Source organism: Actinoplanes aureus, assembly GCF_015704865.1.
Classification (GTDB): Bacteria; Actinomycetota; Actinomycetes; order Mycobacteriales; family Micromonosporaceae; genus Actinoplanes; species Actinoplanes aureus.
On sequence record NZ_JADQTO010000032.1, the window covers coordinates 1 to 107406 of the forward strand.

Below are 107406 nucleotides of genomic sequence, written 5' to 3' on the forward strand. Positions count from 1 at the left end.
CAACGACTACAGCCGCGAGGTGAGGCAACACCGCAGCAAGATCAGAAGAACGCACGGCGGCCGACCATACACAGTGGATCAGAAGACGCCAGGGTCAGTCTCGGGTCACGAAAAGTGGGTCAGATCCAGATTTCAGAAAGCGCTGACAGGTGTCCCGCCAAGCGGTGCATCGCTGGGTCGGCTGGTATCGCGATGAGGGTCTGGACGGGCTGGCGGATCGGTCTCACCGGCCGCGTGCGCATCCGGCGCAGACCAGCCCGGAGGTGGAGGCGGCGATCTGCGAGTTGCGCCGGACGCATCCCCGGTGGGGTCAGCGGCGCATCGAGTTCGAGTTGGGCCGCCATGGCTGCCCTGGCCCGATTCCGTCGGTGAGCACGATCTACCGGGTCCTGGTCCGGCACGGCCTGGTCGACGCCGTCCCTCGTTAACGCCGTCGGGAGGACTACCGGCGCTGGGAACGGGCGGTGCCGATGGAGTTGTGGCAGCTCGACATCGTGGACGGCATCCGGCTGGCCGACGGCTCGGACACCAAGATCGTCACCGGGGTGGACGATCTTGCCCGGTTCTGCGTGATCGCCACGGTGGTGCGCCGGGCCACCGGCCGGGCCGTCTGTCAGGCGTTCGCGGACGCGTTGCAGGCGTACGGATTCCCGGATGAGGTCCTGACCGATAACGGTAAGCAGTTCACCGGACGGTTCACCCGGCCCCGTCCGGCGGAGGTGATGTTCGAGCGGATCTGCCGGGAGAGCGGCATCGTCGCCCGTAACACCAAACCGCGGTCGCCGACGACCACGGGGAAGGTGGAGCGGTTCCATCAGACCCTGCAGGTAGAGCGGCGGATCAGCAGCCGCGGCGCCCTAGCCATCGCCGGGCAACGTATTCACGTCGGCATGGTCCATGCCGGGCGCACCGTCACCGTCGAGGCCGCCGACACCACCTGGCGGATCTACCACGGCGACGAACTGCTCGCCGAAGTAGCCCGAACTACCAGCAAGAACATCGCCCGGTTCAAGGTCCGCAAACCGGAACCGCCGCGTCGGCCCGCCAGCGTTGACGGTGTTGTCAACCTGACGATCATGTTCATCGAGGCACGGATACCGCTGGTCTGCTCCTACGACAGCGATGCCGACGCTGCATACATCTACCTCGACCATCCCATCCCTGCTGGAGCGGCCGAGCAACTGGTGCCATTCGAGCCCGAGGATGGCATGTTCAACCTGGATCTCAACGCCGACGGCCATGTCCTCGGTGTTGAGATCATCGGTGCACGCAAGTACCTACCGCCCGCCCTACTGCAAGCGATACTTGCCCAGTCCCAGGACACGAACGAATGATCGTCCTCTAGCCGGAGCTGTCACGCATCATCTGACCGTGATCCGTAACGGATCAAGTGGAGCCCGACAGGGCCGCGCGGCAGGGCCGCGCGGCAGGGCCGCGCGGCAGGTTGTCCTCCGTCAACTGATGTGCGACACGCGTTCGCCAGGTGATCTGCGACAGCGGTCTGTTTCGGCATCCTGTGCTCGACGTCTCCGCGCCCGAGTGCTGCGCCCCGAGCCGGCCGTGTCTAGCGGATGACCAGTGCTACAACAACCATGGCGAACGCCAACAACACAAGAGCCGTCATGGCTCCGGCCGCGGCTAGGGCGCGAAGTACCTCCCTCAGGGGTGAAAGGGCGTGCCGCAACATGTTGAGGGCCGCAAGAAGCAGCAGGGCGGCCAAGGCGAGCAGGACGGTTCCTGCGACTGGCGTGTCCCAAGGCTGTTGGGCCTGTTGCGCTAAGAGGTCTAGGCTGTTCATGGCCGTTCCCTTCGGTGATAAGGCGTCGTTGGGGGGATGCGGATCTGGAGGGCGTCCATGGGTGCAACCACGGGCGCCCTTCGTCTGTGGAGAGGTGAGCCCATACCCGGAGAGCTGCCCGGTCTGGGCCTTGTCGTCCGGGGACGTTCCGCGAGCAAGTACCGAATAGCTCGCTTCCGCCGAGCGGGCACTGTTTTCGTGCTACGCCCGACTGCGTTTGGTTGATCACGTATGGTCAACCTGTGCGCACCGCATAGTCGCTTGACAAGCCATCGATTTGGCATCGTTTTCGGCTGTGCCATGTCGGTCCATGTCACTGCGCGTCCGGCGAGTCTTTGGCGGCGGTCGGCGGCGGACAGCATCGTTACAGCACAAGTTAAACAACTGTTGCCCTAGCCGCATCGCCTCCTTTCGTTGAGGCTCCGGGCTGGGCCGAATAACGAAAGGTTAGGTGATCTATCGACACGCCCGGCAACTACATGATGACGGAGCGAGAGGCAGTTGCCAAGTGGCAAGTGCCAGAAGTAGGGTTGCCCTGCGGCAGTTGCCAGGTGGCACGTGGCCAGGTAGCAATATCACGCTGGAGGTGACGGATCGTGTCCACTAACCCTGGACCGATAGTTAGCCGTCGCCAACTTGGTGCAGCCCTGCGCCAACTGCGGTTGGATGCGCGGAAGACCATCAAGGATGCTGCCGAAGATTTACAGGTCCACCCTGCGAAGATCAGCAGACTTGAGACCGCGCAGCGAAACATCTCCGTGCCGGACGTTCTCGCCTTGCTGAACCTTTACGGCGTTACGGACAAATCAACCCGAGAAAGGCTCATGAAGCTTGCTCGGGAGAATAAGCAGCCAGCGTGGTGGGACAAGTTTACCCTTGGCCCCGCTCTGGAAAAATTCATCGGGTTGGAGGGCTCCGCTAACAAGATTAGCGACTTTCAGCTCCTGATTCCCGGACTCCTCCAGATAAGAAGGTACACCACCGCAGTTCTCGATGCCTTTCCTTCGCGGCCTGATCTTCCTCTCGCCAGGGAGGACGCGATCGAGCTGCGAGCAATGCGCCGCGAAAAGCTCAGCCCAGAGACCGTGCTGGATGTCATCATAGACGAGACCGCCGTGCGCCGCATCGTTGGCGGGCGCGAAGTAATGAGGGATCAGCTGGAACACCTGATCCGGGTCTCGTCCTCGCCTGATGGTGTCAGCCTGCGACTGATCCCGTTCGCCAGCGGGGCACACGCGGGTGCCATGTCAGGTTTCACTGTTCTGCAATTCGACTCCGATAGCGATGGGTCGTCGTCTGGGCTAACCGACGTCGTCTACATCGAGGCGATTTCAGGCGGCATCTACCTTGAGCGGCCAGAGGATGTTTCCGAGTACTTGTCGGCTTTCTCCTCGCTTCGAGAGCGGGCCCTGACTGCGGCGAAAACGATTAAATTCTTGCAAGCTATTGCCGAGGATCTTCGTCCTTGAGCCTCATTGGAGAGTAGGGCAAAACCTAGTGACCGAGATGGAATCGTCAACGCGTCTAGCTTGGCAGAAGTCGTCTTATTGTGGAAATAGCACGTGTGTGGAAGTGGCCTTCACGGCCTCTTTTGTCGCTCTCCGAGATGCGAAGGATGTTAGCAAGCCGGCCCTACTCTACTCCCACGAGGAGTGGGTTGCATTCCTTGCTGGGGTAAAGACCGGGGAGTTCGATCTGCCCGACTAGTCACGTGAGGGAATTCGAGGCCGAGGGTCAAGGGTGATGCTGGCCCTCGTCCGTAGCTCTAAGGTTGCAGGTCTTGCTCGGCGCGGAGTTCTGGTCTGTTGGTCCTTATCCAGGCCTCGACATCCTCACGTCGCCATACCCGGCCTTGGATCAGCTTGTCGTATGAAGTTCGGCTCCAGCGCCTGTCCTTTAGGTAAGTCGGCTGCGGGTGGAACGACAAGTCAGCAGCCGGCGGTCTAGCTCACATGAGCGTTCGAAGCGCCATGGCGTCGGCCCGAAGCTCGTCAGGCCTGATGCGATCCTCGGAGCCGTCCTGCGGGAGCAGTGGAAACGGCCTGCCGGGGGCCGGGTCCTGCGCGAATCTCGGCAGCAAGTGCGTGTGCAGATGCGGCACGGTGTTGCCGAGCGTCTCGTAGTTCATTTCAGTGGTCGGTAGTACTGTGCGAGAGCCTCGGCCACCTTGTGAACTGCCTGCCAGTACCTACTGGCCTCGTCATCCGATAGCTCGTAAGGCTCGACGACATGTCGTCTACGCCAGATGACCAGCATGTAGCCGCGTTGAATCCGGGCTCGCTGGAGAACGGCATCGACTTCTGGTGTGGAGTAGATGAAGGTGCCGTACTCACGGCTGCGGAAGAAGCCCAAAAGCGCGACTTTAGAGAGTCCTCCCGATGAATGACCAGTTCGGTTATAGGTCCTGTGATCAAGATGGTCCCCCGTGTGTATGGCAGGGGCGCTCCAACCAAGCCTGTTGACGGCAGCCTGGCGCGAACGATGAGACCGGCTTCGGCCTATTGGTTGCCTTGGGGGGTCAAGCAGTCGTTTCGCAATGGATACGATGGCCTTCCGTCTTCTTTTTAGGCGAGGAAATGCTATCGCGAGCTGCCTTGTACTCCAGGATTTCAATCTCTAGATATACGGGACCCATTTCTAGCTCCGCGATGGGCTCAGGAAAACCCGCGGATTTCTTGAGTTGGCTGATGCGCGCCTTGGATCGGCCAAAAATTTCGGCCATTTCTCCAGTGCCTGCCAGCCGAAGTCTCGGTCGCATTTGAGCCGGATGCGTATCGACGGCATAGGGTGTTAAGGTCGAAAGCGCTGTCGCCTTTAGTAAATCTTCGAAGCTTGTAAGTGCCACGAGTGTGGCTCGCGAAGCATTTTCTGCGGAATTCTTGTAGTAAATCACGATTTCGCCTGTATCGCTGAAAGATATGTGCTCGTATCTGTCGTCCGCGCCGAGCAGTCTCTCGCGTACAACATCGGCCGTAAGCCCTTTACTGAGCCTGGGGCTGGGCCGCTCTAGTTTTATAACTGTCAACCACATGGCCTCTCCTTGACTTGTGCGGCGAGGTTCGGATGGACATCGAACCTCGCCGCGCTACCCTATTCTGCTTGTGGTTTGCTAACTCTCACCTCAATGATGGCTGCCGTCATAATCGCGACAATCAATGACAGAATCAGATCTCCGCCGGTGCGATGCCAGGTGAACATCCCCATCCCCGCCATGGTTACGCAGAGAACTAAGACGTGAAGTGGGATCTTGGATGGCGGCTGGCGGTACAGAGGAGGGTCTGCGAACTTCTCGTCGGGGGTAGGATGCATACGTACTCCTTTGGTTGAGGGGCAGTGATCTACTTGGTGGTTGGCCACTGCCCCCTTACCGGACCATCCGGCAACACTCAGTCAACACTGTCTCGTGGATGCAATGACGGACACGGAGTGCGACTTAGCCTCAATGATTGCCTTTCCCCCAGGGAATCCTTGGTGAAATGATTTAAGTCTTCTCGACGAGCCGGGCAGACCAGCGGAGGGCGAGGGTCGAGCTGACAGCAATGGGCACAGGTGATCTCAGTCAATGCGATCTTGAACCGGACAACCTTCCGAGGTCACAACCATCTAGGACGAGTACCGTCCTGGCAGTGTGGAAATCGGCCTAGATGAGTCGCGAGGATCAACCGGTCGTGGCGGCCGTCATTGTCCAGGGCGGCCGAGTTCTGTTGATCCGCCGCGCCGTAGGAGAAGGCCGGCTCTCATGGCAGTTCCCTGCAGGGAAAGTCGAGCCTGGCGAGCGCACCCATGCGGCGGCGGTGCGGGAGACGCTTGAAGAGACAGGGCTTGCGGTGCGGGTGGTTGGTGACCTCGGAACGCGTGTGCACCCAGAAACCGACCGAACGATGTTCTACCTTGCGTGTGAAGTCGAGAACGGGACCGCTTATCCGGCAAGCCAGGCAGAGGTGGCGGAGGTGGCATGGTGCGACCTGGAGGCCGTCGCCGCGCTTGTCCCGTACCCGCTTTATGGCCCGGTCCAGCGGTACTTAGATGATCGTCTCGCGCGGGGGACGGGCCAGCGAGACGAGTGCCGGTCTGACAGCAACGCTGACAGCAACCGACGCAGATGATCTCGGTCAGCGCCATCTCGCGGCGGACGATGTTCCGAGCTCACAGCCTTGTGCAGACGATGCCAGATGAATCGCCCCGGAACTTACAAGCGAGGGGTCGACGTTATACGGCCCTCTGAAAGAGAGCGCCGGAGCCGCGGTGCGGCAGGTCCACCACTCGTACCTGCTCGAACCCCTGGCTTCGGTAGTACTCGTGCAGCGTTGGGTTCGTGCGCCATGCGTCAAGCCTGAGCCATCGACGACCGGCTTTCTTAGCTCGGTCATTTGCCCAGTGAAGAAGCTGTCCGCCGATGCCGCGTCCCGCATGGCTTCTCTTGACGATCATGCGATGGACGTAGAGCGCGCTTCCGGGGTCATCCTCATCGGTCCAGAACTCGGGATCCGCAAACGAATCGAGGGTGATCGTGCCGATAGGTTCCTGATCGTCGAGAACGATGAAGCACTCGCCCTTCGCGATCGATCGAGCGATGCCGGAGCGGACGTGATCGATGGAGAGGCGGCCAGTTTGCATGGGCTGCCACTGATCGGACCCTTTCTGTGCAAGCCATGCACTGGCCTCGCGGTGCATGGCCGTCACCGTGTCCAGATCAGAGGGGAGCGCCGTACGGATGGTCAGGCTCACGGAGCCTCAGCAGGGTCGGAAGGTAGACGGAGTCGTTCGAAAGCGATTACATGGCGATCGCCGGGCAGGACGTTAAGGACCACCCGAATCGGGCGACCGTCCTCGGTGAACCCTGTGACGACGTGGTAGGCGACGGGGGTTCCCGGGCCGAGCTGAAGCCGTTGGGTCTCAATTGGCGTGGGCATGCGGACGTAGATCTCGTCAAGTGCGCGAACCTGAAGGAAGCCTTTTTCGGCGAGCACCTGGTTCGCGCCACGCGCGATGTCATCGGGGCGCATGATCTCGCTGTCTTGAGCCAGCGATAGCGGGAAGTAGCTGTCGTTGGTGTTGTACGGCTCGCCGTCGAGATACCGCACGCGGCGTCGCACCACGGTGAACTCTCCGTCCGCGAGGCGAAGCCGGCGCTTAACGTCTGTCGGCGGCTCGACGATGGCGACCTCGATCGTCTGCATCGGCTCGCGACCTGTAGCCGAGTGCTCAGCGAGGAAGACGTCCATTTCGGGCGAGAGCGGCCGAGGTCGAAACTCCTGCTGCGGTCGATACTCCAACGGCCTACGGTCTCGCACGAAGTAGCCACGTGGCCGCGCTGCGATGACCAAGCCTTCGTTGACCAACGCCGAAATTGCCTGGCGAGCAGTGTTTCTGGCTACCTGGTAGCGCTCGGTGAGGTCGGCCTCGGTGGGAAGGCGAGTGCCCGGCGGTAGCGAGCCATCAGTAATCCCTGCTCGGAGTTCCTCGGCGATCTGCTGCCAGACGGGCATCTGCCCGCGTCGCGTTATAGGCAACCTGCCACCCCCTTCATCGTATAGACAGTCTAGTTCTTGGCCTTGACAAGAGCCATGCGGGCCCGCATCTTGGATATTGTCTAGTCGGTACAGACCGTCTGTACGAGAGGAGGTGACGTAGATGGCGAATGGACTGTTCAACCGAGCTCCGGTTGGTGCTGTGGCGATCGTCGAACCGCCGGTGTCGCAGTGGTACGCGCGGCGTGCCCGGGTTGCGTTCATCGGCGTGAGTTTGGGCTGCTGGGCCGTCGCGACGATGGTGCTCAGCGCGTCGACGCCGTTGTGGATCGCGGTGTTGCTGGGCTTGGCTGCCGGGCTGGTGGTTGGTCTGGTGGCCGCGCTGCTGGTGCGGGTCTGGCCGGTGTTGCGGGCGTTGTGGTGGTGGTCGCTGGAGATCGCGACTGCGGCGGTCGTGGTAGCAGGTCTGTCGCTGCTGGCGCGGGTCTGGTCGTGGCGGCTGGCGCTCGCGGCGCTGCTGTTGGTGGTGATCGCCGGGTTGTTGGCTGATCCGGTGCGCCGGTTCGTGTGGGCGTGGTCGTGGTGTGCGGTGGATCGTCACCGGCTGCGGCTGTACTTCGCTGGGCTGGCGCGTGCTTCGGGTGGTAGCCGGGCTGGGTTGTTGCCGCTGATGTTGTGGGCGCGGCCGACGCCGGCCGGTGAACGGGTGTGGCTGTGGCTGCGTCCCGGTCTGGAGCTGGCGGATCTGGACGGTAAGGCCGGGCGGATCGCGGTCACCTGCTGGGCCAAGCAGGTCCGGGTGGTCGCCGCGTCGGAGCGGCACGCCGCGCTGGTCCGCGTTGACATCGGTCGTCGCGACTCGCTGGCCGGCCGTATCGATTCACCGCTGGCGCTGCTGATCCCGAGCCTGCGCTTGAAGTTGACGGACGCGCCGGTGTCGCCGGCTATGCCGCCGGTCGGCCTGAACCTGGCCGACATTCCTGATCCTCCGGCACCGGAACCGCGCAATGGCCGCCGATGACCTTCCCCGGTTCGCGTGCCGGAAGTCCTGTCCGACGCCATCACCAATAAGGGAGTGAGCTAGATGGCGAACGAAACCACTATCACGATCGTCGGGAACCTCACCGACGATCCGGAACTGCGGTTCCTGCCCAACGGCACCGCGATGGCGAAGTTCATCGTCGCGTCGACCCCGCGCATCTTCGACCGCGAGTCCGGGCAGTGGAAGGACGGCGACCCGCTGTTCCTGCCGTGCACGGCGTGGCGGGAGATGGCGGAGCACCTCGCCGAGTCGCTCAACAAGGGCACCCGCGTAGTGGTCCAGGGTCGGCTGAGGTTGTCGCGGTGGGAGACCGAGCAGGGTGAGAAGCGCTCGGCCCACCAGTTGGACGTTGAGGAGATCGGCCCGTCGCTGCGGTTCGCCACGGCGAAGGTCGCCAAGACGACCCGCAGCAAGAGTGACGGGTTCACCCCGGCGCAGGCTCCGGACAACGCGTGGGACAGCGCCCCGGCTGACGCGAAGGTCGGCTTCTGATGCCGCCTGTCCTGACCGCCGACGCGGGCAACGGTCCAGTAGACCTGGGTCCGGTGCTGTCCATCTTCGACCCGGTGCACATCGGGATCGACGAGTTCGGCCAGCCGAAGCTGGTACCGCTGATCGAACGCAACATGCTGATCGGCGGCGAACCCGGGTCCGGGAAGTCGGGTCTGCTCAACGCGGTGGTCGGGCATGCGGCGATGTCGCTGGACTGCCGGCTGGTCCTGTTCGACGGCAAACGCGTCGAGCTCGGGCAGTGGCGTAAGTGCGCTGACGCGTTCGTCGGCCCGAACCTGGAGCAGGCACTGCTGGTGCTGCGCAAGCTCCAGATGATGATGGACCGCCGGTATGACTACCTGGAGGACTGCGAACGCCGGAAGATCATCCCGGCGGACGTGTTCCAGGCCTACCTGGTCGCCTTCGATGAGCTGGCGTACTACTCGGCCACGATCGGCAGAAAGGTCGACCGCGACGAGTTCTCGATGCTGCTGCGTGACCTGGTCGCGCGGGGCCGGGCGGTCGGCATCATCGTCGTCGCTGCCACCCAGCGACCGTCGTCGGACATCATCCCGACGTCGCTGCGGGACCTGTTCGCGTGGCGGTTCGCCGGCCGCTGCACCAACGACAGCTCGTCGGACATCGTCCTCGGGCACGGCTGGGCGCAGAAAGGCTGGTCAGCCAACATGATCAGCCCGAACAACCCCGGCGCGGGTCTGCTGATCTCCGAAAGCGGCAGCCCGCAACTGATCAAAGTCGCCTACCTGGATGACCGCACCTGCGCGGGCATCGCCGCCTACGCGGCCACCCTGCGCGACGCCGTCCGCGACAACCCACCGACCGGCATACCGGTCCTGCGGGCGGCCTGACGCGCCTCGATACGACCCGGAACAAACCGGGCGGACAACATCCACTCTGGAAAGGGGGCCCTATCTGATGGCCCGTCCACTACCCGTCCCGCGACCCGACACCCGGGTCATCCACTACGTCGACACGTCGATGCAAGCCGACCTGGAGCGGCTGACTACCGCTGAGCTGGCGACCCGCCGCGCCCAGCAACACGCTCTCTACCTGCGGTGGAAGGACCGGCAGGCGGCGATCGCCGAACGCGACCGCAAGGCCCGCCGCTTCTGGACCGGCTTCGGCGCGGTCATCGCCGTCATCGTCCTGGCCGCGCTCACGTTCGGCGGCTGGTGGCTGTGGAACGCCCTGACCACTGCCGGTCTCGGCGCTCTGGCGATCCCGCTGCTCATCGCGGCGCTGTCGGTGACCGCGATCGGCGGGCACCGCTGCATCACGATCGTCGAACACCGGCACTGACCAGCACCAACACAACCGCATTCCGAGCGGACGACACCAGGAAGTACCGACCAAAGCGCTTCTGGTGCCGCCGCCCCTAACACCAACCCACATCCGATGGAAGGAGTCGGCACGATGAACCCTACCCAGCAACTGATCGCACTCGCCGCTGACCGTGGCTATGTCCTCACTGAGGCCGGCCGCGTGGCGGTGCAGTACCCGGACCTCGACTCGATGGCTGAGGCTGTTGAGGCTGTGCGGCAGGGCGTCAGCCCTGACCAGATCATGACTGAGGACTGGGACGGGCTGTCCTGGTTCGAGCCTGCCGTCTCGCTGGGTGCGGCGCCGCATGACAGCGCCTACTGCCGCGAGGGTGGCAGGCCGCATCTCGGCCCCTGCGTCGAGCCGGACGCGAGCGATGCCCTCACCGAGGTCGGCCGGCGGGCGCTTAACGAGGCGTGCCGTTGTGGTGACAGCGACTGTGCTGACACCTTCGGCCGGGCTACAGCCTGTCAGGATCGTTCCGGGTGCTGCCAGTTCTGCGGCTATTCCAGCTGCGATGTCTGCGGCTGGACCGATCCTGCCGACAGCGCCGACCCGCCGGAAACGGTGGCGCAGGTGCTGCGGTCGGCGGCTCTGTACCTGGAGCGGCACGGCTGGATCCAGGGCTGCTACTACGACGGCACGACCGGTGTCTTCACGCCGCCGGCCTGCCTGGTCGGTGCGATCGGCATGGTTTGCTACGGCGGACCGGTCGACGCCCCGGCGGAACACCGCACCGACCCGGGCTACCCGGACTTCGAACAGGCCGTGCTGCACCTGGACCGGTATCTGCTGGTCGAGGACGGCTCGGAATCGTACGAGTTCAACGACGCCCGAGGCCGCACCCTCGAACAGGTCACGCACGTCCTGCGGGACGCGGCAACCCGCCCGGCCGAGGAACTCCTCGATGCACTGCGGGCGATCAACGAGATGAACGACCGCCTCGCCGAGTCCGGCGTAACGGTCGAGCAGATCGTCTCACTGCTGAACGGCGGTGACTTCCGATGAGCGAGGTCACGGTCCGTGAGATGCAGGCTTCGGCCTGGGCGAACAAGCTGGCGAAGGGCTTCAACACCAGCGACGTCGCTGTGGAGTTCGGCCTGCTGTACGGCGAGATCGCTGAGGCCTTCGAGGCCTGGCGTCACCGCCGGACGGAGAGCCTGACAACCGAGCTGGCTGACGCCGCGATCTACCTGCTGAGCCTGGCTCAGATGACCGGTGTCGACCTGCAAGGAGCGATCACGTCCAAGCTCGCGGTCAATGCCGGCCGAGAGTACCGGCGCGATCCGGCGTCCGGCTCGCTCGTCAAGGTCAAGCAACTCCGCTGCCCGCTGTGCGACAGCACAGACCACTCGTGGCGCAGCGTCATCGACGAGGGCGAAGGTCCCTTCTACTGCGACCACGATTGGCACGACGCCGAGGGCAGCACCGACGGCGGTGATGTCCGATGAGCAAGAACACCGTCAAGGCAGCCTTGACGCGCAAGCGTCGGGCTCGCGCACGGCGTAACCGCTTCTGGGCTGTCGCCGCCGTGTTGGTGCGGTTCGTGCTGGGTCGTCCGCTGGACGGCCGGGTGCACTCGAACTGCACGTTCTGGTCTGCGGGGAACCGTCGTGTCGGGCGTCCTGCCTACCTCGTCACCTGGCGGTGGTGGGCGCTGGCTCCCGGCTGGCAGCGCTGCGGTGTGCGGCTGACCGCTGTCGCGGTCGTCCTGCTCGCCGCGGTGGGGGTGGTCGCGCGATGACCTCCAAGCCGCGCATCCCGCGCAAGCGTGCCAAGCGGCACGTGGAAACCGACCAGTTCGACGCGTTCACGCGTCGCATCCTGCGCGCCTACGCCCGTCGCGTCGCCGCCGGTGACGTGGAGGCCCTGGCCCCGCTCGCCGCGCTGTCCGCCGAGGTGGACGCCGTGGTGCGCCTGGCCGTGGCCGGGCTGCGACGTAACCCTTACTCCTACTCGTGGGACGAGATCGCCCGCCGGCTTGGCGTGTCCAAGCAGGCCGCGCAGCAGCGCTACGGCGACAAGTCCGACCGGCACGCCCTGGACTCCCGGCTGCTGGAGTCCGGGCTGAGCGTGTCCGTGGCGACCCTCGCGCAGGTGTTCGCCGATCACCACCCCGGTAGCCCGGCCGCATCACGCTGCCCGGACTGCGGCTACCCGTACCCCGACAAGGTTCTCGACTGCCCCACGAACGCCACCGTGCGTCCGCTGCTGTTGCGGCGGCGTGGAGAGGACCGGGACGCGGTCGCCCGACTCACCCCTGACCAGCTCGCCGACCTGCACAAACCGACAACCGCCCGGCTCACCCGGGCTGCGGTTCGGCAGGCGGCCTCACCCACGCCGGACCCGAACCGCCAATCAGCTCTACCCCTGTTCAACCTGAGCGGAAAGGACCCGGCCCAATGACCAACAACCAATCCACCAACACCAACCCGACCAACGGTGCGACCGCCACGACCGTGCCGGCGTACCCCTACCACTACTTCGTCTCCTTCGCGCACGCCACGCGCGGCGGCTCCGGCTTCGCCAACACCGAAGTCGAGCTGTCCGTGCCGATCACCTCGATCGAACAGGTCCGCGACCTGGAGACGTACTTCGCCGAGCAGGGCTACCACGAGGCCCGCGTCATGGGCTTCACCCTGCTGCGCAACGACCTGGCCACCGCCAGCCCGACCACCGGTCGCCCTGGCGGTGACCGATGAACCCGCAACTGTGGTCCTGGCTGCTCACCGCGGTCGGCGTGTTCGGCCTGTACCTGGCCGGCCGTCGTTCCCCGTGGGGCTGGGCCGTCGGCATCGCCGCGCAGGTGCTCTGGTTCGCCTACGCGGTCAGCACACGACAGTGGGGCTTCCTGGTGTCGTGTTTCGCCTACGGCTGGGTGTACCTGCGCAACTTCCGCCAATGGCGCGCTGAACTTCGCGCAACGGACGCGGAAACCAACAACGAAGCTGGGGCGGAGGTGTCGTCGTGACACCTGCGACCTCCCGCACAGAATTGTTTGACGGTGCCCGTCGGGCACGGACGCTGCGGCGGCTGCTCAAGCTCCGCACCGCCCATAAGTTGCCGATGCCCAAGCGGATCGACTTCGGCGAGTTCAGTTCCCCGGTTGACGGCAGCGTGCTGCGCTATCTGACGCTGGAGCTGGACGATGACGTCGATGTCACCGGCTGGGCTAAGGCTGTGGACGCCGAATCCTTCGACGAGCTCTCGGTTACTGGTGACACCCACACGTGGACCCTTGCGACCGCTCAGACCGAGTGGCGTTACGACGAGCCGCGTGTCGACTGGCACCACATCCGGGTCACCAGTCGTCACAACTCCCGACCCCGAACCGACCGCACGGCGGTGACGGCATGACCGTCACCAGCCTGCTGCCGGATCCGTTGACCCCGCTGGCCGAGCGCCGCGAGGTCCTGATCGCCGGCCTGCTGCTGACAGTGCTCGCGCTGCTATGGCTGGCCCGCAAGGTCCGGAAGATCGCCACGAGCGATCGGCCGGACGATTCCCTGTCCAACCTGGTCATGCTGATCGGTCTGGGCTGGTCCTCCGAGGTGGTCTGGGAAATCACCCGGTACCGGCTGCATTTCCCGCTCGGCCTGACCCTGCTGTTGTTCTTCATCTTCGAGTCGCTGCTGACGCTGACGATGATCCGCGCGAAGCGGCACCTGCGCGAGTTCGGCTGGCCTGGCCGGTTCGGAACGACCGCATGGACGATCGCCGCCTGCATGGCGCTGGTGGCGATGGTCGCCTCGCACTCGTTGGCCGAGGCAGTACTGCGCATGGCCATCCCGCTGCTGGTCGTCAAACAGTGGTGGGACGGCCTGATCGGCGGCGCCGCGAAACGGCCCGCTGACGCCACCGCCTGGCGGTGGACACCCCGCCGGCTCCTGCTCGCCCTCGGGGCGATCGAACCCGGCGAACGCGACGTGCACGCCGTGCACCGCGAGCGGCTGACACAGCAGATGACCACGCTGTATCACCGCCTCAACCACGGCTCAGACCGGCTCAAGTCTCGCCGCACGGCGCGGCTTGCCCGGCTCAGCCTGACCGCGGATGACGCCATCATCGCCGAAGTCAAACGGCGTGGTGACCGTGCTACCTGGTTCCAGGCAGCCGATCCGCACCCTGTGCCCACCCGGGCCACCGGGGACGCCTCGCGCGTCCCGGACGCTCCTAGCGTCTCGGCCCCTGACCAGCCGGCCGCGCCCGTCCCCGTGGACGTGCCGCGCCCGGCTGCCGCAACCGAACCGGCCACCCTCGTTCCGGTAGCTCCGGAGACGGTGGCTCCCGACCGACCGGTCGACATCCCTACCCCGGATGTCGTGGCTGCCCGGCTCACCACACCCAGCCCGAAGCGTCCTGCCCGACCGGTAGCCCCTGCCCGGGGTACCGGCGAAAAGCCTGACCTGCGTCACAGCGTTGCCGAGCCGTCGGCAGATCAGCTGGCCCGTCCCGCCACCGACTCTTCTGTCACCGAGCCGGACGTGGCACAGCTGAGCCTGCCGATCGTGCCCCCGGACATGCTGCGGCGCGCCGGCCAGGTGGCCCGCCAGTACCACACCGAGCACGGCGAACCGATCACCGCAGGACAACTCGCGGCCCGACTCAAGGTGAACTCGGAGCAGGCCGCCGAAGCCCTAGCAGTTTTAGGCGCTGCACAACTCGGCCCGGACCGGCCGGAACCCGCCGTCAACGGCAGCCGCCCGAGCAAGGCGACCCGGTGACCGTCTCGACGACCAGCGTCGCACCCGCAGCAACCGCTGCGGGTGCGGCCCCGACCGCCGAGCCGACCCTGTTTTACCTCGGCACTCACCAACCGCACTGGCTGCGCCTGGGCGTGCCGTTGTTCGTCTCGGATCGGCGGCTGCGCCGCTACCGGCAGCTGCCCGAGGCCACCGCCTCGTGGGCACTGGATTCCGGCGGTTTCACCGAACTCAGCCAGTACGGCACCTGGGATACCGGCCCCACCCCGGCGGCATATGCCGCCCGCGTCCGCCGCTACCGCGACGAGATCGGCCAGCTCGACTGGGCGGCACCGCAGGACTGGATGTGCGAACCCGTGGTGCTCGCCAAGACCGGTCTGACTATCACCGAGCACCAGGCCCGCACCGTCGGGAACTACCTACGGCTGCGTGACCTCGCCCCGGACCTACCGTGGGTGCCGGTAGTCCAGGGCTGGACACCCGGCGACTACCTGCGTTGCGCCGACCGCTACGCCCGCGCCGGAGTCGACCTCGCCCGGGCGCGGCTAGTCGGGGTCGGATCGGTGTGCCGCCGCCAATCCACCGCCCTGGTAGGCGAGATCCTCACCGTCCTGCACCAGGCCGGAATCACCCGGCTGCACGGGTTCGGCTTCAAAACCCTCGGGCTGGCCCGGCACGGTCACCTACTCACCTCAGCCGACTCGATGGCCTGGAGCGCCCAAGCCCGCCGCGCACCTGCCCTGCCCGGCTGCATCACTCACCGCAACTGCGCCAACTGCGTCCGCTATGCCATGGCGTGGCGCATCCGCGTCCTCGCTGCCATCACGACCGGGACAGCACAGCCTGCGCTGTTCGGAATCGACCCGGGCGGGTGGCCGGCATGACCGCAGCACTTGCCGCACCCGCCTGGTTCCGGCACTCTACCGACCTGCGCCTGCAAGCGATTGCCCGCGCCGCGCGGCCGGACTTTGACGCCTGGCTGTCACATGTCAGGTCCGCCGCCGCGTGTACCCGGCCGGTCCGGCTGGCCGGGACCATCGCCACCGTCGAAGCGGCCACCGGCCGCTTGCTGGCCGAACGGGCGACTGCGGACATGCCGGACGGGGTGATCTACAAGCCGTGCGGCAACCGGCGCGAGTCGGTGTGCCCGTCCTGCTCGAAGCTGTACCAGCGCGACGCCTACCAGGTGGTACGCGCCGGGCTCGTCGGCGGCAAGGGCGTCCCCAAGCAGGTGGCCCACCACCCGGCGGTGTTCCCGACCTTCACCGCACCCTCGTTCGGCGAGGTCCACACCCGGATCGTCAAGCGGCACACCTGCGCCCGGCGTAAGGACTGCGACTGCCGACCGGAACCGTGCCACGCACGCCGTGACCTGACCGTCTGCCAGCACGGCGTGCGGCTGGTCTGCTTCGCCCGCCACGAACTCGACGATGCCCGGCTCGGCACGCCACTGTGCCTGGACTGCTACGACCACGACGCGCACGTCGTCTGGAACCTGATGGTCGGCGAGCTGTGGCGGCGCACCACCATCGCGATCAACCGGTACCTGACGGGCCTCTGCCGTCGACGCGGCTTCCCGTTCCACGCGGTGCCATACGTGACCGTCGACGGCGACGTCCGGTACCGCAAGGTGCCACCGTTCCGGCTCTCGTTCGGCAAGGCGGCCGAGATGCAACGCCGCGCCGTCGTGCACCTGCACGCCATCGCTCGCCTCGACGGCCGCGACCCCGACGACGACACCGCGATCCCGCCCCCACCGTCCGGCCTGGACGCCGCCGACATCAAGGCCGCGATCGACCACGCCGCCGCGACCATCGCGTTCACCACCGACACCGGCAACCCGGTCGGCTGGCGGATCGCCTGGGGCGACCAGGTCCACACCAAGCTGATTACCGTCGCCGCCGACGGCGAGGTCACAGACGCCCAGGTCGCCGCCTACCTCGCCAAGTACGCCACCAAATCGACCGAGATCACCGGGCACTCCTCGGCCCGGCTATGCGACGAGACCATCACCTTGTACGCCGACGCGCACGGTAGCCACACCGAACGGCTCATTGAAGCCTGCTGGCGACTCGGCGACACCGGCCACAACCCGACAACGGACCCGGCCGACCTGCTGCGACTGCGCACACCGTCCACCGGCGGAGTACTCGGCCCGACGCGAACCTGTCCGGCGTGCGGCACTCGCACCCGCTGCCGCACCTGCCCGGCCTGCTCCGCCCGGACCGCTGAGGAAGCTAGGACAGCCGCCGCACAGCAGATGGCCGAGACGACCGCCAAGCCGCGGCCGGCCGACCCTCGGCCCCGGCTGCGGCGCTGGGCTCACATGCTCGGCTTCGGCGGCCACTTCCTCACCAAGTCCCGCCACTACTCGATCACCTTCGCCCTGCTCCGCGACCAGCGGATCGTGTTCCGCCGCCTCCAGAACAGTGGCCCGGAACAGACCGAACCCGGCGGAGAACCGACCACCCTGATCGTCAACTTCCTCCAATTCGTCGGCGCCGGCTGGCACACCACCGCCGACGCCATGCTCGCCAACACCTCCGCCGCGATGGCCCGAGAGCACGCCGAAACCGCCAGGCACCACCTAACCACCCTGGCCGCGTGAACGGCCGTCAATCGTCAAGCCCACCTTGACGCCGAAAGAGACGGAGAGGACCGATGGCAACACCTGTACAGGAACCGTGCTGGACGGTCGCCGACGTGGCTGCCTTCCTGCGCGTGCCGGTGGAGACGCTCTACACCTGGCGCAAACGCCGCTACGGCCCACCGGCCGCCCGTATCGGTCGGCACCTGCGCTACGACCCGGACGAGGTCAGGGCCTGGCTTCGGCGACAGGAAGCGGCGTAGCCATGGGCCATGTCGAAGACCGCTGGTTCAAGGAGGTTCCCGGGCCGGACGGCAAGCCGCAGCGGGTCAGGACCGTCCGGTACGGGCAGGGGCTCCGCTACCGCGTCCGGTACATCGCCCCCGATGGAAGGGAACGCAGCAAGTCCTTCCCGGATCGCGCGAAGCGTGATGCGGAAGGGTTCCTCGCAGCGATCGAGACCGACAAGCGGAGGGGTAGCTATGTCGATCCGAACGCCGGCCGGATGCCCTTTGACGAGTTCGCCGAGACGTGGCTGCGAACCCGCCGATTCGACGAATCTGCGCGCGGGCCAATCAAGGCTCGGGTGCGGAAGCACGTCATCTCGTACTTCGGTAAGCGTCCGATCGGTACCGTCCAGCCGAGCACGGTCCGGGACTGGGATGTGGTGCTCATCGGCAAAGGGCTTGCCGACAGCACGAGAGCGGTGCTGTTCGCCCACCTGAGCGGCATTATGACTGCTGCGGTGGACGACGGCCTGATCGTCAAGAATCCGTGTTCCGCTAAATCAGTAACCGCTCCCGTTCCGGCGCTGAAGCGGATCGTCCCGTGGACGATTGACGCGGTGGCCGCTGTCCGGGAAGGGCTGCCCCCTCGCTATCGAACAGCGGTCGACATCGGGGCAGGATGCGGTGCCCGGCGCGGAGAGATCTTTGGCGTGTCACCCGAGGACTTCGACTTCGACGACGGGTGGCTGACCATTTGCCGTCAGGTGAAGCGCGTCGGCGCGCGATCGGTGTTCGGCCTGCCGAAGAACGACCAGGAGCGACGTGTTCCGTTGCCCGACTCGGTCTCGCGGGCCGTACGCGTGCACATCGACGAGTTTCCGCCGGTGCCGGTGACGCTGCCGTGGGAAGACCCGCGCCGAGACGAGCGGGTGACGGTGCCGCTGTTGCTGACCACGACGTTCCGGACTGCCTGCAAGCAGCAGGTGTTCGCCGCGGTTGCCTGGCATCGCGCCCTTGACGGCGCGGGTCTGGAGCGGACACGCGTCAACGGGATGCACGCGCTGCGGCACTTCTATGCCTCGGCGCTGCTGGATGCGGGCGAGACCATCAAGGCGATCGCGGAGTGGCTGGGTCACGCCGATCCGGCATTCACGCTGCGGGTGTACGCCCACCTGATGCCGGACAGCCCGGGTCGGGCGCGGAAGGCGCTGGATGCGTTGTTCGACGGTCCGAGCGGCTTCCACGGCCCAGCCACGGCCCAGAGCGGGGCGTGATCTCCCTATGACCTGGTCATCAGCGGTCGGTGGTGCTGAAGTGCATGTAGTCCAGGAGGGTGGTCCACCGGCCGCCCCAGGCGAAGCCGTTCGCCGTGAACGCGCGGGCCGCCCCTTCCGCGTGCACCATGCCCGGCCAGTAGCGTTCGCGGGCCAGCCAGGTGGCGCTGTTCGGCGGGTCCAGGTAGGTGTGGTTCGGATAGCTGCCGCGGATCATCGGGTTCTGGCGCGGGTTCACGTCGACGGCCAGGCCGTAGGAGTGCTGTGACCAGGTGGTCGTGCCGGCCACGTAGCGGCATTCGTAGCCGCTGGTCAGCACGCTCTTGTCGGTCAGGGTGGGCATGTTGACCGCGATCGGCTGCATCACCATGATCGGGAATCGCCAGTGGTACAGCTTGGCGAACGCGCGCTGCGTCGGCACTGCCATGCTGCGATGCATGATCAGGCTGCCGTTTCGGGCGACGCCCTGATAGTCGATGTAGCGCACCCAGATCCGGCGCAGGTCGGACGGCTGGACCGGGCACGCCTTCGCCGGGTCGCCGTTGGCCTCGGTCGCGGTCACCGTCTCCGTCCGGGTCCGCCAAGCGGGCAGTGGCGTGGCCGGGGCGGTCAGCCGCAACATCCCATCGACCTGTAGCTGGTAGCCCTTGCCCAGCCTGTTCCATTCACGCAGGTCAGCGATCCGCACGCCGTGCCGTTTCGCGACCTTGGCAAGCGTGTCACCCGGCCGGACAACATGCGCCCGTTGACCCCGCCCAACCCCTCCCAGCGCCGTCGACCCCGCCCGTCCCGCCCATGCCGGACCCGTTTGATCCGCCTCGGCCCGCGTGGCGCGGGCTTCCTTCGGGCGGCCTTCGACGGGCCCGCCCCGACCAGGCCGAGCCGGCGCATCCTCCGCCGGGTTCGCCGCCTGTGCGGATGCGATCGGCGTCATCATCAGTAGGGCGGCGAGCATCATGGCCGGGCGTTTCCACATAGCTTCAGGTTCATGCCGGAGGCCCTTTTTGTCCTCTGAACGGAAGATTGCCCGCTGATCGATCCACCGTTCGGGGCGGGCACCCCGGTTCCACCACCACAAGGATCAACTCAGGGCCTGAGTGGCATTGCAGCCCGGCCGGGGCTGGTCGCCACGCACCGAATCGGAGCGCCCGATTCGGTGCGTCAGCGGCGGCTGGGCAGAGCGAGCCGTCGGGCACGCACGTTGGGGCGTCTCGCGTTACCTGCCTGAGTGGCGGCTCGTCCGCGCCAGCCGCCGTCCAGGCATGCATCCGAGCCCGCGTTACCTGCCTGAGCGGCGGCTCCTCCGTGTTGCAACCACCGGTTGAATCCGCGCGTCGGGTTGCGTGTGTCAGTGGCGGCTGGGCGGGGTGAGCCGTCGGCTGCGCACGTTTGGGCGGCCGATTGTGTATCTCAGCAACGGCTGGGCGGGTGCCAATGCAACTTGGCTTGAGTCGATCATGGTTGTGACCTGCCGGTCGGCGAGGGCGGGGGCCGGCGATCTCCCGGGCGGCAGCGACCCCGTCGCGGTGTTCTGGCTGGTCAGGGAACTGCAACCTCTCGGCTTCGGAAACAAGCGGAGTGGCGGCCGGGGAGGCACGGGCAGGGCGGCTCGGCTGGAGAGGGCGACCACGTGCCTGGGCCCGGCGGGCGCGCTGGGGCCGGGACCAGGCAACGTGGTCGCGCGGTAGCGGGGGACGGCCCCGGTTCGGCGGGAGGTGCGGACGCGTACCGGAAAAGGAGCGTGAGCGAAACGCTCAGACCGACACCGGGAAGTTGCTCCGAAACAGCGACGAAGGATCATGCTGCTTCTTGATGGCGCGAAGCCGGTCCACCACCTCAGGACCGAAGGCGTCGGCGACCGTCTCCCGCGGGTTGAGGAAGGTGAAGGCCTTGCGGCCGCTCACCGGCAGCGATGCGGCGAGGGCGGCCTGCTTGGCGAGGACCGCCGCGGGGTCGGCGGCGAGGCCGAACAGGTAGAGCGCGAACGGTTCGGTCAGCGGGCCGTGCGGGCTGTCGGAGGGGCGGGTGAAAGCGCCGCCGAGGTGGCGGATCTGGACGCTCAGCAGAGGGGCGATCGGTGAGGCCAGGAGTGCGGCGACGGTGGTGTCGGACAGGTCGGTCAGCAGTTCGCTGTGGGACAGGCCGGCGCTCGGGTCGGTGGGTTCGGCGGTGATCGAGCCCAGCTCGTCGACGGCCATGACGCGCCGGCTGTCCGACAGCGGCGTGGGCAGGGCGTCGAGTGGGGCCAGCAGTTCGCGCGCGGTGGCGGCGGACCCGAGGTAGGTGGTGTCGACGGCGACCATCGGGTCGGCGCCGGGGAAGTGCAGCAGGTCGAGCCAGACGGTCAGCTCGTCGGGCGCGGTGGCGGCGATCCGGCGGAAGGTTTCGATTACGGCGGGGGTGTGCTCGCCGGACCACAGGACGCGGCCTCCGTAGAGGTGCGGTGCCGGGTGCAGGGCCAGTTCCAGGGCGGTGACCACGGCGAAGTCGCCGCCACCGCCGCGCAGGGCCCAGAACAGGTCGGGGTCCGATGCGGCGGTGACGTGGCGGGGTGTGCCGGTGGCGTCGACGATGTCGAAGGCGAGGACGCTGTCGGCGACCCACCCGTGGGCGCGGCCGAACCAGCTGAGCCCGCCGCCGAGGGCGACGCCGGTGACGCTGACGATCGGGGAGCTGCCGGGGAGGCCGGTCAGGCCGTGCGGTGCGGCGGCGGCTTGCAGGCGGCCGGAGGGTACGCCGGCGCCGATCCGGGCGCGGTGGGCGGCCGGGTCGATCTCGATGGTGTCGAGGCGGCGGGTGCGGAGCAGGATCGTGCCTTCGGTACGCCCGCTGGCGCCGTGCCCGTTCGGCTGGGTGGTGACGGTCAGCCCGGTGGCCCGGGCGTGCCGGATCAGGGCGGCGACGTCGTCCGCGTCGGCCGCCTCGACGACGGCGTCGACCGGCTGCTCGACGGCGCGGTTCCAGGGGCTGCGTGCGGTGTCGAAGCCGGGCGTGTGTGGCAGCCAGACCTGGCCGCGGACGGTGGCGTCGAGGGTCATGTCGCTCTCCGATTCTGGGTGGGTGCGCATCAGGCGCGCAGCGCGGAAGAGGTGTTGCCCGGTGCCGCGGGGTACTGCTGCTCGACGTCGGCCTTCAGCCCGGCGAGCGTCTGTGCGGCGAGCTCACGTCGCCAGGCCATGTCGGCCCGGTGCATGGCCTGCGAGATCAGGCACGCCTGCCGGTAGTCGACGGCGGGGTCGGCACCCGGCCCCTGCTTGAGTAGCTGCACACAGCGGAACGCCTCGTCCGGTCCCTCGATCGCGACCACGATGTCGAGCACGGTGATCTGCTCGGGACTGCGGGCGAGCCGGAAACCGCCACGCGGGCCCGGCGTCGAGGAGACGATGCCGGCGCGGGCCAGGGCCTGCATCTGCTTATTGAGGTACGCCGCGGGCAGCGCGTAGAAGGCGGCCAGCTTCGCGGTCGGGACCGCCTGGTCGCCGGGCAGCCAAGTCAGGTTGAGGCAGGTGTGCAGTGCCCACTCGACGCCCTCGCTCATCCGCATATCTGGACACTACATATCCAGAATTGCGATCCACTAGTGATCTAGATCACAACGCCCTACGGTCATCGATGAACACCTAGCGAAGGAGTCACCGATGACAAATAGGAGGGACTTCCTACGTACCACGGGGGCGCTGGCCGTCGGCGCCATGCTGGCCGGCTGCGCGAGCGAGGAGGACGCCGGCCCGGGTGGGCCCACCGGGGCACCGGGCGGCGCACCGGCCGAAACCTTCGAGGAGCCGTCGAAGAAGCTCTCCGGCGGCCTGAGCATTCTGCTGTGGAGCCACTTCGTACCCAGCCACGACGCCTGGTTCGACAAGTTCGCCAGGGACTGGGGCAGCAAGACCGGGGTGGACGTCAAGGTCGACCACATCGACCAGGCACAGATCACCACCCGGATCGCCGCCGAGATCTCGGCCGGTCAGGGCCATGACATGATCCAGTTCATCGCGCCGCTGTCGCAGTTCGAGCCGAGCGTGCTGGACCTGAAGGACCTCACCGACGAGGCGAGCAAACGCTGGGGTACGCAGCTCGAGCTCTGCCAGAAGTCGAGCTTCAACCCGAGCACCGGCAAGTTCTACGCGTACTCGCCGGGCTGGGTGCCGGACCCGGGCAACTACCGCAAGTCGCTGTGGGAGCCGGCCGGCTTCCCGAACGGGCCGGCCAGCTGGGACGACCTGCTCAAGGGCGGCGGTGAGATCAAGAAGTCGAAGAACGTACAGATGGGCCTGGGCATGTCCCAGGAGATCGACTCCAACATGGTGCTGCGCGGTCTGATGTGGACACACGGCGCCTCGATCCAGGATGCCAACGAGCGGGTGATCCTGAACTCGCCGGAGACCGTGCAGGCGGTCGAGTTCATGGCCAAGCTCTTCAAGGAGAGCATGACCAACGAGGTGTTCTCCTGGAACGCGGCCAGCAACAACCAGGGCCTGGTCGCCGGGAAGATGTCGTACATCGTCAACTCGATCTCGGCCTGGCGTACCTCGCAGGGCACCAATCCGCAGGTCGCCGACGACGTGCACTTCGTGCCCGCGTTGCGTGGCCCGGCCGGGCAGTTCGCGGCGCAGCACGTCCTCTACAACTGGATCGTCCCGAAGCACGCCGCGAACCCGGACGCGGCCAAGGAGTTCCTGCTCCACTACACGAGCAATTTCAAGGCCGCGACGTACGCCAGCAAGCTCTACGACTTCTGCTCGTTCGCCGAGCGCACCCCGGAGCTGAACGGCTGGCTTGCCAGCGACCCGTTCGGCTCGAACCCGCCGGACAAGCTGAAGCTGCTGAGCGACGCGACGAAGTGGAGCGTCAACATCGGCTATCCCGGCCCGGCCAACACCGCCGAGGGCGAGATCTTCAATACCTTCGTCATCCCCAACATGTTCGCCCGGGTGGCCCGCGGCGAGCAGAGCGCCGCCGAGTCGGTCGCCGCCGCCACCAGCCAGGCCACCGCCGTCTTCGACAAGTGGCGGGCGCAGGGCCTAGTAGGCAAGGGATGACAGGTGGCCATCGTCGAGGTACGCAACCTGGTCAAGGAGTTCCCCGGCGGGGTACGCGCGGTCGACGGCATCGACCTCGCGACCGAGGAGGACGAGTATCTCGTCCTCCTCGGGCCGTCCGGCTGCGGTAAGACCACCCTGCTCCGCATGATCGCCGGGCTGGAGCAGCAGTCCGCCGGCGACGTGCTGATCGACGGGGAGGTGGTCAGCGGCCTGCCACCGCGCGCCCGGCAGGTGGCCATGGTGTTCCAGAGCTACGCGCTCTACCCCCACAAGACCGTGCTCGCCAACATCGTCTTCCCGCTGCGCGCCGCTCGCGTCGAGAAGTCGGAACGCGATCGCAAGGCCAGGTGGGCGGCCGACCTGCTCGGCATCTCGCACCTGCTCGCCCGCAAGCCGCGACAGCTCTCCGGCGGGGAGCGGCAGCGGGTCGCGCTGGCCCGTGCGCTGGTGCGCCAGCCGAAGGTGTTCCTGCTCGACGAGCCACTCTCCAACTTGGACGCCAAGCTGCGCGCCAGCGCGCGCGACGAGCTCAAGCGATTCCAGGACGAGGTGCGCACCACCACCGTCTACGTCACCCACGACCAGACCGAGGCCATGGGCCTCGGCGACCGCATCGCGGTGCTCTCGCAGGGCCGGGTCCGGCAGGTGGGTCCACCGATGCAGGTGTACGACGACCCGGCCGACACCTTCGTGGCGACGTTCATCGGCTCGCCCCCGATGAACCTGGTGCCCCGAGGTGACGTCCTGGTCGGCTTCCGCCCCGAGCATCTGCTCCCCTCGGAGGTGGCGCCCGGTGGACTCCCGGTGACGCTCAAGGTGGACCGGCTGGAGTACCTCTCCGGGGACCGGCACGTCTACGGCACCGCCATCGGCGTCGGCGAGCCCACCCGTGTCGTGGCCCGGCTTCCGGCGACCGTGGAGGCCGATGTCGCCGTGGGGGAGGAGCAGCCGTTCGCGGTGCCGGCCCGGAGGATCCGGTACTTCGACGCGGAGTCGGGTGTGCGTACCCAAGCGGGGTCGTCGTGAGCAGGCGCCGGATGGCCGACCGGGAGGGCACGCTGGCCTGGCTGTTCCTGATGCCCAGCGTGGTCTACATCCTGGCGCTGGTGGCGCTGCCGTTCCTGCTCGCCATCGGTTACTCGCTGTCCGACGTGACCGCCGGTGACCCGTCCTTCGACTGGGTCGGGACCCGCAACTTCCAGCGGGTCTTCGAGGACCCGGTGTTCTGGCGCTCGCTCGGCAACACGTTCGTCTTCACGCTGATCTCGATGGCGCTGATCGTCGTACTCGGCAAGGTCCTGGCCAACATCCTGGTCGCCGACTTCCGCGGCAAGTGGGTGGTCCGGTTCCTGGTGCTGCTGCCCTGGACCACGCCGGTGGCGCTGTCGTCGATCGCCTGGCTCTGGATGCTCGACTCGATCTTCTCGCCGATCGACTGGGTGCTGCGGCAGCTGGGCCTGATCGAGGGCAACATGTACTGGCTGGGTGAGCCCGGGCTGGCCATGGCCAGCGTGATCGCGGTGCACGTCTGGCGGCTCACCCCGCTGGCCGCGGTGATCATGGTGGCCGGGCTGGTCGCCATCCCGCGCGACCTGGACGAGGCGGCCCGGGTCGACGGCGCCGGCTACTGGCGGCGGATGTTCGAGGTGACGATTCCGCTGGTGTTGCCGGTGGCCGCGGTCGCCGCGCTGTTCGGGGCGATCTTCACGTTCACCGACATGGCCGTGGTCGACGTGCTCACCAACGGCGGACCCAACAACGCCACCCAGGTGCTGACCAGCTGGGCCTTCTTCCGCGGCATCGACGGCGGCGACGTCGGCCAGGGCGCGGCGATCGCGCTGTTCCTGTTCCCGCTGCTGCTGGCCGCCGCCATCGCGATCCTGCGGGCGGTACGCCGCCTGGAGGTCCGATGAATCAGCAGGCGAAGTACGCCCGCCGGCACATCGCCGCCCGGGCCGGCCTCTACTTCGGGGCGATCCTCGCCGCTCTGATCTGCGCGGCCCCGTTCCTGTGGAGCATGGTCACCGCGTTCAAGCAGAACCGGGATCTCTACAACCCGGAGAACAACCCGTTCCGCTACAACCGGCCGGCCACCTCCGACCACGTCCTCTACCTGTTCGACAACACGTCGTTCACCACGTTCGCCTGGAACACCCTCTGGGTCGGCGTGCTGGTCGTGGTGATCACGCTGTCGCTCGGGCTGCCGGCCGCGTACGCCCTGGCCCGTCTCGACCGCCCGTGGGCCGGTTGGTTCGGCGTCGCCATCTTCCTGGTCTACCTGGTGCCGCCGAGCCTGCTCTTCCTGTCGCTGTCCCGGCTGGTCGTCGGGGTGGGCCTGCAGGACTCCACCTGGTCGCTGGTGCTGATCTACCCGACCATCACGATCCCGGTCTCGATCTGGCTGCTCATCGGCTTCCTCAAGGCGGTGCCGAAGGACATCGAGGAGCAGGCCATGGTGGACGGGTTCAGCCGGCTCGCCGCGTTCTGGCGGGCCGTGGTGCCGCTGACCTTCCCGGGGATCGTGGCGGTGGTGGTCTTCGCATTCACGCTGACCGCCAGCGAGTTCATCTACGCGCTGGCGTTCGTGTCGCCGACCACCGAGAAGGTGCTCTCCACCGGGGTGCCCACCGAGCTGGTCCGCGGCGACGTGTTCTTCTGGCAGTCGCTACAGGCCGCCACGGTGCTGGCGGCGATCCCGATCGCGATCGTCTTCAACGTGTTCCTGGACCGGTTCATCGCCGGCTTCACCCAGGGCGCGGTCAAGGGGTGATCACGGGTAGGGGGCGAGGGACGGCGCGGCCGCGAGCCAGGCCCGGGCCAGAGCGGTGTCGCCGCCGAGCTCGGCCGGGAACGCGTCCGGATCGCGGCGGGCGCCGACCAGCCGGCAGAACTCGACGACATCGGCGGTGATCTCGGCGTCCGGCTCCCCGGCGGTGTGACCGGAGACGACCGGCACCGTCCAGGTGCCACCGCCCGCGCCGGTCAGGTGCAGCCGGACGTGCCGGCCGGCCGCGTCCGGCATCCGCCGGGCGGTCACCTTCGGCAGCAGGCGGGCGGCCAGGTCGGCCATCGGGTGCAGGTGCTCGGGCAGCGGCGTGGTCGCCGCGCTGCCGGTCGCCCCGGCGATGTCCTCGGTGTGTATCCACGTCTCGAAGGCGCGCGCCAGCAGTGCGTCCGGTACCACCATGGGAAAGCCCAGCGTCACCGTGGCACCGTTCGGCCGGCGTGGCAGGGCCAGGCACAGTTCCTCGGCCTGGTCCCGCCACGATCGCCGGGTCTCGTCGACCGGGCGCTCCTTCTCCCGGGCGACGATGGCGACGGTCCGCGTCTCGGCGTCGGTGCCGGGTTCCACCGGTGGTCGCACGGCCACGCCGAGGGCGGCGGCGACCAGCCCGTCGGTGGCGATCAGGTGGGCCAGCAGGTCGTGGACGCTCATCTGTTCATACGCCGCGATCCGCTGCCAGTCGCCGGTGGGCAGCCCGGAGAGCATCAGGTCCAGCGCGGCCACCTGGGCGGCGTACGGTTTCGCGTACCCCGGTGCTCTGGGTGCGGGACGGCGCCGCAGGTGCGCCGCGGAGCGCAACCGGATGCCCAGCCCGGCCGGCGGGCGCAGGTGACCGCCGCCCAGCTCGGCGGCCGTCTCCCGCAGCGTGCGTGCCTCCTCGGAGCAGACGGCACAGCTGCTCAGGTGTGCCTGGACGAGCTCCGCCTCCTCCGGGGTGCACGCGTCAAGAGCCCAGGCCCCGATGAGTGGGTGGATCGCCTCATGGCTGTGCGTGCTGGTCATGGCTGGGCCTTCCTGGACGTACCCTTCCGGCCCTCGCCTGCTAGGCCGCTGCTCGGTGCGGCTGGATGCCGCTCGGTGCGGTCGGTCACGTCGCCAGAACCGTGCGTGTGACTGCTCAACGCCACGGTCAGTCTGCGTAACGCCTCGCGGAGCCGCGACTTGGCGGTGCCCTCCGGGAGACCCAATTCCTTCGCCACCTCACGGTAGGTGCGTCCGTGCAGGTACGCCAGCGTGATCGCACTGTGCAGCGGTTCGGGAAGCGTGCGCAGGGCGATCCGCAGGCGATGCGTCGTGTCGGCGTCGGAGACCTGGTCACCGACCGGGTCGCCGCCGCCCAGCGCGGCCATGCTCAGCTGTGGGTCCTGGGTGCCACGGCGGTGTGCCTCCTCACGCCGCACCAGGTCCACCGCGCGTCGATGGGCGATCATGGCGAGCCAGCCGCGCAGGCTGCCTTTCGCCGGGTCGAAAGCGAACGGCCGCTGCCAGAAGGCCAGGAAGACCTCCTGCGCGACGTCCTCTGCGGCTCGGTCGTCCCGGGTGACGCGGACAGCGATGGTGTAGACGAGGGCGCTGTACCGCTCATACACCTCGTCGAACGCGTCCTCGTCGCCGAAGACGAGCCGATCGCGGAGCCGGCTGTCCTCATCGGATGCCTCCGCCCGCTCCGCCGCGGTCTTGTCGGTGGATCTCTGCTGCACCAAGGCGCTCACCCCACCCCGGCAACACTCTAAGCGCATGGGACGGCCGAGTCACCGTGCGGAGGATGCCAGGCATGTCTTCTCCAGCCTGGCCCGGGCTGCTTCGGCCTGTTCCAGGTACTGCGGCTCGGCAGACCGGGTGTCCAGCCGGACCCGCAGGTAACCGAGGTTGAGGACGACGTCCGTCATCGAGTCGAGGACCGCACCGGTGGCCTCGGTGCGCAGCTCCCAGATGCGGGTCTGCAACGTGCGGAGCTCGGCCCGGTCGGCGTCGGAGACGGCGGCGACGTCGGTCTGCCGGGTCACCCGGGCCAGGGCGAGGATGGTGTCGGCGGCGTCACGGCAGACGCCCGGGGCGAACTCGTCCGCCGCCGGCAGTGCGGGACCCGCGGCCGGTGCGGACGACGACCGCCGGGTCACGAGGACGGCGGCTCCGATCAGGACGACCACCAGAACCACGGCGGCCACGACGATGAGACGCTTCACGACGCGCTCCTTATGTCTCCAGGCCCGCCGGGCGGCGGGCCTGGAGTTCGTAGGGTTACTGCTGGTTCACGCCGATGGCGTTGGGAAGGGCGACGTACGGGAACGCGCCCCGGAACTTCACGTTGTTGGCGTCCACCGCGTCACCGAGTCCGTCGACGGCGGCCGGGTGGTTGGGCAGCAGGACGCCCTCGGCGACCCGCAGCGTCACGTCCAGAACGTCGTCGGCGAGCCGGCGGCCGTTCGGGAAGCCCGCGTTGTCGCCGCCGATGACCCCGAAGCGGTTCGGCGAGGCGGCCGGCGGAATCGACATGTTCAGTCGCAGCTGTTCGCTGGGCTGGAACTTGCTGACGTCGACGTCCTTGTTGAGCCGCTGCGAGTTCAGGTCCACCGCGACCGGCCCGCAGTCCTTGCAGAATCCGGTCAGGAAGGTCTCGACCAGGTCCTGCCGGGGTGTCGCCGGAGCCGGGATCTTGTAGATCTGCTCGACCAGGCGGGGCACCTCGGGGTTGGTCACGAACTGCAGGAAGCGGGCGTCGTTCTTCGGCTGGGTGGCGTTGAACTCGTCCTTGCGGCCGACCGGGATGACGACCTCGTTGACCAGTGGCATGCCCAGGCGCGACACCTGACGGAACTCGCCGGAGCGGTCCCGCTGGTTCTTGGTGCCGACCACCTCGACGCGCTTGCGCGAGGTGGTGCTCCAGATGCCCACCACCGGGTTACGGGTGTCGTCGCCCTTCAGCGCCAGCGCCTTCTTCGGCACCTGGATGGCGAGCGTGTTGACGTTGTAGCCCTTGACGGTGTCCGTGCCGATCTGCGAGAAATCACCGTTGTAGAGCAGGTTGAAGATTCCCAGGTCGAGGAAGAACGGGTCGTCGGCCTGGCCGGCGAAGGTCTGCCCGCCGTTCGGCAGCTTGGTGACCGCCGCGTCGGCGAGCGCGCCGTAGTTCGGCATCGAGGCCTGCCCGACCCGCGACGGCGCCACCTTGCCGCTGCGGATCAGCGTGCTGGTGCCGTTCTCGGTGATCGCCTGGAGCCGGTACGTCTGGAAGTAGTTCAGGTCCGGGTCGTCGAGCGAGGTCACCGGCCCGGTGTTGTAAAGGAACGTATTGCGATTGCGGTAGTTGTCGTCGAACGTCCACCGGTACGTGATGTCCGGCAGAGCGTCCCCGTCGTTGTCGATGTTGATGTCGTACGCCGTCTCCGTGGCGAACGCGTAGAAGTTGGGACCGCCGTTCGGCTCCTCGAACGGGAGCCAGTTGGCGATCATCGTGACGCTGTCCGGCGCGTCCGGGCTGACGAACGCGTAGACGTCGGTGTTGTCGAGCCGGGGTTCCCCGGCGACCAGTGGTGCCTCACGGTGGCTGGACGCCGTACCGATGGTGGGCGCCAGCGAGGCGACGCACGCTGCCGCCGCGAGTGCGGCCGCGACGCCGAGCGCTGGTCTCCGAAATGAGCGTTGGTGCATCTGCTCCTCCTACGGGCTGCTTGGCCTGTCGGAGGAGGTTCGGGGGCACTGAGCCCCGCGGATGGATCGCTGTCGGTTAGTTCACTTCCGGCCGTCCGGCGGTCTCCGGGCTACGAATAGCTTCTTCGGCGGCTTCGTCGGCCGGATCGTCCGGTGGTGGAGCCGGGGAGTCGCTGAGCTGCTCCCGCAGATAGTTCCAGAGGACCGCGATGATCGCCGCGACCGGGACGGCGAGCAGGGCGCCGACGATGCCGTACAGGCTGCTGCCCAGGGTGACCGCGAGCAGCACGACGCCGGCGTGCAGGCCCAGGCCCCGGCTCTGCACCATCGGCTGGAAGACGTTGCCCTCCAGCTGCTGCACCGCGACGATGATGCCGAGCACGATCAGGGCGTCGGTCCAGCCGTTGGAGACCAGCGCGATGAGCACCGCGACGAAGCCGGCGAAGAGCGCGCCGACGATCGGGACGAAGGCGGCCACGAAGGTGAGCACGGCCAGCGGCAGCACCAGCGGCACCCCGACGATCCACAGTCCGATGCCGATCGCCACCGCGTCCAGCAGGCCGACGAACGCCTGGGAGCGGACGAAGGAACCGAGCGTGTCCCAGCTGCGGGCCACCACGACCGGGACGTCGACGGCGAGCCGGCCGGGCAGCTGGCGGGTCAGCCACGGCAGGAACCGGGGCCCGTCCTTGAGGAAGAAGAACATCAGGAACAGTGCCAGGATCGTGGTGACCAGCCCGTCAACCACAGTGCTCACCCCGGTGAGGGTGGCCGTGGCGATGCTGCCGACGCTGGCCTGGAGACGGTCGATGGCGCTGTTCGCGGCGCTGTTCACCTCGTCGTCGCCGATGTTCAGCGGCGGACCGGAGGCCCAGTCGCGGACCTGCTGGATGCCGCTGGCCACGCCCTCGGCCAGCTCGGGCGACTCGGACGCCACCGGGGCGATGATGCCGACCAGGGTGCCGGCGGCGACCAGCAGGAACAGGACGGTCACCACCGAGGCGGCCAGCGCCGCCGGCCACCGGTGCCGGCGCAGGAACCGCACCGGTGGCCAGGTGAGCGTGGTGAGCAGGAGCGCCACGACGAGCGGCCAGATCACCGACCACATCTTCCCGAGCAGCCACAGGGCCACCCAGGTCATGAGCAGGACCAGCAGCGTCTGCAGCGAGACGATCGCCGAGGTACGCAGCGCGGACCTGGTCTTCTTGGCACTCAGAGCGGAACCCATGTGATCACCCTATGTACCAGTACCCCATCGGCGCACTTTTAGAGGTCGAGGGCGAACCGGAGGAAGTCGCCGGTGCGGAACTGGCCGGTGGTCGGCGCGATCGGTGCGGCCGGACGGAAGCCCGGGTTGACCTTCAGGTAGCCGCTCTTGTCGGCTTCCAGGATGCCGAGGATGACCTCGGTGATGATCCGGCCGCCGACCGGGCCCAGCCGCTCACCGGCGTGCGCCAGTTCGGCCTCCTTGAGCACGTAGAACCAGAGCGGCGCCTTGCCCTGCCAGCCCGGGTTCTGCGGGTCGGGGAGCCCGAGCTGCGCGTTGGTCAGCGGGGTGAGGCCCATCCGGCGCGCGACGTCCTGCCCGGCCGGCAGGCCGAGGCGCTTGCCGCGGATCAGGTTCCGCTCGGCCAGCGAGGGGCTGGTGCCGTCGCCGACCACGGTGGCCGGCAGGTTGAACAGCGGCAGCGACAGCTTGCCGTCGATGCGCCGGGCGGCGTTGCGCGGGGCGGCGGGCTTGCCGGGTACGTCGAAGAAGTGCCACCAGTCGATCTCGAGGCGGGCCGGGAGCGGGCGGTTGCCGCGTAGATCGCTGCCCTCGGCGCCGAAGATGGCGGCGAACGACGGCTGGGTATTGCGGCTGTTGAGCAGGTAGCCCGCGCGGATCATGCTGTGCCCGAACCGGTACGCGGCGACCGAGTACTCGACCGGCATCATCGGCCGGTGCGGGTTCTTCGGCTTGTAGAACTCCCGCTTCACCTTGCCCTTGCCGTCCAGGAACCGGCCCACCACCTCGGGCCCGGCGACCTTGTCGAGGAAGTCGTGGACGATGAGCCACTGGAAGTGCCAGCGGGTCAGCCGTTGCGCCTCGGCCAGGTTGCCGGCCAGCCCGGTCGCGAGGCACCGGTTGTGGAACTTGGCGAAGGCCAGGTGCAGCTGGGCGATGATCAGGTTCTCGTCGTTGCGGGCGTCGCCGAGGATGGCGCTGCCGTCCGGCCGCCGCGGCAGGTCGTCGACCCCGTTGGCGTTGCGGACCACCCGCATCCGGGTGCGGTCGGCCTCGTACAGGTCCGGGTCGGTGGCCGGGCCTTGGCCGTAGAGCGAGCCCAGGTCGAACAGCGGCGTGTCGAAGTTGGTGAGCGCCTGCGGATCGGCCTGCTGCTCGGGCAGCGGAGTCCGGTCCAGCGTCATGTCGTGGTCGATGAACTGGCCGAGGAAGGTGAAGCCGGCCGGGATGCGCCGATTGTCGAAGTCCGGAACGTTCGGCCCGGACGGCTCACCCATCTGGGCGGCCAGCGACTTGATCAGCTCGTCCGGCGGCGCGTACGCGGCCTCGTGCTTGAACATGATCCCGAAGCGGCCCTCCTTGTCCCGGCCCGCCTTCACCGCGATGTCACTGCCGCGCGTCCAGGCGGTCGCGTGCTTCCAGTCGGCGGGTCTGCCGGGTGCGGCGGCCGCGGCGCCCGGGCAGGTGCCCGCCGATACGGCGACCGCGCCCGCGGTGCCGGCGAGCAGGGTCCGCCGGCCCAGCCTGATGGAATCGTCGACCATTTTGTTCTCCTCTGGCGCGTGATGCCGGTATTGCAGTGCCAGGGAAGTTAACGGTCGGCGGGTACCCGCCGGGGCTGCTGCGGTGCCGCGTCTTGAATCCGGCCGGAACGGCCTAACCCGACTCGGCGGACTGTTCCCCAAACGGGGTCCGGGCCGCAACCGGCGACCGGTTACGGCGTTGCACTCACGATGTCAGGGCGGCGCCGGTCAGCTTTCCGGCGCCACTGCGCATGGTCGCGAGGGCCGTCGCCGCGAGGGCGAGCGCGGCCGTGCCCGCCGCGCACCACATGATCGCCGCGAACGTGTGCGGTACCAGCCAGGCCACCACGACGAGCACCGCGGTGGAGACCCACAGTGGTGCCGACGGCCACTTCGCGCCGGCCGCTACCTGCGCGTTGACCAGCACGAACACCAGTGCGTAGAGGGCGCCGGTGAGGGCGAAGACCGGCGCGTACCGGCCCAGATCGACGTAGCCGGGACCGCCGGCGAACCGGAACGCCAGCCCGCCGGCCAGCGCGGACATCGCGATCAGCAGCGTTCCGGAGCCGGTGACCAGCCCGACCGCGATGATCAGCGCGCGCCGGCTGCCCTGTGCGAGCCGGGGCAGGGCCAGCACGGTGACCACCTGCGGTGCCCACAGTGCACCCTTGGTGAGAACGGTCCCGACCGCGTACGCGCCGGAGGCGGCGGCCGGCAGGAGAGCCCGGGCGAGCAGCAGGTCGGCGTACGAGACGACCAGCATCGCGAGCGTCGCCGAACAGGCGGTGACCACGTGTCGCGCCGAGACGCCGCGGTCGCCGGGCGGGGAACCGGGCACCCGCGCCACGGCGGTCAGCGCGACCGGGATGAGCAGCGACACCACCGTGGCGATCAGCACCGACCCGGTCAGCCCGGCGCCGAGCAGCAGGCCGGCGACCAGCCCGCCGTACCGGCCGGCGGCCAGCACGGCCATGCCCAGGGCCAGACGCAGGAACCGTTCGTCGCCCTGCAACTGACCCAGCCAGCGGCCGGCCACCACGATCGCACCGGTATATACGGCGAGCATCAGGGTCAGCTCGGCCGGCAGGTCGAGCACCGAGCCGGCGAGCGGCGCCAGCAGGGCGACCACCCCCGCGCAGACGGCGGCGGTGATCCACCCGACGTGCCGCGCGGTCGAGCCCGGATGCCGGGCCCGCTGCACGGCCACCGCGATCTGCAGGCCGGTGCCGGGCACGCTCGCGATCGCGACGATCGCCAGCACGGTCGCGAGGGCGCCGAGATCGGCGGCGTCCAGGCGGCGGGCGCCGAGCACCGGTACGACATAGCCGAGTCCACTGGTGACCGCGGTGGCGACGGCCACCGCGGCACCGGAGAGACCGATCCGCCGACCGTACTGGCTGCGGACCGACTTCGGGCCGGTTACAGCCGGCCCTCCTCGACCGCCTGCCTGATCCACGGGATCACCTCGTCGAGCATCGTGTCGAGTGACGTCTCGGCGGTGAAGCCGAGCACCTCGCGAGCCTTCGTCACGTCCGGCACCCGCATCGCCACGTCGTGCGCGAACGGCTCGTCGCTGACGTGGCGGAACGGCACATCGGGGCCCTTGATCTTGCGCCAGATGAGTTCGGCCAGCTCCAGAACGGTGGTCGACTCGGCCGTCGACAGGTTGAAGTCGTCATTGGTGGCCGCCTCGTGCTCCACCGCCGTGGCGATGCCGCGGGCCAGGTCACCGCCGTACGTGTAGTGCCGCACCTGGTCGCCGCTGCCCAGCACGTGCAGCGGGTCCTGGCCCTTGAGCACCTTCTGCACCAGGTCGGGGACCACGTGCGACATGGCCAGCTTGACGTTGCCGGAGAGCACCTCGGCCGAGCCGAGCGCCCGGCCCTCGCCGACGCCGACGCAGTTGAACGGCCGGACGATCGTGTACGGCAGCTTGTACTGGTCCCACGCGGCCCGCGCGTAGTACTCCACGGCGAGCTTCTGGAAGCCGTACGACGAGACGGGCGGCGGGACCTGGAACTGGTCGCCCTCCTTGCTCGGCCACCGGTCGGTCGACTCGAACACCATCGACGACGACACGTAGGTGACCTTCTTGAGCCGTCCGCCGCGGTGCGCGGCGATCGCGGCGTCGCAGGAGGCCGCCATGATCCGCTCGTTCGTGGCGAGCAGGTCGTACGCGTACGCGTGGAAGTAGGAGATGCCACCGATCATCGCGGCACCGGCGACGAAGTGGTCGCAGCCGTCGAGCAGCCCGGTCAGCAGCTCCACGTCACGGGCGTCGCCCTCGACGAAGTGGTACCGCGGGTGGCTGTCGTAGCTATGCGTCACCGGGCCGTACTTGGAGAAGTTGTCCAGCCCGACCACCTCGTGACCGCGGCCGAGCAACTCCTCGACCAGATAGCCTCCGATGAACCCGGCCGAGCCGGTGACCAGCACCTTTGTCATGCCCGGGTGCCCTCCTTGTCGCGATCGGCCGGCGCGGCGTCCGGCCTCCGGGCCGCCCAGCGGGCGGCGAGCTGCTCGGCCGGCAACCGCCGGCCGAACGCGAAAAAGTACCAGCGCAGGTAACTCGGCATGAACCGGCCCAGGTCGAAGTGCGACTCACCGAGCTGGCGGTCCAGCCAGATGGTCGGGATCTCCGCGACCGGGCGGCGCAGCCGGTTCGCCTTCGCGGTCAGCTCGATGCCGATCTCGAAGCCGGTGTTCGACTCGATGCCGACCTCGCGGACGAAATCCGTGTCGTACGCCTTGAAGCTGTTGGTGGCGTCCCGGGTGCCGACCCGGGCGAACCAGTGCAGCGTGCGCCCGGCCCACCGCGACGCCATCCGCTTGAACCGGGGGCCGCCGACCTGCTGCCCGCCGGGCATGTAGCGCGACGCCGCCGCGACCACCACGCCCCGGTCGACGAGCCGGGCCAGGTCGTCGATCTGCCGTGGGTCGTCGCAGCCGTCGGCCATGGTCACCACCGCCACCGGAGCCTTGGCCGCGTCGATCCCGAACCGGATCGCGTTGGCCGGCCCCCGCCCGTACGTGTTGAGCACGGTCCGCACCCGCGGATCCTTGCGCGCGATCTCCCGCGCGTACGGGATCGTGGTGTCCTCCGGCATGTCGTGCACGACGAGGATCTCCGCCGGCAGCAGCACCTCACGCAGGATGCGCTCGAGGTGTCGGACCACGCCCTCACCCTCGTTGTAGACCGGGATGACCACCGAGACCCGCGGCGTCACACCAGCACCCCCTGTCCGGTCAGGCCCCACATGTCGATCACCGGTTTGTCGGTGTCCAGCGTGGCGTAGTCGGGGTGCGGCGCCGCGATCACCAGGAGGTCCGCCCGTTTCAGCACATCGGGAAGAGACAGGAAGCGGTCGTCGACCACGTACGGATCAGTGCAGAGCGTCTCGCGCGCCTTCAACGTCAGGATCTTGCGCAGCTTGTAGGCCAGGCTGTCGCGGGAGTCGTCGCTGCCGCCCTTGAACGCCATGCCGAGGATGCCGACGCTCAGCTCGGCGAGGTTGAACCGGTCCTCCAGCCGGGAGACCAGGTAGAGCGGGAGCCCTTCGTTGATCAGCATCGCGGAGTGGCCGAGCACGAAGTTGTTCCGGTTGAACGCCGCCAGCTGCATGGTGTCCTTGAGCAGGCACGGGCCGGCCGCGAACCCCGGCATCGGCAGGTCGTCGGCGCGTGGGTAGTCGTGGGTGACCGCGTGCCGGATCCGCTCGAAGTCCAGGCCGAAATCGTTCGCCATCATCCAGAACTGGTTGGCCGCCGCGAACTTCAGATAGCGCCAGGTATTGGTGAACAGCTTCGCGAGCTCGGCCTCCTCCGGCTCCAGCCGGACGATCGAGTCGGTCAGGTGCCGGAACAGTTTCTCGGCCCGGTCCAGCGCCTGCGGGGTACGCGCGGCGACGATCTGCGGAAGCGTGAAGAGCTCGGTCATCGCCTTGCCCTCAGCGATCCGCTCCGGGCAGAACGCCACGTCGACGCTGAGGCCCCGGCTGGTCAGCAGCTTCTCGGTGAGCGCGGTGACGCCCGGGTAGACGGTGCTGCGCAGCACCACGAGCTGGCCGTCGCGCAGGTGCTCGACGCAGCGCTCGATGGCCCGCGGAACCGCGCCCAGATCGGGGTTGAGGTGCTCGTCCACCGGCGTCCCGACGACCACGACCAGCGAGTCGGCCAGGCCGACACTGCTCGGATCGGTGGAGGCCCGCAGCCGGCCGGCGGCCAGTGCCTCGGCGAGTGGCTCCGCCGCGCCGGCCTCGGCGAACGGCAGTGTCCCCGCGTTGACCCGGTCGACGGCGGTGGCGTCGATGTCGTAGAGCACCACCGACAGGCCGCGCGCGGCCAGCGCGATGCCCAGTGGCAGGCCGACTCGTCCGCACCCGCCGACCACGCAAACGTCCACGCCGGGGGCGTGCACTGTCTCGGTCATTTCGCCTCACAATCCCCGCCAGGCTCCAGCGTGTGTGCAGGTTACTCGTGAGTCAACCTCGGGTCTAGCCATCCGTGTCTGAGCGGCTATGGTTCGTCACCATGGCAGGAACGCCGTCCACCCAGCTGAGCTCGCGTATCGCCGCGGCGCTCCCTCCGCGCGCTCTGGCCGCTGCCGTGCGCGTGGTCTACCCGCGAGTCGAGCCGGAACTGGCCCGACTCGCCTCGTACGTCCCGCGCTGCGGGACCGCCGTCGACGTCGGAGCCTGGTACGGACCGTGGACGCGTGGCCTGCGCCGGATCGCCGATCGGGTCGTCGCCGTGGAGCCCACGGCCGAACTTGCCGGCTGCGTGTCCGCCGCCTACCCGGACGTCCGGGTGATTCAGGCGGTCGCGTCGGACCATTCCGGCACGGCCGAGCTTTTTCTGCCATCCGGCGGTCCGGGCACCGGCACGTCCTCGATCGAGCACGGCGTCGGCGAGACGGTCACCGTCGCCCGGGTGACCCTCGACGAGCTGGAACTGACCGATGTCGGCTTCATCAAGATGGACGTCGAGGGTCATGAGATGCCGGCGCTGCTCGGCGGCGAGCGGACCATCCGGCGGGACCGGCCGTTGCTGCTGGTCGAGCTGGAGGAGCGGATCCAGCCGATCCAGCCGGTTCTCGACCTGCTCGCCGGCTGGGGCTACCAGCCGTTCGTGATGCCGGACGACCGATGGCTGCCGCTGGCCGGTTTTGACCTCATCGAGCACCAGCGCGGCGCGCTCGAGCGGGTGGACCAGAGCTTCGTCCGCCGGGTGGTGCGGCCCGAGCCACGCTACGTCAACATGCTGCTCTTCCGGCCGGAGCCGGCCCGGTGAGGGCGGGGCGGCTCGCCAGAGTCGATCCGATCAGCGCGGTCGCCGGTCTGCTGATCGCGGCGAGCGTCGTGTGGCGGGGATCGATCACGGTTCGCGGCTATCTCACGGTCGACGACTTCCCGATCCTGGCTCAGGCCGACGCGTCCGCGCTGACGCCGGGGCACCTGGTCGCGCTCTACAACAATCACTTCATGCCGGCCGGCCGGTTGATCGTCTGGATCACCGAGCGGCTGACCGGGTACGAGTACTGGCCGTACGCGACCCTGATGCTGCTCACGCAGATCGCCGTCGGTGTGGCGTTCTACCTGCTGCTGCGGCTGATGCTCCCGTCCAGCTGGGCGCTGCTCGTCCCGCTGAGCCTGTTCCTCTTCAACCCGATGACCCTCGAGGTGACCGCCTGGTGGGCGGTCGGGATCAACCTGCTGCCGATGCAGCTGACCATGATCCTCGCGCTCTACGCCCACGTCCGCTATCTGCGCTCCGGCGATCACCGCCACCTCGCGACGATGGCTCTGGTGATGGTCGCCGGCCTGCTCTTCTTCGAGAAGGCGCTGTTCATCGCGCCGTTGCTCTTCCTGGTCACGCTCTGCCTCTACGCGCCGGGCGGTCCGGTGCGCGCGCTGGTCACCACGGTTCGGCGATGGTGGCCGTCCTGGGCGGTGCTGGCCGGGATCTCGCTGGTCTACCTCGCCGCCTACCTGGGCATGTCGAACGGCTCGGCGCTGCGCACGCCGTCCTCGGCCGGTGAGGTCGGCACGTTCTTCCGGCAGTTCTACGGCGAGTCCCTCGCGCCCGGCCTGCTCGGCGGCCCGTGGGTCTGGCTCGACGCCGGCGACGGCACGGCCATCTCCGCGCCGCAGCAGACGGCCCGGTGGCTCTCCTGGGCGCTCGTCGCGCTGCTGATCGGCGTGACGATCTGGCTGCGCCGGTGGGTCGCGGTGCGGGCCTGGACCTTGCTCCTGCTCTTCTCGGCCCTGGCGTCCGGCCTGATCGCGGCGACCCGGCTGGGTTCGGCGCTCAGCGGCGTCTCCGGGCTGGTGCCGCGCTATCTCGGTGACGTCATACTGGTCGCGGCGCTCTGCGTCGGTGTCGCGGTGTGCGGGCTACGGCCGCTGGAAGCGGACGCCGAGACGGAGGACGACCTCGTGCCCGCGCCGCTGCGGGCCCGCACTCAGCCCGTCGTCGTCGCCCTCACCACCGCTGTGGTTCTGCTCATCGCGAGCAGCGTCTACAGCGGCACCGGCTTCGCCGCCGACTGGAGAATCAAGGCCGGGCGCGACTACCTGCGCACCGCGCAGGCCGACCTGGCCGTCGCCGAGGCAGGCACGGTTTTCATGGATCAGCCTGTTCCGGAGGCGGTGGTGCCCTCACTGTCGTATCCGTGGAACATGCAGTCGAAGTTCTTCGGCCCCGTGGAGAACGGGCCGATGTTCGTGACCGAGGCCCGCAAGTTGTCGATCTTCGACGAGGCCGGTCACGTCCGTCCCGCCTGGGTGAACGGGGTGAAGGCGCGGCCCGGGCCGATAAAGGGCTGCGGTTACCGGGTCACCGGCGGCCGCACCGTCCGGATCCCGCTGGCCGCGGAGGCGACCGACTACTGGCAGGTGGTGCGGATCAGCTACCTCAGCGACCGCGACACCACCGCGACGCTCCAGGTCGGGCGGCACGACCCCCGCTCGTTCGACGTGCATCGCGGCCTCAACGCGATGTTCCTGCTGATGCTGGTCGAGGGTGACGAGGTGGTGCTCGACGTGCTCGACCGTCGCGCCAACCTCTGCACGGACGAGATCGAGATCGGCGCTCTGGTGCCGCAGCCGGCGGGGTGACCGCGCGCCGCGGGCTCGTCCTGCACACGGTCGCCGCGGTGGTCACCGCGGTGGTGCTCGCGCCGCTCGCGCTGCCGGGCTACGTGCTGCGCTACGACATGGTGTTCGTGCCCCGGCAGCCGCTGAACTGGGAGATGATCGCGCCGGCCGACGCGCTGCCCCGCGCGGTGCCGCTGGACGCCGTCGTGTCGGTCGCGAACCTGGCCGTGCCGGGGTGGTTGCTCCAGCGGATCGCGCTCGTCGCGGTGGTCTACCTGGCCGCGCTGGGTGCCGCCCGGCTGCTGCCGACCGCACGGGTGATGCCCCGGGTCGTGGCGGCGCTCGCCTACGCGTGGACGCCGTACCTCGCCGAACGGCTGCTCCTGGGGCAGTGGGCGCTGCTGCTCGCGTACGCCGCCCTGCCCTTTCTGGTCGCTGCGGCGCGGGACCTGCGTGCCGGCCGGCCCGGCGCGTTGCCCCGGCTGATCCTCGCCGCCGCGCCCGCCGCGGTGACCCCGACCGGCGGCCTCATCGCGCTGGTGACGGTCGCCGTCCTGCTGCCGTTGCGGTCGCGCGCCACCGCCGCCGCCCTCGCGGCCGTCGCGGCGCTCAACGCGCCCTGGCTGCTCGCCTCGCTGAGCAGCGCGGCCGGCGGCAGTTCCGACCCGGAGGGCGTGGCCATGTTCGCAGCGCGGGCGGAGAACTGGGCCGGCTCGTGGGTGGCGCTGCTCGGCACCGGCGGCATCTGGAACGCGCAGACCGTGCCGGCCAGCCGTTCCTCGGTGCTGGTTCCGGTGGTCACCGTGCTGCTGCTCGCGGTGGCCGTCCTCGGCCTGCGCGAGCTGCGGCGGCGCTGGCCGGGCGGCGCGGACCGGCTGTTCATCCTGGCGGCGGGCGGATTCGTGCTGGCCGCGGCCGGGGCGGCCGGGCCCGGGGTGGCCCTCCTGGAGTGGTTGGTCGTGCACGTCCCGGGAGCCGGGCTGCTGCGTGACGGGCAGAAGTTCCTGATCCCGTACGCGCTGGTGACCGCGCTGGGCTTCGCGCTCGGCGCCGAGCTGCTGGCCGACCGGCTGGCCCGGCGGTTCGAGCCGGCGGCCGGCCGGGTGCTGCTGGCCGGCGCGATCCTGCTGCCGGTGGTGGTGATGCCGGACCTGGCGTTCGGCGCCTCGGGGGCGCTGCGGCCGGTGCGCTACCCGGCCGACTGGGACGTGGTGGCCGCGCGGGTGGCGGTGGCGCCCGGCGAGGTGCTGTCGCTGCCGTTCGAGGGCTACCAGCGCTACGACTGGACCCGCGGCGTCGTGGTCCGCGATCCGGCGCCCCGCTACCTGGACGCGCCGGTGCTGATGAACGACGCCCTGCGGGTCGGCGCGGTCACGGTGGACGGTGAGAACCCGCGTGCCACGGCCGCGCAGGCGCTGCTCGACGCCGGGCGGCCGGTGGCCGAGCTGGGGGCGCGCTGGGTGCTGGTCCGCCGGGGCCCGGTGGCCGAACCCCCGGCCCCGGTCCTCGCCGGCCTGCGGCTCGTCTACGACGGCCCGCAGCTGCGGCTCTGGGAGAATCCGGCCGCCGCGGACACCGGTCGCCTCGCGGGCGCCGGCCGCCGGATGCCCGCTCTGGCCGCACACCTGCTCGCCGCCACAGTGGTGATCTTCGCAGCCCTGGGACTACTGCGTATACGCCGTAGATCGTGGTACGGTCCGCGAACCCACGAGTCCGGGGAGGAAGAAACATGGCCAAGTTGGCCACCTTCGTAGTCGCGGCCGTCGCCGGGGGTGTTCTCGGTATCGTCGGCATTCTCGCGACCGTCGGTGCAGTGAGCCCGTCCGCCGATCACGTCGCAAGCATCGAGACCAGCGACACTGAGCCTGCGGCTTACGGCACTCGCTGACCTACCGGCGCGATCCGCGCTGCGGGATAACGAACATGCCCGGTGACTCACCTGGAAACAGGTGGATCACCGGGCATGTTTCGTCGGTGGCCGGCCGGCGGCCTACGGCACTCGCTGGCCGGCCGGCGACGTCGGCACCGCGGGCAGCTGCCCGGCGACCACCTCGGCGAAGGCCTCTCCGGCCTTCTCCCAGGTGAACCGCCGGGCGTACGCCGCCGCGGCCGCGCCCATCTCGGTGCGCCGCCGGACGTCCAGCAGCAGCGACCGCACCTCCAGGTAGAACTCGTACTCGTTGTCGACGAGCACGCCGGTCTCACCGTCGGCCATGGCGTCGGCGACGCCGCCGGCGGAGCGGAACGCGACCGAGGGCGTGCCCCGGGCGCCGGCCTCGACGATGGTCAGCCCCCAGCCCTCCTTGAGGGAGGGCATCAGCATCAGCCAGGAGCCGCAGAGCAGCTCGTGCTTGCGTTCCTCGGACACGAAACCGGCGAAGCTCACCCGGTCCTCGATGCACAGATCGCCGGCCAGCCTGATCAGCGGCTCGTCCCACCAGCCCTGCCCGGCCACCACCAGCTCCACGTCGGGCAGCTCGGTGGCCAGCAGCGCGGTCGCGCGCAGCGCGAATTCCACCCGCTTGTGCGGCACCAGCCGGCCGAGCACCATGAGGCTCGGATGCGGGGTACGCGCAATCGGCGGCCCGGTGACCTCAGGAGTGCCGTTGTGAACGACCGAGATCCGGTGCCGGTCGACTCCCAGCCCGACCAGCTCCTCGCGGGTGGATTCGGACACTGTTATATAGGCGCAGCGACGGTAGACGCGTACGGCCAGCCGCGACTCGATCCACCAGCCGACCTTCGCCACCCGCGGGCCGAACACGACCGGCCACTGTTCACGGTGCACGTGGTGGACCAGGGCGATCACCGGCCGGCGGGCGTACAGGCGGCTGAGGAACGGCATGCCGTTGCCCACGTCGATGATCAGATCCGGACGTCCGATGCGGCGTCGGGACAGCGGGCCGAGGCCGAGCACGCCGGCCAGATAGGTGAGCGCGGCCATCAGGTAGACGGTGTGCCGGCCACCGCGCCGGACGATTCGCAGACCTTCCGGCGTGATCTCCTCGGCCGGCGCGGTACCGTGCGCCTGGCAGAGCAGGGTCACCCGATGACCCTGGCGGATCAGTTCAGCGGCGATTCGGTCGAGAAAGAGCTCCGAGCCGCCGCCTTCGGGATGCTTGGTGTCCCGCCAGTTCAGGAACAGGATGTGACCGCCGCGGGCGTCCGTCATGGTCTACTCTGCCACCCCTACTAGCGAGTACGATTCGCGGTCGGGTCACACTAGGGCAGCCCCGTGAACATCCGCAACGGTGGCGAAACAACGGGAGGCATTGGGTGGCCGACGGGAGCCTCCGCGCGCGACCGGAGTTCTGGCCGGTCACGCTGCTGAGCGTGGCGCTGATCGCGGTCCTCGCCGGCTGGGCCGGATTTACTTATGTCGATCGCACCAGAAGTGAACCCGGGTGCGACGAACGGACCACGCTGCGGGTCGTGACGGCGCCGAGCATCGCCGAACCGGTCCGCGAACTCGCCGACCGGTTCACCGAGCGTCAGCGTTGCCTCGACGTCCTGGTCGAGGGGCGGGAGTCGGCCGACGTGCTGCGGACCATCGCGGGAACCGTGCCGGTCGCCGCTACGGCTCCGGCCACCGCCTCCCCGTCGCCGTCCGTCCGGGGCAGCGCGAGCGCCTCCGCCAGTGCCGGCCCCGGCCGGACGGCCACCCCGGCACCCGACGTCTGGTTGCCGGAGTCGACGCTGTGGCTGCGCCGGGCCCGTGCGGTCGGCGCGTTCCAGGTCCCCGACGACGGTGTCTCGGTGGCGACCACGCCGGTGGTGCTCGCCCTGGACGGCGCCTCGGTGACCCGGCTGACCCGCGAGCGGCGGACGCTGGACTGGCCCGGCCTGGTCGGTGCCGCCAAACTGCCCGTCGCGGTGTCGCTGCCCGACCCGGCGACCAGCCCGCTCGGCTTCGGCGCACTGGTCGGCATCCGGGCGCTCGCCAAGTCCGATCCGGCCGGCACGGTGGCGATCATGCGACGGCTCACCCGGGACACCGTCTCGACGGCGGGGGAGGCGGTGCCCGATCCGACCGGGCCCGGCATGAACGAGTTCTCCGTGATCAGCACCGAGCAGCAGGTGCTGCGCAACGCGGCGGCCGGTAAGCGGCAGGTCGCGGTCTACCCGCCGGCGGCCGTTCCCGGCCCCGACTACCCGTACGCGGTGCTGACCTCGACCGGCGGCGGACGGGAGGTGGCCACCGCCTTCCTGCACTCGATGCTCGCCGACGACGGCGCGACCGTGTTCACCGAGAACGGGCTGCGCACCCCGGCCGGCCAGCCGCCGAAGTCGATTCCGGCCGCCACCAAGGTGCGCACCACCGACTACCCGCCGGCTCCGCTTCCCGATGTGGCGGCCACCGAGGACCTGCTCCACACCTGGGGCGGTGTGCACATCAGCGCTCGGATGCTGGCCGTCTTCGACATCTCCGGCTCGATGGCCGAATCGGTGCCCGGATCGCAGGAGACCCGGATGAGCGCCACCATCAAGGCCGCGCAGGACGGGTCCAACCTGCTGCTCGGCACGACCGAGCTCGGTGTCTGGGAGTTCTCCACCGACCTCGACGGCGCACGCGACTACCGCGAGGTGATCCCGGTGGGCCCGATCGGCCCGCGCCGCCAGCAGATGCTCGACCGGGTCGGCCGGATCAAGGTCGAGCCGAACGGCGCGACCGGGCTCTACGACACCACTCTGGCCGCGTACCGGGACGGCACCCGCAACTGGCAGCCCGGAAAGATCAACATGGTGCTGATCCTGACCGACGGGCGCGACGACAACCCGGACGGGATCAGCCGGGCCCGGCTGCTGCGCGAGCTCAAGGGACTGGTCGATCCGAAACGGCCGCTGCCGATCCTGTTCATCGGCGTGGGACCGGGCGTCGACAAGAACGAGCTGGACCAGATCGCCAAGGTCACCGGCGGGCAGGTCGCGCTCACCGCGAAGCCTTCCGGAATCCGAGATATCTTCTACACTTCGCTGGCCCAATTCAGCTGCCTGCCCCCGGAGTGCCGCCGATGACCGCCGCCCTCCGGGAGCGGACGCCCACCGTGGCTGCCACACCGCACGCCCCGCGCCGCTCGTACCTGGCGATCGCCGGAGCGCTGGTGCTCGTGGTGATCGCCTTCGTCCAGCGTCCCGGCCGTACCACCTTCGACACCAAGATCGACCTGGCCGAGAACCCGATCGGTTTCATGGAACGGGCCCTGCACCTGTGGAACCCGTGGGCCACCTCGGGCGAGCTCCAGCAGCAGGCGTACGGCTACCTGTTCCCGATGGGCCCGTTCTTCGCCGCCGGTGACCTGCTCGGCGTCCCGCCGTGGATCACCCAGCGGGTCTGGTGCGCGCTGCTGCTCTGCGCGGCGTACTTCGGAGTGCTGCTGGTGGCCCGGGTGCTGCGGATCGGCACCGAGCCGGGGCGGGTGGTCGGCGCCCTGGCGTACGCGCTCGCTCCGCGGATGCTCACCGAGATCGGTCCGCTCTCCTCGGAGATGCTGCCGGTGGTCTTCCTGCCGTGGGCCCTGCTGCCGCTGATCTGCGTACGCCGGATCGGCTCGCCCCGCCGTGCCGCCGCGCTCTCCGGCCTGGCCGTGCTGTTCATGGGCGGGATCAACGCGGCCGCCGTGGTGATGGCGCTGGTGCTGCCCGGCCTGTGGCTGCTCACCCGCCGCTGGGACCGGCATCTGCTGGTGCTGATGGCCTGGTGGTGTGTCTGCATCGTCGGGGCCACCCTGTGGTGGATCGTCCCGCTGCTGCTCTTCGGCGAGTACAGCCTGCCGTTCCTGGACTACATCGAGTCCTCCGCGACCACCACCGCGATCACCTCGCTCTTCCAGGCCGTTCGCGGCACCAACCAGTGGAGCGGCTACATCGTTCAGGGTGAGCCGTGGTGGCCGGCCGGCTGGGCGCTCGTCGACAACCCGGCGCTGATGGCGGGCACCGCCCTGGTCGCCGCGGTCGGACTGCTCGGCCTGGCGCTGCGCGGGCTGCCCGAGCGGCGCTTCCTGGTGATCGGCGCGCTGACCGGCCTGACCCTGTTGACCATGGGTTACGTCGGCACCCTGGACAGCCCGTTCGCGCCGCAGATGCGCGAACTGCTCGACGGCCCGCTCGCACCGCTGCGCAATGTGCACAAGTTCGAGCCGGTGCTGCGCCTGCCGATCGCGCTGGGCATCGCGTACGCCGCGAGCAAGGCGATCGCCTGGCGGCGGGTCCGGATCCCGGCCGCACCGGTCGTCGCGGCGCTGCTCGTCGTCGCCGCGGCACCGGCCTGGATGCTCATGCTGCGTCCCGGCCCCGGCTGGTCCTCGGTGCCCTCCTACTGGAGCCAGGCCACCGGCTGGCTCACCGACCAGGACGCGCGGGCCCGCACCCTGGTGGTGCCCGGTTCCGGCTTCGCACAGCACACCTGGGGACGGACGGTCGACGAGCCGATCCAGCCGCTCGCCGGCGCGCCCTGGTCCACCCGCCACCAGGTCCCGCTCGGCTCGGAGGGCAACATCCGGGTGATGGACGCCGTCGAGGCCGTCCTGGCGCAGGGCCGCGGCTCCGCCGCCCTGGCCGGGTTCCTCGCCCGCTCCGGCTACCGCTACCTGCTCGTCCGGCACGACCTGAACCGGACCGCGTCCGGTGCACCGCCGATCGCCGTGGTCCGCCGGACGATCACCAGCTCGCCGGGCCTGAAACCGGCCGCCACGTTCGGCCCGCGGGTCGGCGCGGGCGGCTCGGCCACCAGCCCGGTCGACGCGGAGATCTCGGTGCCGGCCATCGAGATCTTCGAGGTGGAGCGCGAGGTGCCGGTGGTCTCGGCGACCGCGCTGGCCGGCACGCCGGTGATCAGCGGCGGCCCGGAGTCGCTGCCGGGCGTCCTCGAGCAGGGACTCCTCGACCCCGGGCAGCCCGCGGTGCTCGCCGGCGACCAGGACGGCAAGCTGGCCGTGCCGGAGGCGCAGGGGCCGCGGATCGTCACCGACGGTCTGCGCCGCCGGGAGCTCAACATCGGGCGCTCGCGCGACAACGTCAGCCACACCCTCACCGAGGACGAGGAGACCCGCCAGGGCCGGGTACGCAGCGACCTGCTCCCGTTCCCGGCCAAGGGTCACCAGACGGTCGCCGCCTACCAGGGCATCCGTAGTGTCGAGGCGTCCAGCGGTGCCAGCTTCGCCGACTCGCTCGGTGCGACCGACCCGTCGGCCCTGCCCTTCGCGGCGCTCGACGGCGACTCGTCGACGGCCTGGCGGTCCGACCCGTACCAGCCGGCCGCCGGGCAGTGGATCGAGGTGGAGACGGAGACGGCGAAGCGAGTCACCTCGGTGACCGTCGACTTCGCCGAAGACCTGCGGATCGCCGCCCCGGTGGCGCTGGTACGGCTCACCACCGACCAGGGCATCGTGGACCGCGCGGTGCCGGCCACGCCCGGTCCGCACGAACTGTCCACCCTGCCCGGTCTCACCACCTCGGTGCGGGTCACGGTGCTGGCCCTGCGCCAGGGTTTCCAGGGTGCTGTCGCCCTGCGCGAGCTGGGCATCCCCGGGCTCATCGCGGAGCGGGCCATGCGGGTTCCGGCCGACGCCGGGAAGTCGGCCGCCCCGGTCTACTCGTTCCAGCGCGCACCGCAACAGCGGGGCGCCTGCTTCCCGATCGACGGGCGGGTCCGCTGCGACCAGTTCCTCGCCCGGGCCGGCGAGGAACCGCTGGGCATCGACCGCTTCTTCACCACACCGGTGAGCGGTGCCTACGACGTGAAGCTGACGGCTCTGCCCCGGCCCGGAGGTCCGGTGCCGCTGGCCCGCCCGGTGACCGCGTCCGCCTCGTCGACGCTGACCGGTGATGTCACGGTCGCCGCGTACGCCGCGTCCGACGGCGATCCGGCCACCGCCTGGCTCGCCGACCCGACCGACGCCAGCCCCACCCTGCGGCTGGCCTGGACCGGCGACCGCCGGCTCGACCGGTTCCGCCTGGTGGTGCCCCGGCAACCGGCGGCCGCCCGGCCGACTCAAGTCCTGGTACGCACCACCGCCGGTGACGCCGTCGCCGACATCGGCCCGGACGGCTGGGTGCGTTTCCCGGCCGCCACCACGAACCGGCTCGAGGTGACCGTCACCGCCGCCGAGCGGGTCATCGCCGACACCCGGGGCAACGGCTGGCCGGCCCCGGCCGGCGTCGCCGAGATCGAGGTGCCCGGGCTGGCCGGGCTGCTGACACCGCCGAGCGACAGCACACCGATCGCCGCCCCGTGCGGTGCCGGCCCGGCCGTCGAGATCGACGGCGACTCCTACCCGACGTCGGTTTCCGGCACCCTCGCGGACATCCGGGCGGGCCGTCCTCTGCCAGTTACCGTGTGTGACGATTTCGCGAGCGACTTCGTCCAGCTCGCGGCGGGCGACCACCACCTGCGTACCGTCCCGTCCGCGTCGTTCGTGGCGGATTCGGCGGCGCTCGTCCGCGACCGCGCTCCGGCGACGCCACCGGCTGTCGCCCGGCGTGACGTGCGCATCGAGCAGTGGGACAGCACCGAGCGGACGTTCACCGTCGCCGCCGGCGAGGCATCACTGCTGGTCGTGTCGGAGAACCACAACGCGGGCTGGGTGGCCACGCTCGGTGATCAAGAGCTGCGCCCGGTGCGGGTGGACGGCTGGCAACAGGCGTTCGTGCTCCCGGCCGGTGAGGGCGGCCTGGTCACCCTGCGGTTCACCCCGGACCAGCCGTACCGGATGGGGCTCCTGGCCGGGGCGGTGTGCGTCTTCCTGGTGGTGTTGCTGGCCCTGGCGCCGGTCCGGCGGCGCTGGGCGCCGGTCACCCGGCCGCCGGCGCGGGCGTTCCGCGCCATCCCCGGCGGGCCGGGCTGGATCGTGGTGCCGCTGATGGCGCTGGCGGTCGCCCTGGGCGGAGCGGCGGCCGCCGCGCTGCTGCTGATCGCCCTCATCGTCCGGCAGCTCCGGCCCGGCGCGCTGCCCGGCCTGGCGTTCCTGAGCGCCCTGGTGGGGCTCGGGGTCGCGGTGAGCGGGCGGCTTCTCGGCCACGGGCAGGAGTGGGCGTACGACGCCGCGGTGCAACTGGCCATGCTGGCGGCGGTCTGCTGGGTAGCCGCCACCGTCGCACCCTCGGCCGGCCGGCCGGACGAGAAGGCGTTACCCGAGGAGGAACCGATTCCGGACACCGCTACCGAGCCGTACCGGGCGTCACTGCGCCGGTCGGTGGGTCTGTACAAGGCGTTCCTGGTCGAGCAGACCGACCCGGACCGGTTCTACTCGCTGCTCGCCAAGGACTCGGTGCGACAGCTGGGCTCGTACGTCGATCTGGCGGGCGCGCGGGTGCTGGACGTCGGCGGCGGGCCGGGCTACTTCTCGTCGGAGTTCCGCGAGGCCGGCGCGACGTACCTCGGCATCGATCCGGCGGTCGGCGACTTCGCCGCGGCGGGCGCCCAGGTCAACGGCATGGTCCGGGGAAGTGGCACCGCGCTGCCGATTCGCTCCGGTGCGCTCGACGTCTGCTACTCGTCGAACGTGCTGGAGCACGTCGACGCGCCGGAGGCGATGCTCGCCGAGATGGTGCGGGTGACCCGCCCGGGCGGAACGATCTACATGTCGTTCACGCCCTGGTGGTCACCGCACGGCGGGCACGAGACGGCGCCCTGGCACTTCCTCGGCGGTGACCGGGCCCGGCGGCGCTACCAGCGCAAGAACGGCCGGGAGCCGAAGAACCGCTTCATGGAGACGCTCTTTCCGGTCAGTGCGGCCCGCGCCATGCGCTGGGTCCGGTCCGCCCGTCGCGCCGGTGACGTCGCCGTGGTCGACGTGCTGCCCCGTTATCACCCGCGGTGGGCCAAATGGGTCGCCCGGGTGCCGGTGCTCCGGGAGACCCTGACATGGAATTTCACCGTCGTGCTGCGGCGCGAGGGCGAGTCCGTTTCAGCGATCGTTCAGGAAGATGTGGCCAGGGTCTCGCTTCCGGATGTGACTCAGTAGTAACCTCTCGCAAGCTTGGCATACATCACTCGTGCCACTTTCCCGTTTCCACCTCGTGGAGGACATATGAAGTCCCGCGTCATCGGCACCGTGCTGTTCGGTCTCGGCGTCTTGGCGTTGGTGTTCGCCGGCGGCCTGGCGTTCTTCGTGGCGCCCGCGGTCAAGCAGCTGCCGTACGACATGGAGATGACGCAGTCGGTGGCCGAGGCGCCGAACGCACGCTTCCTCCAGATCACCAACGGCGAGGCCAAGGTCAACTCCGGCACACTGCGTTCGACGGTCACCGTCCAGCCGGACACGGAAGAGACCACCAAGCTTTCCGACGACCTCGACGGCACCGCCCTGGTGTGGGTGGCCGGCCAGCAGGTCACGCGTACCGACACCAACGAGCTGATCAGCGCGTACAGCACCTCGCTCGCGGTCGACCGCAAGACCGGCGCGGCGGTGGACTGGGACGGCGCCTGGCTGGACACCGGCAACAACCGGCAGCCGGTCGACTACACCGGCCACATGTACAAGTTCCCCTTCGGCACCGAGAAGGAGAGCTACGACATCTTCGACCGGGACCTGCTGCGCGCGGAGCCGGCGAAGTTCGTCAAGACCGAAGAGGTCGCCGGGCTGGAGACCTACCAGTTCGTCCAGGAGATCCAGAACGCGACGCAGGAGCTCCCGGCGGACCGCCTCGCGGTGATCCTGGGCCAGCTGCTGCCCACCGCCACCTCCGGCGAGGTGACCTACAGCAACACCCGTACGGTGTGGGTGGAGCCGACCACCGGCCAGTTCATCCGGGTCCAGGAGCAGCAGAAGAAGTCCCTGGTCGGTAACGACGGCACCTCGGTGGACATCCTCGACGCCACCTTCCTCTACACCGAGGACACCACCACCCGGGCGGCCGAGACCGCCGCCGACAACCGCCAGAAGCTGAACCTGGTCGGCCTGTGGGGCCCGCTCCTGCTGGGCGTGCTCGGCCTGATCCTCGCTGTCGTGGGTGGCGTCATGCTGACCCGCGGCCCGAGGACCGCCGAGGCCGGCGTGCCGGCGCAGCGCAACGGCAGCCCGCGCCACGCCGCTCAGAACGACGCGGACGAGGAGACCGACCGGACCGAGGCAACCGCCGCGGCCGGGTCGGACAAGTCCTCGGACAGCTGACTCCCGAGCAACATCTCGCACCGCCCCATCGGACCGACGGTCCGATGGGGCGGGTCCGTCTCCGGCCAACCTCGATCACAACGCGCGCGAGCCCGAGGTGACGCGCGGGTAATCGGGGACGCACTTCCGCTTGACCGTCCGGAAACGGCGAGTTCCTAGCGTGAGTGCCGGACCCAGGCTGGAAGAGGTGCGTGTGACTGCCGATGTCACCCAGGTGCGAACGGTGTGCGGGTATTGCGGCGTCGGCTGTGGGATGGTCCTCGACCTGTCCACCGGCGTCGACGGCCGGCGCCGGGTGGTCAAGGCGAGCGGCGACAAGCAACATCCGGCGAACGCCGGCCGGCTCTGCACCAAGGGTGCGACGAGCGCCGACCTGCTCGCCGCGTCCGGCCGGCTGGACAGTGGGCTGATCCGGCACCAGCGCGGGAGCGAACCGCGGCGCATCGACGCCGGCTCGGCGATCAGCGAAACCGCCCGCCGGCTGCGCGCGATCATCGACGAGCACGGCCCGGACGCCTTCGCCATGTACGTCTCCGGCCAGATGACGCTGGAGGCCCAGTACCTGGCGAACAAGCTGGTCAAGGGGTACATCGGGACCAACAACATCGAGTCCAACTCGCGGTTGTGCATGGCCAGCGCGGGCACCGGCTACAAACTCTCGCTCGGGGCGGACGGGCCGCCCGGCTCGTACGACGACCTCGACCACGCCGACGTGTTCCTGGTGATCGGCTCGAACATGGCCGACTGCCACCCGATCCTCTTCCTGCGGATGATGGAGCGGGTCAAGGCCGGGGCCAAGCTGATCGTGGTGGACCCGCGGCGTACCGCCACCGCGGAGAAGGCCGACCTCTTCCTGCGGATCCGGCCCGGCGCCGACCTGGCGTTGCTCAACGGCCTGCTGCACCTTCTGGAGCCGGACCAGGAGTTCATCTCGGCCTGGACCGAGGGCTGGGAGCAGATGCCGGAGTTCCTGGCCGACTACCCGCCGGACCGGGTGGCCGAGCTGACCGGGATTCCGGAGACGGACATCCGGACCGCGGCCGAGTGGATCGGCAGCGCCGCGAACTGGGTCAGCCTCTGGACCATGGGGCTGAACCAGAGCACCCACGGGACCTGGAACACCAACGCGCTAATCAACCTGCACCTGGCGACCGGCGCGATCTGCCGTACCGGCAGCGGGCCGTTCTCGCTCACCGGCCAGCCGAACGCGATGGGCGGCCGGGAGATGGGCTACATGGGGCCGGGGCTGCCGGGACAGCGGTCGGTGCTGGTGCCGGCGGATCGGGAGTTCACCGAGCGGGTCTGGGGCGTACCGGCCGGGACGCTGCGCACCGAGGTCGGCAAGGGCACGGTCGACATGTTCGAGCAGATGGCGGCCGGCCGGATCAAGGCCTGCTGGATCGTCTGCACCAACCCGGTCGCGTCGGTCGGCAACCGGCGGACGGTGATCGCCGGCCTGGAGGCCGCCGAGCTCGTCGTCACGCAGGACGCGTTCGCCGAGACCGAGACCAACGCGTACGCCGACATCGCGCTGCCGGCGGCGATGTGGTCCGAGACCGACGGCATCATGATCAACTCTGAGCGGAACCTCGCCCTGGTGCATCCGGTCGCCGAGCCGCCGGGCGACGCGCTGCCCGACTGGCAGCTGATCGCCCGCGTCGCGGCCGAGATGGGATACGCCGAGGCGTTCAGTTACGCGAACGCCGCGGAGATCCTCGAGGAGATCAAAAACTTCGCCAACCCCCAGACCGGGTACGACCTGCGCGGCGTCACCTACGAACGGCTGAACGAGGGCCCGGTGCAGTGGCCGGCCGCACCCGGTGGCCCGGCCCGCAACCCGATCCGGTACCGCACGGCCGACGGCGGCCTGCGGTTCGCCACCCCGAGCGGCCGGGCCGTCTTCCACGCCCGCCCGCACGTGGACCCGGCCGAGATGCCGGACGACGACTACCCGTTCGTGCTGAACACCGGCCGGCTTCAGCACCAGTGGCACACCATGACCAAGACCGGGAAGATCGCCAAGCTCAACCGGCTCAACCCGGAACCGTTCGTCGAGATCAACCCGGTGGACGCCGAATGGTTCGGCATCGCCGCCGGCGACCAGGTCGAGATCGCCTCCCGGCGGGGCCGCGCCGTGCTGCCCGCGGTGCTCACCGACCGGGTGCGGCCCGGCAGCTGCTTCGCGCCGATCCACTGGAACGACCTGTTCGGCGAGTACGTCAGCGTCAACGCGGTGACCAGCGACGCCGTCGACCCGATCTCGTTCCAGCCGGAGCTCAAGGTCTGCGCGGTCTCCCTTACCCGGGTGGCGACCGCCGTCGAGCCGAGCGCACCGCCTCCGGCCACCAGCCTGCTCGAACTCGACCTCACGCCACCCGCCCTCACCGAGGACCAGCGGCGCTATCTCGCCGGTTTCCTGGCCGGGGCGCAGGTGGCACGGGCGGCCCCGCCGATCCTGCCGGAGAACGCGCCGTTCGACCGCGGGACGGCCATGTGGCTCAACGGCTTCGTGGCGAGTGCGATGGGCGTACCCCGCATTGATTTTGATTTTGAAAGGGGGCCGGCGGCCGGCCGGCTTCAGATCCTCTGGGCCTCGCAGACCGGAACCGCGGAGGACTTCGCGCGCACGCTCGCCGACCGCCTGGCGGCCACCGGCCGGCAGATCAGCATGCTCGGCATGGACGCCGACGCCGCCGAACTGCTCGACCCCGGCGCCGACCTGCTCGTGGTGACCAGCACGTTCGGCGACGGCGACGCGCCCGACAACGGTGCCGCGTTCTGGCACTCGCTGACCGGCGACACCGCGCCCCGCCTCGACGGCCGCCGGTACGCGGTGCTGGCCTTCGGCGACTCCAGCTACGACGACTTCTGCGGCCACGGCCGCCGCCTCGACGAACGGCTCGCCGAGCTGGGTGCGGTCCGGCTCGCACCGCGCGCCGACTGCGAACCCGACTTCGAGGACACCGCGCACGGCTGGCTGGACAGCGTGGTGACCGCGCTGACCGGGACCGTGCCCGTGCCCGCGCCCGCGCCGGCGCCGACCAAGGCCGCGCCGCTGACCGCGACGCTGTCCGGAAACCAGCTGCTCAGCCTGCCGGGATCGGCCAAGGAGGTACGCCGGTTCACGTTCGACACCGGTGGCGGCCTCGAGTATCGGGCCGGTGACGCGCTCGGCGTCTGGCCGGTCAACAGCCCCGCGCTGGTGGCCGAGTGGCTCTCCGCCACCGGCCTCGCCTACGACACCGTCGTCGACCTCGACGGGCCGGTGGCGTTCGGCGAGGTGCTGTCCCACTGCCTCGACATCACGAAGATCACCAAGGACCTGCTGCGCTTCACCGCGGAACGCGGCGGCGCCGGCCAGCTGAAGACGCTGCTGCGCGCCGACAACAAGGGCGAGCTGGCGAAATGGTCCTGGGGGCGGCAGGCCGTCGACCTGATCGCCGAACACCCGGTCCGCGCCACCGCACAGGAGTGGGTCGGCGTGCTGAAGCGGCTCCAGCCCCGGCTCTACTCGATCAGCTCCACCCCGCTGACCGATCCCGATCAGGTCAGCCTGACCGTCTCGGTGGTCCGCTTCGACAGCCACCTCGGTCGCGCCCGCAACGGCGTCTGCTCCACCCACCTGGCCGACGCTCCGATCGGCGCGGAGGTGCCGATCTTCGTGCAGAAGGCACCGCACTTCCGGCCGCCGGCCGACCCCGCCACTCCGATGATCATGGTGGGGCCGGGCACCGGAGTGGCGCCCTTTCTCGGGTTCCTCCAGGAGCGGCAGATGCTCGGCGCATCCGGGCCGAACTGGCTGTTCTTCGGCGAGCAGCGCCGGGGCACCGACTTCTACTACGCCGACGAGCTCACCGCGCTCAGCGACTCGGGCACCCTCACCCGGCTCGATCTGGCGTTCTCCCGGGACCAGCGGACCAAGGTGTACGTCCAGGACCGGATGCGCGAGCACGGCGCCGCCCTGTGGGCGTGGTTGCAGGACGGCGCGCACTTCTACGTGTGCGGCGACGCCAGCCGGATGGCTCGCGACGTGGATCGGGCGCTGCACGACATCGCGGTCAACCACGGCCGGTTGAGCGACGAGGCGGCGACCGCGTATCTGAAGCAGCTCGCCGCCGACAAGCGTTACCTCCGCGACGTCTACTGAGATTTCTGGTACGCGTGACGGGACGTCCCCGCTCTCCCGCGCGAGCGGGGCGGTGGGGCGCGGCCCCAGCGCGACCGCCGGGAAACGGCAGGCGCCGGGCCGGCTCAGCTCATGCGGCTGACGGCGTTGCGCAGGCGCCGGGGCGGGCTCAGCTCATGCGGCCGACGGCGTTGCGCAGGCGCAGCAGGTCGCGGCGGCGCTGCTCCATCGTGGTCGCGATGCCGACCAGCAGCAGGCCGCCCACGGCAAGCGGAACCCAGCGCGGCACCAGGTCCCAGAACTGGATCACCTCGTGCAGGGCGACAAGCGTGAGCACCCCGCCGCCGGCCACCACCGGAGCCTGCACCCGCGCCCGCGCGCCGGCCACCAGCACCGCGAGGGCGCCGACGCCGAGCAGCAGCCGCCGGGCGTACTGCGGGTCGTCCGACGTGCTGCCGGCGATCACGGCGAGCGTCGGCAGGAACGCGGCGGCCAGCGCCGGCCCGTACGCGGTCCACGAGGGCAGGCCGGGCCGGTCCCGCCGGGCGAGCCAGCCGAGGAACACGGCCAGGGCGGCGGCCGGCAGCGTGTAGACCTCCGGGGTGTCCACCTCGATCGAGACCAGGAACAGCCACCAGCCGAGCAGCACCGTGAGCGCGGCGGCGAGGGCGTAGCGGAACCGGGTGCGGCGGCTCTCGCCCGGCAGGACCGCGCGGACGACCAGGACGGTCGACCAGAGCGTGCAGACGATGGCCGCCCGCTCCGCGCTGTCGGTGAGGAAGAGGGCGACCACGGCGGTCGACTGTGCGACGGCGGCGACGGGCGTGGCCTCGCGCGGGCGGTAGCGGACAAGGATCCAGTTCAGCGCCGCCGCCACAGCGGCGGCGGCCAGCACGGCGAGGGCGATGCCGTCGCCGTTCAGCCCGGCGGCGTCGCCTGAGGTGTACGCCAGCGCGCCCACCGCGACCGCACCGGTCACCCAGCCGGCCGTCCGGACTGCCAAGTCGCGGCCACTCGTCCCGATCACCGCCGCGGCTACCACCAGCAGGCCGAGCGCCGTGAGCGTGGCACCGTGCGTGGGTGTCGATCCGGCTAGACCGGCTGCTGCCAGTGCTCCGAAGAGGAGGGCGCTCAGCAGGGTGCCGGCACTTGCGGGTGCGAGCGCGGCGGCGATCAGGCCGGCTAGGCCGACCACCAGGCCGGAGATCGGCACGGCCGGCCAGGATGTGCCGGCGGCCGCGAAGGCCAGGGGGATGGCGAGGCCGATCAGAGGCATGGCCGCCATGGCCGCCGCACGCCAGTTCGGGATCGGTGCGCCGGCGGGGCCGGCCGGCTCAATGGGGCCGTTGCCGGCCGGGCTGGGTGGGCTGTCACCGGCTGGGTCGGCCGCGCTGGACGAGCTGTCGCCGGCAGGGCCGGCATCACTGAGTGGGCCGTTGCCGGCGGGGTCGGCGGCGCTGGCGGGCCTGTTGCCGGCCGGGGCGGCGGCGCTGGGTGGGCCGTTGCCGGCCGGGTCTGTCGCACGCAGGAGGGCCGGGCTGGCCGTGCGGCCGGTGAGCAGGCCGGCCAGGGCGGCCGCGAGCGCGGTGAGCAGCAACGCGGCCACCGTCGACCAGGCCACCGGCGGGACGGCCGGGGTCGTGCCGGACCAGATCGTGGTCAGCTCGCGGTAGGGCTCGACGAGGACCACCGCGAGGTCCGCGCCGGTTGCGGCGATCAGCACCGCTGCGGGCACCGGGACGGCGCTCGCGTATGTTCCGGCGAAACCGCCTCGGGTCGCCACCAGGGCGGCGATCAGCAGCAACGCCGCCGCGGCGTAGAGCGCCACCGGGTCGGTGCCGGCGAGCGCCCACACCGGACTGGCCGTGGTGAGCAGCAGCGCAACGGCTAGCGCTTCGGCGGCGTACCAGGGGAGCAGCCGCACGGCCGCGCAGAGCAGCACGATCACGCCGAAGACCGCGCGCACCTGGACGGTGGGGGAGACATCCGCGGCGATCAGCGCCAGCCACACCGCCGCCGGCACCGCTAGGAGGCCGGCCGTCAGGGCGCCGGCACCGGCGTCGGCGCGGCGCGGCCCGGACCGCACTGCCAGGGCCGTACCGATTCCGATCAGGGCGATCGCGGCGCAGACACCGGCCGCCACACCGGGCCGGCCGAGCCCGGCCAGCAGCGCGTGACCGGCCGCCGTCGCGCCCAGCCCGAGCCGGATCGCGAGCGTCGTCCGGCCGGCGGCGCGCGTAGCCAGCGCCAGGGCGACCGCGGCGACCAGCATCCCGGCGATCGCGGCGGACCACCAGGGCAGGCGGAACGCCGCCGGCACCAGGAACCCCACCAGGACGATCGCGGCCAGGGCCAGGTCGATGCGGGTCCGGGCCGGCAACAACAGGAGGTACGCGCAAACCACCGCGACCGCCGCGACCGGCAGATCCCATCCGAGCCCGGTGACCGTCTCCGTCCACGGTGCGTCGAGGAGCGGACGGGCCGCCAGCACACTGCGGCGCGCGGCGACGAGCGCCCACCCGGTGACCGCGACCGCCGGCACCGCCGCCACCGCGAGTGCGCCGATCCACGGCCCCTGGCCGACATTTCCCGGCAGCCGCCGCCGGGCCAACGCCACCAGCCCGGACAGCAGCAACGCGACAAGGGCGAGGCGCAGCGCGGCCGTACCGGGCTCGAGTCGCACGGCCCACCCGCCGGCCGCGATGCCCAGCGCGCCCACCAGCAGACCGCCGGTGATGGCCTGGGCCGGGCGATTCCCGCTCAGCCCGGCAGCACCGACCACGACCAGCGTGACCAGCACCAGCACTCCGCCGCTCGCGGCGGCGCGGGCGGCATCACCGGCGAGGAGCAACTCGGTGAAGGCGAGCAGGGCGGCCAGCCCGGCCGCACCGGCACCACAGACGTACGCGACCAGGCCGATCCCGTCCGCCCGGAAGCGGGCCGGTCGTAACCGGAGCACCGCCACGTTCAGCGCGGCCACCCCGGTGAGCGCGAGCGACCAGCCGAGCGCTCCCGGGTCCAGGGAGGCCATGGCCAGGGGCAACGCCGGCTGGATGATCAGCAGGGCGGCGACCCGTGGGCCGGTCAGTCCGACGAGGTGCCCGTAGCCGAGGGCGGTCGCCGCGGTCACCGTGCAGACCGCGGCCGCGTACGCCTCCGGGGGTGTCCCGGCCACACCGAGGAAGTCGACCGCCCAGGCCGCGTACCCATCCAGAAGGATCATCAGCAGGCCGACGGCCGCGAGTGTCTCGGCGGCGGCCGTCAGGCCGCGCCGCGCCGCGATCGGTGGCACCGCGAGGATCGCGGCCGTGGCCGCGCCGAGCAGCAGCGCGCGCCCGAGCACGCCGACCTGGGCCCACGCCACCGCGGTGAACACCGCCGCCGCGACGAGCAGGAGCAGGCCGCCGAGGGTGAACAGCACGTTCTGCACGGTGAGTGTGGCGAGCCGGGGTTCCGTCGGAGGGGGCGGTGGTGCCGGCACCGGCCGGGGCGCCGCCGTGGTCATGGTCGTGCGGACCGCGTCGCTGACCCGGGAGGCGGCCGCGTTGCGGCGGGTCGTGGTGTCGGTGAGTTGCCGCTGGATGCCGTCGAGCTCAGCGCGGGCAGCTTGCAGACGCTGGTTGAGACCGGCGATCTCCGCGTCCAGCCGGATCACCTCGATGGCGTCGGGGTCCGGTGCGCGCCCGCACGACGGGCAGCCGGACTCGGCCGAGGCGGGGGTACCGCAGTAGGGGCACGGATATTCCGATGGTGCGCTGGTCACGGCGGTTCCAGTGGTGAAGGGAGCCCGGGCGTGGGCTGTGCGCACAGTTTCCAGCACGAACGCAACCTCGTGCCTGCGGCCCGGCCCTTCCCGGTCAGCCGTCCGCCATGGTGCGGATCCGTTCGGCCTGTTCGAGTTGCATACGGCGGCCGACGTGGAGGAACTCGGTGATCAGCGTGAGCTCGGCGGGGGAGTAGCGGTCGAGCAGCCGCAGGCCGGCTTCCCCGATCGGGCGGTAGACACGGTCGAGGATCTCGGCGGTGGTGGCGGTGACCGTGACGACGGCCCGGCGCCGGTCCGAGGGGTCGACCTCGCGGCGCAGGTGGCCGGCGGCGGCCAGCCGCTGGATCGCCGCCGTGGTGGCGGCCGGGCTGAGCCGGGCCGCGGTCGCCAGCGCACCGGCCGTCATCGCCTCCGCGGCGCTGACCAGGCCGAGGATCCGCAGGTCGGTACGGTTCACGCCGAGCCGGGCCGCGGCCGCGTCGTCCACCTCGTCGGCGGCCGCGCCGAACCGCGCGGCGGCGTCGGCTGCCGCGGCCCGGATCACGGCGGGACCGGCATGCGCATCCGTGTTCGCCGGCGATTGCTTCGACACTCGAAGGAATATACCCTGCCAGGAAAGCTTCGATCGTCGAAAGGATTCCCTGATGCCCGGCGCGACCCTTCAGCTTCCCGGCTGGCTGCCGTTCGCCAACCGTGTCGTCCGTGTCCTGAACCGGCTCGGCCTGCGACTGGGCACGATCCACGTGCTCACCGTGCCGGGCCGGAGGTCCGGCGTCGCCCGCTCCACGCCCGTCTCGCCGCTGACCGTGGGCGGTCGCCGCTACGTCGTGGCCGGCCTGCCCGAGGGGGACTGGGCGCGCAACGTCCGTGCCGCCCGGCGCGGCGAGCTCGCCGCCGGTCGCCGCCGGGCCGACGTCGCCCTCGTCGAGGTGACCGACCCCGAGGAGCGGCGCGCCGTGATGCGTGCCTTTCCGGTCGAGGTTCCCAGTGGGGTCCCGTTCTTCGTCAAGCTCGGCCTCGTCACCAAGGGGGATCCGGACGAGTTCGCGGCGGCCGCCGACCGTGTCGCCGTCTTCGAGATCCGCACCGAAACAGATTGAAAACCGGCGCGCGATGCTCGTCGGCGTTAGAATTCTCAGCTGGCCAAGGATCGCCGAATAGCAATTATTTGCCGCTATATCCGCAGGTCAGAGGCGGTATTTCTGAATGCATGATTCGTCGCTGGAACCGCCCTATGGTGAGGCGATGGGAATTCTGAAAAACAAGGTGGTAAGGCTTGCCGCCGGTTTTCCGCTCACGCTCGGACTCTCGGTCGGGGTCGGGCTGCCGATGGTGGTCGCCGACGTCGCGGGGGTCGCGCGTCCGGCTGCCGCCGCGCCCGTCGCCCCGGCGTCGCTCAAGGACGCGCTGCTGGAGCTGGACGATCTTCCGGCGGGGTACGGGCCTCTGGACTTCGATCCCGCCGAGTCGATCGCCGGGATGCTGGAGCAGGGTGAGGCGGGTGGCGACCCGTGTGCGGTACCGGATGTCGCCGAGCTCACTCCGGACACACCTGTCGCGCCGGATCGGCCTCTGAAGGGCGACAAGCCTGTGAAGGGCGAGAAGCCTGTGAAGGGCGAGAAGCCTGTGAAGGGCGAGAAGCCTGTGAAGGGCGAGAAGCCTGTGAAGGGCGAGAAGCCTGTGAAGGGCGACAAGCCTGTGAAGGGCGACAAGCCCGTGAAGGGCGAGGAGCCGATCAAGGGTGAGCCGCCTACCAAGGGCGAGCCACCCACCAAGATCGACTTGCCTGATCCGGAGGACCGGCCCTCGGTCAAGGGTGACAAGCCCATCAAGGGTGACAAGCCCATCAAGGGTGACAAGCCCATCAAGGGCGACCAGCCGGCCAAGGTCACCACCGTCGAGCCGGACCTCGAAGCGGTCTCCTTCATCAAGGGCACGGAAGGACCGGTGCTCATGGAGACCCTGTACGACGCCGGTCGCCGGCAGGCCCGCACCCTGGTCCAGCAGGCCGCGGAGGTCCTGGAGCGCTGCCCGGACGCGGAGAACGACGGCGTCCGGATCGAGTCGTCGCCGCTGCCGAAGATGCCGCAGTTCGGTGACGAGTCGATCGCGATGTCGATGGTGGTCACGCTGAAGGAGAAGGGCTACGAGCTCTCCGTGCTCGGCAAGCTGGTCGCCATCGCGTACGACGATGTCTATGTCACGGTCGCCCTGGTCGGCGTGCCGGCTCCCAGCACCAGCGAGCTGAAGAGAATCGCCAAGATCGCGCTGCGCAAGCTCGAGGAAAGCTAGGGCCGGAGGGAGCGAAGCCGGCGTGAAGCGCCGGCTTCGCTCGGATAAAACCAGTAGATACTGGAAAAACACGACTTAGTTTTACTTCTGCGTCGTAACTTACCCCTGAACGACGTGGCGGCTGGACTGCCCGGACGGGATCGGGTGCCTGTTGATTTCGCAGAACTGTGCACGCCTCAGCGTGATCATCATGTTGGCCTCTCTCTGGCTCGTCCTCCCGGAAGCGTTGACCGGACCGGCACGAGCCGCCCAGACCTCCTGCGCGTCGCCGGTGACGCTGGCGAACGGCGACTTCGAAGCCCCGGTGATCCCCGCCGCCACGATGCAGCTGATCAAAGAGGGCGACATGCCCGGATGGCTGACCACCGCCCAGGACAACGTCTTCGAGCTGTGGCGGGAGGTCCGGCAGGGCTTCACCTCCGGCTCCGGCCACCAGTTCGTCGAGCTCAACGCCAACTTCGTCTCGCAGCTCTACCAGGATCTGCCCACCACACCCGGCGTGACGCTGCGCTGGGAGCTCAAGCATCGCGGCCGGCTGGGCACCGACGTGATGGCGGTGAAGATCGGACCGCCGCCGGTGGGCAACGCCCCGTTCGCTCCCAACCAGAGCACGACGATCTCCAACGGCGCGGCGGCCTGGGGCACCTCGTCCGGGATCTACACGGTGCCTCCCGGCCAGACGCGGACCCGGTTCGGCTTCGACTCCATCTCGACCGCCCAGAACAAGCCGACCTACGGCAACTTCCTCGACGGCATCTCGTTCGGTACGGCGTCCTGCCTGGAGAGCACGACCACGGTTTCCAGCGTGTCCGGCGGCGCCACGGCCAACGTCGGCGACGTGCTCACGTACACGGTCAACACGCAGAACAAGGGTGGCAACCCGGCGAAGGCCGTGGTGATGACCGACGATCTGCCGGCGAACGTGACGTTCGTACCCGGCTCGATCCGGTCCCTCACCGGGTCGAGCAGCAACACCGTCACCGACGACGCGGACTCCGACACCGGCGAGTACGACGCGGCCAGCCGGACGGTCCGGGTCCGGGCCGGCGCGGGTGCCGGCTCCGCCGCCGGTGGCGCCGTCCCGGTGGCCGAGAGCCGGTCCTTCTCCTATCAGGTACGGGTCACCGCGGCCGCCGCCACCTCGACGCTCGTCAACGAGGCCGCCGTGACCTACCGCGACGACCTCACCGGCTCCACGCTGACCTCGATCTCGAGCAGCGCCTCGACCGTCGTCGCCGCGGCGGCGAACCTCGCGATCACCGCCGTGGTCGCGGCCCCGGGTGTGGTCGCCGGCCGGACCGCGACCACCGACATCACGATCGTCAACAACGGTCCGGACACGGCGAACGCGGTGCAGGCGAGCGCCGCCGTCCCGTTCGGGATCGTCAACGTCACGGCGAGTTCGTCACCGGGCGCCTGTACGGTGAACGCCCCGGCGGTCACCTGCTCCATCGGCTCCCTGCCGGCCGGTGCCACCGCCTCCATGACGGTGTCCGGACTGGTGATACCGCAGGCCACGCCCGGAGCACAGGCGACACTCACCGCATCGGTGGCGAGCAGCACGTTCGAGATCAGCCAGGCCGACAACGCCACCTCGGTGAGCGACACGGTGGCCACGCTGACCGACCTGGACGTCGGGATGACGTACTCCCCGGCCCAGCCGGTCGCCGGTGACACGGTGACCTACCGGGCGACCGTGACCAACAACGGACCGTCCACCGCGCTGGGTGTCACCCTCACCGACCCGATCACCACCGGGTCCACCTTCAGCAGCGCGAACCCCGCCGGCGCCGGCTCCTGCACCTACGTCGGGAGCATCCTGCGGACCCTGACGTGCACCTGGCCCAGCCTCGCTGCGGGAGCGACCACCTGGGTGGACGTCCTGGTGGAGCTGGGCAACGAGAGCGACTCGATCCACAACGTCGCCTCGGTGACCTCGTCCACCCCGGAGTCCGACGTCACCGACAACAACGCCTCGGTCAAGGCGCAAAGCACCTCGCGGGCCAACCTGGGTGTCCGGCTGACCCTCGAGCAGAGCACCGCGAAGCCGGGCGACGAGGTGCCGTTCACGCTGGTGGTCACCAACCATGGGCCGTCGACGGCGACGAACGTCTCGTTCAACACCGTGGTACCGGCCGGCTTCACGATCGTCCGTGCGGCCAGTCCGTTCTGCACCGCCACGGCCTGCACCATCCAGGAACTGCCGTCCGGGGCGGTGATCCCGATCAGGGGCAAGGCGGTGGTCGGCCCGGCCGCGGCGGCCGGTGTCCAGCAGGCCAGCACCACGATCATCTCGCCGACCACCGACCCGGTCCCGGGCAACGAGACCTCGGTGGTCTCGTTCACCATCGAGCTGGAAGCGGACCTCCGGGTGTCGCAGGTGCTGAGCAACTCGACCACGCCGGCGGATCCGCTGGTCGCCGGTGAGCAGGTGCGCGGCGTCGTCACCGTCACCAACGACGGCACCACCCGGGCCGAGGGTGTGGTGCTGCGCCAGGCCGTTCCGGCCGGCCGGCCGGTTCCGACCGCCAACCCGAGTGCCGGCTCGTGTGACTTCCAGGGCACCCGGGCACCGGACGGGACCACGGCGGACGGTGGCACCTATGTCTGCAACCTGCCGACGCTCGCCTCCACCGGCACCACGAGCTGGGAGATCGTCTTCGACGGGGTGCTTCTCTCGGCTGGCTACTCGAACACGGTCTACACGCGTACCGCGACGGTCTCGGCGACGTCGCCGGACCCGGACGCCTCCGACAACACCGTGGTCACCACCCGGCAGGTGGAGCGCCGCTCCGACCTGAGGGTCACCAAGGCCCTCACGCCGGGTCCGCCGCTGGTGCAGACCGGTGACGTGGGCTTCGTGATCACCGTCCGCAACCTCGGCCCGTCCGATGCCGCCGGTGTGCTGCTGCGCGAGGATCCACCGGCGGGCCTGCTCCTCGTCCGGGGTGTGCCGAGCGCCGGGAGCTACGACGACGCGGCGCTGACCTGGAGCCTGCCGAACCTGACGGTCGCCGAGGGGAGTCAGACGCTGACCATCGACGGCGTCGCTCAGGGCAGCGGCACGCTCGTCGTCTGGACCCGGGTGGTCGCCTCCGGCAGCACCGATCCGGACTCCGGCAACAACGCCACGTCGGCCGCCGTCACCGCCGCCGCAGCAGCGCCGAGCCTGTCCGTCTCGGTGCAGGCCACTCTCAACCCCGCGTCGGCCATCGGAGCGGGCGTCGGCACCACCCTCGGCTACGTGTACCGGGTGACCAACACCGGCAACCTCGCGCTCAACCAGCTCACCGCCACCGGCACCCGTGGTGTGGCCGGGGTCTGCGGTAACACCACGCTGGCTCCGGGCGCGTTCACCGACTGCGCGGCCGGCGGCTACACGGTCACCTCCGGCGACATCACCTCCGGTGCGCCGATCGGCAACACGGTCACGGTGACGGCGGCCAGCGTGGTCGACGCCGGGCCGGTCCAGTACGCCAGGGTGACCTCCAGCGTGCCGGTCGTGGTGGCGCGGCCCTCGCTCGTCGCCGTGGTCACGCCGAAGGTCATGACGGCCGGTCACCAGTACGCCGCGGCCGTCACCGACGAGATCGAGTACGACTACCGGGTCACCAACAACGGCAACGTCGAGATGGTGGACATCGCCCTGACCGACACGAAGACCGGCCCGGTCACCTGTCTCGGGCAGACCACATTGGCCATCGGGGCGGCCATGACGTGTTCCACCCTGCCGGGTGCCGGATACCCGGTGACGCAGCCCGACGTGGACGCCGGCCTGCCGATCATCGACGCGGCCTCGATCAGCGCCAAGCAGAGCGGTTCCACGACCACCGAGACATACGGCCCCTTTCACGCGAGCGTGACCGTCGCGCCGCCGGCACCCGCCCTGAGCATCGCGGTGACCTCGCCGATCACCACGCCGGTGGCGGCGGGCGGCGCGGTCACCTACCGGTACACGCTGCGCAACACCGGCAACGTCACCATCAACCACCTGGCCGTGATCGACTCGAAGGTCAGCGGCAACGACTGCCCGACCAGCATCGACGCCGGTGACACGGTCACCTGTGAGTCGGCGCCGGCCCAGCCGTACGTGGTCACCCAGGGCGACATCGACGCCGGTGGTCCGTTGCACAACGACACCATCGTCACCGGGCAGGGCGTCACGCCGGGCAGCGCCACGGCGGCCGCGGAGGGCGGCGCGTCGGTGACCGTGGTCGCGGCCCGGCCGGACCTGAGCATCACGTCCACCACCTCGATCACCCCGGCGCAGCACGTGTCCGGTGTGGTGCCGGGTGACCGCATCGACGTGGACTACCGGGTACGCAACACCGGCAACGTGACCATGCATGACATCACCGTCTCGGACACTCTCGCCGGCTCGGGCAGCTGCCCCGGCACCGACCTGGCGGTGGGCGACGACATGGTGTGCACCGCTGCCCCGTACACGGTGACCCAGGCCGACATGGACCGGGGGACGATCAGCTCGGCGGCGCGGGTGCGCGGGCGCGGCCCGCTTCAGACCGAAGCGGTCGAGTACGGCACGACGCCGGTGAGCGTCACGGTCTCCTACGGCTCGCCCGCCCTGATCCTCACGGCAGCGGCCACGGTCAGCCCCGCCGGCCACCGCACCGCCGTCGACGAGGGCGACGAGATCGGCTACGAGTACGTGGTGACCAACGCCGGCATGGTCACGATGCGGCAGATCGAGGTGGTGGACAGCCGGTTCGGCCGGGCCGACTGCCCGGGCACCGTGCTCGCCCCCGGCGACTCGCTGGTCTGCGGCTCCGCCCAGGTCTACACCGTGACCAGCGACGACGTCGACGCCGGCGGGGAGATCGTCAACGAGGTGTCGGTGGCCGGCCGCACACCCGGCGGCCAGGACGTGGCCTACCCGCCGGTGCTCGTCGGGGTCGGCGTGCTGGTCTCGGAGCCGGCTCTGCGGGCGCGGATCATCCCGGTGGTGGAGCCCGCGGCGCACCAGAACGCCGCCGAGGCCGGCGACACCCTCACGTTCCGCTACGAGGTGGTCAACGCCGGCAACCAGCCGATGACCGGTATCGCGGTCGCCGCCGGGCGGGGCGGCACGGTGCGCTGCCCGGCGACCAGCCTGGGCCTGCGCGAGAGCATGATCTGTACGGGTCCGGCGTACACCGTCACCCGGGACGACGTGGACGCCGGCGTACCGATCACCGACCGGGTCACGCTGACCGGGTCGGGTCCCGGTTCCGGCGGCCCGCGGACGTTCGGCCCGTTCGAGGGGAGCGCCGGCGTGGTCGCGGCCCGGCCGGCGCTGACCCTGGAGATGTCGGCCGGCGTCTTCGTGGCGGCGCAGGGCTCCGACGTCCAGGCCGGCAACCTGATCCGGTACGGCTACACGGTCACCAACTCCGGCAACGTGACCGTTCGTGATCTCGTCGTCGTCGACCCCTTGGTCGGGTCGGTCACCTGCCGCGCCACCGAGCTCGCGGCCGGCGAAGACACCGGCTGTACCGCCGACCGCCCGTACCGGGTCACCCAGGCCGACGTCGACGCGGCCCGGCCGCTCCAGGCTCGCGCGTACGCCCGGGGGACCTGGTCCGGCGCGAACCGTGCCGTCGCCTCCGGCCAGGCGCGAACCTCGGTGCCGGTCGTCGCGTCCAGCCCGAGGCTGTCCGCCGCGCAGCAGGCCGCGTGGTCCGACACCGACGGCGACGGCGAGCTGAGCACCCGCGACGAGGTCGTCTCCACCGTGCTGGTCACCAACACCGGCAACGTCACCCTGGTCAACGTGCGCGTCACCGGCCTGCCCGCCGCGGTCGCCTGCCCCGGCACCCGGATCGCCCCCAGCGGGTCGATGACCTGCGTCTCCGGGGTCTACCACCTGAGTGCCGCGGACATCACCCGCGGTAGGCACACCTACGAGGTCAAGGTGAGCGGCGACCTGACCGTCGCGGACTCTCCGGGAGCCGAGGCCCGCGCGCCGTCGACGGTGGTCGTACCGGCCGGGCCGAAATCCTCCGCGCCGCCGTCCCCGGCACCGGCGCCGGGCACGGTTCCGGTCACCGGTGGGCCGGGCCAGCCCACCATGGTCATCGGCTTCGCCATGATCATCACCGGCATCGCCCTGCTGCTCCTTCCCCGCCGCCCCCGCTGAGCCCTTGCGGGCACCTGCCGTTGGTATCTAACATTTCAGTTGTGGAGAGCATCGGACGGTACCTGCTGCGGGACGCGGCCTACGAGCGGATCCGCGGCGCGATCGTGGACGGCACTCTGCCACCCGGCGCCGCGCTGCGCCCCGACGACCTGGCCGAGCGGCTCGGTCTCTCCCGGGCGCCGATCCGGGAGGCGATCTCCCGCCTGACCGGCGAGGGCCTCGTCGAGACGAAACCGCAGAGCTACACCCGGGTCACCGCGGTGGTGGCGAAGGACGTCGAGGACGCGGCCGCCGTGCTCGGGGCGATGCACCAGCTCGCCGTACACAACATCGCCGGAAAGCTCTCCACCGACCAGCTGGCAGCGATGCGCACGGCCAACGCCCGATTCGCCGCCGCCGTCGCCGCGGGCGACGTCGAGGCGGCCCTGGCCGCCGACGACGAGGTGCACGCCATCCCCCTGGCCGCTTACGGCAATGCCGCGGCCAGCGGCACCGTCGAGAGATACACCCCTCTGGTACGCCGAGCCGAACGTCTCCTGTTCACCTCTCCGCAGGCGTCCCGCTCGGTGCGGCTGCACGACGACCTGATCGAAGCCCTGGCCGCGCGCGACGAGGCGCGGGCCGTCGCCGTTAACGCGGAGATCTGGGGCCACCTGCACCACAGCGTCGACCTCGAGGAGCCTCCCTATGCCGCTCAGTGACTTCCCCCGCCACCCGCTGCTGTTCGGCCCGTCGCCGGTGCACCGGCTCGACCGTCTCACCCGCCACCTCGGCGGCGCGACGATCTGGGCCAAACGGGAGGACTGCAACTCCGGCATCGCGTACGGCGGTAACAAGACCCGCAAGCTGGAGTATCTGGTGGCCGACGCGCTCGCCCGCGGCGCCGACACACTGGTCTCGATCGGCGGCGTCCAGTCCAACCACACCCGCCAGGTCGCCGCGGTCGCCGCCGCCACCGGCCTCAGGTGCGTGCTGGTCCAGGAGAGCTGGGTGGACTGGCCGGACAGCGTCTACGACAAGGTCGGCAACATCCTGATCAGCCGGCTCGCGGGCGCGGACGTGCGGCTGGTCAAGGCCGGGTTCGGCATCGGTTTCAAGGAGAGCTGGGACGCGGCGATCGCCGAGGTCGAGGCCTCCGGGGGTACGCCGTACGCGATCCCGGCCGGCGCCTCGGACCACCGGCTCGGCGGGCTCGGCTTCGCGAACTGGGCGTACGAGGTGATCGAGCAGGAGCGTGACCTGGGCGTCTTCTTCGACACGATCATCGTCTGCTCGGTGACCGGCAGCACCCAGGCCGGCATGATCGCCGGGTTCGCCGCCGCCGGTGGCCGGCCGCGCCGGGTGATCGGCATCGACGGTTCGGCGAAGCCCACCGAGACCCGCGACCAGGTGGCCCGGATCGCCCGCGCGACGGCCGCGTTGATCGGCGTGGAGCGCGACCTGACCGAGGACGAGATCATCCTGGACGAGCGCTACCACGCCGGGATCTACGGCATCCCCGACGAGTCCACGCTGGACGCGATGCGGCTGGCCGCACGCACCGAGGGCATGGTCACCGACCCGGTCTACGAGGGCAAGTCGATGGCCGGGCTGATCGACCTGGTCCGGCGCGGTGAGATCGCCCCGAGGTCCAACGTCCTCTACGCCCACCTCGGCGGGCAGCCGGCCCTCAACGCGTACTCCGCGCTCTTCTGAGAAGCGATGCGCCCGGCCTCTCTCATGGCCCGCGCACAGCGCAGCCATAGATTGCGGTGCTTGCATGGCCTCAGGCAACCGGCACATGCGGAGGATCAGTGACAAGGCAGCAGAGATCTATGTATCAGGGGCGACGTCTGCCGAATCCGGCCGAGGAGGTGTTCGACCAGGGCCTCGGGTTCGATCTCGGCACGCTTGTCGGCCGCCGGCAGATCCTGCGGGCGTTCGGCGCCGGCGCGGTCGCACTGGGGCTCGCGGCGTGCACCAACGACACGAGCTCGACCAGCACGGCGACCACGTCGTCCGGTGAGATCCCGGACGAGACGGCGGGACCGTACCCGGGTGACGGCTCGAACGGCCCGGACGTCCTGGAGCAGAGCGGCATCGTGCGCCGCGACATCCGGTCCAGTTTCGGCGACGCGAGCGGTACGGCCGAGGGCGTGCCGATGACCCTGGAACTGACCGTCAAGGATCTGGCGAACGGCGGCGGCGTCTTCGCCGGGGTGGCCGTCTACGTCTGGCACTGCGACCGGGCGGGCCTCTACTCGATGTACTCCGAGGGCGTCACCGAGGAGAACTATCTGCGCGGGGTCCAGATCGCCGACGACTCCGGCAAGGTGACCTTCACCAGCATCTTCCCGGCCTGTTACACCGGCCGGTGGCCGCACGTGCACTTCGAGGTCTACCCCGACCAGGCGAGCATCGCCGACTCCACGAAGGCGATCGCCACATCCCAGGTGGCTCTGCCGAAGCAGGTCTGCGATGTCGTCTTCAAGGAGACCGGGTACGAGCAGTCGGTCACCAACCTGGCGCAGCTGACCCTGGCGACCGACAACGTCTTCGGCGAGGACGGCGGCGCCAGCCAGCTGGCCACCGTGACCGGGGACGTGGGCAGCGGTTATCTGGTCGCGCTCACGGTCGGCGTGGACACCCGGACGACGCCTGCCGGCGGCGGGGCACCCGCCGGGGGTGGCGGCCGGCCCGGCGGAGCCCCGCCGAGCGGTGCTCCGGGTGGCCCGGGCGGTGCGCCGCCCTCCGGCGCGCCGGGTGGTCAGCCGCCGGCGGCCTGATTCCGTGCCGGCCCCGGCGTGACCCGCGCTGGGGCCGCGCGGCGGCAGGTGGCCGCGTAGTGCCACCGCGGGACCCGTGGATTGAATTTCCGGGACGGCTCACGGCGTACCGGAAAAGCTTGCTCAGCCAGACCCTCGCATCGCGTGCGAGATCAGGCGGCCACGGTGGATTCGCGGGGGACCAGCCGGCAGGGGATCTGTTCGACGCCGGAGCCGAGGGCGCCGTCGAAGGCGGCGGCGAGGCGTTCGGCGGCGACCCGGCCGAGGGTCTCCAGGTTCATGTCGATGCTGGACAGCGGCGGCCGTGAGCTGGTCGCGAAGATCTCCCAGTTGTCGAAGCCGATCACCGCCACGTCGCGCGGCACCTCCAGGCCCTCCTCGTGCAGGGCGTCGATCACCCCGCGGGCGATCTGGTCGGAGCCGGCGAAGACCGCGTCGATGGCGACGTGCTGTGCCAGCAGCGTCCGGGTGGCGCTGCGACCCCACGCCTCGGTCCAGGCGCCGAAGTGCACCCGATCGCCGGCGAGCGGCAGACCGCGTGCGGCGAGCTCGGCCAGCGCGCCCTTGGCCCGGTCCTGAGCGGCGCCGTAGGTCGGGTCGCCGGTGATGTGCGCGATCGTGCGGCGGCCGAGGCCGGTCAGGTGCTCGATCGCCATCCGGCCGGCCGTGACGTTGTCGCTGACCAGAGAGAGGTCGTCGGGATCGGCGGACGGTGCGTACGCGTACACGACCGGCACCGGCAGGTCCCGCCCGATGGACGGTCGCGGGTCGGGCCGGGCGCCGACCACGATCAGCCCGTCGACCCGGCGGCTGAGCAGCGTCCGCAGGTGGTGTCCCTCGCGGATGGCGTCGCCGCGCGCGTCGCAGAGCAGCACGCTCGTCCGGTCGGCGCCGAAGGCGTCCTCGGCGCCCATCAGGATCGGGATGGACAGCCGTCCCTCCAGGTCGGAGGTGAGCAGCCCGACCATGCCGGTACGGCCGGCGACCAGGCCGCGGGCCAGAGTGTTCGGCGAGTACGCCAGCAGGGCGGCCGCCTCCAGCACCTCGGCCCGAGTGGTGGCCGAAACATGTTTCCGGCCGTTGAGCGCCTTGGAGGCGGTGGCGATCGAGACGCCGGCCAGCCTGGCCACATCGTGCAGGGTGGCGGGCCGGCCGGTGGCGTGCCGTTCGGTAGAGGTCACCCGGCATTCCTCCGTATCGCGCGACGACAGACAACACGGTAGCGCCTCGCACACTCTTGACCATCGATGTGACTGAGGTTACTTTCGGAAAGCGTTTTCGGAATATCACCAGGCCGATCTCTGGAGATGGTCCATGACCAGAACCCGACGCATTCTCACCGCCGTGATGGCCGTCGTCCTTGCCACCGGGCTCACAGCCTGTGGCGGCGACGCCGAGGAGAACAGCGGCGCCGTCGACACCGGCGGCACCGAGGGCACCGACGACGGCGCCAAACTGACACTGTGGACCCGCGCTCCGCTGGAGGCGCAGGCCAAACTGCTCGTCGACGCGTACAACAAGAGCCATAAGAACCAGGTCGAGCTGACCATCGTGCCGAACGACGACTACGTGGCGAAGGTCGGTGCCGCAGCCGGCAGCGGCGACCTGCCCGACCTGTTCGCCGCGGACATCGTCTACGTGCCGAACTGGACCGAGGCCGGCCTCTTCGCCGACCTCACCCAGCAGATCGACGCGTTGCCGTACGTCGGGCAGATCAACAAGGGCCACCTCGAGGCCGGCACCCGCGAGGGGAAGAAGTACGTCCTGCCGTTCGTGCTCGACCTCTCGGTGATGTTCTGGAACAAGGACCTCTACCGCGAGGCGGGCCTGGACCCGGAGAAGGGCCCGGCGAACCTGACCGAGTTCAAGGACCACGCCCTCGCCATCCAGAAACTCAACAAGAAGGGCACCTACGGCACCTCGTTCGGCGGCAACTGCGGCGGCTGCGGTGTCTTCACCTGGTTCCCGATGGTCTGGGCCTCCGGCGAGGAGGTGATGAACGCCGACGGCACCGAGTCGCTGCTCGCCGGCAACGCCGCCAAGCAGGTCTACTCGACCTGGCGGGATCTGTGGGCCGCCGGCGCGGTCGACCCGAGCAGCCGGGACGAGACCGGTGCGACCTGGGTGGCCGGCTTCCAGGAGGGGCGGATCGGCGTGATGCCGTACCCGGCCACCCTGCTCGCCACCGCCGACAAGACCGTCAAGGTCGGCGTCACCCCGCTGCCCGGCGTCAGTGGCGGCGCCTCCACCTTCGTCGGCGGCGACGGCATCGGCATCTCCAAGGACTCGCAGAAGACCGCACAGGCGTGGAACTTCCTGTCCTGGATGATGTCCGAGGACGCGCAGGTCAAGGTGCTCGCCGCCAACAACACCGTGGTCTCGCGGGCCGATCTCGCCGACAACGAGTACTCCCGCAAGGACCCGCGGGTCCTGGCGATCAACGAGGTGGCCGGTGCGCCGGCCAGCAAGACGCCGGTGGCGAAGAACTTCCAGCAGGCCTTCAACGCGGCCGGCAGCCCGTGGGTCGCGCTCTTCCGCGACCAGGTCTTCGCCGGCGGCACCGACCCCACCGCCGGCAACAGCGCGATCACCGAGGTCCTCGGGCAGTGACCGCGACGTTGCACAAGCCGCCCCCGGCCCGCCCGGGGGCGGCCCCAACCCCGCTTCGGCGCCGGCGCCAGGCACTCACCGGTTGGGCGTACGCGACGCCGACCGCGCTCTTCGTCCTGATCTTCTTCGCCGTCCCCGTCCTGCTGGTCGCCCAGATGTCGGTCTCCGACTGGGGCCTGTTCGCCGGCAACCGCGGCCTGAACGCGCCGGAGAACTTCGTCGACGCGGTCGGCCAGCGGCTGTTCTGGCCGGCGGTGTGGTTCACCGTGAAGTACACGGTGATCACCACGGTGCTGCTCATCGTGCTCGCCCTGGGGCTGGCGCTGCTCGTCCAGGAGGCGACCCGGTGGAGCGCCTTCCTGCGTACCGCGATCCTGGTGCCGAGCGCGCTCGGACTCGCCTCGGCGTCCCTGCTGTTCTACGCGCTCTACTCGCCGCAGAGCAGCCCGCTCGGCTTCCTCGGCGTCGGCTCGTTCCTGGGCACCCCGGACCGTGCGCTCTGGTCCACGGTCGCGCTGATCGTCTGGCGGTTCGCCGGCTTCTACATGCTCCTGCTGCTCGTCGCGTTGCAGGGCATCTCCGCCGACGTCTACGAGGCGGCCGAGATGGACGGTGCCGGCCGCTGGCGAACCTTCGTCTCGGTCACGCTGCCGCTGCTGCGCTCGGCGCTCGCGCTGTGCACGATCCTCTGCGTCACCGGCTCGCTGCTCGCCTTCGACCAGTTCTACATTCTGACCAAGGGCGGCCCGGACAACAGCACGGTCACGATCGTCCAGCTCATCTACAACGCCGCGTTCGCCGGCGCCAACGACCTCGGCCTCGCGGCGGCACTCTCGATCATCGTGCTCGGCGCCCTGCTGATCCTGAACGCCGGACAGTTCCGCTGGCTGAGTGGAAAGGAGAGCTGATGCGGCGGATGCCCTACTACGTCTTCACCGGCTCGCTCGCGCTGCTGTTCCTCTTCCCGTTGCTCTGGGCGGGCTTCGCGTCGGTCTCACCGCAGGGCGGCACCGCGCAGACCGACGGCTGGGGATTCGCCAACTACGGCACCCTCGCCGACTACCAGGCCGGCATCTGGCAGTACCTGCTCAACAGCGTGATCGTCTCCGGCCTGACCGTGCTGTTCACGCTCTCCGTCTCGCTGCTCGGCGGCTATGCGTTCGCCCGGTTCCGGTTCCCCGGCAAGAACGCGCTCTTCCTGCTCACCCTGGCCATCCTGATGGTCCCGTACGCGACGCTGCTGATCCCGCTCTACGTGCTGCTCAACCGCATCGGGCTGCAGAATTCGCTGCTCGGGCTGGCCCTGGTGCTCACCATGTTCCAGCTGCCGTTCGCCACGTTCATGATGCGGATCTCGTTCGAGGCGGTGCCCATCGAGCTGGAGGAGGCCGCGCTCGTCGACGGGTGCGGCTCGGTCCGCGCGCTGCTGCGGGTGCTGTTGCCGGCGGTCCGGCCCGGCCTGATCACGGTCGGCCTGTTCGCCTTCCTCGCCGCGTGGAACGACTTCATCACCCCGCTCGTGCTGATCAGCGACGCCGACAAGGCGCCCCTGCCGCTGGCCGTCGCCAACCTGCGCCAACAGGTCATGGGGATCATCGACTACGGCGCCACCGAAGCCGGTGTGGTCGTGCTGGCACTCCCGTGCATCCTGCTGTTCCTCGCCCTCCAACGGCAGTACATCCGCGGCTTCATGTCCGGCGCACTGAAAGGCTGAGCGATGACCGACGAGACAGGCGGACCCGTACGGCCACGCCGATCCAGGCTGCGACCGCTTGCCCCGGACCGGGTGCGGATCCTCGACGGGTTCTGGGCCGAGCTCCAGGACCGCAACCGGCGGGCGATCCTGCCGCACATCGACCACTGGCTGGAACGAGCCGGCTGGCTCGGCAACTTCGCCGCGGACCCGGGCGACCGCCGGGGCCGTGAGTTCTCCGACAGCGAGATCTACAAGTACCTCGAGGCACTCGCCTGGGAGCTGGGTCGCGACCCGGACCCGGTGCTGGCCGAGCGGTATGACGCGATCGTGGCCCGGGTTGCCGCGGCTCAGCAGCCCGACGGCTACCTGAACACCTGGTTCGGACGGCCCGGGCAGGGGGCCCGCTGGTCGGATCTGGCGTGGGGGCACGAGCTGTACTGCCTGGGACACCTCATCCAGGCGGCGGTGGCCCGGGCGCGTACCGGGCACCCCGACGACCTGCTGGTGCGGGTCGCCTGCCGGGCCGCCGACCTGGTGTGCGCGACGTTCGGCGCCGACGGCCTGGCCACCGTGGACGGGCACCCGGTCATCGAGCCGGCGCTGGTCGAGCTCTACCGGGTCACCGGCGAGCCCCGCTACCTGGAACAGGCCCGGCTCTTCCTGGAACGGCGTGGCCGGCACGTGCTGCCGGAGATCGAATGGGGCCGCGAGTACTACCAGGACGACCTGCCGATCCGCGAGGCGACGGTGTTCCGCGGGCACGCGGTCCGGGCCGTGTACCTGGCCGCCGGTGCGCTCGATCTCGCCGACGAGACCGGCGACGGTGAGCTCCTCGACGCGGTGACCGGGCAGTGGCGGCGGACCGTGGCCCGGCGCGTCTACCTGACCGGCGGCATCGGTTCCCGGCACCAGGACGAGGCGATCGGCGAGGACTTCGTGCTGCCTCCCGACCGGGCGTACTCGGAGACCTGCGCGTCGGTCGGCTCGGTGATGGTGGCCTGGCGGCTGCTGCTCGCCCACGGCGACCCGGTCGCCGCCGACCTGATCGAGCGGACGCTCTACAACGTGGTCGCCACCTCCCCGGCGGCCGACGGGCGGGCCTTCTTCTACGCCAACACCCTGCACCACCGCGCGCCCGGACCGCCGCCCGACCCGGACCGGCCGCACCCGCGGCCCACCGCGCCGGTGCGGGCGCCCTGGTTCGATGTCTCCTGCTGTCCCACGAACGTGGCCCGCACCGTGGCCGGGCTGAGCGGCTACGTGGCGACTTCCGACGACGACGGGATCCAGCTGCACCAGTACGTGACCGGGACGATCGACGGCCGGCTGACGGTCACCACGCGGTATCCGGCCGACGGAGAGATCCGGGTGCGCGTCGACCAGGACTCGGACGAGCCGTGGACGCTCTCGCTGCGGGTACCGGCCTGGGCCGGGGACGGCGCGACACTCACGGTGGGTGGGCACACCTGGGAGGCCGAGCCGGGGTACGTGAGCGAGCGGCGCCGCTGGCAGCGGGGTGACGAGGCGCTGCTCTGCCTGCCGATGATGCCCCGCTTCACCCATCCCGACCCGCGGGTCGACGCCGTGCGCGGGTGCGTCGCGGTGGAGCGGGGGCCGCTGGTGTACGCCCTCGAATCCGTGGACCTGCCGGACGGGATGGGCGTCGACGAGGTGCGGATCGACGCGGAGACGCCTCCGCGCCTGGTCGACGGCCGGGTCGTCGTACGCGGCCGGCGGATCTCGATCGCGGACCGGGAGTCGCCCTATGCGGCTGAGCCACCCTCGGTGGTCGCCGACGATCTCGGCGAGATCCCGCTGGTGGCCTATCACGCCTGGGCCAACCGCGGCCCGTCCAGCATGCGGGTCTGGCTCCCCACGGACTGATCCGGTTTCTGGCCCGCCGCCCTGGGGCGGCGGGCCTTCTTGTTTGCTGCTAGTCTGAGTTTCGACTAGTCGGGAAACCTGTCTAGTCGATGTCGAGCTTTAGTGGTGAATCTGATCGGGTGGGAGGGGCGGCATGTCGCAAGACCCGGAAGCCGGCTGGGTGCGGGCCGCGCTCGAGTTGGCCGTCCTGGCCGCGCTCACCGACGGCGACCGGCACGGTTATGCACTGGGCCAGCGGATCACCGAGCAGGGGCTCGGCACGATCCGCGGCGGCGTGCTCTACCCGGTGCTCAACCGGATGGAGGCCGACGCCGTGGTCGAGGCCACCTGGCACGCCGGCCAGGGCGGCCCCGGCCGCAAGGTCTATGCGATCACCGAGGCCGGCCGGGAGCGGCTGGCCCGGCAGCGGGAGTCCTGGAGCCGCTTCGCGGACACCATGAGCCGCTTTCTCGAGCAGACGACGGAGGCATGATGTCCGCGATCGATGACTACGAGGCCTCGTTCGACCACTGGGAGTGGCAGGCCAGGCAAGCCCTGGGCCGACGCGGTATCGGATATCACCAGGCGACACCGCTGATCGAGGAGGCTCGCGAGCATCACGCCGTGAGCGGCGACGAGGACGCGAGGCAGGCGCTGGGCACGCCCGAGCAGTTCGCGGCCGACGTGGCCGCCACCAACCCGGAGCTGCTCGCCGGCCGGGACGCCCATGGCCAGACCCCTTGGGATTACGTCACCGATGGGCTGTTCTTGGTCGCCTGCCAGGGCATCCTGGTCGCTCTGGTGGGCGCCTGGGCGAACCGCGGTCTCACCATCCCGCTCACCGTCGCCGGGTTGACCGGGACCGTGCTGGTCGCCGCGGCCGCGCTGGCCTTCGCCAGCGTTCCCGGCGCGTTGCGTGCCGCCGGCCATCCGCGCCTGGCCCCGTGGGGCTTCGCCGCGGCCGGTGTTCTGGTGCTGGCCGCGGCGTCCGCCTTCGCCTATCTGCCGAAGACCCGGATGGGTGAGCTCCCGGTGCTGGTCCTGCTGGCCGTCTCGCTGTTCGCCTGCTGGTATCTGACCCATCCCGGCCCTGCGCCGGCTGCGGTCGCCACCGGCCGGTCACCCGGTTCCGGCCCTGCCGATTCCGGCCTGACTGATTCCGGCCCTGCCGATTCCGGCTTGGCTGATTCCGACCTGGCCGACTCCAGCCCGGCTGTTTCGGATCCGGCTGGTTCCGGTTTGGCCGCCGGGGGTGGCCGGGGTCGCGGCGCCAACGGCGACCCTATCGATCCCGGCGCCTGGTTCACCCGGCTGAGGGCTGTCCTGGTGGGCCGTTTCGACGTGCCGGCCGAGCGTGCCGCTGAGCTGGTCGCCGAGGCGCGGGCCCACGTCGCTGAGACGGGCGCCCTCCCGTCCGAGGAGTTCCCCTCCCTCGACGAGTACGCACGCGAGCTCGCCGACGCCGAGCCCGTCCGCCGCGGTCCGTGGTGGCGCGGCCCCGCCGCAGCTCTGCTGGCGACCGTCTTCGTCATCGGCTGGGGGCTCTACGTCGTGGTCGAGGCCGTCGTCGAGCGCAACTGGGGGGTGATGATCCTCGGACTGCTCGCCGCACCGCTGGCCGTCAGCATGGCCCGGACTCGCTTCCGCGCCTGGTCCACCACCCGCCCACCGCGGCCGGCCGGGACCTGATCTGCTCGGTCGTTGCCGTCAGCATCGCCCGGCGTCGCTTCCGCGCGTGGTCCACCACCCGCCTACCGCGCCCCGGCCGGGACCTGATCTGCTCCGCCGTTGGCCGCCGGCATCGCTGCCGCGCCTGGGCGGCCCCCACATCGTGTCTGTGTGGGCGCTGATCCGTCGGCTCCTGGCGCGCCTGTGCGGTCAGAGGACCTTGGTGCCGTACATCTCGCCCAGCGGGTCGGCGATGAGTTCGATGCGGGCGCCGTCCGGATCCTGGAAGTAGACGGACACCCCGCTGTGCACGGTGTGCTCGACGCCGGCCTCGCTCAGCCGGGCGACGAGTTCGTCCCAGCGTTGCGGGTCCACCGAGATGGCCATGTGGTGCAGCCCGCCGAGGACCTCCGCGTAGGGGCCCAGGTCCAGCCCGGGCAGGTCGAAGAAGGCGAGGAGGTTGCCGTTGCCGATGTCGAAGAAGAAATGCGATGAGCCGGGGTAGTCGCGGTTCTCGATCAGCTCGGTGAGCGGAAAGCCGAGCAGGTCCTGATAGAAGCGGACGGTCTGTTCGACATCGCTGCTGATCAGGGCGGTGTGATGCAGGCCGCGGGCGGTGCTGGACGGCCGGTCGCCGACCGGTCGCAGGTAGGCGTCGCGGATGCGGTGGCGTGCGGCCTCAAGGGCGGCGAGATCGGTCTGAGTGTCACCCATTCCCGGATCTTGCCTGGTCGCCGCCTGGGGCGGGGCGAAGTCGAGCACGTTAGTCAGCACCCGGCAATAACGGCAGCGCCCCCAACGGGTGCCGGCACCCGAGACGACGGCCGCATTCAGGGCGCGTCCTACGGCGGGCCGGGGTGCGCTCGTGCCGCTGCGTGCTCTCTGCGCACCTGCGCTCTGCGCCCTGCCCTGCTCTCTGCGCACCTGCCTACCCGCGCTCTGCGCGCCTCGATCTCTGCGCACCTGTGCACCTGCGCTCCGCGCCCAGCCCTCTGCCCGCTCCTTCGCTCGCCTGCGCCCCGCGGCCCACGCCCGCGCCCCACGCCCGCGCCCCACGCCCGCGCCCTGCGGCCCGCGCCGCCCACGCCTGCGCCCCGCGTCGCCCACGCCTGCGCCTCGCGCCGCCCCACGCCTGCGCCCCGCACCCACGCCGCCGGCGTTCCGTGCCCCCGCGCCCACCTTCCGTACTCGCCCCGCTCCATCGCGCGATCAATCGCCGCTTCGGGTGCTCGGGTGACCGCCGGGCGGGGTGCCGTGCCGCGGTGGGCGCGCTTTCTGCGTACGCCGCCGGGTTTGCGTGGGCACATGCCGCGCCGCCGCCGGTGTGCCTTGCGCGGCCGTCTGCCTGGGCCGAGCTGCAGCGCTGCAAGCTTGTTGCCGGAATCGGACGGCCCTGTTACGAGGCGGGGCCGAAAGTTTCGGTGGTAATGACCTGATCGATGGGTCCGGAAAGCGCTCCCAGTCGGTAAAATGGTCGATCTATGGGAGCGCTCCCATAGCCGGACCGGCACGGTGTCGGGCCGGCCCACCCGCCACCGGGGAGGACCTTTTGCGCTACGGGCACTTCGACGACGATCAGCGCGAGTACGTGATCGGGCAGCCGGACACGCCGCTGCCCTGGATCAACTACCTCGGCACCGACGCCTATTTCGGCATCGTCTCCAACACCGGGGGTGGGTACTCGTTCTACCGTGACGCCCGGCTGCGCCGGCTGACCCGGTACCGCTACAACAACGCACCGCTCGACGTGGGCGGGCGCTACGTCTACGTCCGCGACGACGCCACCGGTGACTACTGGTCGCCGTCGTGGCAGCCGACGCCTGAGCGGGAGCTCGACGACTACGAGTGCCGGCACGGGCTGTCCTACACCAGGATCGCGTCGGCACGCGGTGGCATTCGTGCCGAGACGCTCTACTTCGCTCCGCTTGGCGAGACCCTCGAGGTCTGGCGGGTCCGGGTGACCAACGACCGCGACTCGGCGGCCGAATTGTCCCTCTTCTCGTCGATCGAGTTCTGCCTCTGGGACGCGCAGGACGACGCCACCAACTACCAGCGCAACTTCTCGACCGGGCAGGTCGAGGTGGTCGACGGGGTGATCTACCACAAGACCGAGTACCGGGAGCGGCGTGACCATTTCGCCTACTTCGCCTGCTCCGAGCCGCTGGCCGGGTTCGATACGCAGCGGGAGGCGTTCCTCGGCGCGTACCGGGGATGGGATCGGCCGGCCGCGGTCGAGCGTGGCGCCGCCTCCGACTCGATCGCGCACGGCTGGCAGCCGATCGGCAGCCACCACGTGCGGCTGACGCTCGCGCCGGGGGAGACCCGCGAGGTGAACTTCCTGCTGGGGTACGCGGAGAATCCGCGTGACGACAAGTTCGACCCGCCGGGCTCACAGACGTTGAACAAGACCCGGGTCCGGCCGGTCATCGAGCGCTGGCTGCGGCCGGAGACCGTCGAGAAGGGGTACGCGGATCTCCGCGCGTACTGGGACGCACTGCTCGGCGGGCTGCGGGTACGGACCCCGGACCAGGACACCGACCGCATGGTCAACGTGTGGAACGCGTACCAGTGTCTGGTCACCTTCAACATGAGCCGGTCCGCGTCGGGCTACGAGTCCGGCATCGGCCGCGGCATGGGTTTCCGCGACTCCAATCAGGACCTGCTCGGCTTCGTGCACATGGTTCCGGAGCGGGCCCGGGAGCGGATCCTGGACATCGCCGCCACCCAGAAGCCGACCGGCGGGGCGTACCACCAGTATCAGCCGCTGACCAAGCGCGGGAACAACGACATCGGCGAGGGCTTCAACGACGATCCGCTGTGGCTGATCCTCGGCGTCGCGGCGTACCTGAAGGAGACCGGTGACCTGGCGCTGCTCGACGTGCCGGTGCCGTTCGACAACGAGCCGGGCAGCGAGGTCCCGCTCTACGAGCACCTGCGCCGCTCGCTGCGCTACACGCTGGAGCGGCTCGGCCCGCACGGGCTGCCGCTGATCGGGCGCGCCGACTGGAACGACTGCCTCAACCTGAACTGCTTCTCGGACACCCCGGGTGAGCCGTTCCAGACCACCGAGAACGCCAGCGGTGGCGTCGCCGAGTCGGTCTTCATCGCCGGGCAGTTCGTGCTCGCCGCCAAGGAGCTCGCCGGGATCGCCCGGCTGCTCGAACGCGACGGTGAGGAGGTCTTCTACCGGGCCGCCGCGGAGAAGATGGCCGGCAGCATCGCCGAGCACGGCTGGGACGGCGCGTGGTTCCGCCGGGCGTACGACTTCTACGGCAACGTGATCGGCTCGGGGGAGAACGACGAGGGGCAGATCTTCATCGAGCCGCAGGGCATGTGCATCCTCGGTGGGGTCGGTATCGAGGACGGCCTGGCCCAGCGTGCGCTGGACAGCGTGGCGGAGCGGCTCGCCACCCCGCACGGCATCGTGCTCCAGCAGCCGGCGTACTCGAGCTATCGCATCGAGCTCGGCGAGATCTCCTCGTACCCGCCGGGCTACAAGGAGAACGCCGGGATCTTCTGCCACACCAACCCGTGGATCATGATCGCCGAGGCGATCGTGGGCAACGGCGACCGCGCCTTCGACTACTACCGGCGGCTCAACCCGTCCGCCCGGGAGGAGATCAGCGAGGTGCACCGCTGTGAGCCGTACGTCTACGCCCAGATGATCGCCGGCAAGGACGCGCCGACACACGGCGAGGCGAAGAACTCCTGGCTCTCCGGCACCGCCGCGTGGAACTTCGTCGCGATCACCCAGTGGATCCTCGGCGTCCGCCCCGACTTCGATGGCCTGCGCATCGACCCGGTGCTGCCCGCCGATTGGCCGGGCTTCGAGGTGACCCGGTCGTTCCGCGGTGCCACCTACGAGATCACCGTGCGTCGCGCGGAAGGCGCGACCAGCCGGGTCACCGAGGTGCTGGTGGACGGTGTGCCGGTGCCCGGCAACCTGGTGCCGGCCGCCGCGCCCGGCACCACGGTACGGGTCGAAGCCGTTATCGGCTGACCGCGGAGTGAGGTTGTCGGCGGCTGTCACGGGGAGCCGCCGACGCCTGCTCCAGTTTCCGCTTGAGGACGCGTGCCAGCGGTTTCTCGATCAGCCGGTGCAGCAGCCAGGCGGCGCCCAGCATCACCAGGATCACGAAGGCCAGCGTCAGCAGGCGGGGACGCACGTCCTGCATGGCGTGGATGATGGTCAGCCCGATGTGCTGGTGCAGCAGGTAGAACGGGTAGGTCAGCGCGCCGGCCACGGTGAGCCAGCGCCATTGGACGCGCGACGACCAGCCCAGGGCGACGGCACCGAGCAGGACGAAGAAGAGCGTGACGATCAGCATGCCGACGGTCAGCGACATCGGCCGGTGCAGGGCCTTGGCCTCGTAGGCGACCCGCGCCACCAGCATGTGCATGGCCATCGCCCACGACAACGCGACCAGACCCCAGATCCGGATGTCCGACCCGAACCGGTGGATCAGGTAGAACGCGATGCCGGCCACGAAGTACGGCGCATAGGTCGGCTGGAACACGGTGGTGAGCAGTGGTTCCTTGACGTTGACCGTGATGACGGCGACGACCAGCCAGCCGTAGGCGAACCAGAGCACCCGCTCCAGGGTCAGGCCGTACCAGACCAAGAGGCCGAAGAGCAGGTAGAACCGGGCCTCGGCCCACAGTGTCCAGTACGACAGGTCCGCGGACGGCACCTTGAGCGGCTCGTTGAGCATGGTCAGGTTGACCACCAGCTGGTTCACGGTGATCGGATCCCGCGCGACCGGCCAGAGCATCACCACGGCGGCACTGATCAGCACCGCCGGCCAGTAGGCGGGGAAGAGCCGGACCACGCGGGACCGGGCGAACGCTCCGGCGGTGCGGCCCCAGCAGCTCATGCAGATGACGAACCCGCTGATCATGAAGAACAGCTCGACGCCCAGCCAGCCCCACGACGTGATGTGGATCAGGCGGGGGAAGACCACCGCCTTGGCGCCGGTGCCCCAGGAGTCCGCGAGGTTGAGACCGGTGAAATGGAACAGCGCCACCATCAGCGCCGCCATCAACCGCAGCCCGTCGATGACGGCGAGCCGACCGGTCCGGCGCGGTTGCGCGGGAAGGCGAACGGTCGCCTCCAGGTCGGCGGCTACCTCCCGCGCGGGGTGTCGCATCGTCGTCATGGCGGGCCACGATACCGGGCGCGGTCCCGCTCACCTGCCGCTCCTGCGGCTGATCGCCACCTGCCCGACCAGACCAGTACACTCCGTCGACCGAAGTTGTCTCGGGTTTTGAGGAGCCCCCGGATGTCGGATCCGCAGTCCGCGAGCGCGGCTGAGCAGACCGTCGTGCTGACACGACCGGCTGCCATTCCCGCGCAACGGCGCGGCGAAGGGCAGTCGCCGCCCGCGCCGTCGCAAGAGCGGGCGGTGGCGAAGATCACCATGCGCGCGGCGTGGCCGGCGATCGCCTGGTACGCCGCCTTGCGTGGGATCAGCCTGCTGGTCCTCTGGCTGGCCGCCTCGGACCAGAACCGGAGCCTGCTGACCATCCTCGGCAAGTACGACGCCATCTGGTACGCCCGGATCGTCACGAACGGCTACGACCACGTCATTCCCCTCAAGCCGGACGGCGGCCTGGCCACCACCAACCTCGCCTTCTTCCCGCTCTATCCCGGATTGACGGCCCTGGCCGACTTCGTCCTCCCCGGTGGTGCCCGCACCGCCGGTATCGCGGTCGCCTGGCTGGCGGGCCTCGCGGCCGCGTGGGGCCTGTACGCGCTCGGCGCCCACCTGCGAGACCGCCGAACCGGTGTGATCCTCGCGGCGCTCTGGGCGGTCGTCCCCCATGGACTCGTGCAGTCCATGGGCTACACCGAGACGCTCTTCACCGCGCTCGCCGCCTGGTCGCTGTTCGCGCTGCTGCGGGGCCACTGGGTCACGGCCGGTCTGCTCTGCACTCTGGCGGGTCTGACCCGGCCGACCGGTGCCGCGCTGGTGGCCACGGTGGGACTAGCCGCTCTGATCGCCGTGGTCCGCCGCCGGGACGGCTGGCGCCCGTGGGCCGCGGGAGCGCTCGCACCGCTCGGCCTGCTCGGCTTCGTCGCCTGGGTGGGGCACCGGCTTGGCCGGGCCGACGGCTACTTCCACGTGCAGAACGACGCCTGGAAGATGTCGTACGACACCGGCGCGTTCACGCTCAAGACCGTGTATTCCGGCCTGACCAAGGCCATGCCGCTGGCGTTCTACGTCACCATGCTGATTCTCGTCATCGCCGTCGCCCTGCTGGCCGTCCTGGCGTTCGACCGGGCGCCGTGGCCGCTCGTGCTCTACGCGGGACTGGTCGTGGCGATGGTGTTCTTCGGCGACGGCTACTTCCACGCCAAGGCCCGGCTGCTGCTGCCCGCGTTTCCGCTGCTGTTGCCGATCGCGTTCGCCCTGGCCGGTGCGCGCCGCCGGGTCACCGTGGTGGTTCTCGCGGCGATGACCGCCGTCTCGGCCGCCTACGGGGTGTACCTCGCCATCGCCTGGACGTATTCCCCGTAGCCCGTCGGGGCAAGAGTGCAGACATCAACGTCGGACGATTTCGGAGGAACGGTGCGCGCGGCGGAAGGCTACCCGGGAGTGGGGCGTGTCCTCGTCGTCATCCCGACGTACAACGAGGCGGACAACGTGCGGGCGATCGTCGGGCGGGTGCGCCGGTCGGTTCCCGAGGCCGACGTCCTGATCGCCGACGACGCCTCGCCGGACGGCACCGGCGCGATCGCCGATGAGCTGGCCCTCGCCGATGATCACCTCCTGGTGCTGCACCGGGCCGGCAAGGAAGGCTTGGGCGCGGCCTACAAGGCCGGTTTCGCTCTGGCGAAGGACAAGGGGTACGACGCGGTCGTCGAGATGGACGCGGACGGCTCGCACGCTCCGGAGGAACTGCCCCGGCTGCTCGACGCGCTCGGCGACCACGACGTGGTGATGGGCGCCCGCTACATTTCGGGCGGCAGTGTGCACAACTGGCCGGTTCATCGGTTGCTGCTGTCGCGGGGCGGCAACATCTACATCCGGACCGCGCTGGGCATGCCGTTCACGGACGCGACGGGTGGTTACCGGGCGTACCGGATCGGGGTGCTGGACGAGATCGACGTGGCGACCATCGCCTCCACCGGGTACTCGTTCCAGGTGGAGATGGCATGGCGGGCGTACCGGCAGGGTTTCCGGATGGTCGAGGTGCCGATCACGTTCACCGAGCGCGAGCACGGTGTCAGCAAGATGAGTGGCAACGTCTTCAAGGAACAGCTGCTCAGGGTCACTCTGTGGGGCTTGCAAGCACGCAGGGAGAGCCTGGTCGAGCTGCTGACGGGCGGTGAGCGGACACCCGCGGAGGACGGTTCCGCGGGTGTCCGGGCCCGGGGGTGACTACGGTCCGGTCACTCCGGTCGCGATGCAGCTCGTGCCGTCCGGCCCTTCGCCGATCTTGGTGGGCTCGTCGCCGGTGTCGTTGCCCTCGAACAGGTCGCACAGTCCGATGTCGTCGCCGACCAGCGTGACGCCGTCGATGGTCAGCCGGTCACCGAGGTTGACGTTGATGCCGGCCAGGGTGTCACCCGGTGCGGTGGCGGTGATGTCCTCCATGGTGACGATGCGTGCCGCCTGGGTGGAACAGTTCCCGCACGACCGGTAGAGCTTGCCGAAGTCGGAGACCTCGAAGTTCCGGATCGTCACCGACCCGCCCGCACCCCGGTTGTCCTGGAACACCTTGTCGTCCGCGGCCGCCGCGCTGCCGCCCTCGATCACCACAGTCGCGTTCGTGCCGCGGAAGGTGGCGGCGTCCTCGCCGACGTCCTCCCAGTGCACGCCGCTGAGCGTGCAGCTTCCGGCGCAGTGCACACCGTCCGCGGCCGGGCTGCCCAGGATCACGTTGCGCAGGGTGGCACCCGCGGCCAGCCGGAACAGCGGATCCTGCCCCTCGTCCTGGCCGCCGTCGCCGAGCGCGCCACCGCCGACGAACCGCTGGTTGCCGCCGTCGAACACGCCGCTCACCTCGATCGTCTCGGTGACGACCTGCTCACCGGTCGCCGGCGGTACCTCCGCGGCGGCGAAGTTCGAGAAGACCATCGCGGCTGCCGCACCGGCCGCGACGATCGCCGCGGCGATCACCTTGCCTCTGGCTTGCTGGAATCCGCTCATACTGTGCCTTTCCCTAGCAGGGCGCCTGAAGGCGATGTCTGGGGAGTAGCACGTAATCAGGAGGAAAGCGGTTTCCTCTCGATCCGGTCTTAAGGCAGATTTAAGGACGCCAATGGATGGGGTGCGCTTCCCGCCGCGATGATCGCTATTGTGCCCGCATGGTCGATTCCCCGGTGCGAGTCTCCGACAACGCCTTCACCGTCGCCGGACTGACCGCGGTGTTCTCCGCGATCGCCGCGTTCTGCCTGCCGGGATGGCCAAGCGTCGCCCTCCTCGCGGTGGCCGTCGCGGCACTGTCCTATCTGGTCTACGGCGCGGTGCAGCGCGGTGACGTCGCGACCCGGGCGCTGGCGCTGCTGTGTGTCGTGGGCACCCTGCTGGCGACCGGAGTCGGGTTCGGTCTGGCGATGCGCCGGCTCGACCCGGACCTCTACCGCCGGGCCGCCGGGACGCAGGTGGTCGCGCAGGTGACACAGGAGTGCGAGTACGCCGACGGGCGCCGGCGCGGCGCGAAGACGAACAACGCCACCTGCAAGAACGCCACCTGGACGGCGAACGGCCGGCCGGTCGTGGGCAGCGTCGAGGTACGCGCACAGGACATACCCGGTTCCGGCGGGCCGTTCCAGGTGACCGCCTGGGCGCTGGGGGAGCACGCCAGCGCCGAGTCTCGGGCCGACCGCTACCCCGCCTGGCTGCCGCCGCTGATGACGGCGCCCTGGTGGCTGCTGGTCGTCGGCCTCGCGCTGGCGTTCGGCGCCCCGGCCGCCGCCCGCCGTCTGCCGGGACGCCCCGACCTGCGGGAGCGGTCCAAGGAATCGTCGCCGCTCCGCACGTATCGGCGGCCCCTGCTCGGAATCGCGGCCGGCGCCTTGGCTCTGACCGGTTCCGTCCAGCTGATCAGCGGCGGGCGTACGGTGCTGGGCGGCCTGCTCGCGGCGGTCTCCGCCCTGGTCCTGCTGACCTACGCCGGCAAGCTCGTCTCGGTCCGGCGTACCCGGCTCGGGCGTGCCCGGCTGGCGTCCCGCCACGGCTGGGACTTTCGCGAGGTGGACCCGGGACTGCCGCAGGAGCTGGGGATCGCCGCGTTCGCCGACGCCCGGCCGGGCGCCACGTCGGTGGTGTCCGGTGTCCGCGAGGGCGTGGACTTTCTCGTTCTCGACTACCGGGACAAGGCGGGTCACCTGGAAACGGTCCTGCTGGTGCGGCTGGCCACGCCGGTACCCGGACCGGCCTTCATGGTCAACCGGGGCCGGCTGACCGGTGAGGGCGTTCCGCTCGAGGTGCAGGTGCGCTTCGACCCGGACGTGCTGCGCCGGATCAGCGAGGCGAACCAGACGGCGGTCTACGTGGACGGCGGATGGATCCGCGCGCTCAACCGGGACTTCCTCAGCCCGGGCCAGGCCCGGATCGTGCAGCGTCTCGACGCCCTGATCGCGGCCGGCGCGATCATCGACGCGACCGCCCCGGCCGAACGGAACATCTGAGACGCCAGGTCAGAAAGGCAGGTCAGCGCGGCAGGCGCAGGCCGGACAGGCCGCCGTCCACGGCGAGGGACATGCCGGTGGTCGCGCCCGACGCCGGCCCGGCCAGGTACAACACCGCCGCGGCCACCTCGTCCGCGGTCACCAGCCGGCCGGTCGGCTGCCGCGCCGCCAGCTGAGCCTTCGCACCTTCAGGATCATCGGTACGCGCCAGCAGTCGCGCCACCCAAGGCGTATCCACGGTCCCCGGCGCCACGCAGCACACCCGGATCCCCTCGCTGACCAGGTCCGCCGCCATCGCCAGGGTGAGCGCGTGCACCGCGCCCTTGGACGCTGAGTAGAGCGCCCGCTGCACCAGCCCGGCCGTGGCGACGATCGACGACAGGTTGATGATCACCGCGTGGTCGCTGCGGCGCAGATAGGGCAGGGCCGCGCTGCTGGCCCGCGCCACACCCGTGACGTTCACGTCGAGGACCCGGGCCCACTCCTCGTCGTCGTTGCCCTCGACCGGGCCGACCGAACCGATCCCGGCGCTGTTCACCAGGATGTCGATCCCGCCATGGGTGTTCGCCAGCTCCGCCATCGCGGCTTGCAGGGACGCGCGGTCGCGTACATCTGCTTTGAAATCGGCCTGTGGCGAGATGTCCAGGGTGCCCACCTTCGCGCCCGCCGCCGCGAAGCGTGCGGCGCAGGCGGCGCCGATGCCCGAAGCGCCGCCGGTGATCGCCACGACCCGCCCGTTCAGTTCCATGCCGCCCCCTCGGGGTAGGAGTACCGGACCAGCGACTCCGGCTTGATCCGGGTGGAGAAGCCGGGCGCCGACGGCAGCCGGTACGCACCGCGCTCCACGACGACCGGATCGGTGAAGTGCTCGTGCAGGTGGTCGACGTACTCGATGACCCGGTCGTCGAGCCGGCCGGAGACCGCGATGTAGTCGAAGTAGGAGAGATGCTGGACCGCCTCGCAGAGCCCGACCCCGCCGGCGTGCGGGCAGACCGGCTTGCCGAACTTCGCGGCCAGCAGCAGGATCGCGATGTTCTCGTTGACCCCGGCCACCCGGCACGCGTCCAGTTGCACGACGTCGATCGCGTCGGCCTGGAGCAGCTGCTTGAAGACGACCCGGTTGGCGACGTGTTCGCCGGTGGCGACGCGGATGCCGGATCCCGCCAGCGCCCGGCGGATGGTGGCGTGCCCGAGGATGTCGTCGGGGCTGGTCGGCTCCTCGATCCACCACGGGTGGTAGGCGGCCAGTTCGCCCATCCATGCGATCGCCTCGGGCACGTCCCAGCGCTGGTTCGCGTCGACCGCGATCCGGACGTCCGGACCGACCGCGGCTCGGGCGAGCGCGAGCCGGCGTACGTCATCGGCTCGGTCCGCGCCCACCTTGAGCTTTATCAAGCGGAAGCCGTCGGCGACCGCCTGGCGTGCCAGGCGGTCGATCTTCTCGTCGGAGTAGCCCAGCCAGCCGGCCGAGGTGGTGTATGCCGGATAACCGTGCTCTTCCAGGGTCTTCGCCCGTTGGGTGCGGCCGGCCTGCGCGGAGGCGAGGATGTCGACGGCCTCAGCGGGCGTGAGGGCATCACTGAGGTAGCGCCAATCGACGAGCTCAACGAGGCTTTCGGGCGACATTTCGGATAAGAGTTGCCAGAGTGGCTTGCCGGCCCGCCGGGCATGCAGGTCCCAAGCGGCGTTGATCATGGCGCCGGCGGCCAGGTGCATGACGCCCTTCTCCGGCCCCAGCCAGCGGATCTGCGAATCATGGGTGAGCCGTCGCGCGAATTCGCCGAGATCATCGACGGTGTGACCGGTGACGAACGGCGCGAGCGCGTCCAGCGCCGCCCGGACCACCTCGTTGCCCCGGCCGATGGTGAAGGTGAAGCCGTGCCCCTCGGCGCCGTCCTCGGTCCGCAGCACCACATATGCCGCCGAATAGTCCGGATCCGGATTCATCGCGTCCGAGCCGTCCAGCTCCCGTGACGTCGGAAAGCGGATGTCGTAGGTGCCGACCTCCGCGATCTTCACCCCTTCACCACGCAACGCTGGCGGCCCAGCCCGTCGATCTCCATCTCCACCACGTCGCCGGCCCGCAGGTACGGGTACCGGCCGGACAACGCCACCCCCTCCGGAGTCCCGGTGTTGATCAGATCGCCCGGCTCCAGAACCGTGAACTGGGACAGGTGCCAGATCAGGAACCCGACGTCGAAGATCATGTCGGCCGTGGTGGAGTCCTGCCGCGGCGATCCGTCCACCCAGGACCGCAACCGCAGCGGGAACTCCACCTCGTCCGGGGTGACCAGCCACGGCCCGAGCGGGTTGAACGTCTCGCACGACTTGCCCTTCGACCACTGCCCGCCGGACCGATCCAGCTGGTAGTCCCGCTCCGAGACGTCGTTGGAGATCACGAACCCGGCGACGTGCTCCAGCGCCTCATCGGGGGAGGAGAGGTACCGGGCGGTACGGCCGATCACCACGCCCAGCTCCACCTCCCAGTCGGTGCGGACCGAGTCGGGCGGGAGCAGGATGTCGTCCTCCGGGCCGATCACCGTGTTCGGCGCCTTGTAGAAGACGATCGGCTCCTTCGGCGGTGCCGAGCCCGACTCGGCGGCGTGCGCGGCGTAGTTCTGCCCGATGCAGAGCACCACGCCCGGCCGGGCGATCGGGGGACCGATCCGGCTGCCGTCCACCCCGGCGGGTGGCAGGTCCGCCGGGTCACCGCGGAACCCGCCCGCGGCCAGGAAGGCACCGTCGATGTCGCGGGTTACCCCGGACAGATCGAGCAGGGCCCCGTCGGCGTACAGCACCGGCCGCTCGGCGCCGGGCGGGCCGACTCGCAGGTACCTCATGGCAGCTCCAATCCGTAGACACGGGCGGCGGTGCCGCCGAAGACGTTGCCGGGCCGGCCGCCGAGGATCACGGTCAGGGCGTCGACGACCTGCTCGTAGGTGGCGACCAGCTCGCACACCGGCCAGTCGGAGCCGAACATCAGCCGGTCCGGGCCGAAGAGGTCGAGCGCGGTCTCCACGTACGGCCGCAGTGCCGCCACGGTCCAACTCGGACCGGCCTCGGTGACCAGACCGGACAGCTTGGCGACCACGTTCTCCCGGGCGGCGAGCGGCGTGATCAGCCGGCGCCAGCGGTCCAGCTCGTCGGCCGCGATCGGCGGCTTGCCGAGATGGTCGAGAACGAACCGGGCCTCCGGCAGGGCGGCCACCACCCGCTCGGTGGCGGGCAGCTGCTCGGCCCGGATCACCAGCTCGTTGACCAGGCCGGCGGCGGCGACCCGGGTGACCCCGGCGCGAACCTCCGGCCGGTCGAGCACGTCGTCCGGACCGGCCTGGATCTGATCGCGGATGCCGACGAGCAGGTGGCCGCCCTTCCCCGCCCGGTGACCGGCGATGACGTTGGCCAGATCGGGTCCGGCCAGCGAGGCGTAGCCGACCACACCGGCGATCTCCGGGGTGGCGTCGGCGAGGGCCAGGAACTCGGTCGTCTCCGCGTCGGTGCAGCGGGCCGCCTCGACCAGCACGGTGCGGTGCACCCCGGTGGCGGCCAGGTGCGGGCGCAGGTCCTCGATGGTGTAGTCGCGCCGGAGCCGTTCCAGGGCCGGGTCGGCCAGCCAGAAGTAGTCCGACGTCCAGAAGTGCTGATGCGCGTCGATGATCACGGCAGCGGCACCTCCGGGTCGAGCAGCCAGGCGGCGGCCAGGTCCCGCCAGAGCCCGCCGGGGATCTTCACGGCCGCCATCGCTGCGGCGTCGGCGACCTCGTCCGGCGAGCGCATGCCGACCAGCACGGCCGCTACCGCGGGATGCCCGAAGGGGAACTGCAGCGCGGCTGCCCGCAGCGGTACGCCGTACCGCTCGCACACCCGGGCCATCGCCTGCGCCCTGGCGATCACCTCCGGTGGCGCCGCGCGGTAGTCGAACGTCGCGCCCGGCCGGGGATCGGCGAGCACCCCGGAGTTGTAGACCCCGCCGACGATCACCGAGATCCCCCGGCGCTCACACTCCGGCAGCAGGTCGGCGAGACCGGACTGATCCAGCAGCGAATACCGCCCGGCGAGCAGAAAACAGTCGAACTGCCCGGTACGCGCGAACTCGGTGAGCATCGCCGACTGGTTCATCCCGGCCGACACCGCGCCGATCGCACCCTCCCGCCGCAACTCCACGAGCGCGGGCAGCGCTTCCGCCACCGCCTCGGCGTAATGCTCGTCCGGGTCGTGCAGGTGCAGCAGATCCACCCGGTCCAGGCCGAGCCGGTCGAGGCTCTCCCGGTGCGAGGCGCGTACGCCGTCGGCGGAGAAGTCCCACAGCGGGCCCGCGTCGCCGGACTCGGACCAGACTCCCGGCTGCTCGGCGCCGGCGACGAGGCGCCGTCCGACCTTCGTGGACATCGTGAACTGGTCGCGGTCGCACTCGCGCAGCGCCTGCCCGGCCCGCCGCTCGGAGAGGCCCGACCCGTAGAACGGCGCGGTGTCGAAGAACCGCACCCCGTGCTCCCAGGCCGTGTCGACCGCCTTGATCGCGGTCCCGTCACCGACCGGGGAGTAGAGCCCACCGATCGGAGCCAGGCCCATGCCGAGCCGGGTGACCGTGACGCCGGACTGACCGAGGGGCACTCTTGCGAACGGGTCCACGCGGGATTCCTTTCGTAGATCCTATAGGATCCACGACACTGTTTAACGCCTGTCGATGTCTGCGTCAACCCGGAGGGTAACGATGTCGACACCTATCCGCCGCTCCGTGCTGAGTGACGACGTACACGAGTCGCTCAAGTCGCTCATCCTCGAGCACCGGCTCGCGCCGGAGGCCCGGCTCAACATCGACGCCCTCGCCCGGGAACTGCGGGTCTCACCCACCCCCGTCCGGGAGGCGCTGGCCCGCCTGGAATCCGAAGGCCTGGTACGCAAGCGGCCGCTCGCCGGCTACACGGTGAGCCCGCTGCTCACTCGCGACGAGTTCAACGACATGTTCGACATGCGGATGGTCCTGGAAGGCGCGTCCGCCCGCTGGGCGGCCCGGCGCGCGGACCCCGCCGCACGGAAGCGGCTCCTCGGCGAGGCGGCGATGACGTACGAGCTCGACGAACCCGACGCCACCGGACACCGCTCACACGCGTCGTTCACCGCGCTGGACGCCCGCTTCCACGACTGCGTGGCGGCCGCTGCCGCGAATCCGCTGCTCCGTGACGCGATCACCCGGCTCCACGCGCATCTGCACATCCACCGGCTGTACTTCCCGTATGCCGAGACCGCGTCGACCGGCCAGGAGCACCGGCGCGTGGCGGTGGCGGTGCAGGCCGCCGACCCGGACGCCGCCGAGGCCGCCATGCACGAACACCTCGCCGCGGCGCGGCTGCGCCACCTACGCGTCTTCGACACCTGAGCCGAGCAGCTTCGCGCGCTCGGCTTCGATCGTCCGGAGCTCGGCGCGGCGCTCCGAGAGCTGGGCGGCGAGCGAGGTACGGAGATCGCGTACCCGTACGGCCGCCCGGCCCACCTGCGCCAGCCCTTCGTCGATCCGGGAACGTACGTCCAGGTCGGTGAAGATGTTGTCGAAGAACACGTCGACGAGTCGCGTCGTGTCGCCGACTTCCGGACCGGCCGGCGTGCCGAGGTCGCCGGCGCCCAGCTCGTCACGCAGCGCCCTCAGCAGGCGTTCCGCGCCGGCCAGGTGTCCTGCCGCCTCGTCCATCCGCTCGTGCTTGACGTGGCTGCTCACCGCACCGCCGCCGAGGAACGTGTCCACGCTGGACCAGCCGTCCGCCGACTCCAGCAGCTCGTTCGCCTCGCGCAGTGCCTCCGCGGCCCGGCCCGCGATCGATGCCAGCCACTGGAGCCGGTGCAGGTCCGCCCGTACCTCCTCGCGTTCCGCGGCCAGCCCGGCCAGCCGGCGCCCCGGGCCGTCACCGGCCTCGCGCAGCCGGCGCTCCCGCTCGGCCAGCGCCGCTGCGTAAGTGGCCGGCGCGGTCGACGTGGCCTCGAGCCGGGCGGTCACCTGCGCGAGCTGCGAATGCAGGACGTCCAGCCGATTGTGTGCCTCGGCCACCCGCTCGCGGGCCTGCTCTGCCTCGCCGAGCTCCTTCTCCAGGCTGCGACCGTGTACGCCGCGCAGAGTGGCCAGGACGCGACCCACCGAGAACCCCTCGAGGCGGCCGACGTCCTGCTCCTCGGCGGCCAGCCGGCTGCGCAGCTCGTTCAGCTCACCGGTGACCTGGGTGATCGCCGCGGTGATGCCGGCCCGGCGCGGGCCGAGCTGCTCGCGTTCCCGCAGCGCCGCCGCCAGGCGGGCGATCTTCGCATCGAGATCCTCTTCCGGTGCGTCCATAGCTTGAGGAAAGCTCAGTCGCGCAAGAACCGGCGCGCACCTGGACCGGACGCTGGCGCCGTAAAAGGTTCGACGCTCGCCGATGTGGTCGCGGTAGGCTCGCCGCACCCGCAGGCCCTGGAAAGGTGACATGTCCGCAAGCCCTTACTGGCCGCACGATCCGTACCGTCAGGCCCGCATCGCACTTCAGCACGGCGACGCCGCGCCCGCACTCGCCCTGCTCGCCGCCTCGCGAGGCGACGCCACGGCTCGCATCCACGCGATCTGCTGGCTGGTCGACGGCGTGGTGCCGCGGCTGCCGCTGCTGGAGAGCCTGCTCGGCCGGGACCCGTGGAACCCCGACCTCTGGCTGCTCGTCGGCGCGGTCCAGCAGGAGGCCGCCTGGGATGCCCGCGGTGCCGCCCGCATCTCGGACACCAGCGCCGACCAGATCCGCGGCCTGCGGCACCATATGACCCGGGCCCGCGAGTCGCTGCGCCGGGCAGCCGAGTTGCTGCCGGACGACCCGGCGCCCTGGTTCGAGCTGATGTCCTGCGCCATGGCCGCCCAGACCTATCCGGGCGAGCCGCACGACATGTGGAAGGAACTCGTGCAGCGCGGCGGCGACGTCTCCTATCAGGCGAACCGGCTGCGCCTGGTCTCCATCACCGCGAAGTGGCACGGCAGCGAGGCCGAATGCTTCGCCTTCGCCCGGGAACGCACCCAGGGCCTGCCGCTCGGCCATCCGCTGTACGCGCTGATCCCGCTCGCGTACGTGGAGGCGTACGTGGAGTTGTGCAGCGCGGACCGGGTGCTGACCCGGGTCTGGGCCGTGCTGCGCTACCTCAGCAAGCGCACGGTGCGCGCGGAGATCGACGAGGCCTCGGACCGGCTGCTCTCCGGCGCCGCCGCGTTCGCCGCCCACCCCGCCTCGCCGGAGGCGCACCAGGCGTTCGCCTGCGTCTACGCCGACAACGGCGATCTCGAACGGGCCCGCTGGCATCTGGAACGCAGCGGCGACGAGGCGACCTGGCCGTGGACCTACTTCGGCGACAAGGACGAACGCTTCGACCGTGCCCGCGAGCGTGCCGGCCTGCCACCCCGCCACCGCCCAGCCTGACCCGGCCCGCACCGCGAGTCCAGCCGGCCGGCTCCGGCGCTGGCCGCCGCGTACCGGCTCGCCGCGCGACGGGCACTCCTGGAGCGGTCAGGCCGGACCTTGACCGCGGAAGATGTCCCGACTAGTCGCGGATCTGCAGGCCCAGCGCCATCGCCACGCTGACCGCCTGGTCGACCGTGATGATGGCGTTGCGCAGCTCGGCCGTGGCCGGGTCCAGTGCGGACAGGTCGGTGCCGCGCAGGTCGCAACCGGTGAAGTCGACCGCGGTCAGGGTGGCGCCGGACAGGTCCAGGTCGCGCATGGTGCCGCCGTGACAGCGGGCGCCGGTCAGGTCGGCCTCGCGCATGCGGACGCCGGTCAGGGTGGCGCTGCTCAGGTCGGCGCGGGGCAGGGACGTGAACGACCAGTCGCCGCCCTCGACGGTCATGATGTCGAAGGTGCAGCGCTCGAAACCGCTGCCGACCATCTTGCAGTTGGTGAAGGTGGCGTCGAAGAAAGTGCAGTTCACGAACGTGCAGTTCAGGAACGCCACGTCGATCTGACGGGAGCAGTTGAGCCGGGCGTCGCGGAAGGTGCACCCGGAGAACTCGACGCCCTCCAGATCGGTCTCGCAGAGGTCCAGGTCGAGGAACGTCACCCCCTCGTGGCTGCGCCGCTCGGAAGCGCCCGCGTCCCAGTCCCGGGTGGTCACGTAGCTCGTCGTCTCCGCCATGCCGGTCAGCCTAGGCGTCACCACCGACATTCAGCGGCGGCTGCCGGCGGACATCATCGCGCCGATGGCGGCTGTGGTGATCCGGCGGCCGGCCAGCCTGCTCGCGCCGATCATCAATCGGTTGGCGCGGCCGGTCACCAGGCTCGCCGGCGGGTTGCGCCGGTCCAGGGCCGTCATCGCGAGGCCGACCACGTGCTCGGCGCTCATCCGCCGGGTGCCGCCGTCGGCGCCCTGGCCGGCGACGTCGAAGAACTCGGTCTGGGTGGCGCCGGGGGAGAGGGCCATGACCCGCAGGCCGGTGCCGCGTGACTCGTACCAGAGCGCTTCGGTGAAGCTGAGCACGAAGGCTTTGGTGGCGGCGTAGACGGCGAGGGTGGGGCCGGGCTGATAGGCCGCGATGCTCGCCACGTTGACCAGGACGCCGGTGCCGCGGCTGCGCAGCGGCTCGATGAACGCCCGGCTGATCTCGGTCAGGCTGGTGACGTTGAGGGTGATCTCGTCGGTGATCCGCTGCGGGTCGGCCTCGTGGAACAGCCGGTGCGTGCCGAAGCCGGCGTTGTTGATCAGGCTGCTGATCTCGATGCCGTGCTCGGCGACGGCGGCCGCGAGCTTGGCGCCCGCACCCGGCACCGCAAGGTCCATCGCGATCGGCGTGACGCTCACCCCGTGCGCGGTGGACAGCGAGGTGGCGAGCGACTCCAGCCGGTCGCCGCGCCGGGCGACGAGCACCAGGTGGGAGCCGCGGGCAGCGAGCCGGCGGGCGAACTCGGCGCCGAGCCCGGAGCTGGCGCCGGTGATCAGGGTGGTCTGGTTGCGATAGTCGACGGCCATGAATGACACGCTATGCCGATCTGGCACTGAGTGTCAATCAGGCATGACGTGTTAATCTGACCCGCATGACGCTCTGGTCCCGGACCCGCACCGCCGTCTACGGCGAGATCACCCGGACCGCGATGGAGCTCTTCCTGGAGCGCGGCTTCGAGGCCACCACCATCGACGACATCGCTGCCGCGGCCGGCATCTCCCGGCGCTCGTTCTTCCGCTACTTCGGCACGAAGGAGGACGTCGTCCTCGGCGACCTGGTCGCCCGCGGCGAGCTGATCAGGGACGCGTTCGAGGCGCGACCGGAGTCCGAGGACCCGTGGACCGCGCTGCTCGGCGCGCTGCACAGCGTCAAGGACGCCGCGGACGAGACCGATGCGGAGATGCTCAAGGTCTTCAAAATGGTCCATCAGACCCCGTCGCTGCGCGCACGCAGCATCGAGAAACACCTGCAATGGCAGGCACTGCTCACCCCAGAGGTCCGCCGCCGGCTGGGCGCGGATCCGGCAGACCCCTTTGATGTACGGGCGGAAGCGCTCGTCGCCACCGTCCTGACCTGCCTCGACGTGGCCGGTGAGGCCTGGGCCCGCGGTGACGGGGCGGTCCCGCTCGAGGGGCTGTTCGACGCGGCGGCCGCGGCCGTCAGAGGGTGACCACCTGCCCGGGCCCGGCGGTCGCGCTGGGGCCGGGCCGGGCAGACGATCGCGTGGTAGTCAGGGGACTTTCGTCATCCGTACCGAATCATCGCAATGCGGGCAGGACCTTAGCGCCGAAGGTCTCCACGAACGGGCCCAGGTTCTGGCCGACGTGATGCAGGTAGATGCGGTCGAAGCCGAGCGCGGCGTAGCCGCGGAGCCAGGCGATGTGGCGTTCCAGATCGGCGGAGACGTTGACGCTCTCGGCCACCAGAGCGACCGTGACGTTCTCGGAGACCACGTCGAACTCCTCGGCCGTGGCGAGGTCCCAGCAGACCGGCGGCTTGAAGATGTTGCTGCGCCACTGGTGCAGGGCGATCTCCTCGGCCTCCGCCTGGGTCGGCGCCCAGCTCAGGTGCACCTGGAGGCAGATCGGGCCGCGGCCGCCGGCGTCCCGGTATGCCGAGATCATCTCGCGCAGGTGCTCCTCCGGCGCGTTGACGGTGACCAGGCCGTCGGCCCACTCCGCGCACCAGCGGGCGGTCTTCGTGCTGACCGCGGCGCCGATCAGCGGCGGGGTGACCTCGGGCCGGGTCCAGAGCCGCGCCCGGTCGACGGTGATCAGGCCGTCGCGGGACACCTCCTCACCGGCGAGCAGGTCGCGGATGACGTCGACGCACTCGCGCAGGCGGGCGTTGCGGACCTCCTTGCGTGGCCACTTCCCGCCGGTGATGTGTTCGTTGCTGAACTCGCCGGTGCCCAGCGCGGTCCAGAACCGGCCGGGGTACATCGCGCCCAGCGTGCCGATCGCCTGCGCGATGATCGCCGGATGGTAACGCTGCCCGGGCGCGTTCACCACGCCGAACGACAGGTTGGTGGCCTGTAGCGCGGCACCCAGCCAGGACCAGGCGAAACCCGACTGGCCCTGGCGGTTGCTCCACGGTGAGAAGTGGTCGGAGCACATCGCGGCGTCAAAGCCGGCGCGCTCGGCGGCGATCACCGCCTCGAGGAGGGCGCCGGGTGGGATCTGCTCGTGCGAGGCGTGAATGCCGTACTCGGTCATGGCCGTACAGGTACCCGCCTAGCTCTCCGACATCACCATGATGCCGAGACACATCTCGTCGCTGGTCCCCTCGCCCCACACCACGTAGCGCGACGGCAGGCTCTTGAGCTGCGGCAGCTTGCCGCGCAGGGTGGCGTCGTGGGTGCAGGTCACCCGGACCACGTCGTCCTTGGCCACCTTGATCGGCTTCGCCAGGGGTACGAGCGCCTGGTTGTCGAAGTCGTATTGCGGCACGTCGAGGACGGTCTGCGCCTTCGGCGTACCCGGGTTGAGCTCGACCTTGATCGAGCGGCCGAGCAGGTGCATGTGGCCCGCCGCCATGTGGATGGTCCCGGCTCCTTCGGCCGGCTGGTCGCAGCTCTGCGTGTTGCCCGGCTTCGGCTTGCCGCCGCTGCACCACTGGACGAGCTGCTGGACGGTCTCGCCCGACTCGGCGCCGAAGCGTTTCGCCACGTCGGCGACGGCGGTCTCGCGGTCACAGAGCGGACCGGTGCCGCCGGGCTCGCAGGGCAGCTCGATCGGGGCCATCGCCAGCGCCGTCTGAAGCGGCTTGAGCTTGGCGTCGCCGTCGGCCAGGCGCATCTGCATGCCGGACCGGTCGCTGGTGGCGACGCCGTCGCCGGCGCCGAGCAGGTTGTAGTGCACCTGCATGACCAGCTTGCTGCCGGGCGGCATCGCGAAGCCGTAACCGTCCGGCATCAGGGTCTCGCCGGCACCCGGTACCCAGTGCGCCACCCAGGCGGTCTGGCCCTGCACGCCGGTGTCGCCGAAGCAGGTCCAGCCCTCGCCGGGTGTCTCGGTGTCGACCTGCGCGGCGGCCTGCGCCTGCTCCGGGTCGAGCCGGTAGAAGATCGCGTGGTGGACGATCGCCGCGTTCTGCGGCAGGAACCGGCTGCCGGTCAGGTACGCGGGTTCGGTGAGTTTCGGGTCGACCAGGAAGCACCGGTACTCGTCGGTGCCGCCGTTGGGCGCGGCCGGCGTGTACGGCTGGCTGAGTCCGATGTCGGCGAAGCGCTCCCCGCCACGTAACGGGTTGGACGGCGGTGCCGAACCGGAGCTGTGTGAACCGTGCGGGCCGGCGCTCGGTGCGGCCTCCGGCTCGGCGGGCGGGTCGTTGGCGCATCCCGCGATGAGCAGTAGGACGGTGAGTGTACCGACGATTCTCGATCTCATGACGGCCTCCCCGGGGTCAGGTGTCGAGAGGCGCCAATCATCCCAAGGGTGCCGTCGGCGGCCATCCGTGACGACCCGGATATAGACCCCCAAGGGGTGGCCGGCGGCGGTTCCCCGCCGCCGGCCGTGCTACGTCAGCTGGTGATGCGGAACGTCGCGTCGGCGCGCTCCTGGGTGGTGCTGATCGGGTCCACCCGCAGCAGGTAGTTGTAGTGCCGCAGGTAACGGGTCGGATAGTTGTACGACTGGAACGACGACCAGCTCGCGTCGGCCAGCCCGGCCACCTGCCGGAAGGTCGCGTCCCCGGCGAACGTGGTGGTCCCGTCGTTCGGCGCCAGGACCATGTCGTAGCTGTAGTGCCGCAGGTAGTACCCCGGGTAGTTGACCGACTCGAAGGAGACGTAACCGGAGTTGTTCGCCAGGCCCGGCACCACCCGGAACTGGGCGTCCTGCGCCGGGCTCACCGAGGCGTCGATGCGGATGTCGAGGTTGGAGTGGCGTACGTAGCGGGTCTGGAAGTTGTACGACTGGATCCGGTTGACCGGGGTGGTCCGGCCCCACTTGGCGAGCACCCGGCTCTCCTCGGCGGCGGTCAGGTTGAGGATCGACCCGTGCCGCTTGCGGGTGGCGCCGAGGCTGTAATCGGTACGCGTCCGGAAGTTCTGGGTGCTGCCCAGGTTGGTCGAGGTCACCGGCATGTAGCCGCGGCCGGTGGCGTACTGGTCGAGCCACAGGTTCCATTCGTTGGTGCCGTTGGTCTGCGCCCACATCGGGCCCTCGACCACGTTGCCGCCGGTGGCGCCGTTGGAGATGCCCAGGTGCTGGAGGTCGCCGATCCGGGTCCAGGTGCCGAGCACCGAGTTGCTGCCCTCGACGGTGATCTGCCCGTCGGCCGAGGCCCGGTAGTACCGGTAGCCGCCGAGGCTGTTCGGCACCTCGATGATCTGGGTGTCGATGATGCCCTGGCCGGTGCCCCGGTCGATGTAGAGCTGCGGGGCGGTGAAGGTGCGGAAGTCGCTGGTCCGCACGTACCAGATGCGGTGCTTGGTCACCCCGTTCATCGCGGAGTTGGTGGCCCAGTAGACGACGTAGTCGCCGGTGGCCGCGTTGTAGATGGCCTCGGGCGCCCAGGCGTCACCGGCGCCGGCGATCGCGCCGGCCACGTTGAGCAGCCGGGGCGCGGACCAGTTGACCAGGTCCGTCGACTCCCACACGACGAGCGACTTGCTGCCGCGGTTGGCGGCGTCGCTCCACGAGGTGCCGCTGGCGATCCGCAGGTCGGTAGCGATGATCCAGTAACGGTCGCCGGCCGGGGAGCGGACGATCGCGGGGTCGCGTACGCCCTTGGTGCCGACCGTGGAGAGCAGGACCGGGCCGCCGTTGTTGAGGTCGGTCCAGTTCCGGCCGTCCTTGCTGTGCGCCAGGTAGATCTGCTCGCCGCTGGCCGACTCCCCGATGAAATGGGCCATCAGGTAGCCGGTGAACGGGTCGAGCGCGGCGGCCGGGCTCACGACGGCAAGCGTCCAGCCGGTGACGGTGAGGACGACGAGGCTGACGAGGGTGCTGATCCGGAGGAGGACTCTGTACATCGGACCTTCTCTGCTGGGGATGTGTTAGCGCTAACGTCGGGGAACAGAATCGCTGGGGGTCAATTGTTTCGCAGTGTTGACGGCCGTAACTTGCTTGTCAAGATGTCCGACCAGGACGCCCGAATGTGAGCGTTGCACCCGGGTTTGCTCACGCGATCGGCGAACCTGCCGATGAGTCGGACATGGGAACGGGAGTACGGCCGAACGCCGCACAGGTGACCGCCAAGCGCAATCCGGTGGCGGGCCGGCTCGCCGACTTCGGCGTCGGCGCGAAGATCTACGTCTCGGTGCTCGCCATCGCGCTCGCCGCGCTGGCCATCGGGCTGGTCTCTGTCAACCGGATGAGTGAGCTCAACGACGGCATCACCCAGATGAAGACCCGGCACGTCGACGCGCTGGTGCAGCTCAGCACCCTGCGCGGCGCGGCCGGTGACGGCGCCTCGAACATGTTCGGCTGGGCCATGGGACAGGACGCGGCCAGCAAGACGGCCTCCCGGGAGCAACTCGAGGAGGCGGACGAGGCGTTGGCGGCCGCGCTGGCCAGGTACCGCGAACTGGCGTCGGACTCGCCGGAACGCCTGGCGGCGGCCCAGAAGGTCGACGAGGAGTTCACCTTCTTCCGCAACCTGCGCAACGTCGCGCTCTTCCGCGAGGCGCCGGCCGCCGGCTTCCAGATGCCGCCCGCAGCCGAGGTCGGGGCGGCCTGGACGCGGACCCAGGAGAACCTGAAGGCGGCGATCCTGGAGTTGCAGCAGGTCGAGGACGCCGAGTCCACCGAGATGGCGGCGGACGCCGAGGAGACCTACCGGGACGCCCGTACCCAAATGATCATCTTTGTGGCGGTGGCTCTGCTGCTCGGCCTGGGCCTGGCGACCTTCGTCTGCCGGGTCATCGTCCGGCAGCTCGGCAGCGTCTCCACCTCCCTCGCGGCGGTCGCACAGGGCGACCTCACCGTGCCGGCCGAGGTGCAGGTCCGCGACGAGCTGGGCGGCATGGCCGTGGCGGTGAACACCGCCCGGGACAGCCTGCGTGACATGGTGGGTCAACTGACCACCAGCTCGCACATCCTGGGCCAGAGCACACAGCGGCTGACCAGCGCCACCGAGCGGATCGGCGAGTCGGCACAGCAGGCGGCGGCCCAGGCCGACGCGGTCTCCGTCGCGGCCGGCACGGTCTCCACCAACGTGCAGACCGTCGCCGCCGGCAGCGACGAGATGGGCGTCTCCATCCGGGAGATCGCGGAGAGCGCGAACGAGGCCGCCCGGGTCGCCTCCGAGGCGGTCGGCGTCGCCGAGACCACCAACGCCACCGTCTCCAAGCTGGGCGACTCCAGCGCCGAGATCGGCAACGTGATCAAGGTGATCACCTCGATCGCCGAGCAGACGAACCTGCTGGCCCTCAACGCCACCATCGAGGCGGCCCGGGCCGGCGAGATGGGCAAGGGCTTCGCCGTGGTCGCCAGCGAGGTCAAGGATCTGGCCCAGGAGACCGCGCGGGCCACCGAGGACATCTCCCGCCGGGTCGAGGCGATCCAGTCGGACACCACCAACGCGGTCGCCGCGATCGGCGAGATCTCGCAGATCATCGCGCGGATCAACGACTACCAGCTGACCATCGCGTCGGCGGTCGAGGAGCAGACCGCGACCACCGGCGAGATGAGCCGCAGCGTCGGCGACGCGGCGCAGGGCAGCACCGAGATCGCCAGCACCATCACCGGCGTCGCGTCCGCCGCGCAGAGCACGACCGCCACCCTGGCCGAGGCGAGCGGCACCGCGAACGAGCTGGCCGGCATCAGCGCCGAACTCCAGCGGGTGATCGGCCGCTTCCGGATCTGAGGCCCTATATAGAGTTCGTATAGAGTAAGCCGATGCGGATCACGATACCGACCGCACGGATTCTGGCCGTGCTCCTGGCGGAGCCCGACGCCGATCGGTACGGGTTGGAGCTCATGCAGGCCACCGGTCTGGCCAGCGGCAGCCTCTATCCGATCCTGCACCGCCTCCAGGAGGCCGGCTGGCTGGCCGCCCACTGGGAGGAGATCGATCCGTCCGCCGAGGGCCGCCCGGCCCGCCGCTTCTACCGGCTCACTCCGGACGGGGTGGTCAGCGCGCGGCAGGCGCTCGCCGAGTTGCGGGCGCAGACGTCCGTGCCGGCCCCGGTTCCCGGCACGGTCAAGCCCGCGTGAGACCTCAGCCGGAGACCGACCAGTCCTGGACGTCGATCTGACTGCCTCCGTACCGGGGCGCGAAGATGCTCAGCGTGCCGAGCGACCGCAGCCGCTGATGGTCGATGAGCGGGTCGGAGTAATAGACGGCTGACGAGGTGTAGCGGATGGTCCAGTCGGTCCAGCCGGACGCCTTGGAGGCGGTCTGGATGTGCAGCTTGCGGGTGGTCGAGTCGCCGCTGGCGACGTAGAGGTTGTCCCGCGCGTCCACGGCGATGTCGCCGCGGGACAGGCGTTCCAGGAACGGCGTGTAGGTCTGGTGCCACACCTTGCTCGCCTTGTCGCGCCAGTAGTGCACCAGCACCGCGGAGTTCCGGGCGGCGGTGAAGTCGCTGTTGCTCGCGGCCGCGGCGGGCAGGTGCGAGGCCAGTACGTGCACGACGCCGCCGGCGTCGACCACCTGCGACTCCTGGTTGATCAGCCCGCGGTTCTGACCGATGTTCCACACCCGGAGGTTCGCCGCGTCCGAGCGCAGCGGGCTCGAGCCCGTGGTGGCGATGACGGTGCCCGCGTTGTTGCGCCAGGTCCGTCCCTTGTCCTTGCTGTACGCGTAGTACAGGTCATGGTTGGTGCTGGCGTTCGACGTCTCCCGGACGGTCCAGGTGACGTGCAACAACGGGTTGGCCGGGTCGTAGTTGTCGTACTCGATGCCGAACAGGTAGGCGTTGTTGCCCGCGGTGGTGCCGTCGATGAACTCGCCGACGTAGCTCCACGCGCCTGCCCGGTACTCGTACAGCACCTCGTCGCCGGTGCCGCTGTAGCCGGTGCGGATGGCCAGTTGCAGCGTGCCGTCCGGGTGCGCGAAGAACTGCGGGTACGTCACCACGTCCATGCTCGTGCCGGTCAGCCTGGTCTGTACCGCGCCGAATCCGCCGGTGGACCAGGTCGATGAGGTGGCCAGCCCGGCGACCGACCGGCGGTAGCCGAACTGCGACGAGTGGGTGTCGAAGGCCAGGTGGATGGTGCCGTCGGCGGGGGCGATCCCGATGCTGATGGTGTTGTGCGAGTCGGTGGAGCTGGTCATGTAGTCGGTGAGGCGCAGGTTCTGCCAGGCGCCGGAGGGCAGTTGCCGCCGGGAGAGGTTCACGTATCCGCTCTGGTCCCAGAACGCCGCGTACTGCCGGCCGGCGAAGGTGACGATGCCGTCCTGCTGGAAGGACTCGCCGTTCATGTAGCCGGTGTAGGTCAGCGCGGTCCGGCCGTTCGTGGTCAGCACGGTGGTCGAGGTGTGGGTGACGGTGGGCGCGGCGGCGGCTGCCGGCGGTGCTGCGGCGACGACCAGGGTGATCGTCAGCAGGGCAATTGCCGTGAAACGTTTCATAGAATGGCTCCCAGGTGGCGGGGAGGGGGATGTTCCCGAGACCTTAGGCCCGTTCATCAATCGACGCAAGACGATGCATTGAGGCCCCGGTTGGGAGCGCTCCCTGCCGCTTGACCGGCGACGGTGAGCCGGTAAGGTCGTCCGCTGCGACATCCTCCGGTCCGTCGGAGCGCAATTTAAGCCGCCCCTAATCGAATCTTAAAAGGCCGAGGAAATGGACATGCGCGCAACGCATTCGTACAGATCGGTCGCGGCGGTGATCGCCGTGGTCGCCGCTCTGGCCGCGGGAGGCTGCTCCGCGGACGACCCGGAGAGCGGCACCAGCCCGGTCGCGGCGAACTCGTCCGCGCTACCCGGCTCCGCCGCGGCCGGACCGCCCGCGGCGGGCGCTCCCTCCGCCGGGCCCAGCGTCTCCGCACCCGTGCCGAAGGCTTCGGCGACCACCAGGACCGGGGCGTGCGGCCGGACGGCGTCGGCCAAGCCGGTCGCCCAGGTCACCGAGGTGAAGCTCGGAGTGAAGGTGACCGGGTACGGCGGGGAGGGCGACACCGAACCGCTGCCGATGGCGATCGCGGCCCGCCCCGACGGCGGCTCCTGGCTGGCCTGGCGGGGCACCGACGGCAAGGTCTACCTGGGCGAACTGGACTGCGCCGACAAGCTGGTCGGCAAGCCCACCAGCTTCGCCGGGATCGACCTCCAGGACGTGCAGGCCGACGCGAACGGCGGTGTCCTGCTGCTCACCCGCAAGGGCACCTGCGGCACCGGGCCGCTCTGCGGTGGCGAGTCGAGCCCGTGCAACACCATGCACATGATCCGGTTCGACAACTCCGGTAAGCAGGTCTGGCAGCAGCAGGTCACCAACCTGACCGGTGGGCGTACCGGTTACGACGACGGGGCCCGGTTCGTCTGGTGGTACCAGCATCACGGCCGGCTGGCCACCGACGGCAAGAACTGGGCGGCCTACTTCGGGGTGGCCATCACCGTGCGGAACGGCAACTGTGTGGACATCCACCAGGGCGACCGGATCCAGGTGGTCGGCGCCGACGGGAAGCTGGTCAGCGGGCACCGGGACGCGGCTTCGGTCGGGTGCAGTCACGCCTGGACGTCGCGGATCGTCTGGGATCCCAGGACCAAGCGGTTCGTGGCGGTCTGCGCCACCGACAACGACTGCCGGATCGCGCGGCCGAACCCGTACCGGACGGTGGCGGCGGGCAAGTGCGACGGCACGCTGTTCGGCGGGGATCTGGTGCTGGCCAAGAGCAAGGGCTACTGGACGGCCTGGAGCCAGGGCGGATCGGTACGCCTGGAGCACTTCACCACCGGCAAGTCGGACACCACGATCCGGACCGGGGTGTCGTCGGCGCACCCGCACCTGGTCGCGTACGGCACCGGGCGGATGCTGCTGACCTGGCAGTCCGGCTCCACGATGGCCGCTCGCGTATACGACTCCGGCACCGGCAAGGCGATCGGCGCCGAGTTCACGATCAAGGCGAAGGACCACAGTTACCAGGCGTTCAAGGCGTACCCGGACGGCAGCGCCGCCTACCCGGCCGCCGGTGGCAGCGGCACCTCGATCAGGATCGCTCGGGTACTGCCGGTGAGCTGATCGAGACCCAGTCGAGGTACTTGCCGGTCCGGTCGTCGCCGGACGACCGGCCGGCGAGCCGCCGCTGGATCCAGGGAAGCACGTGCTCGCGGTAGTACCGGGCCTCGGCGAGCAGGCTGCGACTCGCCGACGGGCCGGGATCGATCACGTGCGCCTCGGTCGGGTAGCCGAGCGCGTCGAGCACCATACTGGCGACCCGGCGGTGCCCGGCCGAGTTCAGGTGCAGCCGGTCCGCCGACCAGTAGTGGCGGCGCTGGATCTCCTTGTCGTTGAACATGTCGACGAAGACCACGTCGTACTGGTCCGCGAAGCCGCGCACCGCCTCGGTCAGCGCGGCACCCTTCGGGCGCATCCGGCTGCCGAGTGGCAGATGCCCGGAGGGGTCGGCGCCGCTGAGCAGCAGGACGCGTACGCCCGCCTCGTTGCACCGCCGCACCGCGCGCTCGGTCAGCTCCACGAGGCGGGCCAGGTCGCCGCCCGGGCGCAGCATGTCGTTGCCGCCGCCGTTGAGGGAGAGCAGCGTGGGCTGCGGCGACAACGACAGAGCCGCGTCGAGCTGCTCGGTGACGATCGGTTCCAGCAGCCGGCCGCGGATCGCCAGGTTCGCGTACTGGATGGCCTCGCCCTCGCCGGCAGCGATGCCGGCGGCGACGAGATCAGCCCAGCCCCGCTCGGTGCCGTCGGGCTGGGTGTCGCCGAGCCCTTCGGTGAAGCTGTCTCCGATAGCGACATACCGCGTCATGCCGTGTCTCCCGTCGGTCCCCGCTGGTGCTGAGCAACGACGTTACCCGTCGGTAGGCGAGGTTGGCCCGGCCTTGTGGGGCGGGCGACACCCGCCCGGCCCGGCGCGCCCTTCGCCCGGCGCGCCCGCGCCGCGCCGGGCCGTGCCGCGCCGGGCGTGCCGCGCCGCGCCGG

At 70.1% G+C, this 107406-nt stretch carries 92 protein-coding genes and 1 pseudogene; 55 read left to right on the forward strand and 38 right to left on the reverse strand.

What is annotated here, in order from left to right:
• Positions 1-149: 149 nt before the first annotated feature.
• The 4 genes and pseudogenes from I4J89_RS41335 to I4J89_RS41345 form a co-directional block, all read left to right on the forward strand.
• Positions 150-833, forward strand: a pseudogene (locus I4J89_RS41335) (IS481 family transposase); the annotation flags it as partial.
• Positions 834-890: 57 nt separating this feature from the next.
• A complete protein-coding gene (locus tag I4J89_RS52295) occupies positions 891-1334 on the forward strand; it encodes a DUF2283 domain-containing protein (RefSeq protein WP_507236532.1) in 444 nt (147 codons plus the stop codon).
• 1060 nt (positions 1335-2394) lie between these two features.
• Positions 2395-3267: a helix-turn-helix domain-containing protein gene (locus I4J89_RS41340; protein WP_196419682.1), complete on the forward strand. Its 873-nt coding sequence runs from the start codon at positions 2395-2397 to the stop codon at positions 3265-3267.
• A 37-nt stretch (positions 3268-3304) separates the two neighbouring features.
• Positions 3305-3505, forward strand: a complete 201-nt coding sequence (locus I4J89_RS41345; RefSeq protein WP_196419758.1) for a DUF397 domain-containing protein — start codon at positions 3305-3307, stop codon at positions 3503-3505.
• A 241-nt stretch (positions 3506-3746) separates the two neighbouring features.
• On the opposite strand, the gene I4J89_RS41350 is transcribed toward I4J89_RS41345, so the two are convergent.
• The 3 genes from I4J89_RS41350 to I4J89_RS41360 form a co-directional block, all read right to left on the reverse strand.
• Positions 3747-3926: an HIT family protein gene (locus I4J89_RS41350; protein ID WP_196419683.1), complete on the reverse strand. Its 180-nt coding sequence runs from the start codon at positions 3924-3926 to the stop codon at positions 3747-3749.
• A complete protein-coding gene (locus I4J89_RS41355) occupies positions 3923-4150 on the reverse strand; it encodes an HIT family protein (RefSeq protein WP_196419684.1) in 228 nt (75 codons plus the stop codon). The genes I4J89_RS41350 and I4J89_RS41355 overlap by 4 nt, the downstream gene beginning before the upstream one ends.
• Positions 4151-4316: 166 nt before the next feature.
• On the reverse strand, positions 4317-4829 hold the full coding sequence (locus tag I4J89_RS41360) for a hypothetical protein (protein ID WP_196419685.1): 513 nt from the start codon (positions 4827-4829) through the stop codon (positions 4317-4319).
• A gap of 613 nt (positions 4830-5442) precedes the next feature.
• On the opposite strand from I4J89_RS41360, the gene I4J89_RS41365 reads away from it, so the two are divergent.
• Positions 5443-5904, forward strand: a complete 462-nt coding sequence (locus I4J89_RS41365; protein ID WP_196419686.1) for an NUDIX hydrolase — start codon at positions 5443-5445, stop codon at positions 5902-5904.
• 103 nt (positions 5905-6007) lie between these two features.
• On the opposite strand, the gene I4J89_RS41370 is transcribed toward I4J89_RS41365, so the two are convergent.
• Together I4J89_RS41370 and I4J89_RS41375 are read right to left on the reverse strand one after the other, a co-directional pair.
• Positions 6008-6526: a GNAT family N-acetyltransferase gene (locus tag I4J89_RS41370; protein WP_309238701.1), complete on the reverse strand. Its 519-nt coding sequence runs from the start codon at positions 6524-6526 to the stop codon at positions 6008-6010.
• Positions 6523-7287 (reverse strand): GntR family transcriptional regulator, encoded by a 765-nt coding sequence (locus I4J89_RS41375; protein ID WP_196419687.1) that lies wholly within the window; start codon positions 7285-7287, stop codon positions 6523-6525. Before I4J89_RS41375 ends, I4J89_RS41370 begins: the two co-directional genes overlap by 4 nt.
• 145 nt (positions 7288-7432) lie before the next feature.
• Here I4J89_RS41375 and I4J89_RS41380 point away from each other — a divergent pair, with 145 nt between their 5' ends.
• From I4J89_RS41380 to I4J89_RS41455, 16 genes are all read left to right on the forward strand, one after another.
• The gene (locus I4J89_RS41380) at positions 7433-8290 is read left to right on the forward strand and encodes a hypothetical protein (protein ID WP_196419688.1); all 858 of its coding nucleotides are present in this window, start codon (positions 7433-7435) and stop codon (positions 8288-8290) included.
• 63 nt (positions 8291-8353) lie between these two features.
• Positions 8354-8803, forward strand: coding sequence for a single-stranded DNA-binding protein (locus I4J89_RS41385; protein WP_196419689.1), 450 nt, complete (start codon positions 8354-8356; stop codon positions 8801-8803).
• Positions 8803-9672, forward strand: coding sequence for an FtsK/SpoIIIE domain-containing protein (locus I4J89_RS41390; RefSeq protein ID WP_196419690.1), 870 nt, complete (start codon positions 8803-8805; stop codon positions 9670-9672). The genes I4J89_RS41385 and I4J89_RS41390 overlap by 1 nt, the downstream gene beginning before the upstream one ends.
• A 67-nt stretch (positions 9673-9739) precedes the next feature.
• Positions 9740-10123, forward strand: coding sequence for a hypothetical protein (locus tag I4J89_RS41395; protein ID WP_196419691.1), 384 nt, complete (start codon positions 9740-9742; stop codon positions 10121-10123).
• A gap of 114 nt (positions 10124-10237) precedes the next feature.
• Positions 10238-11152, forward strand: coding sequence for a DUF6197 family protein (locus I4J89_RS50420; protein WP_230860486.1), 915 nt, complete (start codon positions 10238-10240; stop codon positions 11150-11152).
• Positions 11149-11595, forward strand: a complete 447-nt coding sequence (locus tag I4J89_RS41405) for a nucleoside triphosphate pyrophosphohydrolase family protein (RefSeq protein WP_230860487.1) — start codon at positions 11149-11151, stop codon at positions 11593-11595. Before I4J89_RS50420 ends, I4J89_RS41405 begins: the two co-directional genes overlap by 4 nt.
• Positions 11592-11888, forward strand: coding sequence for a hypothetical protein (locus I4J89_RS41410; protein ID WP_196419692.1), 297 nt, complete (start codon positions 11592-11594; stop codon positions 11886-11888). Before I4J89_RS41405 ends, I4J89_RS41410 begins: the two co-directional genes overlap by 4 nt.
• Positions 11885-12550, forward strand: coding sequence for a hypothetical protein (locus tag I4J89_RS51795; RefSeq protein WP_309238702.1), 666 nt, complete (start codon positions 11885-11887; stop codon positions 12548-12550). The genes I4J89_RS41410 and I4J89_RS51795 overlap by 4 nt, the downstream gene beginning before the upstream one ends.
• Entirely contained in the window at positions 12547-12846 is a 300-nt protein-coding gene (locus I4J89_RS41420; protein ID WP_196419693.1) for a hypothetical protein, read from the forward strand. The genes I4J89_RS51795 and I4J89_RS41420 overlap by 4 nt, the downstream gene beginning before the upstream one ends.
• Positions 12843-13115, forward strand: coding sequence for a hypothetical protein (locus tag I4J89_RS41425; RefSeq protein ID WP_196419694.1), 273 nt, complete (start codon positions 12843-12845; stop codon positions 13113-13115). The genes I4J89_RS41420 and I4J89_RS41425 overlap by 4 nt, the downstream gene beginning before the upstream one ends.
• On the forward strand, positions 13112-13501 hold the full coding sequence (locus I4J89_RS41430) for a hypothetical protein (RefSeq protein WP_196419695.1): 390 nt from the start codon (positions 13112-13114) through the stop codon (positions 13499-13501). The genes I4J89_RS41425 and I4J89_RS41430 overlap by 4 nt, the downstream gene beginning before the upstream one ends.
• A complete protein-coding gene (locus I4J89_RS41435) occupies positions 13498-14868 on the forward strand; it encodes a hypothetical protein (RefSeq protein WP_196419696.1) in 1371 nt (456 codons plus the stop codon). Before I4J89_RS41430 ends, I4J89_RS41435 begins: the two co-directional genes overlap by 4 nt.
• Positions 14865-15731 carry a deazapurine DNA modification protein DpdA family protein gene (locus I4J89_RS41440; protein WP_309238703.1) on the forward strand — a complete coding sequence of 289 codons (867 nt, stop codon included), beginning with the start codon at positions 14865-14867 and terminating at the stop codon, positions 15729-15731. The genes I4J89_RS41435 and I4J89_RS41440 overlap by 4 nt, the downstream gene beginning before the upstream one ends.
• A complete protein-coding gene (locus I4J89_RS41445; protein WP_196419697.1) occupies positions 15728-17455 on the forward strand; it encodes a replication initiator in 1728 nt (575 codons plus the stop codon). The genes I4J89_RS41440 and I4J89_RS41445 overlap by 4 nt, the downstream gene beginning before the upstream one ends.
• A gap of 53 nt (positions 17456-17508) precedes the next feature.
• Complete coding sequence (locus I4J89_RS41450; RefSeq protein WP_196419698.1) at positions 17509-17697, forward strand: helix-turn-helix domain-containing protein; 189 nt, start codon at positions 17509-17511, stop codon at positions 17695-17697.
• Between the two features lie 2 nt (positions 17698-17699).
• Entirely contained in the window at positions 17700-18935 is a 1236-nt protein-coding gene (locus I4J89_RS41455; protein WP_196419699.1) for a tyrosine-type recombinase/integrase, read from the forward strand.
• Positions 18936-18954: 19 nt separating this feature from the next.
• Here I4J89_RS41455 and I4J89_RS51150 read toward each other — a convergent pair whose 3' ends face one another.
• The 3 genes from I4J89_RS51150 to I4J89_RS41470 all read right to left on the reverse strand — a co-directional run bounded on the left by I4J89_RS51150 (position 18955) and on the right by I4J89_RS41470 (position 22479).
• On the reverse strand, positions 18955-19623 hold the full coding sequence (locus tag I4J89_RS51150) for a M15 family metallopeptidase (RefSeq protein WP_444876227.1): 669 nt from the start codon (positions 19621-19623) through the stop codon (positions 18955-18957).
• A gap of 1066 nt (positions 19624-20689) precedes the next feature.
• Positions 20690-21973, reverse strand: coding sequence for an FAD-binding oxidoreductase (locus I4J89_RS41465; protein ID WP_196419700.1), 1284 nt, complete (start codon positions 21971-21973; stop codon positions 20690-20692).
• Between the two features lie 29 nt (positions 21974-22002).
• Positions 22003-22479 (reverse strand): RrF2 family transcriptional regulator, encoded by a 477-nt coding sequence (locus I4J89_RS41470; protein ID WP_196419701.1) that lies wholly within the window; start codon positions 22477-22479, stop codon positions 22003-22005.
• 94 nt (positions 22480-22573) lie between these two features.
• Between I4J89_RS41470 and I4J89_RS41475 the strand changes: the two genes are divergently transcribed.
• Genes I4J89_RS41475 through I4J89_RS41490 form a run of 4 tightly spaced genes read left to right on the forward strand, consistent with a single transcriptional unit; the run spans position 22574 to position 26747 of the window.
• On the forward strand, positions 22574-23974 hold the full coding sequence (locus tag I4J89_RS41475) for an ABC transporter substrate-binding protein (protein ID WP_196419702.1): 1401 nt from the start codon (positions 22574-22576) through the stop codon (positions 23972-23974).
• 3 nt (positions 23975-23977) lie between these two features.
• Positions 23978-25003, forward strand: a complete 1026-nt coding sequence (locus tag I4J89_RS41480) for an ABC transporter ATP-binding protein (RefSeq protein WP_196419703.1) — start codon at positions 23978-23980, stop codon at positions 25001-25003.
• 11 nt (positions 25004-25014) lie between these two features.
• Complete coding sequence (locus I4J89_RS41485; protein ID WP_196419704.1) at positions 25015-25890, forward strand: carbohydrate ABC transporter permease; 876 nt, start codon at positions 25015-25017, stop codon at positions 25888-25890.
• Positions 25887-26747 (forward strand): carbohydrate ABC transporter permease, encoded by an 861-nt coding sequence (locus tag I4J89_RS41490; RefSeq protein ID WP_196419705.1) that lies wholly within the window; start codon positions 25887-25889, stop codon positions 26745-26747. Before I4J89_RS41485 ends, I4J89_RS41490 begins: the two co-directional genes overlap by 4 nt.
• Here the strand turns inward: I4J89_RS41490 and I4J89_RS41495 are convergent, their stop codons facing one another.
• The 10 genes from I4J89_RS41495 to I4J89_RS41540 all read right to left on the reverse strand — a co-directional run bounded on the left by I4J89_RS41495 (position 26748) and on the right by I4J89_RS41540 (position 37593).
• Positions 26748-27764, reverse strand: coding sequence for a maleylpyruvate isomerase family mycothiol-dependent enzyme (locus tag I4J89_RS41495; protein ID WP_196419764.1), 1017 nt, complete (start codon positions 27762-27764; stop codon positions 26748-26750). It abuts the gene before it with no gap.
• Positions 27761-28462 carry a sigma-70 family RNA polymerase sigma factor gene (locus tag I4J89_RS41500; RefSeq protein ID WP_309238709.1) on the reverse strand — a complete coding sequence of 234 codons (702 nt, stop codon included), beginning with the start codon at positions 28460-28462 and terminating at the stop codon, positions 27761-27763. The genes I4J89_RS41495 and I4J89_RS41500 overlap by 4 nt, the downstream gene beginning before the upstream one ends.
• A 51-nt stretch (positions 28463-28513) precedes the next feature.
• Positions 28514-28948 carry a hypothetical protein gene (locus tag I4J89_RS41505; RefSeq protein WP_196419707.1) on the reverse strand — a complete coding sequence of 145 codons (435 nt, stop codon included), beginning with the start codon at positions 28946-28948 and terminating at the stop codon, positions 28514-28516.
• A 55-nt stretch (positions 28949-29003) separates the two neighbouring features.
• Entirely contained in the window at positions 29004-30413 is a 1410-nt protein-coding gene (locus I4J89_RS41510; RefSeq protein WP_196419708.1) for a DUF4331 domain-containing protein, read from the reverse strand.
• A gap of 76 nt (positions 30414-30489) precedes the next feature.
• Complete coding sequence (locus I4J89_RS41515) at positions 30490-31641, reverse strand: AI-2E family transporter (RefSeq protein WP_196419709.1); 1152 nt, start codon at positions 31639-31641, stop codon at positions 30490-30492.
• A 38-nt stretch (positions 31642-31679) separates the two neighbouring features.
• Complete coding sequence (locus I4J89_RS41520; RefSeq protein WP_196419710.1) at positions 31680-33185, reverse strand: peroxidase family protein; 1506 nt, start codon at positions 33183-33185, stop codon at positions 31680-31682.
• A 184-nt stretch (positions 33186-33369) separates the two neighbouring features.
• Positions 33370-34620 carry a polysaccharide biosynthesis protein gene (locus I4J89_RS41525; protein ID WP_230860489.1) on the reverse strand — a complete coding sequence of 417 codons (1251 nt, stop codon included), beginning with the start codon at positions 34618-34620 and terminating at the stop codon, positions 33370-33372.
• Positions 34584-35609, reverse strand: coding sequence for an NAD-dependent epimerase/dehydratase family protein (locus I4J89_RS41530; protein ID WP_196419711.1), 1026 nt, complete (start codon positions 35607-35609; stop codon positions 34584-34586). Before I4J89_RS41530 ends, I4J89_RS41525 begins: the two co-directional genes overlap by 37 nt.
• Positions 35606-36391, reverse strand: coding sequence for a glycosyltransferase family 2 protein (locus I4J89_RS41535; RefSeq protein WP_196419712.1), 786 nt, complete (start codon positions 36389-36391; stop codon positions 35606-35608). The genes I4J89_RS41530 and I4J89_RS41535 overlap by 4 nt, the downstream gene beginning before the upstream one ends.
• Positions 36388-37593, reverse strand: coding sequence for a nucleotide sugar dehydrogenase (locus I4J89_RS41540; protein ID WP_196419713.1), 1206 nt, complete (start codon positions 37591-37593; stop codon positions 36388-36390). Before I4J89_RS41540 ends, I4J89_RS41535 begins: the two co-directional genes overlap by 4 nt.
• Positions 37594-37694: 101 nt before the next feature.
• On the opposite strand from I4J89_RS41540, the gene I4J89_RS41545 reads away from it, so the two are divergent.
• The 4 genes from I4J89_RS41545 to I4J89_RS41560 are packed head-to-tail and all read left to right on the forward strand — an operon-like array spanning position 37695 to position 42146.
• Positions 37695-38453: an FkbM family methyltransferase gene (locus I4J89_RS41545; protein ID WP_196419714.1), complete on the forward strand. Its 759-nt coding sequence runs from the start codon at positions 37695-37697 to the stop codon at positions 38451-38453.
• A complete protein-coding gene (locus tag I4J89_RS41550) occupies positions 38450-40279 on the forward strand; it encodes a putative glycosyltransferase family protein (RefSeq protein WP_196419715.1) in 1830 nt (609 codons plus the stop codon). Before I4J89_RS41545 ends, I4J89_RS41550 begins: the two co-directional genes overlap by 4 nt.
• Positions 40276-42012, forward strand: coding sequence for an MmpA family trehalose lipid delivery protein (locus I4J89_RS41555; RefSeq protein ID WP_196419716.1), 1737 nt, complete (start codon positions 40276-40278; stop codon positions 42010-42012). Before I4J89_RS41550 ends, I4J89_RS41555 begins: the two co-directional genes overlap by 4 nt.
• Complete coding sequence (locus I4J89_RS41560) at positions 41988-42146, forward strand: hypothetical protein (RefSeq protein WP_196419717.1); 159 nt, start codon at positions 41988-41990, stop codon at positions 42144-42146. Before I4J89_RS41555 ends, I4J89_RS41560 begins: the two co-directional genes overlap by 25 nt.
• A 102-nt stretch (positions 42147-42248) precedes the next feature.
• Here the strand turns inward: I4J89_RS41560 and I4J89_RS41565 are convergent, their stop codons facing one another.
• A complete protein-coding gene (locus I4J89_RS41565; protein WP_196419718.1) occupies positions 42249-43430 on the reverse strand; it encodes a glycosyltransferase family 4 protein in 1182 nt (393 codons plus the stop codon).
• 104 nt (positions 43431-43534) lie between these two features.
• On the opposite strand from I4J89_RS41565, the gene I4J89_RS41570 reads away from it, so the two are divergent.
• From I4J89_RS41570 to I4J89_RS41585, 4 genes are all read left to right on the forward strand, one after another.
• A complete protein-coding gene (locus tag I4J89_RS41570) occupies positions 43535-45274 on the forward strand; it encodes a substrate-binding and VWA domain-containing protein (protein ID WP_196419719.1) in 1740 nt (579 codons plus the stop codon).
• The gene (locus tag I4J89_RS41575; RefSeq protein ID WP_196419720.1) at positions 45271-50220 is read left to right on the forward strand and encodes an alpha-(1->3)-arabinofuranosyltransferase domain-containing protein; all 4950 of its coding nucleotides are present in this window, start codon (positions 45271-45273) and stop codon (positions 50218-50220) included. Before I4J89_RS41570 ends, I4J89_RS41575 begins: the two co-directional genes overlap by 4 nt.
• 66 nt (positions 50221-50286) lie before the next feature.
• Positions 50287-51369, forward strand: a complete 1083-nt coding sequence (gene pgfA, locus I4J89_RS41580; RefSeq protein WP_196419721.1) for a cell envelope lipid trafficking protein PgfA — start codon at positions 50287-50289, stop codon at positions 51367-51369.
• 193 nt (positions 51370-51562) lie between these two features.
• The gene (locus tag I4J89_RS41585) at positions 51563-55516 is read left to right on the forward strand and encodes a bifunctional nitrate reductase/sulfite reductase flavoprotein subunit alpha (RefSeq protein ID WP_196419722.1); all 3954 of its coding nucleotides are present in this window, start codon (positions 51563-51565) and stop codon (positions 55514-55516) included.
• A 148-nt stretch (positions 55517-55664) separates the two neighbouring features.
• Here I4J89_RS41585 and I4J89_RS41590 read toward each other — a convergent pair whose 3' ends face one another.
• Together I4J89_RS41590 and I4J89_RS50430 are read right to left on the reverse strand one after the other, a co-directional pair.
• A complete protein-coding gene (locus I4J89_RS41590) occupies positions 55665-59258 on the reverse strand; it encodes an SCO7613 C-terminal domain-containing membrane protein (protein WP_196419723.1) in 3594 nt (1197 codons plus the stop codon).
• A gap of 94 nt (positions 59259-59352) precedes the next feature.
• A complete protein-coding gene (locus I4J89_RS50430; protein ID WP_196419724.1) occupies positions 59353-59853 on the reverse strand; it encodes a MarR family transcriptional regulator in 501 nt (166 codons plus the stop codon).
• Positions 59854-59905: 52 nt separating this feature from the next.
• Here I4J89_RS50430 and I4J89_RS41600 point away from each other — a divergent pair, with 52 nt between their 5' ends.
• The 6 genes from I4J89_RS41600 to I4J89_RS41625 all read left to right on the forward strand — a co-directional run bounded on the left by I4J89_RS41600 (position 59906) and on the right by I4J89_RS41625 (position 70451).
• Entirely contained in the window at positions 59906-60361 is a 456-nt protein-coding gene (locus I4J89_RS41600; protein ID WP_196419725.1) for a nitroreductase/quinone reductase family protein, read from the forward strand.
• Positions 60362-60467: 106 nt separating this feature from the next.
• The gene (locus I4J89_RS41605) at positions 60468-61553 is read left to right on the forward strand and encodes a hypothetical protein (protein ID WP_196419726.1); all 1086 of its coding nucleotides are present in this window, start codon (positions 60468-60470) and stop codon (positions 61551-61553) included.
• A 190-nt stretch (positions 61554-61743) separates the two neighbouring features.
• Complete coding sequence (locus I4J89_RS41610; protein WP_196419727.1) at positions 61744-67686, forward strand: CLIPPER-2 domain-containing protein; 5943 nt, start codon at positions 61744-61746, stop codon at positions 67684-67686.
• A gap of 41 nt (positions 67687-67727) precedes the next feature.
• Positions 67728-68387: a GntR family transcriptional regulator gene (locus I4J89_RS41615; RefSeq protein ID WP_196419728.1), complete on the forward strand. Its 660-nt coding sequence runs from the start codon at positions 67728-67730 to the stop codon at positions 68385-68387.
• Complete coding sequence (locus I4J89_RS41620) at positions 68374-69381, forward strand: 1-aminocyclopropane-1-carboxylate deaminase (RefSeq protein WP_196419729.1); 1008 nt, start codon at positions 68374-68376, stop codon at positions 69379-69381. The genes I4J89_RS41615 and I4J89_RS41620 overlap by 14 nt, the downstream gene beginning before the upstream one ends.
• Positions 69382-69500: 119 nt before the next feature.
• The gene (locus I4J89_RS41625; RefSeq protein WP_196419730.1) at positions 69501-70451 is read left to right on the forward strand and encodes an intradiol ring-cleavage dioxygenase; all 951 of its coding nucleotides are present in this window, start codon (positions 69501-69503) and stop codon (positions 70449-70451) included.
• Between the two features lie 152 nt (positions 70452-70603).
• On the opposite strand, the gene I4J89_RS41630 is transcribed toward I4J89_RS41625, so the two are convergent.
• Complete coding sequence (locus tag I4J89_RS41630; protein ID WP_196419731.1) at positions 70604-71632, reverse strand: LacI family DNA-binding transcriptional regulator; 1029 nt, start codon at positions 71630-71632, stop codon at positions 70604-70606.
• A gap of 133 nt (positions 71633-71765) precedes the next feature.
• Between I4J89_RS41630 and I4J89_RS41635 the strand changes: the two genes are divergently transcribed.
• From I4J89_RS41635 to I4J89_RS41660, 6 genes are all read left to right on the forward strand, one after another.
• Positions 71766-73061: an ABC transporter substrate-binding protein gene (locus I4J89_RS41635; protein WP_196419732.1), complete on the forward strand. Its 1296-nt coding sequence runs from the start codon at positions 71766-71768 to the stop codon at positions 73059-73061.
• Positions 73058-73969 (forward strand): carbohydrate ABC transporter permease, encoded by a 912-nt coding sequence (locus tag I4J89_RS41640; RefSeq protein WP_309238705.1) that lies wholly within the window; start codon positions 73058-73060, stop codon positions 73967-73969. Before I4J89_RS41635 ends, I4J89_RS41640 begins: the two co-directional genes overlap by 4 nt.
• Complete coding sequence (locus tag I4J89_RS41645) at positions 73969-74775, forward strand: carbohydrate ABC transporter permease (protein ID WP_196419733.1); 807 nt, start codon at positions 73969-73971, stop codon at positions 74773-74775. The genes I4J89_RS41640 and I4J89_RS41645 overlap by 1 nt, the downstream gene beginning before the upstream one ends.
• A 3-nt stretch (positions 74776-74778) precedes the next feature.
• On the forward strand, positions 74779-76641 hold the full coding sequence (locus I4J89_RS41650; RefSeq protein ID WP_196419734.1) for a glycoside hydrolase family 127 protein: 1863 nt from the start codon (positions 74779-74781) through the stop codon (positions 76639-76641).
• Between the two features lie 133 nt (positions 76642-76774).
• Complete coding sequence (locus I4J89_RS41655; protein ID WP_196419735.1) at positions 76775-77113, forward strand: PadR family transcriptional regulator; 339 nt, start codon at positions 76775-76777, stop codon at positions 77111-77113.
• Positions 77113-78309, forward strand: coding sequence for a tellurite resistance TerB family protein (locus tag I4J89_RS41660; RefSeq protein ID WP_196419736.1), 1197 nt, complete (start codon positions 77113-77115; stop codon positions 78307-78309). Before I4J89_RS41655 ends, I4J89_RS41660 begins: the two co-directional genes overlap by 1 nt.
• Positions 78310-78498: 189 nt before the next feature.
• Here I4J89_RS41660 and I4J89_RS41665 read toward each other — a convergent pair whose 3' ends face one another.
• Positions 78499-79002 carry a VOC family protein gene (locus I4J89_RS41665; RefSeq protein ID WP_196419737.1) on the reverse strand — a complete coding sequence of 168 codons (504 nt, stop codon included), beginning with the start codon at positions 79000-79002 and terminating at the stop codon, positions 78499-78501.
• Positions 79003-79837: 835 nt separating this feature from the next.
• Here I4J89_RS41665 and I4J89_RS41670 point away from each other — a divergent pair.
• A complete protein-coding gene (locus I4J89_RS41670; protein WP_196419738.1) occupies positions 79838-82288 on the forward strand; it encodes a glycoside hydrolase family 94 protein in 2451 nt (816 codons plus the stop codon).
• On the opposite strand, the gene I4J89_RS41675 is transcribed toward I4J89_RS41670, so the two are convergent.
• On the reverse strand, positions 82278-83444 hold the full coding sequence (locus I4J89_RS41675) for an acyltransferase family protein (RefSeq protein ID WP_230860490.1): 1167 nt from the start codon (positions 83442-83444) through the stop codon (positions 82278-82280). The genes I4J89_RS41670 and I4J89_RS41675 overlap by 11 nt on opposite strands.
• 123 nt (positions 83445-83567) lie before the next feature.
• On the opposite strand from I4J89_RS41675, the gene I4J89_RS41680 reads away from it, so the two are divergent.
• Both I4J89_RS41680 and I4J89_RS41685 read left to right on the forward strand, forming a co-directional pair.
• Positions 83568-84806: a putative hexosyltransferase gene (locus I4J89_RS41680; protein ID WP_230860491.1), complete on the forward strand. Its 1239-nt coding sequence runs from the start codon at positions 83568-83570 to the stop codon at positions 84804-84806.
• Between the two features lie 51 nt (positions 84807-84857).
• Positions 84858-85670, forward strand: coding sequence for a polyprenol monophosphomannose synthase (locus I4J89_RS41685; RefSeq protein WP_196419739.1), 813 nt, complete (start codon positions 84858-84860; stop codon positions 85668-85670).
• On the opposite strand, the gene I4J89_RS41690 is transcribed toward I4J89_RS41685, so the two are convergent.
• Positions 85671-86441, reverse strand: coding sequence for a pectate lyase (locus I4J89_RS41690; RefSeq protein WP_196419740.1), 771 nt, complete (start codon positions 86439-86441; stop codon positions 85671-85673).
• A gap of 158 nt (positions 86442-86599) precedes the next feature.
• Here I4J89_RS41690 and I4J89_RS41695 point away from each other — a divergent pair, with 158 nt between their 5' ends.
• Positions 86600-87925: a type III secretion system chaperone family protein gene (locus I4J89_RS41695; RefSeq protein WP_196419741.1), complete on the forward strand. Its 1326-nt coding sequence runs from the start codon at positions 86600-86602 to the stop codon at positions 87923-87925.
• 22 nt (positions 87926-87947) lie between these two features.
• Here the strand turns inward: I4J89_RS41695 and I4J89_RS41700 are convergent, their stop codons facing one another.
• From I4J89_RS41700 to I4J89_RS41720, 5 genes are read right to left on the reverse strand one after another with little or no spacing between them, the layout of a single operon-like run.
• Positions 87948-88673, reverse strand: a complete 726-nt coding sequence (locus I4J89_RS41700; protein ID WP_196419742.1) for an SDR family NAD(P)-dependent oxidoreductase — start codon at positions 88671-88673, stop codon at positions 87948-87950.
• Positions 88664-89944 (reverse strand): enolase C-terminal domain-like protein, encoded by a 1281-nt coding sequence (locus I4J89_RS41705; RefSeq protein ID WP_309238706.1) that lies wholly within the window; start codon positions 89942-89944, stop codon positions 88664-88666. The genes I4J89_RS41700 and I4J89_RS41705 overlap by 10 nt, the downstream gene beginning before the upstream one ends.
• Positions 89941-90765 (reverse strand): fumarylacetoacetate hydrolase family protein, encoded by an 825-nt coding sequence (locus tag I4J89_RS41710; RefSeq protein WP_196419743.1) that lies wholly within the window; start codon positions 90763-90765, stop codon positions 89941-89943. Before I4J89_RS41710 ends, I4J89_RS41705 begins: the two co-directional genes overlap by 4 nt.
• Entirely contained in the window at positions 90762-91586 is an 825-nt protein-coding gene (locus I4J89_RS41715; protein ID WP_309238707.1) for an amidohydrolase family protein, read from the reverse strand. The genes I4J89_RS41710 and I4J89_RS41715 overlap by 4 nt, the downstream gene beginning before the upstream one ends.
• Entirely contained in the window at positions 91583-92557 is a 975-nt protein-coding gene (locus I4J89_RS41720) for an aldo/keto reductase (protein WP_309238708.1), read from the reverse strand. Before I4J89_RS41720 ends, I4J89_RS41715 begins: the two co-directional genes overlap by 4 nt.
• Before the next feature lie 82 nt (positions 92558-92639).
• Here I4J89_RS41720 and I4J89_RS41725 point away from each other — a divergent pair, with 82 nt between their 5' ends.
• Complete coding sequence (locus I4J89_RS41725; protein WP_196419744.1) at positions 92640-93305, forward strand: GntR family transcriptional regulator; 666 nt, start codon at positions 92640-92642, stop codon at positions 93303-93305.
• Here the strand turns inward: I4J89_RS41725 and I4J89_RS41730 are convergent.
• Positions 93285-94247 (reverse strand): coiled-coil domain-containing protein, encoded by a 963-nt coding sequence (locus I4J89_RS41730; protein ID WP_196419745.1) that lies wholly within the window; start codon positions 94245-94247, stop codon positions 93285-93287. The genes I4J89_RS41725 and I4J89_RS41730 overlap by 21 nt on opposite strands.
• A gap of 130 nt (positions 94248-94377) precedes the next feature.
• Here I4J89_RS41730 and I4J89_RS41735 point away from each other — a divergent pair, with 130 nt between their 5' ends.
• Complete coding sequence (locus I4J89_RS41735) at positions 94378-95346, forward strand: hypothetical protein (RefSeq protein WP_196419746.1); 969 nt, start codon at positions 94378-94380, stop codon at positions 95344-95346.
• Positions 95347-95467: 121 nt separating this feature from the next.
• Here I4J89_RS41735 and I4J89_RS41740 read toward each other — a convergent pair whose 3' ends face one another.
• On the reverse strand, positions 95468-96058 hold the full coding sequence (locus I4J89_RS41740) for a pentapeptide repeat-containing protein (protein WP_196419747.1): 591 nt from the start codon (positions 96056-96058) through the stop codon (positions 95468-95470).
• Between the two features lie 30 nt (positions 96059-96088).
• Positions 96089-96889, reverse strand: coding sequence for an SDR family NAD(P)-dependent oxidoreductase (locus I4J89_RS41745; RefSeq protein ID WP_196419748.1), 801 nt, complete (start codon positions 96887-96889; stop codon positions 96089-96091).
• Positions 96890-96954: 65 nt separating this feature from the next.
• Here I4J89_RS41745 and I4J89_RS41750 point away from each other — a divergent pair, with 65 nt between their 5' ends.
• A complete protein-coding gene (locus tag I4J89_RS41750; RefSeq protein ID WP_196419749.1) occupies positions 96955-97533 on the forward strand; it encodes a TetR family transcriptional regulator in 579 nt (192 codons plus the stop codon).
• 88 nt (positions 97534-97621) lie between these two features.
• Here I4J89_RS41750 and I4J89_RS41755 read toward each other — a convergent pair whose 3' ends face one another.
• The 3 genes from I4J89_RS41755 to I4J89_RS41765 all read right to left on the reverse strand — a co-directional run bounded on the left by I4J89_RS41755 (position 97622) and on the right by I4J89_RS41765 (position 101340).
• A complete protein-coding gene (locus I4J89_RS41755; protein ID WP_196419750.1) occupies positions 97622-98578 on the reverse strand; it encodes a TIGR03885 family FMN-dependent LLM class oxidoreductase in 957 nt (318 codons plus the stop codon).
• Between the two features lie 18 nt (positions 98579-98596).
• A complete protein-coding gene (locus I4J89_RS41760; protein ID WP_196419751.1) occupies positions 98597-99751 on the reverse strand; it encodes a monooxygenase in 1155 nt (384 codons plus the stop codon).
• Positions 99752-99885: 134 nt separating this feature from the next.
• Positions 99886-101340, reverse strand: a complete 1455-nt coding sequence (locus I4J89_RS41765; RefSeq protein WP_196419752.1) for a glycoside hydrolase family 43 protein — start codon at positions 101338-101340, stop codon at positions 99886-99888.
• A gap of 182 nt (positions 101341-101522) precedes the next feature.
• Here I4J89_RS41765 and I4J89_RS41770 point away from each other — a divergent pair, with 182 nt between their 5' ends.
• Positions 101523-103175: a methyl-accepting chemotaxis protein gene (locus I4J89_RS41770; RefSeq protein ID WP_196419753.1), complete on the forward strand. Its 1653-nt coding sequence runs from the start codon at positions 101523-101525 to the stop codon at positions 103173-103175.
• A gap of 32 nt (positions 103176-103207) precedes the next feature.
• Positions 103208-103525: a PadR family transcriptional regulator gene (locus I4J89_RS41775; protein WP_196419754.1), complete on the forward strand. Its 318-nt coding sequence runs from the start codon at positions 103208-103210 to the stop codon at positions 103523-103525.
• Between the two features lie 4 nt (positions 103526-103529).
• Here the strand turns inward: I4J89_RS41775 and I4J89_RS41780 are convergent, their stop codons facing one another.
• On the reverse strand, positions 103530-104885 hold the full coding sequence (locus I4J89_RS41780) for a BNR repeat-containing protein (protein WP_196419755.1): 1356 nt from the start codon (positions 104883-104885) through the stop codon (positions 103530-103532).
• A gap of 220 nt (positions 104886-105105) precedes the next feature.
• Between I4J89_RS41780 and I4J89_RS41785 the strand changes: the two genes are divergently transcribed.
• Positions 105106-106491 (forward strand): hypothetical protein, encoded by a 1386-nt coding sequence (locus I4J89_RS41785; RefSeq protein ID WP_230860492.1) that lies wholly within the window; start codon positions 105106-105108, stop codon positions 106489-106491.
• Here I4J89_RS41785 and I4J89_RS41790 read toward each other — a convergent pair.
• Positions 106460-107233: an SGNH/GDSL hydrolase family protein gene (locus tag I4J89_RS41790; protein WP_196419757.1), complete on the reverse strand. Its 774-nt coding sequence runs from the start codon at positions 107231-107233 to the stop codon at positions 106460-106462. The two genes, I4J89_RS41785 and I4J89_RS41790, sit on opposite strands and share 32 nt — an antisense overlap.
• Positions 107234-107406: the final 173 nt, after the last annotated feature.

What these genes read in the sequence shown, in the direction of transcription:
- I4J89_RS52295 (WP_507236532.1), top strand. Translation starts at nt 891, where the DNA reads ATGGTCCATGCCGGGCGCACCGTCACCGTCGAGGCCGCCGACACCACC.
- I4J89_RS41345 (WP_196419758.1), top strand. Translation starts at nt 3,305, where the DNA reads ATGGAATCGTCAACGCGTCTAGCTTGGCAGAAGTCGTCTTATTGTGGA.
- I4J89_RS41350 (WP_196419683.1), bottom strand. Translation starts at nt 3,926, where the DNA reads ATGAACTACGAGACGCTCGGCAACACCGTGCCGCATCTGCACACGCAC.
- I4J89_RS41360 (WP_196419685.1), bottom strand. Translation starts at nt 4,829, where the DNA reads ATGTGGTTGACAGTTATAAAACTAGAGCGGCCCAGCCCCAGGCTCAGT.
- I4J89_RS41365 (WP_196419686.1), top strand. Translation starts at nt 5,443, where the DNA reads ATGAGTCGCGAGGATCAACCGGTCGTGGCGGCCGTCATTGTCCAGGGC.
- I4J89_RS41375 (WP_196419687.1), bottom strand. Translation starts at nt 7,287, where the DNA reads ATGCCCGTCTGGCAGCAGATCGCCGAGGAACTCCGAGCAGGGATTACT.
- I4J89_RS41380 (WP_196419688.1), top strand. Translation starts at nt 7,433, where the DNA reads ATGGCGAATGGACTGTTCAACCGAGCTCCGGTTGGTGCTGTGGCGATC.
- I4J89_RS41385 (WP_196419689.1), top strand. Translation starts at nt 8,354, where the DNA reads ATGGCGAACGAAACCACTATCACGATCGTCGGGAACCTCACCGACGAT.
- I4J89_RS41390 (WP_196419690.1), top strand. Translation starts at nt 8,803, where the DNA reads ATGCCGCCTGTCCTGACCGCCGACGCGGGCAACGGTCCAGTAGACCTG.
- I4J89_RS41395 (WP_196419691.1), top strand. Translation starts at nt 9,740, where the DNA reads ATGGCCCGTCCACTACCCGTCCCGCGACCCGACACCCGGGTCATCCAC.
- I4J89_RS50420 (WP_230860486.1), top strand. Translation starts at nt 10,238, where the DNA reads ATGAACCCTACCCAGCAACTGATCGCACTCGCCGCTGACCGTGGCTAT.
- I4J89_RS41405 (WP_230860487.1), top strand. Translation starts at nt 11,149, where the DNA reads ATGAGCGAGGTCACGGTCCGTGAGATGCAGGCTTCGGCCTGGGCGAAC.
- I4J89_RS41410 (WP_196419692.1), top strand. Translation starts at nt 11,592, where the DNA reads ATGAGCAAGAACACCGTCAAGGCAGCCTTGACGCGCAAGCGTCGGGCT.
- I4J89_RS51795 (WP_309238702.1), top strand. Translation starts at nt 11,885, where the DNA reads ATGACCTCCAAGCCGCGCATCCCGCGCAAGCGTGCCAAGCGGCACGTG.
- I4J89_RS41420 (WP_196419693.1), top strand. Translation starts at nt 12,547, where the DNA reads ATGACCAACAACCAATCCACCAACACCAACCCGACCAACGGTGCGACC.
- I4J89_RS41425 (WP_196419694.1), top strand. Translation starts at nt 12,843, where the DNA reads ATGAACCCGCAACTGTGGTCCTGGCTGCTCACCGCGGTCGGCGTGTTC.
- I4J89_RS41435 (WP_196419696.1), top strand. Translation starts at nt 13,498, where the DNA reads ATGACCGTCACCAGCCTGCTGCCGGATCCGTTGACCCCGCTGGCCGAG.
- I4J89_RS41445 (WP_196419697.1), top strand. Translation starts at nt 15,728, where the DNA reads ATGACCGCAGCACTTGCCGCACCCGCCTGGTTCCGGCACTCTACCGAC.
- I4J89_RS41450 (WP_196419698.1), top strand. Translation starts at nt 17,509, where the DNA reads ATGGCAACACCTGTACAGGAACCGTGCTGGACGGTCGCCGACGTGGCT.
- I4J89_RS41455 (WP_196419699.1), top strand. Translation starts at nt 17,700, where the DNA reads ATGGGCCATGTCGAAGACCGCTGGTTCAAGGAGGTTCCCGGGCCGGAC.
- I4J89_RS41465 (WP_196419700.1), bottom strand. Translation starts at nt 21,973, where the DNA reads ATGACCCTCGACGCCACCGTCCGCGGCCAGGTCTGGCTGCCACACACG.
- I4J89_RS41470 (WP_196419701.1), bottom strand. Translation starts at nt 22,479, where the DNA reads ATGCGGATGAGCGAGGGCGTCGAGTGGGCACTGCACACCTGCCTCAAC.
- I4J89_RS41475 (WP_196419702.1), top strand. Translation starts at nt 22,574, where the DNA reads ATGACAAATAGGAGGGACTTCCTACGTACCACGGGGGCGCTGGCCGTC.
- I4J89_RS41485 (WP_196419704.1), top strand. Translation starts at nt 25,015, where the DNA reads ATGGCCGACCGGGAGGGCACGCTGGCCTGGCTGTTCCTGATGCCCAGC.
- I4J89_RS41490 (WP_196419705.1), top strand. Translation starts at nt 25,887, where the DNA reads ATGAATCAGCAGGCGAAGTACGCCCGCCGGCACATCGCCGCCCGGGCC.
- I4J89_RS41495 (WP_196419764.1), bottom strand. Translation starts at nt 27,764, where the DNA reads ATGACCAGCACGCACAGCCATGAGGCGATCCACCCACTCATCGGGGCC.
- I4J89_RS41510 (WP_196419708.1), bottom strand. Translation starts at nt 30,413, where the DNA reads ATGCACCAACGCTCATTTCGGAGACCAGCGCTCGGCGTCGCGGCCGCA.
- I4J89_RS41515 (WP_196419709.1), bottom strand. Translation starts at nt 31,641, where the DNA reads ATGGGTTCCGCTCTGAGTGCCAAGAAGACCAGGTCCGCGCTGCGTACC.
- I4J89_RS41520 (WP_196419710.1), bottom strand. Translation starts at nt 33,185, where the DNA reads ATGGTCGACGATTCCATCAGGCTGGGCCGGCGGACCCTGCTCGCCGGC.
- I4J89_RS41530 (WP_196419711.1), bottom strand. Translation starts at nt 35,609, where the DNA reads ATGACAAAGGTGCTGGTCACCGGCTCGGCCGGGTTCATCGGAGGCTAT.
- I4J89_RS41540 (WP_196419713.1), bottom strand. Translation starts at nt 37,593, where the DNA reads ATGACCGAGACAGTGCACGCCCCCGGCGTGGACGTTTGCGTGGTCGGC.
- I4J89_RS41545 (WP_196419714.1), top strand. Translation starts at nt 37,695, where the DNA reads ATGGCAGGAACGCCGTCCACCCAGCTGAGCTCGCGTATCGCCGCGGCG.
- I4J89_RS41560 (WP_196419717.1), top strand. Translation starts at nt 41,988, where the DNA reads ATGGCCAAGTTGGCCACCTTCGTAGTCGCGGCCGTCGCCGGGGGTGTT.
- I4J89_RS41565 (WP_196419718.1), bottom strand. Translation starts at nt 43,430, where the DNA reads ATGACGGACGCCCGCGGCGGTCACATCCTGTTCCTGAACTGGCGGGAC.
- I4J89_RS41575 (WP_196419720.1), top strand. Translation starts at nt 45,271, where the DNA reads ATGACCGCCGCCCTCCGGGAGCGGACGCCCACCGTGGCTGCCACACCG.
- pgfA (WP_196419721.1), top strand. Translation starts at nt 50,287, where the DNA reads ATGAAGTCCCGCGTCATCGGCACCGTGCTGTTCGGTCTCGGCGTCTTG.
- I4J89_RS41600 (WP_196419725.1), top strand. Translation starts at nt 59,906, where the DNA reads ATGCCCGGCGCGACCCTTCAGCTTCCCGGCTGGCTGCCGTTCGCCAAC.
- I4J89_RS41605 (WP_196419726.1), top strand. Translation starts at nt 60,468, where the DNA reads ATGCATGATTCGTCGCTGGAACCGCCCTATGGTGAGGCGATGGGAATT.
- I4J89_RS41610 (WP_196419727.1), top strand. Translation starts at nt 61,744, where the DNA reads ATGTTGGCCTCTCTCTGGCTCGTCCTCCCGGAAGCGTTGACCGGACCG.
- I4J89_RS41620 (WP_196419729.1), top strand. Translation starts at nt 68,374, where the DNA reads ATGCCGCTCAGTGACTTCCCCCGCCACCCGCTGCTGTTCGGCCCGTCG.
- I4J89_RS41625 (WP_196419730.1), top strand. Translation starts at nt 69,501, where the DNA reads ATGTATCAGGGGCGACGTCTGCCGAATCCGGCCGAGGAGGTGTTCGAC.
- I4J89_RS41635 (WP_196419732.1), top strand. Translation starts at nt 71,766, where the DNA reads ATGACCAGAACCCGACGCATTCTCACCGCCGTGATGGCCGTCGTCCTT.
- I4J89_RS41645 (WP_196419733.1), top strand. Translation starts at nt 73,969, where the DNA reads ATGCGGCGGATGCCCTACTACGTCTTCACCGGCTCGCTCGCGCTGCTG.
- I4J89_RS41650 (WP_196419734.1), top strand. Translation starts at nt 74,779, where the DNA reads ATGACCGACGAGACAGGCGGACCCGTACGGCCACGCCGATCCAGGCTG.
- I4J89_RS41655 (WP_196419735.1), top strand. Translation starts at nt 76,775, where the DNA reads ATGTCGCAAGACCCGGAAGCCGGCTGGGTGCGGGCCGCGCTCGAGTTG.
- I4J89_RS41660 (WP_196419736.1), top strand. Translation starts at nt 77,113, where the DNA reads ATGTCCGCGATCGATGACTACGAGGCCTCGTTCGACCACTGGGAGTGG.
- I4J89_RS41665 (WP_196419737.1), bottom strand. Translation starts at nt 79,002, where the DNA reads ATGGGTGACACTCAGACCGATCTCGCCGCCCTTGAGGCCGCACGCCAC.
- I4J89_RS41675 (WP_230860490.1), bottom strand. Translation starts at nt 83,444, where the DNA reads ATGACGACGATGCGACACCCCGCGCGGGAGGTAGCCGCCGACCTGGAG.
- I4J89_RS41680 (WP_230860491.1), top strand. Translation starts at nt 83,568, where the DNA reads ATGTCGGATCCGCAGTCCGCGAGCGCGGCTGAGCAGACCGTCGTGCTG.
- I4J89_RS41690 (WP_196419740.1), bottom strand. Translation starts at nt 86,441, where the DNA reads ATGAGCGGATTCCAGCAAGCCAGAGGCAAGGTGATCGCCGCGGCGATC.
- I4J89_RS41695 (WP_196419741.1), top strand. Translation starts at nt 86,600, where the DNA reads ATGGTCGATTCCCCGGTGCGAGTCTCCGACAACGCCTTCACCGTCGCC.
- I4J89_RS41700 (WP_196419742.1), bottom strand. Translation starts at nt 88,673, where the DNA reads ATGGAACTGAACGGGCGGGTCGTGGCGATCACCGGCGGCGCTTCGGGC.
- I4J89_RS41710 (WP_196419743.1), bottom strand. Translation starts at nt 90,765, where the DNA reads ATGAGGTACCTGCGAGTCGGCCCGCCCGGCGCCGAGCGGCCGGTGCTG.
- I4J89_RS41725 (WP_196419744.1), top strand. Translation starts at nt 92,640, where the DNA reads ATGTCGACACCTATCCGCCGCTCCGTGCTGAGTGACGACGTACACGAG.
- I4J89_RS41730 (WP_196419745.1), bottom strand. Translation starts at nt 94,247, where the DNA reads ATGGACGCACCGGAAGAGGATCTCGATGCGAAGATCGCCCGCCTGGCG.
- I4J89_RS41735 (WP_196419746.1), top strand. Translation starts at nt 94,378, where the DNA reads ATGTCCGCAAGCCCTTACTGGCCGCACGATCCGTACCGTCAGGCCCGC.
- I4J89_RS41740 (WP_196419747.1), bottom strand. Translation starts at nt 96,058, where the DNA reads ATGGCGGAGACGACGAGCTACGTGACCACCCGGGACTGGGACGCGGGC.
- I4J89_RS41745 (WP_196419748.1), bottom strand. Translation starts at nt 96,889, where the DNA reads ATGGCCGTCGACTATCGCAACCAGACCACCCTGATCACCGGCGCCAGC.
- I4J89_RS41750 (WP_196419749.1), top strand. Translation starts at nt 96,955, where the DNA reads ATGACGCTCTGGTCCCGGACCCGCACCGCCGTCTACGGCGAGATCACC.
- I4J89_RS41755 (WP_196419750.1), bottom strand. Translation starts at nt 98,578, where the DNA reads ATGACCGAGTACGGCATTCACGCCTCGCACGAGCAGATCCCACCCGGC.
- I4J89_RS41760 (WP_196419751.1), bottom strand. Translation starts at nt 99,751, where the DNA reads ATGAGATCGAGAATCGTCGGTACACTCACCGTCCTACTGCTCATCGCG.
- I4J89_RS41765 (WP_196419752.1), bottom strand. Translation starts at nt 101,340, where the DNA reads ATGTACAGAGTCCTCCTCCGGATCAGCACCCTCGTCAGCCTCGTCGTC.
- I4J89_RS41770 (WP_196419753.1), top strand. Translation starts at nt 101,523, where the DNA reads ATGGGAACGGGAGTACGGCCGAACGCCGCACAGGTGACCGCCAAGCGC.
- I4J89_RS41775 (WP_196419754.1), top strand. Translation starts at nt 103,208, where the DNA reads ATGCGGATCACGATACCGACCGCACGGATTCTGGCCGTGCTCCTGGCG.
- I4J89_RS41780 (WP_196419755.1), bottom strand. Translation starts at nt 104,885, where the DNA reads ATGAAACGTTTCACGGCAATTGCCCTGCTGACGATCACCCTGGTCGTC.
- I4J89_RS41785 (WP_230860492.1), top strand. Translation starts at nt 105,106, where the DNA reads ATGCGCGCAACGCATTCGTACAGATCGGTCGCGGCGGTGATCGCCGTG.
- I4J89_RS41790 (WP_196419757.1), bottom strand. Translation starts at nt 107,233, where the DNA reads ATGACGCGGTATGTCGCTATCGGAGACAGCTTCACCGAAGGGCTCGGC.